At 58.8% G+C, this 112800-nt stretch carries 112 protein-coding genes, 6 tRNA genes and 2 pseudogenes (1 of these 120 running past the window's edge); 55 read left to right on the forward strand and 65 right to left on the reverse strand.

The genetic code is table 11. The features are described 5' to 3' along the window. Positions 1-94: 94 nt before the first annotated feature. The 6 genes from rplA to FHP24_RS02255 form a co-directional block, all read right to left on the reverse strand. Positions 95-790 (reverse strand): 50S ribosomal protein L1, encoded by a 696-nt coding sequence (gene rplA, locus FHP24_RS02230; RefSeq protein ID WP_139672245.1) that lies wholly within the window; start codon positions 788-790, stop codon positions 95-97. Between the two features lies 1 nt (position 791). After that, positions 792-1223 carry a 50S ribosomal protein L11 gene (gene rplK / locus FHP24_RS02235; RefSeq protein WP_139672248.1) on the reverse strand — a complete coding sequence of 144 codons (432 nt, stop codon included), beginning with the start codon at positions 1221-1223 and terminating at the stop codon, positions 792-794. 170 nt (positions 1224-1393) lie between these two features. Continuing rightward, complete coding sequence (gene nusG / locus FHP24_RS02240; RefSeq protein ID WP_139672251.1) at positions 1394-1924, reverse strand: transcription termination/antitermination protein NusG; 531 nt, start codon at positions 1922-1924, stop codon at positions 1394-1396. A gap of 15 nt (positions 1925-1939) precedes the next feature. Then, positions 1940-2140 (reverse strand): preprotein translocase subunit SecE, encoded by a 201-nt coding sequence (gene secE, locus FHP24_RS02245; protein ID WP_112459118.1) that lies wholly within the window; start codon positions 2138-2140, stop codon positions 1940-1942. 187 nt (positions 2141-2327) lie between these two features. Beyond that, positions 2328-2403: transfer RNA gene (locus tag FHP24_RS02250), tRNA-Trp, on the reverse strand. A 113-nt stretch (positions 2404-2516) separates the two neighbouring features. Beyond that, a complete protein-coding gene (locus FHP24_RS02255; protein WP_139672254.1) occupies positions 2517-3902 on the reverse strand; it encodes a capsule biosynthesis protein in 1386 nt (461 codons plus the stop codon). A gap of 164 nt (positions 3903-4066) precedes the next feature. Here FHP24_RS02255 and FHP24_RS02260 point away from each other — a divergent pair, with 164 nt between their 5' ends. Next, positions 4067-5359, forward strand: coding sequence for a capsule biosynthesis protein (locus FHP24_RS02260; RefSeq protein WP_139672257.1), 1293 nt, complete (start codon positions 4067-4069; stop codon positions 5357-5359). Between the two features lie 99 nt (positions 5360-5458). Here the strand turns inward: FHP24_RS02260 and tuf are convergent, their stop codons facing one another. From tuf to FHP24_RS02275, 3 genes are all read right to left on the reverse strand, one after another. Next, positions 5459-6634 carry an elongation factor Tu gene (gene tuf, locus FHP24_RS02265; RefSeq protein WP_139672260.1) on the reverse strand — a complete coding sequence of 392 codons (1176 nt, stop codon included), beginning with the start codon at positions 6632-6634 and terminating at the stop codon, positions 5459-5461. A gap of 204 nt (positions 6635-6838) precedes the next feature. Then, a tRNA-Gly gene (locus tag FHP24_RS02270) sits at positions 6839-6912 on the reverse strand. A gap of 30 nt (positions 6913-6942) precedes the next feature. Beyond that, positions 6943-7027: transfer RNA gene (locus FHP24_RS02275), tRNA-Tyr, on the reverse strand. Between the two features lie 197 nt (positions 7028-7224). Between FHP24_RS02275 and rlmB the strand changes: the two genes are divergently transcribed. The 4 genes from rlmB to FHP24_RS02295 all read left to right on the forward strand — a co-directional run bounded on the left by rlmB (position 7225) and on the right by FHP24_RS02295 (position 10876). Further along, complete coding sequence (gene rlmB / locus FHP24_RS02280; RefSeq protein WP_139672263.1) at positions 7225-8103, forward strand: 23S rRNA (guanosine(2251)-2'-O)-methyltransferase RlmB; 879 nt, start codon at positions 7225-7227, stop codon at positions 8101-8103. 92 nt (positions 8104-8195) lie between these two features. Beyond that, positions 8196-8780 (forward strand): DUF982 domain-containing protein, encoded by a 585-nt coding sequence (locus tag FHP24_RS02285; protein WP_139672267.1) that lies wholly within the window; start codon positions 8196-8198, stop codon positions 8778-8780. 126 nt (positions 8781-8906) lie between these two features. Next, entirely contained in the window at positions 8907-9737 is an 831-nt protein-coding gene (gene cysQ, locus FHP24_RS02290) for a 3'(2'),5'-bisphosphate nucleotidase CysQ (protein WP_139672270.1), read from the forward strand. A 365-nt stretch (positions 9738-10102) separates the two neighbouring features. Beyond that, positions 10103-10876 carry an NAD kinase gene (locus FHP24_RS02295; RefSeq protein ID WP_139672273.1) on the forward strand — a complete coding sequence of 258 codons (774 nt, stop codon included), beginning with the start codon at positions 10103-10105 and terminating at the stop codon, positions 10874-10876. 106 nt (positions 10877-10982) lie between these two features. Here the strand turns inward: FHP24_RS02295 and prfB are convergent. The 3 genes from prfB to FHP24_RS02310 form a co-directional block, all read right to left on the reverse strand. Further along, positions 10983-12114 (reverse strand): peptide chain release factor 2 gene (gene prfB / locus FHP24_RS02300; RefSeq protein WP_139672276.1). Its coding sequence is split into 2 segments (ribosomal slippage): positions 10983-12044 and positions 12046-12114, totalling 1131 coding nucleotides; the frame shifts between segments, so codons are not numbered across the junction. Positions 12115-12222: 108 nt separating this feature from the next. After that, a complete protein-coding gene (locus FHP24_RS02305; protein ID WP_139672278.1) occupies positions 12223-14694 on the reverse strand; it encodes a penicillin-binding protein 1A in 2472 nt (823 codons plus the stop codon). 258 nt (positions 14695-14952) lie between these two features. Continuing rightward, entirely contained in the window at positions 14953-16167 is a 1215-nt protein-coding gene (locus FHP24_RS02310; RefSeq protein ID WP_139676081.1) for an N-acetylmuramoyl-L-alanine amidase, read from the reverse strand. Between the two features lie 650 nt (positions 16168-16817). Between FHP24_RS02310 and FHP24_RS02315 the strand changes: the two genes are divergently transcribed. The 6 genes from FHP24_RS02315 (at position 16818) to aat (ending at position 23871) form a co-directional block, all read left to right on the forward strand. Beyond that, on the forward strand, positions 16818-19733 hold the full coding sequence (locus tag FHP24_RS02315; protein ID WP_139672281.1) for an Rne/Rng family ribonuclease: 2916 nt from the start codon (positions 16818-16820) through the stop codon (positions 19731-19733). Between the two features lie 283 nt (positions 19734-20016). After that, positions 20017-20775 (forward strand): DsbA family protein, encoded by a 759-nt coding sequence (locus FHP24_RS02320; protein WP_139672284.1) that lies wholly within the window; start codon positions 20017-20019, stop codon positions 20773-20775. 137 nt (positions 20776-20912) lie between these two features. Next, positions 20913-21350, forward strand: coding sequence for a type II 3-dehydroquinate dehydratase (gene aroQ, locus FHP24_RS02325; protein WP_139672287.1), 438 nt, complete (start codon positions 20913-20915; stop codon positions 21348-21350). Between the two features lie 29 nt (positions 21351-21379). After that, the gene (gene accB / locus FHP24_RS02330; protein ID WP_139672290.1) at positions 21380-21838 is read left to right on the forward strand and encodes an acetyl-CoA carboxylase biotin carboxyl carrier protein; all 459 of its coding nucleotides are present in this window, start codon (positions 21380-21382) and stop codon (positions 21836-21838) included. A gap of 9 nt (positions 21839-21847) precedes the next feature. Then, positions 21848-23194, forward strand: a complete 1347-nt coding sequence (gene accC, locus FHP24_RS02335; protein ID WP_139672293.1) for an acetyl-CoA carboxylase biotin carboxylase subunit — start codon at positions 21848-21850, stop codon at positions 23192-23194. Positions 23195-23253: 59 nt separating this feature from the next. Further along, entirely contained in the window at positions 23254-23871 is a 618-nt protein-coding gene (aat, locus tag FHP24_RS02340) for a leucyl/phenylalanyl-tRNA--protein transferase (RefSeq protein WP_139672296.1), read from the forward strand. An 18-nt stretch (positions 23872-23889) separates the two neighbouring features. Here aat and FHP24_RS02345 read toward each other — a convergent pair whose 3' ends face one another. From FHP24_RS02345 to gatB, 5 genes are all read right to left on the reverse strand, one after another. Continuing rightward, on the reverse strand, positions 23890-24312 hold the full coding sequence (locus FHP24_RS02345) for a DUF2155 domain-containing protein (protein ID WP_180355953.1): 423 nt from the start codon (positions 24310-24312) through the stop codon (positions 23890-23892). Between the two features lie 99 nt (positions 24313-24411). After that, a complete protein-coding gene (locus FHP24_RS02350) occupies positions 24412-24810 on the reverse strand; it encodes an NADH:ubiquinone oxidoreductase subunit NDUFA12 (protein ID WP_139672301.1) in 399 nt (132 codons plus the stop codon). Positions 24811-24917: 107 nt separating this feature from the next. Further along, positions 24918-25379 carry a GNAT family N-acetyltransferase gene (locus tag FHP24_RS02355; RefSeq protein WP_139672304.1) on the reverse strand — a complete coding sequence of 154 codons (462 nt, stop codon included), beginning with the start codon at positions 25377-25379 and terminating at the stop codon, positions 24918-24920. A gap of 24 nt (positions 25380-25403) precedes the next feature. Beyond that, positions 25404-25910, reverse strand: coding sequence for a GNAT family N-acetyltransferase (locus FHP24_RS02360; RefSeq protein ID WP_139672307.1), 507 nt, complete (start codon positions 25908-25910; stop codon positions 25404-25406). Positions 25911-25915: 5 nt separating this feature from the next. After that, complete coding sequence (gene gatB, locus FHP24_RS02365; protein WP_139672310.1) at positions 25916-27418, reverse strand: Asp-tRNA(Asn)/Glu-tRNA(Gln) amidotransferase subunit GatB; 1503 nt, start codon at positions 27416-27418, stop codon at positions 25916-25918. Between the two features lie 124 nt (positions 27419-27542). Here gatB and FHP24_RS02370 point away from each other — a divergent pair, with 124 nt between their 5' ends. Continuing rightward, on the forward strand, positions 27543-27863 hold the full coding sequence (locus tag FHP24_RS02370; RefSeq protein ID WP_139672314.1) for a DUF1294 domain-containing protein: 321 nt from the start codon (positions 27543-27545) through the stop codon (positions 27861-27863). On the opposite strand, the gene FHP24_RS02375 is transcribed toward FHP24_RS02370, so the two are convergent. After that, positions 27860-28372 carry a GNAT family N-acetyltransferase gene (locus FHP24_RS02375; protein WP_139672319.1) on the reverse strand — a complete coding sequence of 171 codons (513 nt, stop codon included), beginning with the start codon at positions 28370-28372 and terminating at the stop codon, positions 27860-27862. The two genes, FHP24_RS02370 and FHP24_RS02375, sit on opposite strands and share 4 nt — an antisense overlap. A 270-nt stretch (positions 28373-28642) precedes the next feature. On the opposite strand from FHP24_RS02375, the gene FHP24_RS02380 reads away from it, so the two are divergent. Together FHP24_RS02380 and FHP24_RS02385 are read left to right on the forward strand one after the other, a co-directional pair. Continuing rightward, positions 28643-31072, forward strand: a complete 2430-nt coding sequence (locus tag FHP24_RS02380; RefSeq protein WP_139672322.1) for a membrane-bound PQQ-dependent dehydrogenase, glucose/quinate/shikimate family — start codon at positions 28643-28645, stop codon at positions 31070-31072. A 288-nt stretch (positions 31073-31360) separates the two neighbouring features. After that, the gene (locus FHP24_RS02385; protein ID WP_139672325.1) at positions 31361-31618 is read left to right on the forward strand and encodes a YjhX family toxin; all 258 of its coding nucleotides are present in this window, start codon (positions 31361-31363) and stop codon (positions 31616-31618) included. Between the two features lie 49 nt (positions 31619-31667). On the opposite strand, the gene FHP24_RS02390 is transcribed toward FHP24_RS02385, so the two are convergent. The 5 genes from FHP24_RS02390 to FHP24_RS02410 form a co-directional block, all read right to left on the reverse strand. Continuing rightward, positions 31668-31934: a hypothetical protein gene (locus FHP24_RS02390; protein WP_139672328.1), complete on the reverse strand. Its 267-nt coding sequence runs from the start codon at positions 31932-31934 to the stop codon at positions 31668-31670. A 27-nt stretch (positions 31935-31961) separates the two neighbouring features. After that, positions 31962-32426 (reverse strand): GNAT family N-acetyltransferase, encoded by a 465-nt coding sequence (locus FHP24_RS02395; protein ID WP_139672331.1) that lies wholly within the window; start codon positions 32424-32426, stop codon positions 31962-31964. Between the two features lie 20 nt (positions 32427-32446). Then, a complete protein-coding gene (gene gatA / locus FHP24_RS02400; RefSeq protein ID WP_139672334.1) occupies positions 32447-33928 on the reverse strand; it encodes an Asp-tRNA(Asn)/Glu-tRNA(Gln) amidotransferase subunit GatA in 1482 nt (493 codons plus the stop codon). A gap of 59 nt (positions 33929-33987) precedes the next feature. After that, positions 33988-34275: an Asp-tRNA(Asn)/Glu-tRNA(Gln) amidotransferase subunit GatC gene (gene gatC, locus FHP24_RS02405; RefSeq protein ID WP_139672337.1), complete on the reverse strand. Its 288-nt coding sequence runs from the start codon at positions 34273-34275 to the stop codon at positions 33988-33990. A gap of 151 nt (positions 34276-34426) precedes the next feature. After that, entirely contained in the window at positions 34427-35137 is a 711-nt protein-coding gene (locus FHP24_RS02410; RefSeq protein WP_139672340.1) for a metal-dependent hydrolase, read from the reverse strand. 464 nt (positions 35138-35601) lie between these two features. Between FHP24_RS02410 and FHP24_RS02415 the strand changes: the two genes are divergently transcribed. Together FHP24_RS02415 and ruvX are read left to right on the forward strand one after the other, a co-directional pair. Beyond that, a complete protein-coding gene (locus FHP24_RS02415) occupies positions 35602-35907 on the forward strand; it encodes an alkylphosphonate utilization protein (protein WP_139672343.1) in 306 nt (101 codons plus the stop codon). A 10-nt stretch (positions 35908-35917) separates the two neighbouring features. Then, positions 35918-36412, forward strand: a complete 495-nt coding sequence (ruvX, locus tag FHP24_RS02420; protein ID WP_139672346.1) for a Holliday junction resolvase RuvX — start codon at positions 35918-35920, stop codon at positions 36410-36412. On the opposite strand, the gene FHP24_RS02425 is transcribed toward ruvX, so the two are convergent. From FHP24_RS02425 to FHP24_RS02435, 3 genes are all read right to left on the reverse strand, one after another. After that, positions 36349-36681 (reverse strand): DUF6105 family protein, encoded by a 333-nt coding sequence (locus FHP24_RS02425; RefSeq protein ID WP_139672348.1) that lies wholly within the window; start codon positions 36679-36681, stop codon positions 36349-36351. The two genes, ruvX and FHP24_RS02425, sit on opposite strands and share 64 nt — an antisense overlap. After that, complete coding sequence (locus tag FHP24_RS02430) at positions 36678-36857, reverse strand: hypothetical protein (RefSeq protein WP_139672351.1); 180 nt, start codon at positions 36855-36857, stop codon at positions 36678-36680. The genes FHP24_RS02425 and FHP24_RS02430 overlap by 4 nt, the downstream gene beginning before the upstream one ends. A gap of 123 nt (positions 36858-36980) precedes the next feature. Next, positions 36981-37625, reverse strand: coding sequence for a TetR/AcrR family transcriptional regulator (locus FHP24_RS02435; RefSeq protein WP_139672354.1), 645 nt, complete (start codon positions 37623-37625; stop codon positions 36981-36983). A gap of 172 nt (positions 37626-37797) precedes the next feature. Between FHP24_RS02435 and FHP24_RS02440 the strand changes: the two genes are divergently transcribed. Next, positions 37798-38733 carry an AEC family transporter gene (locus FHP24_RS02440; RefSeq protein WP_139672357.1) on the forward strand — a complete coding sequence of 312 codons (936 nt, stop codon included), beginning with the start codon at positions 37798-37800 and terminating at the stop codon, positions 38731-38733. Here the strand turns inward: FHP24_RS02440 and FHP24_RS02445 are convergent. Then, positions 38715-40367, reverse strand: a complete 1653-nt coding sequence (locus FHP24_RS02445; RefSeq protein ID WP_139672361.1) for an acyl-CoA dehydrogenase family protein — start codon at positions 40365-40367, stop codon at positions 38715-38717. The genes FHP24_RS02440 and FHP24_RS02445 overlap by 19 nt on opposite strands. Positions 40368-40525: 158 nt before the next feature. Here FHP24_RS02445 and FHP24_RS02450 point away from each other — a divergent pair, with 158 nt between their 5' ends. From FHP24_RS02450 to rpmG, 12 genes and pseudogenes are all read left to right on the forward strand, one after another. Beyond that, positions 40526-40792 carry a ribbon-helix-helix domain-containing protein gene (locus FHP24_RS02450; RefSeq protein WP_139672364.1) on the forward strand — a complete coding sequence of 89 codons (267 nt, stop codon included), beginning with the start codon at positions 40526-40528 and terminating at the stop codon, positions 40790-40792. A 5-nt stretch (positions 40793-40797) separates the two neighbouring features. Further along, positions 40798-41112, forward strand: a complete 315-nt coding sequence (locus FHP24_RS02455) for a type II toxin-antitoxin system RelE/ParE family toxin (protein WP_139672367.1) — start codon at positions 40798-40800, stop codon at positions 41110-41112. Between the two features lie 74 nt (positions 41113-41186). Next, positions 41187-42125: an aspartate carbamoyltransferase catalytic subunit gene (locus tag FHP24_RS02460; RefSeq protein ID WP_139672370.1), complete on the forward strand. Its 939-nt coding sequence runs from the start codon at positions 41187-41189 to the stop codon at positions 42123-42125. Next, on the forward strand, positions 42122-43423 hold the full coding sequence (locus FHP24_RS02465; RefSeq protein ID WP_139672372.1) for a dihydroorotase: 1302 nt from the start codon (positions 42122-42124) through the stop codon (positions 43421-43423). Before FHP24_RS02460 ends, FHP24_RS02465 begins: the two co-directional genes overlap by 4 nt. After that, the gene (gene plsY, locus FHP24_RS02470; protein WP_139672375.1) at positions 43390-44037 is read left to right on the forward strand and encodes a glycerol-3-phosphate 1-O-acyltransferase PlsY; all 648 of its coding nucleotides are present in this window, start codon (positions 43390-43392) and stop codon (positions 44035-44037) included. The genes FHP24_RS02465 and plsY overlap by 34 nt, the downstream gene beginning before the upstream one ends. A 21-nt stretch (positions 44038-44058) precedes the next feature. After that, positions 44059-45146: pseudogene (locus FHP24_RS02475) on the forward strand (DNA-processing protein DprA). Positions 45147-45565: 419 nt separating this feature from the next. Next, complete coding sequence (gene topA / locus FHP24_RS02485; protein WP_139672381.1) at positions 45566-48250, forward strand: type I DNA topoisomerase; 2685 nt, start codon at positions 45566-45568, stop codon at positions 48248-48250. A 68-nt stretch (positions 48251-48318) separates the two neighbouring features. Then, complete coding sequence (rnr, locus tag FHP24_RS02490) at positions 48319-50616, forward strand: ribonuclease R (RefSeq protein WP_139676082.1); 2298 nt, start codon at positions 48319-48321, stop codon at positions 50614-50616. A gap of 1 nt (position 50617) precedes the next feature. After that, a complete protein-coding gene (locus tag FHP24_RS02495) occupies positions 50618-51052 on the forward strand; it encodes a DUF983 domain-containing protein (protein ID WP_139672384.1) in 435 nt (144 codons plus the stop codon). Next, positions 51049-51735: an NUDIX domain-containing protein gene (locus FHP24_RS02500; protein ID WP_139672387.1), complete on the forward strand. Its 687-nt coding sequence runs from the start codon at positions 51049-51051 to the stop codon at positions 51733-51735. The genes FHP24_RS02495 and FHP24_RS02500 overlap by 4 nt, the downstream gene beginning before the upstream one ends. A 10-nt stretch (positions 51736-51745) precedes the next feature. Beyond that, positions 51746-52930 (forward strand): MFS transporter, encoded by a 1185-nt coding sequence (locus FHP24_RS02505; RefSeq protein WP_139672391.1) that lies wholly within the window; start codon positions 51746-51748, stop codon positions 52928-52930. 89 nt (positions 52931-53019) lie between these two features. Next, a complete protein-coding gene (gene rpmG / locus FHP24_RS02510; RefSeq protein WP_112457312.1) occupies positions 53020-53187 on the forward strand; it encodes a 50S ribosomal protein L33 in 168 nt (55 codons plus the stop codon). A gap of 757 nt (positions 53188-53944) precedes the next feature. Here the strand turns inward: rpmG and FHP24_RS02515 are convergent. Both FHP24_RS02515 and FHP24_RS02520 read right to left on the reverse strand, forming a co-directional pair. Next, entirely contained in the window at positions 53945-55315 is a 1371-nt protein-coding gene (locus tag FHP24_RS02515; RefSeq protein WP_139672394.1) for a PleD family two-component system response regulator, read from the reverse strand. A 16-nt stretch (positions 55316-55331) separates the two neighbouring features. Then, on the reverse strand, positions 55332-55703 hold the full coding sequence (locus FHP24_RS02520) for a response regulator (RefSeq protein WP_093003064.1): 372 nt from the start codon (positions 55701-55703) through the stop codon (positions 55332-55334). Between the two features lie 131 nt (positions 55704-55834). Here FHP24_RS02520 and FHP24_RS02525 point away from each other — a divergent pair, with 131 nt between their 5' ends. The 4 genes from FHP24_RS02525 to FHP24_RS02540 all read left to right on the forward strand — a co-directional run bounded on the left by FHP24_RS02525 (position 55835) and on the right by FHP24_RS02540 (position 59661). Then, positions 55835-56143, forward strand: a complete 309-nt coding sequence (locus FHP24_RS02525; RefSeq protein ID WP_139672397.1) for a DUF3572 domain-containing protein — start codon at positions 55835-55837, stop codon at positions 56141-56143. 1 nt (position 56144) lies between these two features. After that, positions 56145-56786 (forward strand): hypothetical protein, encoded by a 642-nt coding sequence (locus tag FHP24_RS02530; protein WP_139672400.1) that lies wholly within the window; start codon positions 56145-56147, stop codon positions 56784-56786. Between the two features lie 118 nt (positions 56787-56904). After that, on the forward strand, positions 56905-58191 hold the full coding sequence (locus FHP24_RS02535) for a DNA polymerase IV (RefSeq protein ID WP_139672403.1): 1287 nt from the start codon (positions 56905-56907) through the stop codon (positions 58189-58191). 138 nt (positions 58192-58329) lie between these two features. Then, complete coding sequence (locus FHP24_RS02540) at positions 58330-59661, forward strand: L,D-transpeptidase family protein (RefSeq protein ID WP_139672406.1); 1332 nt, start codon at positions 58330-58332, stop codon at positions 59659-59661. 351 nt (positions 59662-60012) lie between these two features. On the opposite strand, the gene FHP24_RS02545 is transcribed toward FHP24_RS02540, so the two are convergent. Then, positions 60013-60600 (reverse strand): hypothetical protein, encoded by a 588-nt coding sequence (locus FHP24_RS02545; protein WP_180355857.1) that lies wholly within the window; start codon positions 60598-60600, stop codon positions 60013-60015. Positions 60601-60871: 271 nt separating this feature from the next. Here FHP24_RS02545 and FHP24_RS02550 point away from each other — a divergent pair, with 271 nt between their 5' ends. Continuing rightward, entirely contained in the window at positions 60872-62074 is a 1203-nt protein-coding gene (locus FHP24_RS02550; protein ID WP_246091571.1) for a GGDEF domain-containing protein, read from the forward strand. Here FHP24_RS02550 and dnaE read toward each other — a convergent pair whose 3' ends face one another. Beyond that, positions 62075-65563 carry a DNA polymerase III subunit alpha gene (dnaE, locus tag FHP24_RS02555; protein WP_139672412.1) on the reverse strand — a complete coding sequence of 1163 codons (3489 nt, stop codon included), beginning with the start codon at positions 65561-65563 and terminating at the stop codon, positions 62075-62077. Between the two features lie 831 nt (positions 65564-66394). Here dnaE and FHP24_RS02560 point away from each other — a divergent pair. Then, positions 66395-66769 (forward strand): tudor domain-containing protein, encoded by a 375-nt coding sequence (locus tag FHP24_RS02560; RefSeq protein ID WP_246091572.1) that lies wholly within the window; start codon positions 66395-66397, stop codon positions 66767-66769. A 935-nt stretch (positions 66770-67704) separates the two neighbouring features. Next, positions 67705-68013 carry an oxidoreductase gene (locus FHP24_RS02565; protein ID WP_139672415.1) on the forward strand — a complete coding sequence of 103 codons (309 nt, stop codon included), beginning with the start codon at positions 67705-67707 and terminating at the stop codon, positions 68011-68013. Between the two features lie 99 nt (positions 68014-68112). On the opposite strand, the gene FHP24_RS02570 is transcribed toward FHP24_RS02565, so the two are convergent. Beyond that, the gene (locus FHP24_RS02570; protein ID WP_139672420.1) at positions 68113-68703 is read right to left on the reverse strand and encodes a hypothetical protein; all 591 of its coding nucleotides are present in this window, start codon (positions 68701-68703) and stop codon (positions 68113-68115) included. A 1074-nt stretch (positions 68704-69777) separates the two neighbouring features. On the opposite strand from FHP24_RS02570, the gene FHP24_RS02575 reads away from it, so the two are divergent. Beyond that, complete coding sequence (locus tag FHP24_RS02575; protein ID WP_139672423.1) at positions 69778-70248, forward strand: barstar family protein; 471 nt, start codon at positions 69778-69780, stop codon at positions 70246-70248. Positions 70249-70392: 144 nt separating this feature from the next. Then, a complete protein-coding gene (locus FHP24_RS29310) occupies positions 70393-70689 on the forward strand; it encodes a DUF6678 family protein (RefSeq protein WP_139672426.1) in 297 nt (98 codons plus the stop codon). An 86-nt stretch (positions 70690-70775) separates the two neighbouring features. Here the strand turns inward: FHP24_RS29310 and FHP24_RS02585 are convergent, their stop codons facing one another. The 4 genes from FHP24_RS02585 to proS form a co-directional block, all read right to left on the reverse strand. Beyond that, on the reverse strand, positions 70776-71435 hold the full coding sequence (locus tag FHP24_RS02585; RefSeq protein ID WP_139672429.1) for a hypothetical protein: 660 nt from the start codon (positions 71433-71435) through the stop codon (positions 70776-70778). 636 nt (positions 71436-72071) lie between these two features. Further along, positions 72072-72758 carry an ABC transporter ATP-binding protein gene (locus FHP24_RS02590; protein WP_139672432.1) on the reverse strand — a complete coding sequence of 229 codons (687 nt, stop codon included), beginning with the start codon at positions 72756-72758 and terminating at the stop codon, positions 72072-72074. 14 nt (positions 72759-72772) lie between these two features. After that, the gene (locus FHP24_RS02595) at positions 72773-74080 is read right to left on the reverse strand and encodes a lipoprotein-releasing ABC transporter permease subunit (protein WP_139672435.1); all 1308 of its coding nucleotides are present in this window, start codon (positions 74078-74080) and stop codon (positions 72773-72775) included. 97 nt (positions 74081-74177) lie between these two features. Then, on the reverse strand, positions 74178-75500 hold the full coding sequence (gene proS, locus FHP24_RS02600) for a proline--tRNA ligase (protein ID WP_139672438.1): 1323 nt from the start codon (positions 75498-75500) through the stop codon (positions 74178-74180). A gap of 126 nt (positions 75501-75626) precedes the next feature. Between proS and FHP24_RS29180 the strand changes: the two genes are divergently transcribed. Then, complete coding sequence (locus FHP24_RS29180; RefSeq protein ID WP_281287387.1) at positions 75627-75752, forward strand: hypothetical protein; 126 nt, start codon at positions 75627-75629, stop codon at positions 75750-75752. A gap of 316 nt (positions 75753-76068) precedes the next feature. Here FHP24_RS29180 and FHP24_RS02605 read toward each other — a convergent pair whose 3' ends face one another. From FHP24_RS02605 to FHP24_RS02700, 20 genes are all read right to left on the reverse strand, one after another. Beyond that, on the reverse strand, positions 76069-76338 hold the full coding sequence (locus tag FHP24_RS02605) for a DUF1467 family protein (RefSeq protein ID WP_139672442.1): 270 nt from the start codon (positions 76336-76338) through the stop codon (positions 76069-76071). Between the two features lie 113 nt (positions 76339-76451). Continuing rightward, positions 76452-76856, reverse strand: coding sequence for a methylmalonyl-CoA epimerase (mce, locus tag FHP24_RS02610; RefSeq protein ID WP_139672445.1), 405 nt, complete (start codon positions 76854-76856; stop codon positions 76452-76454). Positions 76857-77100: 244 nt separating this feature from the next. Beyond that, the gene (locus tag FHP24_RS02615; protein WP_139672448.1) at positions 77101-78771 is read right to left on the reverse strand and encodes a ribonuclease J; all 1671 of its coding nucleotides are present in this window, start codon (positions 78769-78771) and stop codon (positions 77101-77103) included. Positions 78772-78779: 8 nt separating this feature from the next. Continuing rightward, the gene (locus tag FHP24_RS02620; RefSeq protein ID WP_139672451.1) at positions 78780-79550 is read right to left on the reverse strand and encodes a biotin--[acetyl-CoA-carboxylase] ligase; all 771 of its coding nucleotides are present in this window, start codon (positions 79548-79550) and stop codon (positions 78780-78782) included. A 2-nt stretch (positions 79551-79552) separates the two neighbouring features. After that, positions 79553-80995 carry an NADH-quinone oxidoreductase subunit NuoN gene (nuoN, locus tag FHP24_RS02625; RefSeq protein ID WP_139672454.1) on the reverse strand — a complete coding sequence of 481 codons (1443 nt, stop codon included), beginning with the start codon at positions 80993-80995 and terminating at the stop codon, positions 79553-79555. 19 nt (positions 80996-81014) lie between these two features. Beyond that, entirely contained in the window at positions 81015-82526 is a 1512-nt protein-coding gene (locus tag FHP24_RS02630; protein ID WP_139672457.1) for an NADH-quinone oxidoreductase subunit M, read from the reverse strand. After that, entirely contained in the window at positions 82526-84517 is a 1992-nt protein-coding gene (gene nuoL / locus FHP24_RS02635; protein ID WP_139672462.1) for an NADH-quinone oxidoreductase subunit L, read from the reverse strand. Before nuoL ends, FHP24_RS02630 begins: the two co-directional genes overlap by 1 nt. Before the next feature lie 7 nt (positions 84518-84524). Further along, positions 84525-84833, reverse strand: a complete 309-nt coding sequence (nuoK, locus tag FHP24_RS02640; protein WP_139672465.1) for an NADH-quinone oxidoreductase subunit NuoK — start codon at positions 84831-84833, stop codon at positions 84525-84527. A 25-nt stretch (positions 84834-84858) separates the two neighbouring features. Next, positions 84859-85473: an NADH-quinone oxidoreductase subunit J gene (locus FHP24_RS02645; RefSeq protein WP_139672468.1), complete on the reverse strand. Its 615-nt coding sequence runs from the start codon at positions 85471-85473 to the stop codon at positions 84859-84861. Positions 85474-85594: 121 nt separating this feature from the next. Further along, positions 85595-86083: an NADH-quinone oxidoreductase subunit NuoI gene (nuoI, locus tag FHP24_RS02650; RefSeq protein ID WP_139672471.1), complete on the reverse strand. Its 489-nt coding sequence runs from the start codon at positions 86081-86083 to the stop codon at positions 85595-85597. Positions 86084-86122: 39 nt separating this feature from the next. Beyond that, positions 86123-87166, reverse strand: coding sequence for an NADH-quinone oxidoreductase subunit NuoH (nuoH, locus tag FHP24_RS02655; protein ID WP_139672474.1), 1044 nt, complete (start codon positions 87164-87166; stop codon positions 86123-86125). A gap of 7 nt (positions 87167-87173) precedes the next feature. Then, complete coding sequence (gene nuoG / locus FHP24_RS02660; protein WP_139672479.1) at positions 87174-89255, reverse strand: NADH-quinone oxidoreductase subunit NuoG; 2082 nt, start codon at positions 89253-89255, stop codon at positions 87174-87176. Positions 89256-89344: 89 nt separating this feature from the next. Next, the gene (gene nuoF / locus FHP24_RS02665; protein ID WP_139672482.1) at positions 89345-90649 is read right to left on the reverse strand and encodes an NADH-quinone oxidoreductase subunit NuoF; all 1305 of its coding nucleotides are present in this window, start codon (positions 90647-90649) and stop codon (positions 89345-89347) included. Between the two features lie 9 nt (positions 90650-90658). Beyond that, positions 90659-91825 carry an NADH-quinone oxidoreductase subunit E gene (locus FHP24_RS02670; protein ID WP_139672485.1) on the reverse strand — a complete coding sequence of 389 codons (1167 nt, stop codon included), beginning with the start codon at positions 91823-91825 and terminating at the stop codon, positions 90659-90661. Positions 91826-91924: 99 nt separating this feature from the next. Beyond that, entirely contained in the window at positions 91925-93115 is a 1191-nt protein-coding gene (locus tag FHP24_RS02675) for an NADH-quinone oxidoreductase subunit D (RefSeq protein WP_139672488.1), read from the reverse strand. A gap of 90 nt (positions 93116-93205) precedes the next feature. After that, on the reverse strand, positions 93206-93808 hold the full coding sequence (locus FHP24_RS02680; RefSeq protein ID WP_139672491.1) for an NADH-quinone oxidoreductase subunit C: 603 nt from the start codon (positions 93806-93808) through the stop codon (positions 93206-93208). An 18-nt stretch (positions 93809-93826) separates the two neighbouring features. After that, positions 93827-94408, reverse strand: coding sequence for a NuoB/complex I 20 kDa subunit family protein (locus FHP24_RS02685; protein WP_112457282.1), 582 nt, complete (start codon positions 94406-94408; stop codon positions 93827-93829). Continuing rightward, positions 94399-94764 (reverse strand): NADH-quinone oxidoreductase subunit A, encoded by a 366-nt coding sequence (locus FHP24_RS02690; protein ID WP_112457281.1) that lies wholly within the window; start codon positions 94762-94764, stop codon positions 94399-94401. Before FHP24_RS02690 ends, FHP24_RS02685 begins: the two co-directional genes overlap by 10 nt. Before the next feature lie 651 nt (positions 94765-95415). Further along, positions 95416-95492, reverse strand: a tRNA-Asp gene (locus tag FHP24_RS02695). A gap of 59 nt (positions 95493-95551) precedes the next feature. Continuing rightward, positions 95552-95628, reverse strand: a tRNA-Asp gene (locus FHP24_RS02700). A 272-nt stretch (positions 95629-95900) separates the two neighbouring features. Between FHP24_RS02700 and FHP24_RS02705 the strand changes: the two genes are divergently transcribed. Further along, positions 95901-95976 (forward strand) — tRNA-Val (locus FHP24_RS02705). A 232-nt stretch (positions 95977-96208) separates the two neighbouring features. Here the strand turns inward: FHP24_RS02705 and FHP24_RS02710 are convergent. From FHP24_RS02710 to FHP24_RS02725, 4 genes are all read right to left on the reverse strand, one after another. After that, positions 96209-96670, reverse strand: coding sequence for an MgtC/SapB family protein (locus FHP24_RS02710; protein ID WP_246091573.1), 462 nt, complete (start codon positions 96668-96670; stop codon positions 96209-96211). Beyond that, positions 96667-97248: a DedA family protein gene (locus tag FHP24_RS02715; RefSeq protein ID WP_246091660.1), complete on the reverse strand. Its 582-nt coding sequence runs from the start codon at positions 97246-97248 to the stop codon at positions 96667-96669. The genes FHP24_RS02710 and FHP24_RS02715 overlap by 4 nt, the downstream gene beginning before the upstream one ends. A gap of 49 nt (positions 97249-97297) precedes the next feature. After that, positions 97298-97783, reverse strand: coding sequence for a pyridoxamine 5'-phosphate oxidase family protein (locus tag FHP24_RS02720; protein ID WP_394344586.1), 486 nt, complete (start codon positions 97781-97783; stop codon positions 97298-97300). Positions 97784-98144: 361 nt separating this feature from the next. Then, positions 98145-98549, reverse strand: a complete 405-nt coding sequence (locus FHP24_RS02725) for a response regulator (protein ID WP_139672500.1) — start codon at positions 98547-98549, stop codon at positions 98145-98147. A gap of 130 nt (positions 98550-98679) precedes the next feature. On the opposite strand from FHP24_RS02725, the gene FHP24_RS02730 reads away from it, so the two are divergent. From FHP24_RS02730 to FHP24_RS02745, 4 genes and pseudogenes are all read left to right on the forward strand, one after another. After that, a complete protein-coding gene (locus tag FHP24_RS02730) occupies positions 98680-99273 on the forward strand; it encodes a cyclodeaminase/cyclohydrolase family protein (protein WP_139672503.1) in 594 nt (197 codons plus the stop codon). A gap of 2 nt (positions 99274-99275) precedes the next feature. Continuing rightward, positions 99276-99671 (forward strand): annotated as a pseudogene (locus FHP24_RS29370) (type IV toxin-antitoxin system AbiEi family antitoxin domain-containing protein); the annotation flags it as partial. 162 nt (positions 99672-99833) lie between these two features. After that, a complete protein-coding gene (locus FHP24_RS02740; protein WP_139672506.1) occupies positions 99834-100211 on the forward strand; it encodes a helix-turn-helix domain-containing protein in 378 nt (125 codons plus the stop codon). Continuing rightward, a complete protein-coding gene (locus FHP24_RS02745; RefSeq protein WP_139672509.1) occupies positions 100211-101458 on the forward strand; it encodes a type II toxin-antitoxin system HipA family toxin in 1248 nt (415 codons plus the stop codon). The genes FHP24_RS02740 and FHP24_RS02745 overlap by 1 nt, the downstream gene beginning before the upstream one ends. A gap of 142 nt (positions 101459-101600) precedes the next feature. Here the strand turns inward: FHP24_RS02745 and FHP24_RS02750 are convergent, their stop codons facing one another. After that, the gene (locus tag FHP24_RS02750) at positions 101601-102242 is read right to left on the reverse strand and encodes a BA14K family protein (protein ID WP_139672512.1); all 642 of its coding nucleotides are present in this window, start codon (positions 102240-102242) and stop codon (positions 101601-101603) included. Positions 102243-102338: 96 nt separating this feature from the next. Between FHP24_RS02750 and FHP24_RS28605 the strand changes: the two genes are divergently transcribed. Together FHP24_RS28605 and FHP24_RS02755 are read left to right on the forward strand one after the other, a co-directional pair. Then, positions 102339-102491, forward strand: a complete 153-nt coding sequence (locus tag FHP24_RS28605; RefSeq protein ID WP_180355858.1) for a hypothetical protein — start codon at positions 102339-102341, stop codon at positions 102489-102491. Between the two features lie 115 nt (positions 102492-102606). After that, on the forward strand, positions 102607-103368 hold the full coding sequence (locus FHP24_RS02755; RefSeq protein ID WP_139672514.1) for an SDR family NAD(P)-dependent oxidoreductase: 762 nt from the start codon (positions 102607-102609) through the stop codon (positions 103366-103368). Between the two features lie 76 nt (positions 103369-103444). Here FHP24_RS02755 and FHP24_RS28610 read toward each other — a convergent pair whose 3' ends face one another. After that, complete coding sequence (locus FHP24_RS28610; protein ID WP_180355859.1) at positions 103445-103615, reverse strand: hypothetical protein; 171 nt, start codon at positions 103613-103615, stop codon at positions 103445-103447. Positions 103616-103722: 107 nt separating this feature from the next. Here FHP24_RS28610 and FHP24_RS02760 point away from each other — a divergent pair, with 107 nt between their 5' ends. The 3 genes from FHP24_RS02760 (at position 103723) to FHP24_RS02770 (ending at position 105824) form a co-directional block, all read left to right on the forward strand. After that, the gene (locus FHP24_RS02760; protein WP_139672517.1) at positions 103723-104193 is read left to right on the forward strand and encodes a pyridoxamine 5'-phosphate oxidase family protein; all 471 of its coding nucleotides are present in this window, start codon (positions 103723-103725) and stop codon (positions 104191-104193) included. Positions 104194-104851: 658 nt separating this feature from the next. Beyond that, the gene (locus FHP24_RS02765) at positions 104852-105184 is read left to right on the forward strand and encodes a hypothetical protein (RefSeq protein WP_139672520.1); all 333 of its coding nucleotides are present in this window, start codon (positions 104852-104854) and stop codon (positions 105182-105184) included. Positions 105185-105272: 88 nt separating this feature from the next. Continuing rightward, complete coding sequence (locus tag FHP24_RS02770) at positions 105273-105824, forward strand: 3'-5' exonuclease (RefSeq protein WP_139672523.1); 552 nt, start codon at positions 105273-105275, stop codon at positions 105822-105824. 78 nt (positions 105825-105902) lie between these two features. Here the strand turns inward: FHP24_RS02770 and FHP24_RS02775 are convergent, their stop codons facing one another. Both FHP24_RS02775 and FHP24_RS02780 read right to left on the reverse strand, forming a co-directional pair. Next, positions 105903-106781: an SDR family NAD(P)-dependent oxidoreductase gene (locus FHP24_RS02775; RefSeq protein ID WP_139672526.1), complete on the reverse strand. Its 879-nt coding sequence runs from the start codon at positions 106779-106781 to the stop codon at positions 105903-105905. Then, positions 106781-107866: an alkene reductase gene (locus tag FHP24_RS02780; RefSeq protein WP_139672529.1), complete on the reverse strand. Its 1086-nt coding sequence runs from the start codon at positions 107864-107866 to the stop codon at positions 106781-106783. Before FHP24_RS02780 ends, FHP24_RS02775 begins: the two co-directional genes overlap by 1 nt. A gap of 102 nt (positions 107867-107968) precedes the next feature. Here FHP24_RS02780 and FHP24_RS02785 point away from each other — a divergent pair, with 102 nt between their 5' ends. Next, a complete protein-coding gene (locus FHP24_RS02785) occupies positions 107969-108844 on the forward strand; it encodes a LysR family transcriptional regulator (RefSeq protein WP_139672532.1) in 876 nt (291 codons plus the stop codon). Between the two features lie 230 nt (positions 108845-109074). Here the strand turns inward: FHP24_RS02785 and FHP24_RS02790 are convergent, their stop codons facing one another. After that, the gene (locus tag FHP24_RS02790) at positions 109075-110355 is read right to left on the reverse strand and encodes an MFS transporter (RefSeq protein ID WP_246091574.1); all 1281 of its coding nucleotides are present in this window, start codon (positions 110353-110355) and stop codon (positions 109075-109077) included. Positions 110356-110490: 135 nt separating this feature from the next. Here FHP24_RS02790 and FHP24_RS02795 point away from each other — a divergent pair, with 135 nt between their 5' ends. The 5 genes in view from FHP24_RS02795 to arsK are tightly spaced (at most 2 nt apart) and all read left to right on the forward strand, a layout consistent with a single transcriptional unit that may run on beyond the window. Continuing rightward, positions 110491-110829 (forward strand): ArsR/SmtB family transcription factor, encoded by a 339-nt coding sequence (locus FHP24_RS02795; protein WP_139672535.1) that lies wholly within the window; start codon positions 110491-110493, stop codon positions 110827-110829. Continuing rightward, positions 110826-111521 (forward strand): aquaporin, encoded by a 696-nt coding sequence (locus FHP24_RS02800; protein WP_139672538.1) that lies wholly within the window; start codon positions 110826-110828, stop codon positions 111519-111521. The genes FHP24_RS02795 and FHP24_RS02800 overlap by 4 nt, the downstream gene beginning before the upstream one ends. Positions 111522-111523: 2 nt before the next feature. Continuing rightward, positions 111524-111946, forward strand: a complete 423-nt coding sequence (arsC, locus tag FHP24_RS02805; RefSeq protein WP_139672541.1) for an arsenate reductase (glutaredoxin) — start codon at positions 111524-111526, stop codon at positions 111944-111946. Further along, positions 111939-112646 carry an arsenical resistance protein ArsH gene (arsH, locus tag FHP24_RS02810; protein ID WP_139672544.1) on the forward strand — a complete coding sequence of 236 codons (708 nt, stop codon included), beginning with the start codon at positions 111939-111941 and terminating at the stop codon, positions 112644-112646. The genes arsC and arsH overlap by 8 nt, the downstream gene beginning before the upstream one ends. Then, positions 112643-112800, forward strand: partial view of an arsenite efflux MFS transporter ArsK gene (arsK, locus tag FHP24_RS02815; protein ID WP_139672547.1) — the 5' portion only. The gene runs 1030 nt beyond the window's last position; 158 of the gene's 1188 nt are visible here — the first part of the coding sequence; its start codon is at positions 112643-112645; its stop codon lies beyond the right edge, outside the window. Before arsH ends, arsK begins: the two co-directional genes overlap by 4 nt.

Here is a 112800-nt window from a genome sequence, read left to right on the forward strand (position 1 = left end):
CCACAATCTCGGACAGGAATTCCGGATTTCTCCGAAAACTTCCGGCTCGCGAGAGCCGGAAATTCTTTGTACCGGGGTTAAACCCCGGAAAAACTTATGCGTTAACCGAGGACGGGTCGATCTTGACGCCCGGACCCATGGTCGAGGAGATCGCTACGCGCTTGACGTAGTTACCCTTGGCACCAGCCGGCTTAGCCTTGACGACTGCGTCAGCGAAGGCCTTGATGTTCTCTTCGAGCGCCTTGGCGTCGAAGGAAGCCTTGCCGATGCCGGCGTGAATGATACCAGCCTTCTCGACGCGGAACTCGACAGCGCCGCCCTTGGAAGCCTTGACGGCACCCGTGACGTCCATCGTAACCGTACCGACCTTCGGGTTCGGCATCATGCCACGCGGGCCGAGAACCTTACCGAGACGACCGACGAGCGGCATCATGTCCGGGGTTGCAATGCAACGATCGAAATCGATCTTGCCGCCCTGAACGATTTCCAGCAGGTCTTCTGCGCCGACGATGTCTGCGCCAGCAGCCTTGGCTTCATCAGCCTTGACGCCACGAGCGAAGACAGCAACGCGAACGTCGCGGCCCGTGCCGTTCGGCAGGTTGACGACGCCGCGGACCATCTGGTCTGCGTGACGCGGGTCAACGCCGAGGTTCATTGCAATTTCGATGGTTTCATCGAACTTGGCGACCGCACGTTCCTTGACCATAGCGATGGCGTCGGAAAGGGCTACGAGCTTGGTCGGATCAACGCCTTCGCGGATCTTCTGAATACGCTTTGCAAGCTTTGCCATGTTATGCCACCACTTCCAGACCCATGGCGCGGGCAGAGCCCTCGATCATGGCCATTGCACCTTCGATATCGGCAGCGTTGAGATCCTTCATCTTGGCTTCAGCGATCGACTTGATCTGAGCCTTGGTGAGAGTGCCGGCCTTGCCGCCCTTGCCAGGCGTCTTGGAACCGGACGTGATCTTTGCTTCCTTCTTCAGCCAGTAGCTGACAGGAGGCTGCTTCATCGCGAAGGTGAAGGACTTGTCCTGGTAATAGGTGATGACGACCGGGATCGGCATACCTTTTTCCATTTCCTGCGTGGCGGCATTAAACGCCTTGCAGAATTCCATGATGTTGATGCCACGCTGACCAAGCGCCGGGCCGATTGGCGGGGACGGGTTTGCCGATCCTGCCTTGACCTGAAGCTTGAGCTGGCCTGCTACTTTCTTAGCCATATCTCTCTGCCTTTCATAATAGAACCGGCTTCCCGGCTCACGATGCCGAATTGCTCCGGCGGCTGCGGTTGCGTGGTGCGGATCATTGGGGTCCGGCTAAGGCCCCTCACCTTCCACGCGGTTCGCGATTTTCATCGCGAGAGGTCCGACATGCGGACCCCATAGTGAACTCAGACCTTTTCGACCTGAGCGTATTCCAGCTCGACCGGGGTAGCACGACCAAAGATCGAGACCTCGACCTTGAGGCGCGAACGCTCCTCATCGACATCCTGAACAACGCCGTTGAACGACGCGAACGGACCATCGGAAACGCGAACCTGCTCGCCGATCTCGAAAGAGATCGAGGACTTCGGACGCTCGACGCCTTCCTGAACCTGACCGAGAATGCGCTCGGCTTCAAAGTCCGGAATCGGAACCGGCTTATTGTCGGAACCGAGGAAACCGGTAACCTTCGGCGTGTTCTTGATCAGGTGATAGACCTCGTCCGTAAGGTTCGCACGAACCATGACGTAGCCCGGGAAGAACTTGCGCTCGCTATCGACCTTACGGCCGCGACGCACTTCCACAACCTTTTCGGTCGGAACGAGAATCTTTTCGAACAGATGCTCAAGCCCCTTCTGGCGAGCCTTGTTCTCGATGTCGTCTGCGACCTTCTTTTCGAAGTTCGAATATGCGTGGACGATATACCAGCGTGCCGCCATCTTCACTCTCCAGTTTTAAACGCTGACGTTCAGGATCAGGCGCAAAAGCCAACCCATCAACTGATCCGCCGCGAAGAAAAACAGAGCAGCAAATACAACCATAACCAGAACCATAGCCGTAGAGATTGCAGTCTCGCGGCGGGATGGCCAAGTTATTTTCAGACCTTCGGAACGAACCTGCTTGAAGAACGTGACCGGATTGGTTTTGGATGCCATCGATTTTCCACGCAATTACGGCACGTAAAGCCGAACTCTCAGCCCCACGCACCGCGTGTCTGTTTTCTCTACATAAACATCGCCTCCCCTTTACACAAGAGGAAAAACAATGCCCAATTAAATTTCGCCGACTTAACCGGCGCAGCCGAAACAAGATATTTCATCTGCTTCAGCGAGCTTTTTCGAATGGCAGGGGCAGCCGGGCTTGAACCGACGACCTGCGGTTTTGGAGACCGCCGCTCTACCAACTGAGCTATACCCCTTCACCCTTGGCGACTGGAAATCACATTCGATTCCGCGTCGTCCGCAAGCTAGGCGCTCCCTTTACGGTGCGTCGCCCGACTTGGCAAGTATGTTTTTCGAGTTGCGAGCATGTTCAATACACCTCGCCGCGCCGATCCCCCGCATCAACGGCGCGAACGGTTGCAAATGCGGGTTCACTGCCGCCGAGAATATCACCGCCGGCCAGATCGATCGCTCCGGGCAGAAGCCCTGCGGATCCCTTGCGCTCATTGGCCAGCGGCAAGCGCTTCCAGGCCAGCCGAGGGGGTTGGGCGACATAAGCACCCGGTTCATTCACAAGCCCACCGATGACGCGATCGACGATCGTGGAAATACCGAGCTTGCGGCCTTCAGGATGATAAAAATTGCCCTTCACCTGGATCGCACCGGCCAGAGCCTTGATGAAGCACGCCAGAAGACTGCGATCGATTCGCTCGGGATGCCGCCAGAAAACGTCCAGCCCGCCCTGATGCGTCAATCCGGCAATATCGAATACTGCGGCGCCGAGAACGATCGTCGGAACATCAGCCCTGAGGCTGTGAAGACCTGTCGTCGAATTGACCACGATCGAACCGTGGCAATGACGCAGGATCTCCGCCAGATTGCCCTTTTCGATGAAAAGCACACGGCTTTCGATACGGTATTTTTCTGCCAGCTCGCCAACAACCTTACGCCAGTTCTCGAGGTCGTTATCGAGAGGGTGCTGCTTGATGATCAGTCGCCCGTTCTCAGGCGCATGGCGAGAAAACGACTGCATGACCTGGTCCAGCATCTGAGAAATATGCCGATAGGGCGAGTTCGCCCTGATCTGGTAATCGCTCTGGAGCTGGAGTGCGAGCAGGTAATTGCGCTTCAGTTTATCGTCGAAATACCCTTCCGGCAGGTCGTGTCTTTGCCGGAACATACGCGGCAGCCAGGAAAGGTAGTCGAAGAGCGGATCGTAATATTTGTCCGAGCGATAAAACGGGAACAGAACCCGGCCGAAATAGGCGACCAGATTGTAGATCACCTCGTTGGTCGCTTCTTGCCCGAATGTGTGCGGATAGCGGTTCTTCAGGTCAGGATCAGCCACCTTTGCAGCGATCTGGCGAATTCGGTCCGGATCGTTGGGAAAATGGGAGAATCGGCCCATCCCGTCACGTTCTAGCGTTATCCAGTCGGGCCGCAGATAGCCGAACTCAACCGCGTGACAACGCACGCCCAAGCGACGCGCGACGCGCGCCGCAAGTCGATGGTAAGGCAGCCGGTCGGCGTAATAGAGGATGTCGGTGATGCCTTCGCGCTTCAGAAGAGCCGCGAGATACCGTGGCCAAGCCTTCAATGTGCCGCGATAGTTGATCGCACCGCGCCTCAACCAATAGACCTGGTCGCCGAAGGAGAAGTTCACCCTTCTTGTTTCCACGCCCTTGGCTTCAAACCCATCGCAGAGCTCGCGCCAGAAAACCGAAGGAGGACCTTGCAGAAAGAGAACTTTGGCCATACGCGATTGAGTACCTTCTTCACCTTCTTGCGTCGAGAGATCCGACACCGAAAGCAGTGAGATTGAGCTAGTCGTCGTCAAGGTGGTTGGAATTCTCACCAAACCCGCACCGCCGTCAATGCAAATACGATTTCAGGCTGTTAATTTCACGTAAGCACGGTGACATGAACACTCGCACTTTCCTCTTCCTTCAAGGCCCCGCCTCCCCCTTTTTCAGACTTGTCGCAGACAGGCTTGAAGCGGAGAGCGCACGCGTCGAGCGCATCAACTTCTGCATTGGGGATATGGTTTTCTGGTGGCCGAGAAGGAGCACATTGTTTCGCGGGAAAAAGAACGAGTGGGCAGCCTATCTTGCTGCTTTCGTGCGTCACCATGCGGTGACCGATATCGTCATGCTCGGTGATGGCCGGGATTATCACGCTGCGGCCGCCGAATTGGGCCAATCCTCAGGCATCAGGGTTCATATCGTCGAGCATGGTTATTTGCGGCCCGACTGGCTTACCGTCGAGCCCGACGGCATGTCGGCCCATTCGCGTTTCCCTCGGGATCCGGAGGCGATCAGGGCGCTCGCCGATGGCGTGCCGCTCGTCGCACGTGGCGGCCTGTTCCAATCCAGTTTTCTGACTTATGCGCTCTACGATCTCGCCTACCACATTCCGAATGTTTTGCTCGGGCCTCTGGTTCACCGCCATTACAGAACACATGGCGCGGTTCATCCGGTCGTCGAATACAGCGGCTGGATCTGCAAAGGACTGACTGCAGGCAGACGCCGCAAACAGGCAGAGAAAACCATCGCCGCATCCACGCGACGACTTGACGGTTCGGATGCCCGCTTCTTTCTCTTCCCTCTTCAGTTGCCGGGAGACTATCAGATAATCCGGCATTCACCAGGCGGTGACCTGAATAAGATCGTCGAAGCCGTGATCACCTCTTTTGCCAGATACGCCCCCAAGGATACCCGGCTCCTGTTCAAGATCCATCCGATCGATAACGGTCTGTCACGCTGGCCCGAGCGGATCGGCGGTGTCGCCTCCCGGCTGGGCGTCGGGGATCGGGTCTTCGTGGCCGATGGTGGAAATACCGATGCTCTTATCGAACGAGCGGAAGGTATCGTCACCGTCAACTCCACGGTCGGGCTGACAGCGCTCGGCTTTGGCCGTCCGGTCATCGCGCTGGGGTCGGCCATATACGACATCGAAGGGCTCACCTCGCAAGCGCCGCTTGCTGATTTCTGGAACAGCCCACCCCTGCCCGATCAGGATCTGTTCGACGCATTCATGCGTGCGCTGTCCGCGACGACGCAGGTGCGCGGCGGCTTTATCGGGCGAGAGGCTCTGGAAACGGGGGCGGATAATGTCGCAGCGCGGCTGCTGGAAACGGATGAGCGATTGCCGGAGAGCCTACGCAAGCCGCGAAACCAAGGCATATTCCGCTACGCCGAAGAACTGTCGGGCTAAATTTTGCGCCGCAGATTCGGGCGATATGAAAATCACGTGCTCCACGAAAAAGGCCCCGCCGTTCCCAGCAGGGCCTTTCTCAATTCAGGTGACTATCGATTACTCGACGATCGAGGCAACGATGCCGGCGCCGACGGTACGGCCGCCTTCGCGGATAGCGAAGCGCAGCTTTTCTTCCATCGCGATCGGAACGATCAGCTCGACTTCAACCGTGACGTTATCGCCAGGCATAACCATTTCCGTGCCTTCCGGCAGCGAAACGATACCGGTCACGTCCGTCGTACGGAAGTAGAACTGCGGACGGTAGTTGGTGAAGAACGGCGTATGACGGCCGCCTTCTTCCTTCGTCAGGATGTAGGCTTCAGCCATGAACTTCTTGTGCGGCTTGACCGAACCCGGCTTGCACAGGATCTGACCACGCTCGACGCCGTCGCGCTGAACGCCACGGACCAGTGCACCGATGTTGTCGCCGGCCTGGCCCTGATCGAGCAGCTTGCGGAACATTTCAACGCCAGTAACCGTCGTCTTCGAGGTTGCCTTGATGCCGACGATTTCGACTTCTTCGCCAACCTTGACGATGCCGCGCTCGACGCGACCGGTCACAACCGTACCACGACCCGAGATCGAGAACACGTCTTCGATCGGCATCAGGAACGGCTGGTCGATCGGACGCTCAGGCGTCGGGATGTAGGCGTCGACAGCGGCCATCAGCTCGCGGATCGCGTCTTCACCGATCTTCTTGTTCGAATCTTCAAGAGCGGCCAGAGCCGAACCCTTGACGATCGGAATATCGTCGCCCGGGAAGTCGTAGGACGACAGAAGTTCGCGGACTTCCAGTTCGACGAGCTCAAGAAGCTCTTCGTCGTCAACCTGGTCGACCTTATTGAGGAACACGACGATTGCCGGAACGCCAACCTGACGGGCGAGCAGGATGTGCTCGCGGGTCTGCGGCATCGGGCCGTCGGCAGCCGAGCAAACCAGGATCGCGCCGTCCATCTGGGCAGCACCGGTGATCATGTTCTTGACGTAGTCGGCGTGGCCGGGGCAGTCAACGTGCGCGTAGTGACGAGCAGGCGTTTCGTATTCGACGTGGGCGGTCGAAATCGTGATGCCGCGGGCCTTTTCTTCCGGCGCTGCGTCGATCTGGTCATACGCCTTGAATTCACCGAAGTACTTCGTGATCGCTGCCGTCAACGACGTCTTGCCGTGGTCAACGTGACCGATCGTGCCAATGTTGACGTGAGGCTTGTTGCGCTCAAACTTGCTCTTTGCCATTGAATGCTTCCTGTGAACATAGAGGTGAACCCGGAACCGGGTTTGGTGCAGCCGTTTAAGGCTTTCCACTACAATGCGCAAGACATAATTACGGCCGGCCGAAGTACAAGGGCAGGAGCGCGGATTCACCGCGAGAATGCCGAGAAATCAAAGCAAAACACTTGCCTCGCAGGCAAATATTCAAAAGCTTTTTAATGTCGGAAATGGAGCGGGTAGCGGGAATCGAACCCGCGTATTCAGCTTGGAAGGCTGCTGCTCTACCATTGAGCTATACCCGCGGTATGGTTGGTTCCGATCCGGTGACAGAATGGTGGAGGGAGTTGGATTTGAACCAACGTAGGCTGAGCCAACGGATTTACAGTCCGTCCCCTTTAACCACTCGGGCATCCCTCCAGTATTCCGTCTGGATCGTGAGACCAAGTTCGTCAGACCCGGTAACTCGTCGCCCCGTCGTCTGTGGCGGCTATATGACCGCCTCGTTTCCGTCTGTCAACACGACCCCTTTGAAAAAATGACGAAAAAATTACGTTCTCCACCGCACCCCGGGAGGAAGGGCTTTGCCGGATAGGTGCAGGCCTATATAAGGCGGCATGAGCACAAAAGATCCCAAAGACAAATCGCCCCGCGATACCCATTATGCGACGCTACGGCGCAACATACGCGACGCCAAGCGCGAGCGCGGTGAAATTCCGACACCGCAGCCGAAGCCGCAAAAATCCAACAAGGACTGGAAGCCGCCGCAGTTACAGCAGGACCAGGTATTCCTGTATGGCCTGCACACGGTGCGCGCCGCACTCGATAATACCGAGCGCAAGCTGATCAAGCTTACGGTTACCCAGAATGCTTTCGTGCGCCTGGATATTGGTGACTCTTCTGCGCAGCCCTTTCCGGTCGAATTCGTCTCGCCACAGGATATAGACAAGGTGCTCGGCCCCGAAGCCATCCACCAAGGCGTGATGCTGGAAACCAGGCCGCTGCCGGTTCGTCGGCTTGATGCCCTGAAGGAGAGCCCTCTGCTTCTCGTGCTCGATCAGGTTACCGATCCGCATAATGTCGGCGCGGTGATGCGTTCGGCCGTAGCGTTCGGCGCCGGCGCTGTCATCACCACCCAGAGACATAGCCCGACGGAATCCGGCGTGCTTGCCAAATCCGCCTCTGGTGCACTGGAACTCATCCCCTATATCCAGGTCACCAATCTCGCCGACGCACTCCAGGAACTGCACAAGCTCGGCTTCCTGACGATTGGTCTTGATTCGGAAGGACCGGCACCGATTGAGGGAACGCTGTCCGGCGAAAAGATCGCGCTGGTGCTCGGATCCGAAGGCAAGGGCATAAGACAAAAGACCCGCGAGACGGTGTCGGCACTTGCACGGTTGGATATGCCCGGCGCCATCAAGTCGCTCAATGTATCCAATGCAGCAGCGATCGCGCTTTATGCTACCCGCCAGCATCTGACGAAAGCGAAGTAGCCAAAACGGCCGAATATTAGGTTAAACTTATAAATCCATCCTCGCGCAAGCCATACGTGATCATCTCCTAATATTAAACTGGGGAGATCAGCATGGAAGCAGGAGCATGGAGAAGCCCGGTCGTTATCGAAATGTATGGTCGTCCGGGAACGGTGATCGTCAACGGCACGCTCGATGCGGCGCTGATGCTGATCGGCGCATGGCCGACTAAAAGGACAGAATCCCATGTCGCGGCGGTGCTTTGCTGCCGCGATGTACTTTTGGGACAGGCCGATGCCAGTCTGGCGCGTGTCAACTTTATCGATGCAGCGATCGAAGCCGGTTATCGAATCGAGCCGGAAACCTTTCTCAGCGTCAGATGGGATCTGATGTCCCTGCCGGACGATGCAGCCCGACCTGCACTCGGACTGGCGGAGCTCATACGAAAACGGGCCATTGCGACCGTCGAGCAGCATGCCGATGCGGCAATGGACGCAGCAGGCCCGCCGGATCAGCCCACGGCCACCAAGGACCAGCTTCCGGTTCCTTATACGCGGGAGAGCCAACGGCCCCGCCTGCGAGACCTCGTGCTACGGCTCGTACAAGTGCTTGGTCTGATCGGGATGGAGATCTGCCGGCAGCTGGCCGTCGCCCTGGGATTCGGACTACTGCGCCGCACGGATCGACAGGCTCACTAACACGAGCGCGACGGCTCCATTGCTTCCGTTTGTCAGGGCCGATTCGGCGATCCGTGACATCGGTACCACCGCCTGCCGTGGGTTAAGACTCCCCTCGCCCGCCGATTCGTGGCATGGGAAGAGATCATGACGATCACCCTGCCCAAACCCTCCTTGTGGAAACCGACAGTCGCCATCTTCGAACGCGCCGCGCTCGCAGCAGGGCGTCCCATACTGACCATCCACCGGGCAGGAGCACATACGCGCTACAAGGCGGACGCATCGCCGGTCACCGAAGCAGACGAGCAGGCCGAGGCGGTCATCCTGTCGGAACTCGGCAAAGCCTGTCCTCACATACCGATCGTCGCCGAAGAACAGGCAGCAGCGGGGCATATTCCGGATATTGCGGACAAGGCCTTCATCCTCGTCGATCCGCTCGACGGGACAAAGGAATTCATCAACGGTCACGATGATTTCACGGTCAATATCGCGCTGATCGAGGACGGCGCGCCCGTCGCAGGTTTCGTTTATGCCCCGGCACTCGGTATCGCCTATGCCGGCAGCCCTGACGGCGCGGAAAAACTCTGGATCGACGAAAACTTTCAGGTTTTACGCCGCGAGCCGATGCAAACCCGCACGGTTACTTCTCCTCATATCGCAGTTGCCAGCCGCTCGCACCGCTGCACCAAAACAGATGATTTTCTCGACCGCTGTGGCGCCTCAGAGATCCGAACCGTCGGATCGTCGTTGAAATTCTGCCTGATCGCCGAAGGTGCGGCCGACATCTATCCGCGCTTCGGCCGAACCATGGAATGGGATACGGCTGCCGGTGACGCCGTTCTGCGCGCCGCCGGCGGTATAACCGTCAATCTTCAGGATGAGCCACTGCGTTATGGCAAGACAGGACGGCATGATTGTGCGGATTTCGCCAATCCGGATTTTGTGGCGCGGTGTGCGGGAAACAGGACGACACTGTAAGCCGTCAGGCTAAACCACCGCAAATTCCACTAGAAACACAATGCCCTGGCAGCGTTATAATCCCCACCCTCCTTATTGCAAATCAGCGGCTCTCCCAACCAAGTTACAAGCGCATGGTGATCCACGGAGTCACCTCATTTGCTTCTGTCGTAACGCAAAACCTCGCGTCTGTATGTTATCAATCCAGCATCTTCCGCCGAGGCCGAACAGGGATCGCAGAACGCTTGTCCATCCGTGGTCTTTTCCTGTACCACTGCTGCGCCTGCGGCTTATCGGTCCTGGGTGATCAACAATCCAGTCAACGCCATTGAGAGCGCCCCCATGGGGTTTAATTCAGGGCGACAGCATCAAAGGCCTGCCTGTTCATGCCCATTCCCTGCGAGAAGCTGTCTTTTATCGCCTCCCCGGCAGACGAGGCGCAAGCAGCGCTTAACGAGCTTGTCCGGCTTTACGGCAACCGGCCGCTCGGCGAGGCCGACATTATCGTTGCGCTGGGCGGCGATGGCTTCATGCTGCAGACACTGCACGAAACGATCACGTCCGGGCCACGCGTCTATGGCATGAACCGCGGCTCTGTCGGCTTCCTGATGAACGACTACCGCATCGACGACCTGCCGGAGCGCATCTCCATTGCGGGGGAGAACGAATTCCACCCGCTCAAGATGACGACGACCAGCAGCGACGGTTCGACATCCGTGGCGCTGGCGATCAACGAAGTCTATCTGTTTCGCCAATCCTATCAGGCCGCGAAACTGAGGGTGGAAATCGATGGCCACGTGCGCCTGGAGGAGCTGATCTGTGACGGCGTGATGGTCGCAACGCCCGCAGGCTCTACCGCCTACAACCTCTCGGCCCACGGCCCTATTCTTCCGCTGGAAGCGCCGCTTCTGGCGATGACACCGGTTTCGCCCTATCGCCCGCGGCGCTGGCGCGGCGCGTTGCTGCCCAACCACGTTTGCGTCGACATCACCATTCTTGAGTCCGAAAAGCGGCCGGTCAACGCTGTTGCGGACAATGCCGAGGTCAAGTCGGTGCTGCATGTGCGGATCGCGCAATCGACGGAACTGACGGCCCGCATCCTGTCTGATCCGGATCATTCCTGGTCCGACCGTATCCTTGCCGAGCAATTTACCAACTGACGGGCGGGATCAGGGGAGCAAAGTCCCGGAACATTTGCGCGAAGTCATAAAACGAAAAGGCCGGGTCGAAACCCGGCCTTTTCGCTATCGATAAGTCCACGAACAATCAGTCGACGTCGCCGACCTCTGCATCCGGCTTGCCGGAGATGCGATGTGCCAATGCGGCTTCCATGAACTGGTTCAGGTCGCCATCCAGCACATCGTCCGGTGCCGTGCTGGCAACGCCGGTGCGCAGATCCTTGACCAGCTGGTAGGGCTGCAGAACGTAGGAACGGATCTGGTGGCCCCAACCGATATCGCTCTTGGAGGCGGCTTCGGCATTGGCTGCCGCTTCGCGCTTCATCAGCTCGGCTTCGTACATGCGGGCACGCAGCATTTCCCAAGCCTTGGCGCGGTTCTTGTGCTGCGAGCGTTCCTGCTGGCAGGCAACCACGATGTTCGTCGGGATATGGGTGATGCGCACGGCCGAATCGGTCGTGTTGACATGCTGGCCGCCGGCGCCCGACGAACGATAGGTATCGATGCGGCAGTCGCTTTCGTTGATCTCGATGTTGATCGAGTCGTCGACGACCGGATAAACCCAGATCGACGAGAAGGACGTGTGCCGACGCGCGTTCGAATCGTAAGGCGAGATGCGAACGAGACGGTGCACACCCGATTCGGTCTTCATCCAGCCGAAGGCATTGTGGCCCTTGACGAGGATCGTCGCAGACTTGATGCCGGCTTCTTCGCCGTCATGCACTTCGAGCAGTTCGACCTTGTAGCCCTGGCGTTCCGCCCAGCGGGTGTACATGCGCAGAAGCATGTTGGCCCAGTCCTGGCTCTCGGTGCCGCCAGCGCCGGAATGCACTTCGACGTAAGTGTCGTTGGAGTCCGCCTCGCCGGAAAGCATGGCTTCCACCTGACGGCGGGATGCCTCGGTCCGAAGCGCCTTCAGCGCCTCTTCGGCATCCTTGACGATCGCCTCGTCGCCCTCTTCCTCACCAAGCTCGATCAGCTCGACGTTGTCATTAAGCTGCTGCTCCATCGCCTTGACGCCACCGATGCTGTCATCGAGCTGCTGGCGCTCGCGCATCAGCTTCTGGGCTTCCTGGGCGTCGTTCCAGAGGTTGGGATCCTCTGACTTGTTGTTCAACCAGTCCAGTCTTCTTACAGCCTGATCCCAGTCAAAGATGCCTCCTCAGCAGGCTTATGGCCTGCTTGATTTCGTCGACAATATTCAGCATTTCCGCGCGCATGGCGAGTTCTTCTCTCTCTGTGATCTTCAGGGATTAAGATGCGGTGGGACATAGTTGTGCCGGGCGCGGATGTAAAGCCCGCCCCGGCTGCCAACAGAAAGTGTCGGATCAGTAGAGACCCGACGCACCCGACGTGATGGCCTGCTGGGCCTGCGGCGATGAATCCAGAATCTGGTCCTGGGTCATATACTGGCCTTCACCGATAACCTGGAAGACATCGGCCGGTCCGGTGCCGGGTTTGAACGCCTCGGTGATCGTGTCGGGCTCGCCATCGAAGGCCATCATGCCGGTCTTGCGGTTAACGGCGATGAACTTCATGCCATCAGGAACGTGGAACTTTTCAGCCGGCGTGAGCTTGGCAGCCGCTTCGAGGAATTTTCCAAAGAGCGGAGCAGCGAGACCGCTGCCTGTGCCGCCACGGCCGAGCGGCGCCGGCGTATCGAAACCGATATAAAGCCCGGCAACAAGGTTCGGCGTAAAGCCAACGAACCATGCGTCCTTCTCGTCGTTGGTCGTTCCGGTCTTGCCTGCGACCGGACGATCCTTGACCGGGATCTTGCCTGCCGCCGTGCCGCGCTGAACCACACCCTCCATCATCGTGGTAATCTGGTAAGCGGTCATCGGGTCGAGAACCTGCTCGCGATTATCGACCAGGACAGGCTCTTCCTGGTTTGCCCATTCGCTGGCGTTACAGCCTTCGCAACCACGCTCCTCGTGGCGGAAGATCGTTTTGCCGTAGCGGTCCTGAATGCGGTCGATCACGGTCGGCTTGATCTGCTTGCCGCCATTGGCGATGACGGCATAGGCCGAGACCATGCGCATGACGGTGGTTTCGCCGGAGCCGAGAGCCATGGGCAGATAAGGCGCCATCTTGTCGTAAATGCCGAACCGTTCGGCATATTCGGCAACAAGGTCCATGCCCATATCCTGCGCCAGGCGCACGGTCATCTGGTTGCGTGACTTTTCGATACCGGTACGCAACGTTGCCGGACCCGTACCATCCTCTTCACCATAGTTGGACGGACGCCAGACCTGGTTGCCGGAAACAACCTCGATCGGACCGTCGAGGACAACCGATGCCGGCGTGTAGCCGTTATCGAGCGCCGCCGCATACACGAAAGGCTTGAACGAGGAACCCGGCTGACGCATCGCCTGCGTCGCGCGGTTGAATTCGGACTGCGCGTAAGAGAAACCGCCTGCCATGGCCAGAACGCGGCCGGTATTGGGATCCATCGCAACCAGACCGCCCTGCACTTTCGGCGTCTGCCGCAGACGGTAGGAGTTTGCGCCCTGCTTCAGCGCCTCGACGTAAATCACGTCGCCGGCTTTCAGCACGCCGTCGGGCCCCTTGGCAACCTTGCGCTCTCCGGCTGCATCCCGGTAGGCCCATTTCATATCATCGGCAGCGATCGTTCCGGTGTTACGCTCCGGATCGGTCTTGTTGCCGTTCTGTGACTGAAGGCCGATTTCGACCTCCTTGGCCGAAGCGTCGAGCACGACAGCGATCGTCCACTCGGGAACATCACGCAAATCCGGCACCTTGTTTTCGGCAATAAGCTTGCCGAGCGCCAGCGCCCAGTCCGGCGACGTCTCGATCGAAGCCAGCACGCCGTGGAAACCGCGCCGTTCGTCGTAATCCAGCAGACCATCCTGCAGAACACGACGGGCAATGACCTGCAGATCAGGGTCGAGCGAGGTGCGCACGGAAAGTCCGCCCTCGTAGAGTGCCTTGTCGCCGTAACGCTCTATCAGCTGGCGGCGGACGGCTTCGGAGAAATATTCGGATGCCAGAACAGTGCCCGATCCGCGGCGCGGCTTGACGCCGAGCGGCTGCGTCTTGGCCTCGTCGGCATCGACCTGGGTGATGTAGCCATTTTCGGCCATACGATCGATCACCCAGTCGCGGCGCTCGATAGCTGCCTTTTCGTGACGGAACGGATGGTAGTTGTTCGGGCCCTTCGGCAGAGCAGCAAGATAGGCCGCTTCAGCTGTCGTCAGTTCCGTTACCGATTTGTCGAAATAGGTAAGCGCTGCACCGGCGATGCCATAGGAATTCAGGCCGAAAAAGATCTCGTTGAGATAGAGTTCAAGGATCTTGTCCTTGGAATAGGCCTGCTCGATGCGAAAGGAGAGAATCGCTTCCTTCACCTTGCGGTCGATCGTCTGGTCGGCGGAGAGAAGAAAGTTCTTGGCCACCTGCTGGGTAATCGTCGACGCGCCCTCTGGGCGGCGACCGGAGCCGAAATTCTGCAGGTTGTTCAAAACCGCGCGACCAAGACCGAAGGGATCGACGCCCGGATGATTGTAGAAGTTCTTGTCTTCGGCCGACAAAAACGCCGCCTTGACGCGGTCGGGAATAGCCTGGATCGGCAGGAACAGCCGGCGCTCGCGGGCGTATTCGGCCATCAGTGCACCGTTGCCGGCATGAATGCGAGTCGCGACCGGCGGCTCGTAGGAAGCCAGCACCTCGTAGTCGGGCAAATCCTTGGTCATGCCAGTCAAATAGATGGCAACAGCTGCCGCGACGCCCAAAAAGAGCACGCAGGCCATTCCAAAGAAATATCCAATCAGTCTGATCATATCTGAGCTACCGTTCAGCTTTCTATCGGCGCGAAAAGCACCATCGCACGCCAACAGGCCTTTTGCACGACGTTTACATCAGCGCAAGGGAGGCCGGATCAACTCCACGAAACTGGAGACCGCGCGAAATACATTCCGGCGACCTGCTCTTCGAATGTGAGGAAAGTAGGGCTTTTCACAAGTATTTCCGTACCTTCGAAGCCAATATCCAGAATCCGGGAGCGGTTGTTGCATCAAGGCAACGCCCGAGATTTGGGCCTACCCGCCATTGGCGACGGAGCGCCTGCGATAGCGATCGACAGCATCGGCGACGAGCGCGGCGACCTTAGACCTCCACGCTTCATCGAGCAGAAGCTTCTCGTCCTCCGGGTTAGACAGAAAGCCCATTTCGAGCAGAACCGACGGAATGTCCGGCGCGCGCAAAACCTGGAAGTTGGCCTGCCGGTGCGGATTGTTGATCAACCCGACCTGACCTTCGAAGGATTTCACCACGTTATCCGCAAGAGCGACCGAAAACGCCTGCGTTTCGCGACGTGTCAGATCCAGCAGAATGTCGGCGACTTCCGGCGGCCCGGCCTCGATGCTGAAGCCCGCCAGCTGATCGGACAGGTTCTCGCGGGCTGCAAGATTTTCCGCCATGCGGTCCGACGCCCTGTCGGAGAGCGTGTAGATGGTAGCGCCGCGAATATCCTTCTGCGCCAGCGTATCGGCATGGAGGGATATGAAGAGATCCGCGTGTTTTTGCCGTGCAATTGTCACGCGCTGAGACAGCGACAGGAACGTATCATCCTCACGCGTCAGGAAAGCCTTTACGCCCTCGACCTTGTTCAGACGATCGGCCAGCAGGCGGGCAAAATCGAGTGTAACCGTTTTTTCCGGTGTCTTCGTCGTCGCGCCGCTCGCCCCGGCATCAATGCCGCCGTGCCCCGCATCGACGGCGACGGTAAAGACCCCATCCTCGACAACCGGTGCCACGTCCTGCGGCAAAACCGCGGCCGACGTATTCCAGTCCTGAGACTTGAGGATCTCGGCAAATTGTTCCTTGGTGGTCATTTCGGCATCCAGCACGAGCCGAAAGCCCCTCTCCTCATTCTTCTGCACTTCGGCCATGACGAGCTTTACCGGACGATTGACCGTGAACACCATGCGGGCGCTATCGCTGCCCATCGCTCCATAGCGGATATCCTTGAACAGGCCACGCGGCGCGAGATCGGAAGCAGGAAACCCAAAGGCGGAGGCAGAGAGATCGATGATGATACGCTCGGGTCCGCCGACGTAGTGAATGACGAAATCCGGCTTCTGTTCGAAATCGATGACGACCCGGGTGCGGGCATCGTCGCCGGCAACCCGGGCTGCGAACGCAAGTATCGGCTGCTGGGAGGCATGAGAGAGCGAGGACATGGCGAGAAAGACCAGCGTCGCCAGAAGGCCAATTCGCCGAGCGATTCGCAGAACTTCTGCCATCGCAGGCATCAGGACGGTCCGGTCGATCGTCAACGTTCTCTTCAACCTCAAACCGTATCCCGCCTCTTGATCTTCCATGCGAAGCCTGCCCGCGCACGAAAGGCCTGCATTTCAGGCATTTCTTTTACAACACCGACGAATCGACCGTTGCAACCCCACTTTCGATAAGGCCGCTAAATCCATCCACAATATGGCGGATACGGCTTTTCCCTTGCTATTGTGACAGATAAACCATACAACGCCAGTGAGGTTAGAGGGTTGACGGGATAGTCTGCCGATGGGCTTGCCAGCCACAGTGACTGGCGCCAAGTACCGGTAGACATCCGCCGTCGCAACTCTTGGCCTTGCGTAACCGATCACTCCGGCTACGGCCGGAAAAATGCCGGGTGGCCTGCCACCCACCGCTCGCATGGAGCACCCCATCGGACCCGTCAGGGTTCAGTTATCGTCATTCTCGTTTGGTCCTTAATGTTGCGGCAAATTTTTCAACTCACGGAAAGAAGGAAGAAGCCAACGGCTTCGCTGCCTCTCCGGTTGCCGTCTCGCCTCGACCCAGCGGGATCACCCTTATCCGGCGTCACGACCGTTGTGCATAACGAGCCTGTCCTCGCGGCAGGCTTTTGTGCATTTGCACGGCGGCGCCGAGGAGCAGAATTTCAATGGCAGACAAAATGCTTATCGACGCGTCCCACGAAGAGGAGACGCGCGTAGTTGTCGTACGCGGCAACCGCATCGAAGAATTCGATTTCGAATCGCAGCACAAGAAGCAGATCCGAGGCAATATTTACCTGGCAAAGGTAACGCGCGTCGAACCATCGCTTCAGGCGGCATTCGTCGATTACGGCGGCAACCGTCACGGATTTCTGGCGTTCGCGGAAATCCATCCGGATTATTACCAGATCCCGCTCGCAGACCGTCAGGCTCTGATGCAGCAGGAAGCTGAAGACCAGCGCAAGATCGCCGAAGCGGATTCCGCCGATCCGGTCGTGGACCTCGCAAACGAGGACCAGCCCGACGTCGGCATCGCTGCAAGCGAAGCGCCGGCGGCCGTGGAAGCGGTAGAACCGACCGAAACTCCAGTAGCCGAAGTTGCAGCAGAGGCTGAGCCTGAAAAGAAGGCCAAGCCGAAGCGTGCACGCTCGCGCAAGAAGATTGTGGAAGCGCCCCCTGAAGAGGCTGTCGCCGAAGTCCAGGACGATGTTTCGTCCAACGACGATTCCACGCCGGAAAGCATGGCGGCGATGATCGAAACCGATTCGATCTCCGAGGATGTCGATGCCCGCCGCGGTCATGACGATGACGACGACGATGATGACGACAACCACGAGAAGGAAGAAATCGAATCCGTCGGCGCCGAAGATGCCATGGAAGAGGTTCCGGATCGCATCGTGCGCAAGCCGCGCAAGCAGTATCGCATTCAGGAAGTTATCAAGCGCCGCCAGATCCTGCTCGTGCAGGTCGCCAAGGAAGAACGTGGCAACAAGGGCGCAGCCCTGACCACCTACCTGTCGCTGGCCGGTCGCTATTCCGTGCTGATGCCGAACACGGCGCGTGGCGGCGGCATTTCCCGCAAGATCACCCAGCCGCAGGACCGCAAGCGCCTGAAGGAAATCGCCAAGGAACTCGACGTGCCGCAGGGCATGGGCGTCATCCTGCGCACCGCCGGTGCCAACCGCACCCGCGTCGAAGTCAAGCGCGACTTCGAATACCTGATGCGCCTTTGGGAAAACGTCCGCACGTTGACGCTGCAGTCAACGGCCCCGACCCTCGTTTATGAAGAAGGTTCGCTGATCAAGCGCTCGATCCGCGACCTCTACAACAAGGATATCAGCGAGATCATCGTCTCGGGCGAAGAAGGCTATCGTGAAGCGAAAGACTTCATGAAGATGCTGATGCCGAGCCATGCCAAGGTAGTTCAGCCCTATCGCGACCTCCACCCGATCTTTGCGCGCTCCGGCATCGAGGCGCAGCTCGACCGCATGCTGCAGCCGCAGGTGACGCTGAAGTCCGGCGGTTACCTGATCATGAACCAGACGGAAGCGTTGGTTGCGATCGACGTCAACTCCGGCCGTTCGACCCGCGAACATTCCATCGAGGAAACGGCACTCCAGACGAACCTCGAGGCCGCGGAAGAAGTTGCCCGTCAGCTTCGTCTGCGCGACCTTGCCGGCCTGATCGTCATCGACTTCATCGACATGGAAGAAAAGCGCAACAATCGCGCCGTCGAGAAGAAGCTGAAGGATTGCCTGAAGAACGACCGCGCCCGCATCCAGGTGGGCCGCATCTCGCATTTCGGCCTTCTGGAAATGTCGCGCCAGCGCATCCGCGCATCGGTTCTCGAATCGACCACGCAGGTCTGCTCGCATTGTGGCGGTACCGGCCATGTCCGTTCGCAGTCCTCCGTTGCCCTGCACGTCCTGCGCGGCATCGAAGAATATCTGCTGAAGAACACCACGCACGACATTACCGTACGGACCACGCCGGACATCGCGCTCTATCTTCTCAATCACAAGCGCCAGACCGTTATGGATTACGAGGAGCGCTTCGGCCTCTCGATCTTCATCGAGTCCGATGTCAGCATCGGCTCCGCCCATTTTGCGATCGATCGTGGGGAAGCCGTCGAAAACCCGGTCAAGATCGAAAGCCTGATGCAGTTTGCCGCCATCCCGGTTGAGGATGACGAAGACGATGTCATCATCGATCTGGAAGAGGACGAAGAGGAAGAAGACGTCGCGCCGGCCAAGGCCGCCGTCGCCAAGCCGGAACGCGCCGAGGCGGACGACCCGAACGGTCGTAAGCGCAAGCGTCGTCGTCGTCGTCGTAACCGCAATGGTGAACGCAATGGCGATGCGCAGGCTGCGAACGGCGATAACGTCGAATCCATTTCCGAAGACGGTGATGAAGGCGACGACGAGGCTGAAGACGATGCAATCGAGACATCGGCCAACCCCGATTCTGCTGCCGAATCCGAACTGGATGAAAATGGACGCCGCAAGCGTCGCCGCCGCGGCAAGCGTGGCGGACGCCGCAACCGCAATGGCGAAGAGGGCGTAGAAGACGCAGGCGCAGAGGCTGACGAAAGCGTTGCCGGCGATGACGCCGAAGGCGAAACGCCTGTAGCCGCTGTCGAGGCCGTTGCGGACGTTCCGGCCGAAGCGCCTGTCGAAGCTGCACCGGAAGCGGAAGCCGTTGCCGAGGCTGCTCCTGCAGCCAAGCCGAAGCGGGCACGCCGCAGCAAGAAGGCCATCGAAGCCGAAGCTGCAGCCGTTGCCGCAGCTGAAGTTGCCGCGCCGACGGAAGCTGTGACCGCACAGGTCGAAGCCGCGCCGGTCGTCGAAGCCACTCCGGCTGTCGAAGCCAAGGTGGAAGAAGCCGTCGTTGAAGCGGCTGCAGTCGAAGCTCCTTCCGTCGGAGAAGAAGAGACGAAGCCTGCACGCGCCAACCGCGCCTCCAACATCTCGTCTTCCAGCGAAGCCGTGGTGAAGAGCTCGGACGTCAATCCGGCGCCTGAAGGCGAAGGCGATCCGACAAAACCGAAGAAGGCCGGCTGGTGGCAGCGCCGCGGGTTCTTCTGAGCCTTGACAATATGAATAATAAAAATGGCCGCTCCCGCGGCCATTTTTTATTGGGCTGGCTTCGAGACACCGTTGCAAAAATGTTTCAGGAAAACCGCGTAAGCCACTGATCGACTATTCGCATTATGTAGTACGCGAGTAGGCAGCTTACACAGATGTGAAGCCTTGCTCATGCCGCAATGCAGATTTCCTGTTCCGCGTATGCGCCTAGTGCCTTAGCCTTGCGCCAACACGATATACGGGCGATCGAGATTCGCGGCCGCCAAGCCTCATGAGGAATTTTATGACCCGCCTGTTTAAAACCCTTGCCGCCGGCACGCTTCTCACGGTCGCGCTCGCCGCTGTTCCAGCCTTTGCCCTGGACGACAGCCAGAAGAAGGAAATGGGCGCGTTCATTCGCGAATACCTGATCCAGAACCCCGAGGTGATGATCGAGGTGCAGACCGCGCTGGAAGCCAAGCAGCAGGCGCAACGGAGTGACCAGTCGACGAAGGCGGTTGCCACCTACAAGGATGAGATCTTCTCCTCGCCCACCGACGTCGTGCTGGGCAATCCGAAAGGCGACGTCACCGTCGTCGAGTTCTTCGACTACAATTGCGGTTACTGCAAACGCGCGATGACCGATATGGACGACATCATAGCCAAGGACAAGAATGTCCGGTTCGTGCTGAAGGAATTCCCGATCCTCGGACCGGACTCGCTTGCAGCACACAAGGTCGCCAATGCGGTGCGTCTCGTGGCGCCGGACAAGTATTCCGAATTCCACAAAGAACTGCTCGGCGGCCAGGAGCATGCCACGGAAGCGACCGCCATTTCGGTCGCCGCCGAACTCGGTGTCGATGAGGCCGCGATCCGCAAGTCCATGTCGGAAAAGCCGAACGACGACATCGTGCGCAATGCCTACCAGCTGGCGAATGCGATCGGCATCACCGGCACCCCGACCTATGTCGTGGGCGACGAGGCGGTGTTCGGCGCGGTTGGCCTCGACGAGATCGAACAGAAGGTCAATAACGTCCGATCCTGCGGCAAGGCCTCCTGCTGACGCAATCTTCATCTCCTCGGCAGCGAGATCGCACCGATCGGTGGACCAGCGGCGTTTCGGCGCGGCGGGGGCTTTCCCTTGCCGGTCTACCGGTCTATAGGTGGCCGCTGAATTCGGATGGAACAAAAGACTAAGTGATGAGCAAAACGGTTTTCGTCCTCAACGGTCCCAACCTCAACATGCTGGGCAAAAGAGAGCCCGGGATTTATGGCGGGCAGACACTTGAGGACGTCAAGCAACTCTGCGTTTCGGCGGGCGCTGATCTCGGTTTCGATGTCGATTTCCGGCAGAGCAACCACGAAGGCACGCTTATCGACTGGATTCACGAGGCTGGCGACAAAGCCGTTGGCGTCGCAATCAATGCCGGTGCCTATACGCATACGTCGATTGCGCTTCACGACGCGATCAAGGCGGTTTCGGTGCCGGTCATCGAACTGCACATCTCGAATGTTCATGCACGGGAAGAGTTTCGCCATCATTCGATGATCGCGCCGGCTGCCAAGGGCGTCATCTGCGGCTTCGGCACGGCGAGCTACATTCTGGCGCTCCATGCCTTGAAATACACAATCGCCTGACAAGATAGAACAGAACAATAGGGTTTGCCATGTCTGAGAAGAAGAACGGGATCGACAAGGGACTGATCCGCGACCTCGCGAACATCCTCAACGAGACCGATCTCACCGAGATCGAAGTCGAGCAGGACGATCTGCGTATCCGCGTTTCGCGCCAATCGGCGACGCAGTACGTCCAGGCACCGCTCGCAACTGCTGCCCCCGTCGCAGCAGCTGCAGCTCCTGCCGTAGCAGCACCGGTTGCAGCAGCCGACAACAAGAATGCCGTACCTGCTCCGATGGTCGGGACTGCCTATCTGGCGCCCGCTCCCGGTGCCAAGGCGTTCATCGAAATCGGCGCGACCGTGAAGGAAGGCCAGACGCTGGTCATCATCGAAGCGATGAAGACGATGAACCAGATTCCGGCTCCGCGCTCCGGCAAGGTCACTGAGATCCTGATCACCGACGGGCAGCCCGTAGAATACGGTCAGCCACTCGTCATCGTCGAGTAAGGCGCTTTCATGATTTCCAAGATCCTCATAGCCAATCGCGGCGAGATCGCACTGCGCGTCCTGAGAGCAGCCAAGGAACTGGGCATCGCGACCGTTGCCGTTCACTCCACGGCCGACGCGGATGCCATGCATGTCCGCCTCGCCGACGAGAGTGTGTGCATCGGACCGCCGCCTTCGCGCGAAAGCTATCTCAATATCCACCAGATCGTTGCAGCCTGCGAGATCACCGGCGCTGATGCCGTGCATCCGGGTTACGGCTTCCTGTCGGAAAATGCCAAGTTCGCGGAAATCCTCGAAGCCCATGGCATTACCTTCATCGGCCCGACCGCAGAGCATATCCGCCTGATGGGTGACAAGATCACTGCCAAGCAGACTGCGGTCGCACTCGGCATCCCGGTCGTTCCGGGCTCCGACGGCGAAGTCACTGCCGAAAATGTCCTCGAGGTCGGCAGGGAAATCGGCTTCCCGGTTCTCATCAAGGCAACCGCCGGCGGTGGCGGACGTGGCATGAAGGTTGCCAAGACCGAAGCTGATCTCGATGAGGCCTTCAACACTGCCCGCACCGAGGCGCTCGCCGCCTTCGGCAATGGCGCCGTCTACATGGAAAAGTATCTCGGCAAGCCGAGGCACATCGAAATCCAGGTTGTCGGCGACGGCGAAGGCAATGCGATCCATCTGGGTGAACGCGATTGCTCGCTGCAACGCCGCCACCAGAAGGTCTGGGAAGAAGCCAACTCCCCTGCCCTTACCGTCGAGCAGCGCATGAATATCGGCCAGATCTGCGCCGACGCGATGAAGAAGATGAAGTATCGCGGTGCCGGTACGATCGAGTTCCTCTACGAAAACGGCGAGTTCTATTTCATCGAAATGAACACCCGCCTGCAGGTCGAGCATCCGATCACCGAAGCGATCACAAATATCGACCTCGTGCACGAGCAGATCCGTGTCGCATCGGGCGACGGACTTTCCGTCACCCAGGATGAGATCCAGTTCCAGGGTCACGCGATCGAGTGCCGCATCAATGCCGAGGATCCGCGCACATTCGTGCCGTCGCCCGGCACGATCACGCATTTCCATGCGCCTGGCGGTCTCGGCGTGCGCGTCGATTCAGGCGTCTATGCCGGCTACAAGATCCCGCCTTACTATGACAGCCTGATCGGCAAGTTGATCGTGCATGGCCGCACGCGCGAAGAATGCATAAAGCGCCTTCGCCGCGTACTGGACGAATTCGTCGTAGACGGCATCAAGACGACGCTGCCGCTCTTCCAGGATCTCGTCGAGAACCCCGACATATTAAAGGGCGACTACGATATTCACTGGCTGGAAAAGTATCTGGCCGCCGGCACGGAACACTGACTATAATACCCGCCCGGAGCATCAAGTATCCGGGCGGCTTTTTTTTTGCAGGGAGTGAAATGGCGGGGCGGCGTGGCAGATATTACCCGGCAATAACACCGGACGTTCTGTTGCGAGCCTATTCCATAGGCCTGTTTCCCATGGCCGAATCGGCCGACGATCCGGAAATCTTCTGGGTCGAGCCGGAAATGCGGGGCATCATCCCGCTCGATGATTTCCACGTCTCGAAAAGTCTCGCCAAAACGATCCGCAAGGCGCCATTCGAAATCCGTTTCGACAGTGCGTTCGAAGAGGTAATCGGCATGTGTGCGCAGTCCGCGCCCGACCGCCCGAGCACCTGGATCAATACGACCATCCGCAAGCTCTATTTCGAACTTCACCAGATGGGGCATGCCCACAGTGTCGAGGCTTGGGAGGATGGCATACTGGTAGGCGGCCTCTACGGCGTGTCACTGGGCGCTGCCTTCTTCGGCGAGAGCATGTTTTCCCGGCAGACCGATGCGTCGAAGATATGCCTCGTGCATCTGGTGGAACGCTTGAACCGGAACGGTTTCAAGCTGCTCGACACGCAATTCACCACCGACCATCTCAAGACGTTCGGCGCGGTCGATATCCCCAAGGACGATTACCTGGTCAAGCTGCGGCAGGCGGTCGATTGCCCGCACCTGCCGTTCTGATGAGGGAAACTGAAACGATCAGTTGGCTGCGTTTGTCGGCGCCGGGATATCCGACTGCGCCTTGCAACCTGTCAGCCAGACGTCATAGATCGGGTGCTCGACAGCGTTGAGGCCTGGGCTGTCGGCGAACATCCAGCCTGAGAAGATCCGGCGGATCTTGCGATCGAGCGTGATTTCGTCGACCTCGATGAAGCCGTCGATCTTCTGCGCCTCGGTATCGTCACGGGAGTAGCAGACTTTCGGCGTCACCTGCAGTGCGCCGTATTGTACGGTCTCGTTGACATAGACGTCGAATGTGGTGATGCGGCCGGTGATCTTGTCGATGCCGGCAAAGACTGCGACCGGATTGGAAATCCGGGCGGCGACGGCCGTTTCCGTGGCAAGCAGCGGTGCTGCTGCAATCAGCGCACCGAGAATGAGTTTGCGTGGAAAAGGCATTATCCGTGTCATTTTCATCCCGTCGCGACCGCTTGTGCGGCCGATGACTAGATTGCGATTATGGCCAAATGACCGTTAAGGTCGGGCCGATGTCCGGGCTTCTCAGCTGCCGGGGGTCCAGGCGTCGTAGTCACCTGTGACGCGGGGACGTTCGCCGCTGGCCGCCAGCGAGCCCTGGGGGTGATAGGCGAGCGGAGTGCCTGTCATATTCGGCTTGTGCGCCTTCTGCCATTCGCGGGCCGTGTAAGTCTCCTGCGATGGCGCAATGTCTGTGCGGTAATGCATCCAGCCATGCCAGCCGGGCGCGATCGCAGACGCGTCCGCATACCCCTTGTAGATAACCCAGCGCTTGGGTTTTCCCCAGGAGGTCATCGGGCCTTCGTAATAGACGTTGCCCATCTCGTCTTCGCCGACCTTCTTGCCGTGCCGCCAGGTGAAGAAACGTGTCCCCATCGTCTGACCGTTCCACCAGGTGAATATCTGCAGCAGAAGTTCTTTCATGGGGTATTCCGTCGCTTTGACATGGTCGAATTGGACTTGTGGACGCCGAAAGAGGCCCTCTGCTTATGACGCCTGAGGTCTCTCGTGTCCAGCGATTCTAGACATGACTATTTGAGCTTCATCTTGAAACCGGTATGCGTCTTGGCAAAACCCTGCCGCTCGTAAAAGCGATGAGCATCGGTGCGGACCGAATTGGATGTCAGCTGCGCCAGGCGGCAATCGCGGCGCCTGGCTTCTTCCACGGCATAGTCGATCATCTGGGCGCCGATGCCACGGCCCCGCATATCCGGCCGCGTCTGCACCGCCTCGATGATCATCGACAGCGACCCTCTCGAGGGAAGCGAGCGGGTGTAGAGAAGCTGGAACGTGCCGACGACCTCACCATCCAGTTCGGCCACGAACAGCTGTTCGTTGGCTGATGCATCGATCATGTGAAAGGCCCGCAGGTAATCCTCATAAGCATCTGGATCGGTCGTATCACCATGACCGCCTTTGTCGTCGGCGGCGAACATGGCGATGATCGCGCTCAGATCCTCTTCATGGGCCCGTCGGATGATCACGTCAGTCATATCGATGTCCCCCTCGCCCTGCGGTCAATGCTGCAACAGGCGCTTTTCCATGATGATGGCGGGAAGGCCCGAGTTCGGGGCACCCCATTCCTCCATCCGGTCCACCTCGGAGAAACCGAGGCGCTCGTAAAAGGACATGGCGCGGACATTCGGAAGAGCAACCTCGACCCGCATGATTTCCGCATCCGGGAAGCAAGTTTCGATCTCGGCGAAGAGATCGCGACCTATACCCTCGTTCTGGCAGGATGGCCGGACATAAAGCTGGTGCAGCATCACGGTCTTGGCCATTTTCGGATAGATTGCGGCATAAGCGATGCCGCCGATCCTGCGGCCATCGTCGGCCACAAGGAACTCGCCATCCTTCTTGCCGAGACGCGAGCGGATCGCATTGGCGGAATGCCAGCCGCCGACCATTTGCGAAACCTTGTCGACACCGTAGAACTGGTCGTAGCTACTGTGGAACGTCTCGCCGAGAAGGGCGCGGATCTTCTCCACGTCCTCCTGCCCAGCTGTGCGAACGAAGTAAACCAAGAGGCCTATTCCTCGATGCCGAGCTTCGCCTTGACCAGCGCCTGTACGGCCTGGGGGTTGGCCTTGCCGCCGGTGGACTTCATCACCTGGCCGACGAACCAGCCGGCAAGCGTCGGCTTGGCCTTGACCTTCTCGACCTGATCCGGGTTGGCGGCGATGATCTCGTCGACGGCCTTTTCGATGGCGCCGGTATCGGTCACCTGCTTCATGCCGCGGGTTTCGACGATTTCGGCCGGGTCACCGCCTTCGGTGAGCACGATTTCGAACAGGTCCTTGGCGATCTTGCCGGAGATGGTCTCGGCCTTGATCAGGTCGATAATGCCACCGAGCTGGGCAGGAGAAACCGGAGTCTCTTCAATGTCTTTGCCCAATCTGTTCAAGGCGCCCAGCAAGTCGTTGATGACCCAGTTTGCCGCCATCTTGCCGTCACGGCCGGCGGCCACGGCTTCGTAATAATCGGCAATCGCCTTTTCCGACACCAAAACCGAGGCGTCGTAGATAGACAGGCCGAGTTCGGCAACGAAACGGGCCTTCTTGTCGTCCGGCAGTTCGGTCAGGTCTGCACGCAGTGCTTCGACGAAAGCGTCGTCGAATTCGAGCGGCAGAAGGTCAGGATCGGGGAAATAGCGATAGTCGTGCGCATCTTCCTTGGAGCGCATCGAGCGGGTCTCGCCTTTGCCCGGATCGAACAGACGGGTTTCCTGATCGATCGAGCCGCCGTCTTCGAGAATGCCGATCTGGCGGCGTGCCTCGTATTCGATCGCCTGGCCGATGAAGCGGATCGAGTTGACGTTCTTGATTTCGCAGCGTGTGCCGAAACCTTCGCCCGGACGGCGCACGGAAACGTTGACGTCGGCGCGCATCGAGCCTTCGTCCATGTTGCCGTCGCAGGTGCCGAGGTAACGTACGATCGAACGCAGCTTGGTCATATAGGCCTTGGCTTCGTCGGAGGACCGCATGTCGGGCTTAGACACGATTTCCATCAACGCCACGCCGGATCGGTTGAGATCCACATAGGACATGGTCGGATGCTGGTCATGCATCGACTTGCCGGCATCCTGCTCCAGATGCAGGCGCTCGATGCCGATTTCAATATCCTCGAACTGGCCCTGGCGATCGGGACCGAGCGAGATGACGATCTGGCCTTCGCCAACGATCGGGTCCTTGAACTGGGAGATCTGGTATCCCTGCGGCAGGTCCGGATAGAAATAGTTCTTGCGGTCGAAGATCGAGCGATTGTTGATCTGCGCCTTCAGGCCAAGACCGGTGCGCACGGCCTGACGGACGCATTCCTCATTGATGACCGGCAACATGCCCGGCATGGCGGCATCGACGAGCGAAACGTTGCCATTCGCCGGCTTGCCGAATTCGGTCGAGGCGCCGGAGAACAGTTTCGAATTGGACAGGACCTGAGCGTGAACCTCCATGCCGATGATCACTTCCCAATCGCCGGTGGCGCCGGGAATGAAGCGTTTGGGATCAGGGGTACGGACGTCGATCAGGGTCATCTTGGGCTCGTCTCATGCGTGAATTCTTCAAGCTCGTGAGGTAGAACAAATGCCGTGGTGGCGCAAGACTTGTGGCCGCAAGCGTAACGGTTAGTCGGGCGGCCCGGGAGAGCAATTGAGTTTCATGAGGATCGAAACGGCCCTTGCGCTGGCGGCAATCGCCATCGTCTACAATCTCGTCGTGTTCGGGATTTATTGGCACGACAAGCAGGCGGCCCGCAACGGCGGCTGGCGGGTGAAGGAATCAACGCTGCTTCTGCTGGCCTTTGCAGGCGGCGGCCCCGGTGCGCTGGCGGCGCAAAGGCTGCTGCGTCACAAGACGCGCAAACCGCCGTTCAATCTGGCGCTGCCGCTCTTCTTCATCCTGCAGATGGGATGGCTCATCGTTGCGATCGTCGCACCGGAGGCCGTTACCGCTCTTCTTTCAAAGCTGGCCCGAGACTAGAATTCCTGACCATAACTTACCGTCGGCGGCACCTCAACGAACTGCTTCGACAATCCGACCGACTGGACGTCGCGATCGATCTTCGGCGAATAGGCAACAGACAGCCAATGGATGGCATAACCGTTTTTCTCGAAGAAGCCGATTGCCTCATTGTTCTGCGCGTGGGTTTCGATCCGCGCCTTCTCGAACCCCTGACGAACAATCTCGGCCTCCACCTCTTGCAGCAATGCCGTGCCCAAACCCTGCCCCTGATATTCGGGATCGATCCAGAAATCCGAAATCAGCTCATCGAGGTGTTCACGCGCTGCCCAGCCAACCACCGATCCGGTCTGTTCAACAACGGTGATAGTCAGCCAGGACGAACGGGTGAAATTGACGAAGGCGTCGCGTGCGCTGCCGCGCATGTCGGCCATCTCGCCGATTGCCTCCATCGCCTTTTCCCAGGCACGGAAACCGATTTCAGCGAGGATATCGACATCGTCTTCACGGGCATTCCGGGTCGTGGCCATGCTTTCCCCTAGTATGCCGACAGTAGAACATCGTGTCGGAAATTTGGCCAGAGGTCACCATCTCATTCTCCGCAGGCCGGCGGAATAATCCACTTTCAATTGCAGACCGGGGCCAAGCAATTGACAAAACGCATGCCAACACAACTTTAGAAACATTGCGTCCAAGAATGATGAGGCATACCTCATCCAGAGTAGGCCTGCGGCCTCGCGTCGCACCCGTTCTGGGTGATCAGACAACTCTTGAACTCAACAAAAAAGGAGCACATCGCAATGATGTCTCGTATCGGAGGGGTTATTACCGCTCTGCTCGGCCTCGCTATTCTCTGGTATGGAGCAAAGCTGGCCCTTGCAGGCGGTTCCCCATTCTATGTCCTTATGGGGCTTGGCCTCACCGTCGCCGGCGTGTTGCTTTTCATCCGGCGCCAGGCTGGTCTTTGGGTCTACGCACTGACCCTCGCCGTCACCTTCATCTGGACGCTCTACGAAGTCGGTTTCGACAAATGGCAGTGGATTCCGCGCGGTGCGCTGGTCGTCTTTCTCGGCCTCCTGCTCAGTCTGCCATTTGTCGTGAACGGCCTGACTGACCGTCCGAAGAAACGTTGGGCCGCAAGTCTGACCAATGGTGTACTTGCCCTGCGCGCCGTCGTGGCCACCATTGCAGTTCTCGGCGTGATTGCCTGGTTCTACGATCCGCTGTCGATCACCGGCACGCTGGCAAAGACCGCCTCGACGGAGGCCGCCACCGATCCAAGCGGCATCGCCTACCCTTCCGATGACTGGACAGCCTATGGCGGCACCAATCTCGGCCAGCGTTATTCGGCGCTGAAAGACGTCAATACGGGCACCATCAAGGGTCTCAAGGTTGCGTGGGAACACCATACGGGCGACCTTCGCAAGGCCGATCAGGACTCGTCAGAATACACGTTCGAGGCGACGCCGATCAAAGTGAACGGCGCCCTGTATTTCTGCACGCCGCACAATATCATCCAGTCGCTCGAGCCGGAAACCGGCAAGGTTCGCTGGTCCTTCGACCCGATGATGAAACGTGACCCGTTCTATCAGCACCAGACATGCCGCGGCGTATCCTGGAATGATTCGACGGCCTATGCCGTACCAGCCGACAGCACGCCGGAACAGCAGTCGACGACAGCGGCTGCAATTGCCGAATGCCCGCGCCGCATCCTTGCCTCTACCGTCGATGCCCGCCTGTTTGCGCTGAACGCCGATACCGGCGAGCTTTGCAAGAGCTTCGGCACAGACGGCTATGTCGACCTGATGGACGGCATGATCGACACCAACCGCGCCACATACCAGCAGACATCCGCACCGCTGGTGACCAAGGACCTGATCATCCTCGGCAGCGCGATCGCCGACAATTATTACGAAAACAACCCGTCGGGCGTCATTCGCGCCTACGACGTTCGCACCGGCAAGGTCGTCTGGAAGTTCGACGCCAGCAAGCCGAACGATACGGCACCGCTTGCGCCGGGCGAACATTACGAGCCGAATTCGGTCGTCGCCTGGACGCAGTTCGCCGCCGACGAAACACTCGGCCTCGCCTACATCCCGTTCGGCAACGCCGCACCGGACCAGGTCGGCATTTCGCGCACGCCCGAGCAGGAAGCCTTCGTCGATGCGCTCGCTGCCCTCGACCTGAAGACCGGCCAGTTGAAGTGGAAATTCCAGACCTCGCATCACGATCTCTGGGACCGCGACAACCCTTCGCAGCCGGTTCTGCTGAACCTGCCGAAGAACGGCGTCGATACGCCTGCCATCATCATCCCAACCAAGATCGGTAATCTGTGGGTTCTCGACCGCACCAACGGCCAGCCCATCCTGCCGATCAGCGACGTTCCGGTGAAGACCAATACCGACATTGCCGGCGAGAAGCTTTCGCCGACACAGCCGATGTCTTCGCTCAACTTCACGCCGGCGCCGCTGCGCGAAGCCGACATGTGGGGCGCGACACCGTTCGACCAGATGGCATGCCGCACCACCTACAACCAGTATCGTTACGACGGCAATCCTTGGACGCCGCCGACCACGACCGGCTCGCTCGTCTGGCCGGGCAATATCGGCGTGTTCAACTGGGGTTCGGTCGCGGTCGATCCGGTCAACAAGTGGCTGATCGGCACACCGCAATACCTCGCCTATCTCTACCAGCTTTTCCCGCGTCCGGCAGGCGACCTTAACAAGCGCGTTTTCGGCGGGGACAATTCGGGCGGCGAATCCAAGCCGGGCAACGAGAACCTCGGTGGTCCATACGCCGTGTCGATCAAGCATTTCCGCTCGGCGCTCAACGCACCGTGCAATGCTCCGGCATGGGGTGTTCGCGTCGGCGTTGACCTGACGACCGGCAAGACTGCCTGGAAGTACCGCAACGGAACCGTTGCCGGCCAGCAGTTTGCCGGCATCAAGTTCCCGATCCCGTTCGAAATGGGTATGCTCGCTCATGGCGGCACGCTGACGACCGCCGGCGGCGTTGCCTTCACGGCTGCAGCCCTCGACGACTCGATCCGCGGCTATGACATGCAGACCGGTGAAGTTCTGTGGAAAATGGCGCTTCCGGCCGGTGGCCAGGCAACGCCGATGACCTATCGCGGCAAGGACGGAAAACAGTATATCGTCGTCGCCGCCGGCGGCCACGGCTCGCTCGGCACGACGCCTGGCGATTCGGTGATCGCCTACACGCTCGACTGAGTATGTGAGGATTATTCAGAACCTGAACGCGCCGGGCGATCGGCGCGTTTTTTTTGCGCGCATTGCCAAAAGCCTGTGGTGGTTGAGACGCTTGACCGTGACCGGCAAGGCGTTTAACCGAAAGGAGCATTGATGGAGTTTTGATGTTCTCGTCCCAAGAGGCCCGCTAAGGGGCCGGTAGCCGTCAGGCAACTGGCCCAGACAAAAACGCAAACCCCGACACCCCATCCGGGTATCGGACACGTTTTTGTGCGCTTGCAACCAAGCGCCTCTCCGGACATCGAAACAATGGATATTTCCCGCGCCGAACAGCGCATTCTCCATCTGCTCGCTCAGGGCGGCAGGATCGAAATTAGCCGAGACGACGATCGCAAGATCGAAAAGCTGCAACTCTTCACCCGTGAAGGCTGGATCTACTCGGGCCTCGACCTCATCACGTTTCGCAAGCTGAAGCAGAAGAAGGCCATCAGATCGCAAGGCGGCAAACCCTACCGGATTACCGAACGGGGATTGGTGCTGGTGAGAGCCGAATTGAACAACCGCTAAACCGATCGGCGCCGCGCGTCATAACAGGCGCGCGGCGAAGCTTTGCGCCTCAAGCGGCTGAAAGTACGGACTTCATCGCGGTCCATTCCTCGCTGATCGATCCCATGCGTCGCCGGCCAGACCTGCGATACCAGTAATCGGCATTCCAGTCGTCGCCTTCGATGCGATGGCAGAGCGCGTGCCCCCAGTCGAATGCTTGTTCGCCCTCGTTTTTTTGGCAGAGATCGTGCACCTCTTCCCAGTCTGAGCCCATCGCAAAACCGTTGGCAGCAAGGCGGTCGAAAGCTGCAATCAGAGAAGCCAATTCGGGTTTCATTCTCACTCTCCTATGCCTTGCTCAGGTTCAGGTCAGGAACTGTTCCAGATGAACCTTTTCCAGGTCGATGCCCATGCTTTTGGAGTATTCGATGCCGCGCCAGACGATGACAAAGCCGCAGCGCTGATAAAGCCTGATCGCGCCGGCATTGCTTCTATGGGTATGGATGGTGGCCGTCAGATGCCCTTCCGCCTTGATGCGGGCGATCGCATCAAGGACCAGCGCCTTACCGATACCCCTGCCCTGATGGTCCGGCAGCACCCAGAGATCGGATATGTAATTCGGCACGCCATCGCGGGCGCACCAGCCGGCGATCTTGCCATCCAATTCGGCAAGCCAGACATCACCTTTGGTTTCGCCTGCAAAAATCTCGTAGGCCTTGCGGGTTCGCTCCAGCACATCGGCCGAAAGATCGACGCCCTTGAAGGTGTCGCTGGATTGCCAGGCGGCAAAACCGACTTCGCCGACCACATGGTGATCGGCGACAGTCATTTCTCTAATTTTCAGACCGCTTACCACCACTTGGCGGGGGTAAACTTTCCCGCGGCCTGTTCGATGACGTAAGCGGTGCGGAACAGCGTTTCTTCCTCGAAAGGCTTGCCGATCAGCTGCAGGCCGAGCGGCAGGCCCTTCTTGTCAAGGCCGGCGGGAACGGCGATACCGGGAAGGCCCGCCATGTTGACCGTTACGGTGAAGATGTCGTTCAGGTACATGGCGACCGGATCGGCGGCGAGGTTTTCATCGGCAATGCCGAAGGCAGACGACGGGGTGGCCGGCGTCAGGATCGCGTCGACACCAGCATGGAAGGCCAGTTCGAAGTCACGCTTGATCAGCGTGCGGACCTTCTGAGCCTGCAGGTAATAGGCGTCGTAATAACCGGCCGAAAGCACGTAGGTGCCGATCATGATGCGGCGCTTGACCTCGGTGCCGAAACCAGCGGCGCGGGTCTTTTCATACATGTCGGCAATGTCCTTGCCGTCGACGCGCAGGCCGTAACGAACGCCGTCATAACGGGCAAGGTTGGACGAGGCTTCGGCAGGCGCCACGATATAATAGGCCGGCAGGGCGTATTTCGTGTGCGGCAAAGTGATGTCGACGATTTCGGCACCGGCGTCCTTGAGGAAGGCGATGCCCTGTTGCCAGAGGGCTTCGATCTCTTCCGGCATGTTGTCGACGCGGTATTCCTTCGGAATGCCGATCTTCATGCCCTTGACCGACTGGCCGAGTGCCGCCTCGTAATCCGGGATCGGGAGATCGACCGAGGTCGTGTCCTTCTTGTCGACCGAGGCCATAGATTTGAGCATGATCGCGGCATCGCGCACGTCGCGGGCGATCGGACCGGCCTGATCGAGCGAGGATGCAAACGCAACCGTGCCCCAGCGCGAGCAGCGGCCATAGGTCGGCTTGATGCCGACGGTGCCGGTGAAGGCGGCGGGCTGGCGGATCGAGCCGCCGGTATCGGTGGCTGTCGCGCCGGCGCAGAGATGGGCGGCAACGGCTGCAGCAGAACCGCCGGACGAGCCGCCCGGAACCAGCTGCTGGTTGGAGCCTTCGGCCTTCCACGGGTTGATGACCGGGCCGTAGAACGAGGTCTCGTTGGACGAGCCCATAGCGAATTCGTCCATGTTCAGCTTGCCGAGCATGACGGCGCCATCGTCCCAAAGGTTCTGGGTGACGGTCGATTCGTATTTCGGCTTGAAGCCGTCGAGAATATGCGAGGCGGCCTGGGTGTGAACGCCTTCGGTGGCGAACAGGTCCTTGATGCCGAGCGGAATGCCCTCCAGCGCGCCGACCTTGCCGCTCGCGCGACGCTCGTCGGAAGCCTTGGCCATTTCCATCGCCTTTTCCGGCGTGGTGGTGATGTAGGCATTGAACGTGCCGTTGAAGGCGTCGATCGCATCGACATAGGCCTTGGTCAGCTCGACCGCGGTGATTTCCTTGGTGCCAAGCTTTTCGCGGGCTTCGGCAATGGTGAGGCTGGTGAGTTCGGTCATGGTCTCTTCAAAATGTTCGAATGCGTGGAGAGGGTCGGAAGCGCGTCTGACGAAGCGGCTTATTCGACGACCTTCGGCACCAGGAAGAAATTGCGGTCGGTGACGGGCGCATTGGCAACGATATCGTCAGCCTTGTCGCCATCGGTGACAGCGTCCTGACGCTTGCGCATATCCATCGGCGTTACCGAGGTCATCGGCTCGACGCCGGTTACATCCACTTCGGAAAGCTGTTCGACAAAATCGATGATGCCATTCAACTCACCGACCATACGATTGGCATCTTCTTCCGAGACCGCAATGCGGGCTAGGCGCGCGACGCGCTTGACGGTGGCGAGATCGACGGACATGGCACAACTCCGGGGCAATAAAAATCTACTTCGCTATAATGGCCATGTGTTGTGATCGCAACAACAAGCGCAACGGGAATAGCAACAATGCGCAACGATTTGGCCGCAGTTGGCGCGCCGCAGCCGCGACGCGCCAAAAGTGCTGAATGAATTAGTAGCTGAGCACCGTGCCAGGTGTCGGTGTTTCGATGCGGGTACGGCTGCCTTCCATGCCCTTGACGAACTTTTCAGGCGTCTGATCGATGATCGGGAAAGTGCCATAGTGGCAGGGAATGGCGTGCTTGAAATCGAAGAAACGCTGGCAGGCGAGAGCCGCCACCGCGCCACCCATGGTGAAACGGTCACCGATCGGCACGATGCCGAGATCCGGCTGGTGCAATTCGTTGATCAGGCCCATGTCGGTGAAGATGTCGGTGTCGCCCATATGCAGCACGGACAATTCGTCGTCGAAATGCAACATCAGGCCATTGGCCGAACCGAGCGAATGAGCAACGCCCATCTCATCCACCTGACCGGAGGAGTGCAGCGCCTGGGTGAAGGTGGCGGTAAAACCATCAAAGCCGACTGTGCCGCCGGTATTGCCCATTTCGATTTTCTCGACTCCCTTGGTGCCGAGCCAGGAGCCGAGATCGGCATTGCCAAGGACGACGGCGCCCTTTTCCTTGGCGATCGCAACCGTATCGCCGACATGGTCGGCATGGCCGTGGGTGAGAAGGATATGCGTCACGCCTTCGGTCACGTCCTTGATGTCAAGGCCGGCATCGGCAAAGGGCTGGTTGTAGCTCAGGAAAGGGTCGATCAGGATTTTTGCCTTGGCGGTCTCGATACGGAACGCGGCATGGCCGAGCCAGGTGATCTTCATGGGAGAGTGTCCTCCGATACAGTGGAATGAGGGGGAACAAACCAAATCGAAATTTGATAAAATGGAGAGGTCGAAGCGAATGTTTCGACGCGACGAAAGGAGGTGAGACGATTGAAAATCCGGGTTACGGTGATCGTTAGTTTGTTCGGTTGGCGCCTGACACTGACGATAAGCCGTTAACAGCACGGGGGTCGGGCGAAAGCCCGGCTCCCACCGGAGCGAAGGTCGTCTCACCTCCTGCCCGAATAATAGCACGGCACCCGGCGATTTCAAACTTCGCGATGGTTGTTTCGAGCGGCAATGATGAGCGTGCGGCGCAACCGGTACCGGATCATGTATATGCCGATGTCGTGCCGGCCGCGATTGCAAGCCAGTGGACCGTGGGATAAGCGACCTCCAGCCGTTGCCAGCTTTTGCGAGCAATATCGGCAGCGGAGCATTTTTCAGAACCTTAAGGAAAAGACATGGCAGGCAATGACGACGATTACATCTATGACGAGGCAACCGGCGAATGGCTTCCGGCATCGGAAGCCGCAGCAAAGGCAGCCGCGGCCTCGGCGGTGCATGACAGCGCCGGCAATGTGCTTGTCGATGGCGATTCAGTGACGCTGATCAAGGATCTGAAGGTCAAGGGCGCCGGCCAGACATTGAAACAGGGCACGGTTATCCGCTCCATCCGCCTGACGGACAATCCTGAAGAAATCGACTGCCGGCATGATACGATCAAGGGACTGGTGCTGCGCACCGAATTCGTCCGCAAGAAAAGCTAGGAAAAAACACATGGCAACGCTGACCATCGAGGAACTTGCCGAATACCTCGCGCCGAACCAGGCGATTGCGGGGCTCGATCTCGGCACCAAGACGATCGGCCTTGCCATGTCGGATCTCGGTCGCCGTTTCTCCTCACCGCGAACGGTGATCAAGCGGATTAAGTTTACCCAGGATGCGGTGATGCTGCTGGATTTCGCGCAGAAGGAAAGGGTCGCCGCCTTCGTTATCGGCCTGCCGATGAACATGGACGGCTCGGCCGGGCCACGCGTTCAGGCGACCCGCGCCTTCGTTCGCTCGATGTCGGAAAAGACCGCCCTGCCCTTCGTCTTCTGGGACGAGCGGCTATCGACGGTCGCTGCCGAACGGGCACTTCTGGAAATGGACGTATCGCGGGCAAAGCGGGCCGAACGGATCGATTCGGCAGCCGCCAGCTTCATTCTTCAAGGCGCTCTCGACAGGCTCTCGTCATTGCGCACGATAGCGGCGGCCCCTTTCGAAGACTGACGCTTGCGCCACCAGGCGGCGATTGCCTTGCGTTTCCGAAATGCGATGATCGCGAAAACGATCAGGCTGTCGAAGGCAATGGCGCGGGCGACGAGTGGCGGAATGGTTTCGGGTGCGATACCGAGAATGTTTCCATAGACCTCGAAGACGAGGTCATGGGTGTGCCGCGTCAGCATGAAGAAGCCAAAGCTCATGTCGTAATAGGACAGGCCGTACCAGCTGCCCAGCAGCGCCACAGGGCCTGCCCAGAGTACCAGGAACCACTTCATGCGGCCTTACCTTCAAGCTCTGCCAGATCCAGATCCGCCGAGACAACCCATCTCGACAGCGCCATGACACTCAGGACCAGCGCGGGAACCGCGATGTTCAACGCCAATGCTGCAAACGCCCCGGTCAGGACGATCAACAGAAGACGCTGTCTGATGAATGGTATCACATCCGGCATATGTCTTACGAAACTCGGTTAACAATACCTTAACCAACGTAGAGACACAGCAGTTCAGCGCAACGGAAACCCGTCGCTATGGTTAATATCGGTGGCTTGGCTGTGGAAAAAAGACGGCTGCGATCAGCCGTAGATGGCCCGAACAAGGCGGCGCACGGCGGCAGCAACCTTGTCCCAGTCCTTTTCGGTTTTCAGCGGAACGCCGGCGAACTGGCCGCTGACGGAAGCCGAAATGACCAGATGCTGGATGGATGCAAAAAGCAGCGCATTGGTGGTTGCGGTATCGACGCCTTTTGGCAGCGTCAGGGAGCCGCGCATCTTTTCGAGCCACTTGCTCAGCGCCTTCATGCGGGACTCGGAAAGGCGACGAACCTGCGGCGTATCCTGAGAAACCTCCCAGGCGACGATCTTGCAGACGAGCGGGTCGTCGCGAAGCGCTTCCATGAAATACATGGACAGCTTTTCCATCAGGTCGCCATAGGTCAGGATGAACATGCCGCCGGTATCCTGCGGGATCTTGTCGTTCACCCAGCTGCCGAGTTCCTCGCCGATCGCCTCGATCAGGCCATCGAGACCGCCGTAATAACGGTAGATCAGCTGCTTGTCGCAACCGGCACGGCGCGCCACGGCGTTGATCCCGAATCCCTGAAAACCATGTTCCGCCAGCAGGCTGCGGGCCGCCAGGAAGATTGCGCGTTCGGTGTTGGCGCGATTGCGCGGCCGCATCGCCTGGTTCTGTTGCGCGGTCATCTCGGGCATCTGCAGCATCGTCGGCCTATTTCTTAAGAAACTCTTGCAATGGCGATAATCCGCCGGCTGACGACCGGCAAGCGGGTTGCGACACCATGCACAGAATTGCGGGCATTGCGCTGTCGCCATTTACATGCAGAGTGCCGCGTGGGAGGGATAAACACACAATTAGATAAGCGCGCCTCGGCTCATGCTGACCATATTCGAAAGCATCCTCCCCGTTTTCCTGCTCGTCCTTCTCGGCATCGGCCTCAAGCGGACCACGGTCATCAACGGTAATTTCTGGGAAGGAATGGAGCAATGCAGCTATTATGTGCTGTTTCCCGCCCTCCTGTTCCAGACCATGGCGAAAGCCGACTTTTCGGATGCCAGCAGCATCCATGTCAGCCTGATCGCCATCCTGGCCTTTACGACGATGTCCGTCGTCGTGCTGGCATCATGGCCCGTTCTCAGGCGCGGGCGGATGACACCTTCCACCTTCACTTCGCTCTACCAGACATCGACACGCTGGAACGGCTTCATGGCGCTTGCGATCGCCGCAAAAACCTATGATGCGCACGGGCTCGTGGTGGTTGGAATGGTGATGGCGGCCGTCATCGTGCCGGTCAATGCCGGAAGCATTGCGGTGCTTGCCGTCTTCTCGGGCCAGAAACGCGATTATCGCGCCATTGCGATCAAGATCATCAGCAATCCGATGATCATCGCGACCTTCCTCGGCATCGGCATAAACCTGATTGGCCTGCCGCTCTATCGGCCGGTAATGGCAACCATCGACATGTTATCGCAGGCGTCTCTCAGCCTCGGCCTGATTACCGTCGGGGCTGGGCTCAAGGTCGCGGATGCGCTGAAGCCGAGCATCGGCGTTCTCTCGGCCGTCGTGATGAAGCTGGTGGTTTTTCCGGTTCTCGCCATCGCCGTCGGCATGGCCGTCGGCCTTACCGGCACCAATCTGGCACTGCTTGCGCTCAGCGCCGCGGTTCCCACGGCGATGAACGGTTACGTACTTGCCAAGCAGATGGGCGGCGATGCGGATTTTTACGCCGCCGCCGCCACGGTGCAGACGGCACTCGCCTTCTTCACCATTCCGGTTGCGATGTTCTTCGCGAATTACGCGGCCGGCGGATAAAGAAGGTCGACGATGTAGCTGGCATCGAAACGCGCATCGAGCATGCCGTAGGTCGATCGCCAGCCACCGGCCAGACGGGTTTCGAGAAATGCGTCGGCAATCTTGCCGGCTCCCAACCGCGCCAGTTCCGCGGCACCGGCTGCCAGAGCCAGTTGCTCGACGAGCAGACGGGCAGCACCTTCGTCGCGTTCGCAAAGCGCCATCGCGGCCCTCAGAACCTCAACGGTCTTCCTGCCTGACGCCCCGAGATCCCGTTCGAAACCGGACAAGACCAGTTCGAACAGATCACGGCCGCGCGACAGGACACGCAGGACATCGAGCGCCATGACGTTGCCCGAGCCCTCCCAGATCGCGTTAACCGGTGCCTCCCGGTAGTGACGCGCAATCGGCCGCTCTTCGACGTAACCGTTGCCGCCGAGGCATTCCATCGCCTCGTAGATCAGCGACGGCGCGATCTTGCAGTTGAAGTATTTGACCACCGGAGTCATGACACGCGCAAAGGCGGCATCGGCCGGATTGCTGGCGGCGCGGTCGAACGCGTCCGCCAAGCGGAAACCGAGCGCCGTCGCTGCAGCCACGTCCAGTGCCATATCGGCCAGAACGCGGGTCATCAGCGGCTGATCGACGAGTTTCTTGCCGAACACGTTGCGGCCGCGGGTAAAATGCACGGCTTCCGCCAGCGAAGCGCGCATGATGCCGGCAGAGGCGATTGCACAGTCGAGCCGCGTCAAGGTCACCATGTCGAGAATGGTGCGGATACCGGCACCCGGATCACCGAGCAGATAACCGAAGGCATCGGAGAACTCGACTTCGGCGGACGCATTCGAGCGGTTGCCGATCTTGTCCTTCAGCCGCTGGAACTGCAGGCCGTTTGCTGAACCGTCCTCCAGCAGCCGCGGAACGAGGAAGCAGCTGATATCTTCCTTCGTCTTCGCCAGCATGACGAAGCCGTCGCTCATCGGCGCCGACATGAACCATTTGTGGCCGTTGAGGCGATAGATACCCTCGCCTACGCGATCAGCCGTCGAGCGGTTGGCGCGAACATCGGTGCCACCCTGCTTTTCGGTCATGCCCATGCCGAGCGTCACCGCCGATTTCTGCATTGCCGGGCGATTGGTCGAATCGTATTTACGCGAAAGAATTTTTGGCGCCCATTCCTTCTGAACGCGTGGAGACGCCATCAGTGCGGCAACCGAAGCGCTCGTCATCGTCAGCGGGCACAGATGTCCGCTTTCAAGCTGGGCCGTCAGATAAAAACGTGTGGCGCGCGCCTTGTGCTCGCTGCCTTTTGCTTCCGGAATATTTTCCCATATCGAGGAATGCAGGCCGCTCTGCATCGAGCGGCGCATCAGCGCGTGCCACGCCGGATGAAATTCCGTCACATCCTGGCGCTCGCCACGCGGTCCATGGGTCTTTAGCTTCGGCGGGTTCTCATTCGCCATGCGCGCAAGCTCCTGCGCTTCAGGCGATGACACATAACGGCCAAGCTGGTCGTATTCTTCCCGGATCGTGCGATTGAGACCGCTCGTCAGATCAACCAGCAAGGGATCGGAGCGGTAGGCGTTGATGCCGGACCAGGGCGCGGGCTGGTTCAATTCGGCAAATTTTTCTTCGGCGCGGGTCAACTCGTTCATGATCCGCTTCTAGCGGAAGTTAACGGGAGTGGAAACGGCGCGACATGAGGAATTCCTTCGTTCTCAACAAAAGGTCGCAAGCCAGTTATCAGAGCGCAGGATTTGCGCGAATTGCATTCGCGGCGTAGACTTATACTGACCTCGAAGAAGATAAGACTATGGCCGTCCGAGAACTCAACATCACCCTGCCTGAAGCAATGGTTGACGCAATCGAAGATCGCGTGGAGGCTGGCCGCTATGGCTCGACGGATGAAGTCATGCTCGCCGCAATCGACGCGCTTCTACGTGAGGAAAACGAATACGGAGAACGGATAGAAAGCATCCGTCAACAGATTAGCAGATCTATCGATGACCCCAGCCCCAGCCTCAGCAGTACCGAGATGCGGGCGCATGTTGAACGGCTTTTTACGCGACATAGGGGTTGAATTTCATGATGCGCGCGCCGGTAACCTATAGGCCGAATGCGCGAAAAGCGATCGATGCCATTTTTCTCTACGTGCTGGAAGCAAGCCATAGTTTGCCGACCGCAGAGCGGTTCACGAATAGGATCCTGGATCGCTGCGAAAGCATTGGTGACGCACCCTTCGGCGGAGCGGCAAGGCCAGATCTTGGAGTTGGCATTCGTGCCGTTCCCTTCGAGGGCCGCGCGGTCATTCTCTACCGAGTAAAGGACGAGGCGAAAGAGATTTCCAACATCTTTTATCGCGGACGCGATTATCACGCGATCATGGCAAACAAGCCGTAGATAACGCCTGATCCCGCTTGCAGCCAGCCCCCCCAAACTTTATAGACCGCCGAACGCAAGCGGAGACACGCCTCATGGTCTTCTTCCCTCATCGCCACCTTCTCGGCATCAAGGGTCTTAAAGAACAGGACATCACCTATCTTCTCGACAAGGCCGACGAGGCCGTGAAGATTTCCCGGCAACGGGAGAAGAAGACGTCCACACTACGCGGCCTTACCCAGATCAACCTCTTTTTTGAAGCCTCGACGCGTACGCAGTCGTCGTTCGAACTTGCCGGAAAACGGCTCGGCGCGGACGTGATGAACATGTCGGTCGGCAATTCTTCGGTGAAGAAGGGCGAAACGCTGATCGATACGGCGATGACGCTGAACGCCATGCGACCGGACGTGCTGGTGCTTCGCCATTCATCCGCCGGCGCTGCCGCGCTTCTGGCGCAGAAGGTCGCCTGCTCGGTGGTCAATGCCGGTGACGGCCAGCACGAACATCCGACCCAGGCCCTGCTCGACGCGCTGACCATCCGCCGCGCCAAGGGGACGCTGACGGGCATTACTGTGGCGATCTGCGGCGATGTCCTGCACTCGCGCGTTGCCCGCTCGAACATCATTCTTCTCAATGCCATGGGTGCGCGTGTTCGCGTGGTTGCGCCTTCGACCCTTCTCCCCTCTGGCATTCGCGACATGAGCGTGGAAGTTTTCCACTCGATGGAAGAAGGCCTGAAAGACGCCGATGTCGTGATGATGCTGCGCCTGCAGCGCGAGCGCATGGCCGGCGCTTTCGTGCCGTCGGTGCGGGAATATTTCCACTTCTACGGGCTTGATGCGGAAAAACTGAAGGCGGCCAAGGAAGATGCGCTGGTCATGCATCCCGGCCCGATGAATCGCGGTGTCGAGATCTCCTCCGAGGTCGCCGACGGTCCGCAAAGCGTGATCGAACAACAGGTGGAAATGGGGGTCGCGGTGCGTATGGCCGTGATGGAGACGCTGCTGACCTCCAACCAGGGAGAGCGCGCATGAAATCCACCGTTCTCAGAAATGTCCGCATCCTCGATCCGTCGCGCAATCTCGACGAGACCGGTACGATCATCATTGGCGAAGACGGACATATCCTTGCCTGCGGCAAAGACGCCCTGAACCAAGGTGTACCGCATGGTGCGAGCGTCCGCGATTGCCAGGGCCTCGTTGCAACTCCCGGGCTGGTCGATGCCCGCGTTTATGTCGGGGAACCAGGTGCAGAGCATACGGAAACGATCGAGTCGGCGAGCCGCGCGGCGGCGGCCGGCGGTGTAACCTCCTTCATCATGATGCCCGAGACCGATCCGGTCATCGACGACATCGCGCTGGTTGAATTCGTCCACAAGACGGCCCGTGACAAGGCGATCGTCAACGTTCATGCCGCAGCCGCCCTAACCAGAGGGCTTGAAGGCCGCGAGATGACCGAGTTCGGTCTGTTGCAACAAGCGGGTGCCGTCGCCTTTACCAACGGCCGGCATGCGCTTTCCGATTCGCTGCTGCTGCGTCGCGTGATGACTTATGCACGCGAATTCGATGCCGTCATATCGCTCGAACTGCGCGAAAAATATCTCGGCAACGGCGTGATGAACGAAGGGCTGTTTGCCAGCTGGCTCGGCCTTTCCGGCGTGCCGAAGGAAGCCGAAATCATACCGCTGGAGCGTGATCTGAGGATCGCGGCCCTGACCAAGGCCAAATACCATGCGGCCAAGATTTCGGTGCCCGAATCGGTCGAGGCGATGAAGGTTGCCCGCAATCGGGGCGCCAACGCCACCTGCGGCATTTCGATCAATCACCTGTCGCTCAACGAAAACGACATCGGCGAATACCGCACCTTCTTCAAGCTTTCGCCGCCGCTTCGCTCCGAAGACGACCGGATCTCCATGGCCGATGCGCTGGCTGCGGGCGATATCGACATCATCGTCTCGTCGCACGATCCGCAGGATGTCGACACCAAGCGCCTGCCATTTGCCGATGCCGCCGATGGCGCAATCGGGCTTGAAACCATGCTGTCGGCCGCCCTTCGTCTGCATCACGACGGGCGCGTGCCGCTGATGCGGCTGATCGACGCGATGTCGACGCGCCCGGCGCAGATTTTTGGTCTCGATGCCGGCACGCTGAAAGTGGGCGCCAGGGCCGACATCACGCTGATCGATCTCGACGATCCGTGGATCGTCTCCAAGGATGCGATCATCTCGCGCTCGAAGAACACGCCGTTCGACGAAGCACGCTTCTCCGGCCGCGCGGTCGCCACCTATGTGGTGGGTAAATGCGTGCATGCGATCGGGAGGGACTGGGCGTGAGCGACCTTTTCAACTGGCAGATCACCCTGCCGATCGCAGCCGGTGCACTGATCCTGGGCTATCTGCTCGGCTCGATCCCCTTCGGCCTGCTTCTGACCCGCGCGGCGGGGCTTGGCGATATCCGGTCGATCGGGTCGGGCAATATCGGCGCGACCAATGTGCTGCGTACAGGCAACAAGAAACTCGCCGCTGCAACGCTGTTGCTCGATGCGCTGAAGGCCACGGTTGCGGCCCTTATCGGCTGGCACTTCTTCGGTTCCGAAGCAGGGCTTCTGGCGGGCTTTGCCGCTTTCCTCGGCCATCTTTATCCGGTCTGGCTCGGGTTCAAGGGCGGCAAGGGCGTTGCCACCTATATCGGCACGCTTCTCGGCACCGCCCCGTGGATGGTGCTCGTCTTCGCCGTGATCTGGCTGACGATCGCCAAGCTCAGCAAATATTCGTCGCTCGCCGCTCTGGTTGCAACCCTTGTCATTCCGGTTGTGCTATGGTTCATACAGGAGCCCAAGATTGCAATCGTGATGGCAATCATGACCGTAATTTCCTGGGTAAAGCACAAGACCAATATAGAGCGGTTGATCGCCGGCACCGAAAGCAAGATCGGCTCAAAGGGGTAATTCTCCCCAAAGAGGCCATCCATGCCCGACGGCAGCGCAAGACGATCTGGAATTGCGCTGACGGAAAAACAGCGGATCGCCTGGCTCAGGCTGATCCGCTCCGACAATGTCGGGCCGGCTACTTTCCGGCAACTCATCAATCACTGCGGCTCGGCGGAAAATGCCCTTGCCATGCTGCCGGAGCTTTCCCGCCGTGGCGGCGCCACGCGATCCCTGCGCATTGCCAGTCTCCAGGATGCAGAGCGGGAACTGGACGCCGCATACAACTATGGTGCGTCATTCGTCGGCATCGGCGAACCCGACTATCCCCCTGCACTTAGACATATAGACGGCGCGCCGCCGCTGGTGGCGATAAAGGGCAATCGCGCCAGCGCCACCCGTCCCTCCGTCGGTATCGTCGGCTTGCGCAATGCCTCCGTCGTCGGCGCCAAGTTCGCGGCGATGATTGCCCGGCGCTGCGGCCAGAACGGCTATGTCATCACCTCCGGCCTTGCACGCAGGCGAGCTGGGAAAACCCTACCGCGCCCGAAAATCTCGGACTGCTGGATGAGATTACAAATGGATCAGGCCTCGCCATCAGCGAGATGCCGTTCGGCTGGGAACCGATGGCGCGGGATTTCCCCCGCCGCAACCGTTTGATCGCCGGCATTTCGCTCGGCGTCGTCGTGGTCGAGGCGGCGGAGAAATCCGGCTCGCTGATCACCGCGCGGATGGCCGGCGATTTCGGCCGGTTCGTTTTCGCTGTTCCGGGCTCGCCGCTCGACCCACGTTGCCACGGAACAAACGCGCGGCTCAAACAGGGCGCGGTCGTGACCACCGGACCGGAGGACGTACTCGAAGCACTTGCGCTCTTATCGCAGCTCGACCTGTTCGAACCGCCGGTGGTGGAAGAACCGGACCAGCAGGCAGGCGCTATGCTGCCATCGGATGACGATGACCGCCATGCGATCATCTCTGCGTTCGGCCCGACCCCGGCAAAGATCGACGACATCATTGGCCATACGGGCCTCCCGGCCTCGTCCGTCTATCTGGTGCTGCACGAACTGGATCTCGCCGGACGGCTATACCGGCATCCCGGCGGGTTTGTTTTCATCTCGTTTGACGAATGACTGCGGTCGCCGGCCGGACTGGATGTCGCCCGCTTCAACATAGACCATCTCGATGCGGTAGCAGAGCATATCCGCTCCCTCGGCGAAGGCGACCTGCCGCAGCTCACCGAGCATCTGGTGTATATACGCCACCTTCTCAACGGAGTGCCCTCGCGGAGCCCATTCATAGGGACCGACATGCCCCACTCCATCAGCAATTTAAAAGTGAAATTATAATTACCAAGCATAACGTGGTGGACTTTGTCGGGGACATTTATGATTGCAGGTCGGATTAAAGCAGCCAGAGATTGCGCCCTTTGAAATGTGCTAATTTCACTTAAGCCCTTGACCGCGGCCCGAACGCCCTCCATGTCGGGAAGTCAAAGTTCCGCCTGGACCGCCATGAGTTCCGGGCATTGCTCTACTGCAGAGAAAACCAGATGAATGTTGTTGTTGTAGAATCTCCGTCCAAAGCCAAGACGATCAATAAGTATCTGGGCTCGGGCTACAAGGTTCTCGCATCCTTCGGTCACGTCCGCGACCTGCCCGCCAAAGACGGGTCCGTGCTTCCCGACCAGGACTTCGAAATGACATGGGAGGTCGATAGCGCCTCCCAGAAGCGGATGAAAGATATCGCCGATGCCGTGAAGAGCTCGGACAGCGTCTTTCTCGCGACCGACCCTGATCGCGAAGGGGAAGCGATTTCCTGGCACGTGCTGGATCTGTTGAAAAAGAAGCGAGTGATCGGCGACAAGCCGGTCAAGCGCGTCGTCTTCAATGCGATCACCAAGAAGGCCGTCCTCGACGCGATGGCCAATCCGCGCGATATCGATGTGCCGCTGGTCGATGCCTATCTGGCTCGCCGTGCGCTCGATTACCTCGTCGGCTTCAACCTGTCTCCCGTTCTGTGGCGCAAGCTTCCCGGCGCCCGTTCGGCCGGCCGTGTCCAGTCCGTGGCGCTTCGTCTTGTCTGCGACCGTGAAAACGAGATCGAACGTTTCGTTTCCGAAGAATACTGGAACCTTTCGGCGCTGCTGAAGACGCCCCGTGGTGACGAATTCGAGGCAAAGCTTGTGCAGGCCGACGGCAAACGCCTCGCTCCGCGCGGGATCAAGACCGGCGACGATGCCAACAGGTTGAAGGCGCTGCTGGATGGCGCCGCCTACACGGTGGAAAGCGTCGAGGCGAAGCCCGTCAAGCGCAATCCCGGCCCTCCGTTCACCACTTCGACGCTGCAGCAGGCGGCGTCGTCCAACCTCGGCTTCAACGCCTCGCGCACCATGCAGGTGGCGCAGAAGCTTTACGAGGGGTTTGACATCGACGGCGAGACCGTTGGTCTCATTACCTATATGCGTACCGACGGCGTGCAGATGGCGCCGGAAGCGATCGATGCAGCGCGCAGCGCCATCGTTTCGCAGTTCGGCGAACGCTACCTGCCGGAAAAGGCCCGTTTCTATTCCACCAAGGCGAAAAACGCCCAGGAAGCCCACGAAGCAATCCGCCCGACCGACTTCAACCGCACGCCGGACAAGGTGCGCAAGTTCCTCGATTCCGATCAGGCCCGTCTTTACGAGCTGGTCTGGAAGCGCGGCATCGCCAGCCAGATGGCTTCAGCCGAAATGGAACGCACGACGGTCGAGATCCTTGCTGCCAATGGCGCAGACAAGGCAGGCCTGAGAGCCGTCGGCTCTGTGGTCCGTTTCGAAGGTTTTCTTGGCGCCTATGTCGATAGCCGCGAAGATGCGGAAAAGTCCGAGGATGACGACGAAGACGGTCGCCTGCCGGAAATCAATGCGCGTGAAAAGCTCGACAGACAAAAGGTGAATGCCAGCCAGCATTTCACCGAGCCGCCACCGCGTTATTCGGAAGCCTCGCTGATCAAGAAGATGGAAGAGCTCGGCATCGGCCGTCCGTCCACCTATGCCGCGACGCTGAAGACACTTTCGGACCGCGAATACGTGGTCACCGAAAAGCGCAAGCTGATCCCGCATTCCAAGGGCCGCCTCGTCACAGCCTTCCTCGAAAGCTTCTTCACCAAATATGTGGAATATGATTTCACTGCCGATCTGGAAGAGAAGCTCGACAAGATCTCGGCCGGCGAACTCGACTGGAAACAGGTCCTGCGCGAATTCTGGCAGGACTTTTTCGCCCAGATCGAAGACACCAAGGAACTGCGCGTCACCAACGTGCTGGATGCCCTCAACGAAGCGCTCGCACCGCTCGTCTTCCCGAAGCGTGAAGACGGCTCTGATCCGCGCATCTGCCAGGTCTGCGGCACCGGCAACCTGTCGCTGAAGCTCGGTAAATACGGCGCCTTCGTCGGCTGCTCGAATTATCCAGAGTGCAACTTCACTCGTCAGCTTTCCTCGGAAGGCGGCGCGGAAGCGGATGCATCCGGCCTCAACGAGCCGAAGGCACTCGGCGACGATCCGCATACCGGCGAACCGCTGACCCTGCGGTCGGGCCGTTTCGGGCCTTACGTCCAGCGTGGCGACGGCAAGGAAGCCAAGCGCTCCTCGCTGCCGAAGGGCTGGAAGCCGGAAGACATCGACCACGAAAAGGCGCTGGCGCTGATCAGCCTGCCGCGAGACGTGGGCCAGCATCCGGAATCGGGCAAGATGATCTCGGCCGGTCTCGGCCGTTACGGGCCTTTCCTGCTGCATGATGGCGGTTACGCCAATCTCGAAAGCATCGAGGACGTGTTCTCGATCGGCCTCAACCGTGCCGTTACGGTCATCGCCGAAAAGGTCGCAAAGGGTCCGGGCGGTCGTGGCCGCGGCACGCCTGCTGCGCTCAAGGAACTCGGCGACCATCCGGATGGCGGCACGATTACCGTACGTGACGGCAAATACGGGCCTTACGTCAACTGGGGCAAGGTCAATGCGACCCTACCGAAGGGCATGGATCCGCAGTCGGTGACGATCGAACAGGCCATGGCGCTGATCATCGAAAAGGGCGGCAAGGCTTCCACCGGCAAAGCCAAGGCAAAGCCGAAGAAGGCTGCCGCCAAGGCGGATGGCGAGACCAAGGCATCCGCACCGAAAAAAGCGGCTGCAAAGAAGGCCCCCGCCAAGAAAGCACCGGCCAAGAAGGCTGCAACGAAGACAAAGAAGACGGATACGTGAGCGAAGAGCAGGACGACGACAACAGATCGCACCGCCAGCGGAAACGCGCCGAGCGCGCCGAACGGGGCATGGCCTCCGGCGCGACGGCCAAGCCCGTGATTATCCAGGGTGCCATCCCGCCGCGCGAGGTCCTGCTCGAATTCATTTCCGACAACCCCGACAAGGCCTCCAAGCGCGAGATCGCCAAGGCTTTCGGGTTGAAGGGCGAGGAGCGGGTCGAGCTGAAGGATCTGCTTCGCCAGCTCGAAGACGAAGGCCTGCTGACCAAGAACCGCAAGTCGCTGGCGCGTCCCGGCGCCCTGCCGCCGGTGACCGTTCTCGACATCACCACCCGCGACAAGGATGGTGAGCTGATCGGCCGTCCAGCGGAATGGCCGGAGGATCTGGGTGCGGCACCGGCCGTGCTGATCCGTCAGTCGAGCGAGCAGCGTGGCAAGGGAAAGGCTCCGTCCGCCGGCCTCAACGACCGCATTCTGGCAAAAATCTTCCCGAACAAGGACCGCTCGGGTCCTGCCTATACGGCGCGCGTCATCAAGGTAATCGACAAACGTCGAGGCGCTACGCTCGGCGTCGTGCACAAGCTCGCCGATGGCGAGATCCGCCTTCTGCCGACCGACCGGCGCGGCGAGGAAATGGTGATCGAGCCCGATGGTCTCGGCGACGCCAAGGACGGCGATCTGGTCGAGAGCGAAACCGTCCGGACCGGGCGTTTTGGTCTGCCGCGCGCCCGGGTTCTTTCGATCGTCGGTTCCGTCGCCTCCGAAAAGGCGATCTCGATGATCGCCATCTATTCCCATGGCATACCGCACATTTTCCCGAAGCAGGTGATGGACGAAGCGGAAGAAGCCAAGCCCGCTTCCATGTCGAAGCGCGAAGACTGGCGTGACGTGCCGCTCGTCACGATCGACCCGGCCGATGCCAAGGACCATGACGACGCCGTCTATGCCGAACCGGACACCTCGCCCGACAATCCGGGTGGCGTGATCGTTACGGTGGCGATCGCCGATGTCTCCTGGTACGTCCGCACCGGTGCACCGCTCGATCGCGAGGCCTTGAAGCGCGGCAACTCCGTCTATTTCCCCGACCGCGTCGTACCTATGTTGCCGGAGCGGATTTCCAACGACCTCTGCTCGCTGCGCGAGGGCGAAGACCGCCCAGCGCTGGCCGTACGGATGACCTTCTCCAAGGAAGGCCGCAAGGCCGGCCATACGTTCCATCGCATCATGATGAAGAGCGCTGCCAAGCTGTCCTACCAGCAGGCGCAGGCGGCAATCGATGGCCATCCCGACGACAAGTCCGGACCGCTGCTCGAACCGATCCTAAAGCCGCTCTGGGACGCCTACCGGATCATGAAGATCGGCCGCGACCGTCGCCAGCCGCTCGAACTCGACATGCCCGAGCGCAAGATCCTGCTCAAGCCCGACGGCACCGTCGACCGGGTCTTCGTGCCGGACCGGCTCGACGCCCACAAGCTCATCGAAGAGATGATGATCCAGGCCAATGTCTGCGCCGCCGAGACGCTGGAGAAAAAGAAGCAGGCGCTGATCTACCGCGCCCATGACGGCCCGTCGCTGGCCAAACAGGAGACGCTGCGCGAGTTTCTCAGCACGCTTGGCATTTCCATGGCCAAGGGCGGCCAGATGCGCTCCAACTCGTTCAACGGCATCCTGTCGCAGGCACACGGCACGCCACATCAGATCATGGTCAACGAGATGGTGCTGCGCTCCCAGAGCCAGGCTGTCTACAGCCCCGACAATATCGGGCATTTCGGCCTCAACCTGATGAAATACGCGCATTTCACCTCGCCGATCCGCCGTTATGCCGACCTTATCGTGCATCGCGCGCTGGTCGGGTCGCTGGGGCTTGGTGAAGGCGGTATCACGCGTGAGGAAGAAGCACAGCTCGAGGATATCGCCGCCGAGATCTCGACCTTCGAACGCCGGGCAATGGCGGCCGAGCGTGATACGGTCAACCGGCTCGTCGCCCATCACCTGGCGACCCGCATCGGCGAGGATTTCGAAGGCCGGATCTCTGGCGTCACCAAGGCGGGCCTGTTCGTCGCGCTGCCGACCTATGGCGCAGATGGTTTCGTGCCCGTTTCGACGATCGGCAACGATTACTATTTCTATGACGAATCGCATCAGGCTCTGACCGGCGAGCGGTCCGGGCTTGGCTATCAGCTCGGCGATACGGTCGAGGTCAGGCTGAAGGCGGCCATTCCGCTTGCCGGTGCGCTGCAGTTCGAAATGCTGAGCGAAGGAAAGAAATTGCCGACGGGAACCCGGTCCTTCCACAAGTCTGGCCGGCGGCCGGGCGGCGGTCCCAAAAAGCCTGGCACCCGCCCTCCCCGTGGACGCAGGAGATGAGATGAACGAGCGCGCCGGATCGACCGTGAAATATGGCGGCGAGGGCGCGCCCGACCGTCCTTTGGGCCGCTCCATCAGACGCGGGCTTTCCTGCCGCTGCCCCAATTGCGGCGATGGACGGCTGTTCCGGGCCTTTCTCAAGCCCGTCGATCATTGCGCCGTCTGCGGTGAAGATTTTACCCCCCAGCGGGCCGACGACCTGCCGGCCTATCTCGTCATCGTCGTTGTCGGTCATGTGCTGATGACCGGTTATCTGCTGACCGACATGTTCTGGCGCGTTTCGCCATGGATACACATGGCGATCTGGATCCCTCTTGCCATTATCGCCGCGATTGCAACGATCCAGCCGATCAAGGGCGGCGTAATCGGGCTGCAATGGGCCTACAGGATGCACGGCTTCAGCCGGGATCCCGACCGCGGCGGTCCTGCCGGATGATCCCTTTGGTCGGGGAAACGCAAGATTCAGGAGAACAGGGGGCTGTCGCGTACCGCGTGCGCACACAGGATGCCGCCAGCCTCATCCTTATCGACCGCTCTCGCGGTAACGGGCCATATATCCTGATGGGCCGACGCGCCAGCGGTCACGTCTTCATGCCGGGCGTCTACGTCTTTCCAGGCGGCCGCCGCGACCCGAGCGACCATTGCCTGCCCTATGCCCGCGATCTCGACCCACAGGTCCTCGAAAAGCTGATGACGGGCGTTCCCCGACGCATGGGTCCGGCGCGCGCCAGAGCGCTGGCGCTTGCCGCATTGCGGGAATTGCGGGAGGAGACAGGCATTCGTCCGGCCGGCGCCAATGGCCCGGATCTGAGCATGTTACGTTATGTCGCGAGAGCGATTACGCCGCCGGGAAACGTGCGCCGCTACGATACGCGCTTCTTTCTGGGCTTTTGCGAAGAGACTGTCTTCGACATGTCGCATTTCGGCGATACGGACGAGCTTGAGGACTTGCAATGGCTTGACATTGCAGCGGTTTCCAGTCTGAAACTCGCGCGGATCACACAGACGGTGCTGGAGGACGTCAAGGACCTGATGAAGCGCGCGCCGTCTGTACCTTTCGGAAACCCCGTTCCCTTTTATTCGATGCGTCGCGGACGCTTCGTCGAGAGCCGACTGTAAGGAAGAGTGAATGCCGCAGCCTGCGACTGACGAAAACGGGCATGTCGAGAAGATTCATTGGCCATCGCTTGTTGCTGCCATCGCCGCCATCAGTGCGGTCGGCGTGGCGATCGGCCTTGGGCTCCCGCTTCTCAGCATCATCCTTGAAAAGCGCGGCATTCCATCGACCCTGATCGGCCTCAATGCCGCCATGGCCGGTATCGCCTCGATGCTCGCGGCGCCCGTGACGACGAAGCTTGCGCATAAATTCGGCGTCGCCCAGACGATGATGTTTGCGGTGGTCGTCGCGGCGATCAGCGCCATCGGCTTTTATTACGCAAAATCCTTCTGGATGTGGTTTCCGCTGCGCTTCACTTTTCACGGCGCGACCACGACGCTGTTCATTCTGTCGGAATTCTGGATCAACGAGGCGGCCCCTCCCCGGCGCCGCGGCCTCGTGCTCGGCATCTACGCGACCGTGCTTGCGGTCGGCTTTGCGCTTGGCCCGCTTCTGTTTTCGGCGCTTGGCAGCGACGGCATCCTTCCCTTCCTGGTCGGCGCCATCGTCATCCTGCTCGCGCTCATCCCGATCTTCATTGCGCGCAATGAAAGCCCGGTACTGGACAGCAAGCCGGACAGGCATTTCTTCCACTACATCTTCCTCGTGCCGACAGCCACGGCTGCAGTCTTTGCCTTCGGCGCGGTCTCGGCGGGCGGCCTTTCCCTGTTCCCGATCTACGCGCTGCGCGAGCAACTGGCCGAGAGCCAGGCTGCGGTGCTGCTGACCATCATGGGTATCGGCAACATGGCCTTCCAGATCCCGCTTGGCCTCTATTCCGACCGACTGACCGACCGCCGCCCGCTTCTTGCAGGGATGGCCGTTCTTGGTGTGATTGGTTCACTCGCACTGCCATTTCTCATCCACAACTGGATCCTGATGGCGGTGGTGCTGTTCTTCTGGGGCGGCTGCGTGTCGGGGCTCTACACGGTCGGCCTCGCACATCTGGGTGCGCGACTCAGCGGAGCGGACCTCGCCGCCGCCAATGCCGCCTTCATATTCTGTTATGCGGTCGGTACCGTGGTCGGTCCGCAGAGCATCGGCGCAGCCATGGATGTCGTCGGAAACAGCGGTTATGCCTGGGCTTTGGCCTCATTCTTCGGCTTTTACGTACTGATTGCCCTAGGCCGCACGCTTTTCCGACCAAAACGGAGTTGACTTTTGGCGCGCGATTTGTAAGTTCGCGCCAGATTTAGCCGGGGCGCAGACCGCGCCCATGGCTTCCTATTTTCTAGAGGCAGAACACCATGGCGAAAGCTACGACCATCAAGATCAAGCTGCTGTCGACGGCTGACACCGGTTTCTTCTACGTCACGACCAAGAACAGCCGTACGTTCACGGACAAGATGACCAAGACCAAGTACGACCCGGTTGCCAAGAAGCACGTTGAATTCAAGGAAACCAAGATCAAGTAAGACTTGATCGCGGGTTTGATAAAAAGGCGCCGACCGCAAGGTCAGGCGCCTTTTCTTTTGTCTGCCTGTTCCTGCCCGCCATCCAGCCTGATGCTGAAACGAAAAACGCCGCATCCCCATCAAGGGAGCGGCGTTTTCAATTTGGGGGTCGACCAGCTTGCAATAACGGCACGAGGAACCGCATTAATTTGCCTGCCGGTCGACCGACCCCACGACCCAGGAGATGCGGCGGACCTGAACATCATGGGGTATAGCAGTGCCATAAGTGGCACATGTTGTTGTTAGGCTCAAAATTGCGCAAAGCAAAAAGAAAATCAATAGATTCTTAACCGGCCGGCAAAAATGGCTTCGTTGTTGGTTAAAATTTGCGCCCTTTGGCGACACACCCCCTAACATTTATCAATATCGATCAAGTAAAACCGACTTGAAATCCCGCCTCACTTCTTGGCAGCTACAACCGCCACGAAATTAATGCCGCAATAAAATGACAATCCGGCACTTATGGGCATGGCATTGCAACCGGTTAATCTCCGTTATCCTTGGCAGTCACCACCCGACCTGCAACGATTGACAATCTGGCAGCAGAAAAAAGCCTGTGGCAATTTGCTTCGGGATATTCCCGCCAAGCACTTCTCGCCGCCACAAAACTGTGACTATCCCCGCCGTGGCAAAGAGATGGTCCGGGAAAAGCCGTCAAACGGCATCAAGTGCTTTGGAAAAAATGGCCGACACAGCCGGCTCAGGATCTCAGTCGCCATCAGGCGGCGTTGGCCACGACGCGGTTGCGCCCCTCGGCCTTTGCCTTGTAAAGCGCCTGATCGGCCTGTTTGAGCAGTTGTTCAGGGGTGTCGGCGTCTCCAGTGCTACAGGAGAGGCCAAAGGAGGCAGTCAGGCTGATGGCAGTACCGGCGCTCTTCAGCACGAAGGGTGTCTTTTCGATGATCGCGCGCAGGCGCTCTGCAACCGCAGAAGCTGCGGCCGCATCTGTATCCGGCATGACCACGACGAACTCCTCGCCGCCATACCGGCAGGCAAGATCGGCTCCACGGACGGTGGAGCGAATACGCGCAGAGAATTCGCGCAACACATCGTCGCCGGCATCGTGCCCGTAGGTATCGTTGACTGATTTGAACCGGTCGATATCGATGAGGCAGAGCGACAAGGGGCGCGAGCGGGCCGCTGCGCGCGCAAACAGAATCTTCAGATGATTGTCGAGATAGCGGCGATTGTTGAGACCCGTGAGGGAATCGGTGACCGCAAGCTCGATGGTCTGCTTGACGCTCATCCGCAGCCGATCGTTGTAACGCTTGCGTTTGATCTGGGTCAGCGTGCGGGCTAGCAATTCGTTCGGGTCGATCGGACGGACAATGTAGTCGTTGACGCCGAGATCCAGTGCGCGGACGATCATGTCTTCGGCACCGGCTTCCGCTGCAAGCAAGATCGGCAAGAACCGCGTACGCTCCAAAGAGCGCAGCTGCGAGCACAGGCGCAGGGGATCGTAATCGTCGAAATTGGCATTGACGATGACGAGGTCGAAGGCGTGTTCGGCCGCTTCGAAGATTGCAGCCTGCGGATCCGACATCGCAACGACATTGCAGATCGGCTTCAGCGCCTTGGTGATACGCTCCTGCGAGCTTGCGCGGCCATCGACGAGCAAGACCTGGCCGATATCCTCGCGGCCATCCAGGCCCTTCAGCATGTCTTCCATGACGAGACTGTGGGCCGTGTCGGCGCGAATGCGCAATTCGTCGCTCAGCGCCTTTAGGCGGACAAGGCTGCGGACACGGGAAATCAGCTGGATGTCGTTGACCGGCTTGGTAAGGAAATCGTCGGCGCCGGCTTTGAGGCCGCGGACGCGGTCGGAAGGCTGGTCGAGGGCGGTCACCATGACGACCGGGATATGGGCGGTCTTCGGATTGGCCTTCAGCCGTTCGCAGACCTCGAACCCATCGATGCCGGGCATCATGATGTCGAGCAGGATCAGGTCGACAGGCGTGCTGTCGCAGATCGCCAGCGCCTTGTAACCGTTATCGGCCGTCAGGACGTCGAAATATTCCGCCAACAGACGCGCCTCGAGAAGCTTCACGTTGGCAGGAACGTCGTCGACCACCAATATCCGCGCTGTCATGCCCGTGCTCCCCGCATCATGCGTCGCCGAGATAAGTCTTGATGGTTTCGATGAATTTCGGCACCGAGATCGGCTTGGAGACATAGGCCTCGCAGCCGCCCTGGCGGATGCGCTCCTCGTCTCCCTTCATCGCAAAGGCCGTGACCGCGATGACCGGAATGACATGAAGCTCATCGTCTTCCTTGAGCCATTTGGTGACTTCCAGCCCCGAGACTTCAGGCAGCTGGATATCCATCAGGATAAGATCCGGACGATGCTTGCGGGCCAGATCGAGTGCTTCCATACCGTTGCGGGTCTGGATCGTCTCATAACCCGACGCCTCGATCAGATCGCGGAAGAGCTTCATGTTCAGCTCGTTGTCTTCTACAATCATGACCCGTTTGGGCATTGCGATCCATTCCTCAAATCGCGCCTTCAAAAGCGTATTTTCTATATATAAGCTTCAAAATGGCCGATTCCACTGAGCCCTGTTTCGACAAGGTTAGGCCCATTTGGTTGAGAAGAGGTAACTCCCCGATAATGAGCGCAAAAACGAGTGCACAAGATACGGCACGCATAAGGGCGGAAGAGACGGCTGGCGCCGTTCTCGGATGGATGGCCGGCGAGCCCGACATGCTGCAGCGCTTTCTTGCGCTATCGGGCGTAACGCCCGACCAGATCCGGTCCGTCATCGCAGACCCGGGCTTTCTGGCTGGCGTTATCGACTTCGTGATGAGCCATGAACCAACGCTGCTCGCCTTTTGCGAAGCGACGGATACAAGGCCCGAGACGGTCGTCGCGGCCCATCACCATTATTCCGGCCCCTATATCGGATCGGGAGATTTCTGAGATGAGCGAAATCCTCGATCTTTCTCATGTCCGACTCAGCGACAGGCCGCTGGTCGTCTGCGACGTAGATGACGTCGTGCTGAACTTTTTCGCTCCATTCGAATCCTATCTGAAAAAGGATGGGCTGGAGCTTTTGCCGCGCTCATTCCGGCTGACTGGCAATATCGTCTCGGTCGGCACCGAAATTGCGATCGAGGAAGCGGCGGTCAAACAGCTTATCGGCTTGTTCTTCGAGCAACAGGAAGAATGGCAAACGCCTTTCGAACTGGCACTCGATACGCTCAATGCGCTTGGCGCCGATGCGGATGTCCTGTTTCTCACCGCAATGCCGCCACGCTACAGCCAGGCACGGCGTCGCCTGCTCGACCGCCTCGGCTTCGACTTTCCGCTCGTGGCAACCGAAGAGCCGAAGGGGCCCGTAATGTGGCGCATCCACGGCGAGCGCGCCCTCCCCTCGGTCTTTATCGACGATATGGCGCATAACCTTCACTCGGTTCGGGATCACGTCGAAAACTGCCTGGTCCTGCATATGATGCCGGACTCGCCGCTGCATCTCCTGGCGCCGAAGCCGGACGACGGCATTGCCCGTGCGATGGACTGGTCCCATGCCGACGATCTCATTCGCGCTCATATCCACCGGTAATCCGGCGCTTCGCAAAGCAGGCGTCCGGTGCGAACAAATGCATGTGGACGGGCCTGTCCGCCCTTGAGTGCCGCACGATTGCGGCCTATCGTGCCGATGTTCAACCTTTGTTCCTGACATGACACCTTCGGCCGACGCAATAAACGGTTTTTGTCGCGACTGCCTTGCGGAGCAGAAGGCACAGACGCGCCGTTGCCGTTCGTGCGGCTCGCCGCGGCTGCTCTATCATGCGGAGCTCTACGACCTGACGCTCGCTCACATCGATTGCGACGCCTTTTACGCGACAATCGAAAAACGGGATGATCCGGAGCTGGTCGACAAGCCGGTGATCATTGGCGGCGGTAAACGCGGTGTCGTCTCCACCGCCTGTTACATCGCCCGCATCAGCGGTGTGCGCTCGGCCATGCCAATGTTTAAGGCGTTGGAACTCTGCCCCGATGCCGTGGTGATCCGTCCGAATATGGAAAAATACGTCAAGGTCGGCCGGCAGGTGCGACAGATGATGATGGAGCTTACCCCCCTTGTCCAGCCTCTGTCGATCGATGAGGCATTTCTCGAGCTTGCCGGGACAGAACGCCTGCACCGCGATCCACCGGCGCGCATCCTTGCCCGGTTTGCCAGACGCGTCGAGAGCGAGCTCGGCATCTCGATTTCGGTCGGCCTTTCTTACTGCAAGTTTTTGGCCAAGGTCGCTTCGGATCTGCAGAAGCCGCGCGGATTTTCCATCATCGGTGAAGCGGAGGCGAAGGATTTTCTGGCGCCTCGCCCGGTCACCACCATCTGGGGCGTGGGCAAGGCCTTTAACGCGACGCTGGAGGCTGACGGTATCCGCACGATCGGGCAGCTGCAGCGGATGGAGGAAGGCGATCTGATGCGGCGCTACGGGTCGATGGGGCAGCGTCTCTACCGGCTGGCGCGCGGCATGGACGATCGCGAAGTACATTTGAACGATGCGGCGAAGAGCGTATCGGCAGAGACGACTTTTTTTGACGATGTGTCGCGCTACGAGGACCTGGTGCCGGTTCTGCGGCGGCTGACGGAAAAGGTTTCGGCGCGCTTGAAAAAGCACGAGATCGCCGGCCATACGGTCGTCCTGAAAATGAAGACCGCCGATTTCAAGAGCCGGACGCGCAACAAGCGGCTTGAAGATCCGACGCAGCTCACCGACCGGATTTTCCGCACCGGCCTGTCGCTGATGGAAAAGGAAACGGACGGCACGAAATTTCGCCTTCTCGGCATCGGCGTGACCGATCTAAGCGATCCGACGCTTGCCGATCCACCGGACCTCGTGGACCATCAGGCGGGCCGGCGTGCGGCGGCGGAAGCGGCGATGGACAAGCTGCGCGACAAGTTCGGCAAGGCGGCCGTGGAGACCGGATATACGTTCGGCGACAAGCGCCGCTGAGTGTTTTAAAGGGCGTCGGAAATTTGTCGCCAAATCGCAGGAACGTGATGAATTGACACGATCCTGCCACTTTTCAGAAAATTTTCATTAAGTTTAACACGCTAAATTGCCGACCATTGTAATGCGTAAGAGGTCTTCATGTTGCGTGGCGTTTTGTTCAGCCTCGGACTCCTGTCCGGGACCATTCTCTCTCAGTCTGCTTTTGCCGACACAGCAACACTTCAGATCATCGTTTCCAAAGATCAGCAGTTGATGACGGTCTATGACGGTGAAAAGGTCGTGACGACCTCCAAGGTCTCGACCGGCAAGGCCGGCCACACGACGCCGAGCGGCATCTTCTCGATTCTGGAAAAGCGCAAATATCACGAATCGAACATCTATTCGAACGCGCCGATGCCGTTCATGCAGCGTCTGACATGGTCGGGCATCGCTCTTCATGAAGGTAACGTGCCGAACTATCCGGCATCGCATGGCTGCGTGCGTATCCCCACCGGCACCGCCAAGGCGATCTACGACATGACCGATCGCGGCGTGCATGTGGTGATTTCCGATGCACCGGTGAAGCCGGTTCGAATCGAAAGCGCCAATCTCCTCATGCCGCTGAAGCGTTTGCCGTCCGAGCCGCTTTTCCCGAATGCCGATCTGCGCCCGACCGCGATGAAAAAGGCCACGGACGGATCCTACGATGTGGCGATGGCCGGCACCGATCCGATGCCGACCGGCTCGCTGCAGGCCGTCATTCCCGAAGATGCGGCGCCTTTGCGTATCCTCATCCATCGCCGCGGCGCGCGCGAGACGATGCTCGATGTCCAGACGCACCTGACCGACCTCGGCTTCGACGCCGGGGTTGCCGATGGTATTGCAGGCCCGATGACGCGTGATGCGATCGCCGCCTACAAGCGGTGGAAAGGCCTTCCGGCCAATGGTGCAATGATCGGCAAGGATTTTCTTGCCGCGCTCTATCACTCGGCCGGCGAGAAGGAACCGCCGGCTGGCCAGATCCTGGTGCGGCGTAATTTCGAACCGCTGTTCGAAGCACCGATCGGCATCAAGGACCCGGAACAGGCGCTCGGCACCCATTTTTTCACCGCCGACCATCTCGAACGTAATGCCGAGACGGCGGAATGGCATGCGGTCACGTTGAAAAACGAGATGACCGGCGACGAGATGAAAGAACTCGGCATCGACAAGACGGCCGATGCCAGCCTGCCGAACGCAGCGACGATTGCGCTTGAGCGGATCGACATCCCGAAGGATGTCCGCGAGCGGATCGGCGAGCTGATGGCGAACGGCACGTCACTGACGATCACGGACCAGGGCCTTGGCCCGGAGACGGGCAAAGGCACCGACTTTGTGACACTGACCCGTTCGCAGGTGAATATCGCTCAAGCCGGCCTCAACCAGAGTGAACCCAAGCCCGCAAGGCGTTCGAAAAAAGAATCATATGCCAGCGGTATCGGTCTGTATTAATTGATAAAACTCCGTTCTGATCGGATCTCTCCGTATAAAAATTGCGTATCGCACCGCTCCTGTCTGATGGGCAGGTAAACGGGGTGCGATACGACGTCCAGGCAATGATGACAGGCTAAAACCGGCGTTGCGTCAGCATCTGCCTATACAAAAGTCGTAGGGCAAAACCGGCACCACGCCACATTGTGACCACGTTCGATTTCTACTTGGGCGATATGGAAGTACCCCCGAGACCCGTGTCCCCCATGGGTTGCGCTTCCATCAGTGTTGGACGGTTATGTGTTGTTTTTCTTCCATGACCGTCCTCCGGGGGAGGATAATCATCCAGTCGACATCGGATGCATTCATCCGTCAGAGAATGTCATAAAGTCTCACGATCCAACTCACCTGATAGAGGATTGCGGCAAGGACCAGGGCCAACTGGCCCCGTCTGGACGTGATGAACATCGCGACGATCGAAAAGATGACGAATGCGGCCTGACGTATGGGATATTCGATCCCAAGCGCGTGCATGTAGTCGGCGCCTTTCACCATCGTATCCCCGACATCGAGCAAGGCAGCGAATGCGAGAAGGCCGAAGAACCAGCGTTTGCGCTGTTCAAAATAGTCCTCGAAGCCGTTGTAGTCGGTCATCTGGTCGGGAAACAGCAGTGCCGTCAGCGCTGCGAAGACCATCGTGTAGAAAATCAGGAAGCCGTAAAGCGGGAAGGTCCAGACCGGGACGCTGACCAGATGGAATTCGTACCACCAAAAATGAACGATGGTGATCAGCAGGAAAATCACCCAGCCGAGATGGACCGGGTAGACTTTGATCGTTCCCGGATGCTGAACGAAACGCGTCAGGCCATTGACCAGTCGCGCAAGGCTCAACGCCAGAACCATGCCGATAATGGTTCGGACATGCCCGAAATATTCCGCATGGGTCGGCAGGGTTTCCATGGACATGCCCTCGGCTTTAACGGTCCCGCATGATCGTCAGATTATCCCCGTCCGGCAAGCGTTGAGACGACGGCTGCACATCCTTTGGTTCGGGGACCCGCGAAGGGCCCCGGTGCCAGGATGATCATGATGCAACCTGTGCCATGGGTACATCTGGTAATTGATCACATCTCACCGACCGATATAACAGGCGAAAAACATTTACCTTTTCCTGTCTAGGAGACGGTGGGACAGAGCGTCGAGGCTGGATTGATCTGGATATTGCAATGACATGATGAACGGCGTCGCTTTTTTCCTAGGTGTGAATTTTGTCGTCGCGGTGTGCTTCAGCGCGGTTTTTGCCGTAGTTGCGACCCGTAGCCGATCTCGCCGGGCGGCATTGTGGCTGGCCGCCGGGTTCGGCGTCGCGTCGCTGTCGGCGGTGTGCGAGTTGCTGGTCGCCTATACGGCTTCCCCGAAAATCTGGGCGATCGGTGCCTTTGCCACCGTTCTGACCGGCATGATGCTGCTGCGGGTCGGTATCGGCCATCTTTACGCCCGACGGCTCGACAAGCGGATCGCAGCCTTCTTCGTCGGCGCGAGCATCATCCTGTGTTATGCGATCTATGAGCTGCCGCGCGGGACACCGCTGCAGGCGTTTTCCTATCAGAGCCCGTTTGCCATCATTCTTCTCGACAGCGCCTTTGTCGTGCTTTCATCGCGTGGGCGGCAGACTGTCGACCGGTTTCTCGGCATGGTGCTTTTATTCACCGGCCTGCATTTTTTTGCCAAGGCGGGCGTGGCTGTTCTGGTTGGCGCCGGCAGTGCCGCCAGAGACTACATCCACACGAATTACGCACTGATTTCGCAGAGCGCCACGGCGATCCTCGTGGTGGCTGTCGGACTGACGCTGCTGGCGACGCTCGTGCTGGAGATCATGGCCGACCAGCGCAGCGAATCGGAAAAAGACACACTCTCGATGCTTGCCAACCGGCGCGGGTTCGATCGGCAGGTACAATCGCTTCTGTCCGAGGCGCCGAACGGAAAACATGCCGTCATCTTGTGCGACCTCGACCACTTCAAACGTATCAATGATACGTATGGGCATCACGTCGGAGATCTGGTGATCCAGGGATTTGGTCACCTGATGAACAACAGCGCGCCCAAAAGGGCGGCGCTTGGGCGCATCGGCGGCGAGGAATTTGCGATATTTCTGCCGGACACGGAGATCGGCGCTGCGGTGCTGTTTGCCCAGGCGCTGCGCGGCGCCACGATGACCTTGCCCGATCTGCCCGAAAGCCTGAGCGTCACGGCCAGTTTCGGCGTGTCTCCACTGACATCGGCGGCCGGACTGATAGAGGCCTATCGCCGGGCCGACATCGCGCTTTACACCGCGAAAAACGCTGGCCGAAACCAGGTGAAACTTGCCGCCGGCGACCGTGCCGAGACCGAAAATCAGCGCGGCACAGTCGCGCCTGACCACTGGAAAACCTGATCAGACAAGTTCCACGTCGAGAACGCCGGGCGCAGCCTTCAGGGCAGCGGCCATTTCCGGTGAAAGACGATATCTTTCTGTCAGCTCGACTTCGATCTCGCGCCGGCCGTCATCCTTGATGACGATGAAGGACACAAGGCCTTCACCCCTTCTGTTGAGATGGCGTGCAACGGCACTGAGCGGGCCGGAATCGCGCACGAAGACGCGCAGGGCTTTCTGCATCCGCACCGACTGCTCTTCCAGCGACTGCGCCGTTTGGATGCGTAGGCCAATACCTTCTGGGCGCTCGTCCGCCTGAACGGTGATGACCAGCGATTTGCCGGGTTCCAGCAGGTCGCGATATTGTGCCAAAGCCTCGGAGAACAGCACGGCCTCGAACTGGCCCGAGGAGTCCGAAAACGTGACGATGCCCATCTTGTTGCCGGTCTTCGTCTTACGCTCCTGACGCCCGGTAACCGTGCCGGCCAGACGACCGGCGGTTGCCCCCTGGCGGACGGCAGCGGAGAAATCAGCAAAGGTCTGAACGCGCATCTTGCCCAGCACATCGGCATAGGTATCGAGCGGATGCGCCGACAGATAGAAGCCCAGCACCTGATATTCGCGCATCAGCATTTCCGACGGCATCCAGGGATCGAATGTCGGCAGGACCAGCTTTTCGGGCCCGGAGCTGGCGGAGGAACCAAAGAAATCGGACTGGCCGGAGATCTTCTCTTCCTGGGCGCGTTGGGCATAACCGATGACGCGATCGAGACCGGCAATCAGCTGGGCGCGATCATGGCCGAAGCAGTCGAAGGCGCCGGCCGAGATCAGGCTTTCCATAACGCGACGGTTTACCTGCTTCGGATCGATGCGAAGGCAGAAATCCTCGATGCTGGCGAACGGCGTGTCGCCGCGGATTTCGGTAATGTGCTCGACGGCCGATTCACCGACACCCTTGATGGCGGCAAGCGCGTAATAGATTTTCGCCTCGCCCGTTTCGAAATGGCGGAACGAAGTCTGCACCGAAGGCGGAAAAACCTTGATGCCCAAACGGCCGGCATCCTCGCGAAAATCGTTGAGCTTTTCGCTATTGGCCATATCGTAGGTCATGGTCGCGGCAAGAAACTCGACCGGATAATGCGCCTTCATATAGGCCGTCTGGTAGGAGACGATTGCATAGGCTGCGGCGTGGGATTTGTTGAAGCCGTAATTGGCGAACTTCGCCAGAAGCTCGAAAATGTTCTTGGCCTGCGGCTTGGAGACGCCATTCTTGATAGCGCCGTCGACAAAACGTTCGCTCTGCTTGTCCATCTCCTCTTTGATCTTCTTGCCCATGGCGCGGCGCAGAAGGTCGGCTTCACCGAGCGAATAACCCGACAGAACCTGGGCGATCTGCATCACCTGTTCCTGGTAGACGATAACGCCCTGGGTTTCTTTCAGCAGGTAATCGATCGACGGATGGACCGACTCGACCTCTTCTTCGCCATGCTTGCGGGCGTTGTAAGTCGGGATATTTTCCATCGGACCCGGACGATAGAGCGCCACCAGCGCGATAATGTCCTCGATACAGTCCGGCTTCATGCCGATCAGCGCCTTGCGCATGCCGGCACTTTCCACCTGGAACACGCCGACAGTTTCGCCGCGCGACAGCATCTCGTAGGTCAGCTGGTCGTCGAGCGGGATCTTTGGCAGATCAACATGAATGTCGCGCTTGCGGCAGAAGTCCACTGCCGTCTTCAAAACGGTCAGCGTTTTCAGTCCGAGAAAGTCGAACTTCACCAGACCGGCCTGTTCCACCCATTTCATGTTGAACTGGGTGACCGGCATGTCGGAACGCGGATCGCGATACATTGGCACCAGCTTCGACAGCGGCCGATCACCGATCACGATGCCGGCGGCGTGGGTCGAAGCGTGGCGATAGAGACCTTCGATCTTCTGGGCGATATCGAGCAGGCGGCCGACGACCGGCTCTTTGTCGACCTCTTCCTGGAACTTCGGCTCTTCCTCGATCGCCTTGGAGAGCGGCGTCGGGTTGGCCGGGTTATTGGGCACCAGCTTGCAGATGCGGTCTACCTGGCTATAGGGCATTTCCAGCACGCGGCCGACGTCGCGCAGGGCGGCGCGCGCCTGGAGCGAACCGAAGGTGATGATCTGCGCCACCTGCTCGCGACCGTATTTGCGCTGCACATAGCGGATCACTTCTTCACGGCGATCCTGACAGAAGTCGATGTCGAAGTCGGGCATCGACACGCGGTCGGGATTGAGGAAGCGTTCGAACAGAAGCGAGAAGCGCAGCGGATCGACGTCGGTAATGGTGAGCGCATAGGCGACAAGCGATCCTGCACCGGACCCACGGCCCGGACCGACCGGGATATTCTGCTGCTTGGCCCATTTGATGAAGTCGGCAACGATCAGGAAGTAACCGGGAAACTTCATCTTCTCGATGACGCCGAGTTCGAAATCCAGCCGCTCGCGATAGTCCTGCTCGGTGAAACCGGCGCTCATCCCCAGTTCCGCCAGGCGATGATCAAGTCCCTCTACCGCCTGCCGGCGTAACTCAGCGGCTTCGTTGCGCTCGTCCTCTTCCGGATGATCGCTAACGCCTGTGAAGCGCGGCAGGATGGGGTTGCGGGTTTTTAGAATGAAGGAGCAGCGTTTGGCAATCTCGACCGTGTTTTCCAGCGCTTCCGGCAGATCGGCGAAGAGCTTGGCCATTTCGGTGCGGCTCTTGAGATAGTGGTCGGGCGTCAGGCGAAAACGGCTGTCGTCGGAAACGATCGCGCCATGGGCGACCGCCATCAGTGCGTCATGGGCGTCGTAATCGGCCTTCGACGGAAAAAAGGCTTCGTTGGTCGCAACCAGCGGAACGTCGTGCTCGTAGGCCAGATCGACCATACGATGTTCATGCCGCCGGTCGTAAGCGCCGTGTCGCTGCAGCTCGATATAGAGCCGGTCGCCGAACAGGTTCTTCAGCCGCAAAAGCCTTTCGGCTGCCAGTCCGGCATGCCCTTCGCGGATGGCCCTGTCGACCGGACCGGCAGAAGCGCCGGTCAAAGCGATCAAACCTTCCGTGCCGGCTTCATCCAGCCAGGAGGCGCAGATATGGGGTTCGCTCACGCCCTCCCCGCCGAGATAGACACGGCTGACGATATCGACCAGCCGCTCATAGCCGTCCGCTGTCGCGGCCAGCAGGACGATCGCTGGCAGCTTGGCAAGCTGATTGCGACGATCCTCTTCCTGGTCCTGCATATCGATCGCCAGCTGGCAGCCGATGATCGGCTGAATGCCGTCGCCGATCGCCTTCTGGGCAAATTCGAGCGCAATGAAGAGGTTGTTTGTGTCGGTAATGGCAATGGCAGGCTGATTGTCGGAAACCGCCTTGCCCAGGATTTTTTTAAGCGGCAGAGCGCCCTCAAGCAGAGAATAGGCAGAATGCACGCGCAGATGAACGAATTGCGGGGTTTCCCCGAGAATTTCGTTCGTCGATCCCGTGTTTGCCTGTTCTGCCATATCTATCGCCATACCACTGATTCAATCGCGGCATTGTCGGGCGCTGGACCCATCAAGTCCAGTTTTGAATTCGCTGCTCAACGGTTTTCGGCAGCGTCATAGTGAGATGGTGGCGCCCGAGCGGGCGCCGAACCAGTGTTACATGGCAATCATGATCATCGACAGAGTGGCGACGAAGGTTGCGATGGATGCGAAAGCGGCAATATCACGAAGAAGGTCTGTCATCGTTGTCTCCCGTGTCCGTTATGTTTTTATTTTGTTCTCTTTTTGTACACGAGTCAACATCAGAACAAAAGAGAAACATATTTCGCGCCATATCCCCGCATCGATAGTGAACAGAATATTAACGTCGCGGTTCGAGGTAGGCACGCTTTCTGGCATTGCCGGCCTATGTCGTTCGGACCGGGTCACGCCGGTGCGCGTTGAGAAGTGGATTTGGGCATCGACTGCCTACCGACACGCTATCGCGAGCCTATGGGCTCTGGTCCAGTTGGGATGACCTGCCAAACGGGAGAAGACGGTTCGAGTAAACGCGGGGCCTCGTCGCAACGTTGCCCGGCTCCCTGACATCGGCCCCTCGCGTGTTCCACTTCGCGAGGGGCCGGCCCGCGGTCCCTCGTGGCGGGTCGAGGCCTGTGTGCAAAGCCTCGCACCAATTTCACCGCCACCCAGCGAGGAGGTCAATACATCTGAAAGGCTTAGGCCAGCCCCTAGAATACCTGCGTCCCGTAGAACACTTTCAGGGTATATCGTAAGTTCACTCAATATTCACGTAAGGCATTGTATTTTCTAACCTCAACCCAATTTTGGGTTGGTTTTGGGAGGATGCATTTGTTCAGGTTCGCCGCTGGTATTATCACCGCAGCTATGCTTTCGGTCGGCGCAGGCGCCGCCAGCGCCCAGACGACCGGGGATTGGGTCCTCGGCAACTATAAGGGCGCCGGTTACTGGTTTCCTGGAGTAATCGACAAGGTTTCAGGCGAGAAAATTACCATCCGGTATGACGACGGCGACAGAGAAACCGTCTCTCGCGGCGATATTCGTCCTTACGACTGGATGATCGGCAGCAAGGTCGAATGTAATTTTAAGAACGCCGGCGAATGGTATCCGGGCAGGATTGCTTCGCTCGCAGGCGAAAAGATCGGCATCGCCTACGATGACGGCGATAAGGAGAACACCAGGACGGGGCGTTGCCGCGCAAAATAAGCAATCATCATTCAAACGCAATCCAGCCCGTCGTCAGGATCTTACTTGGCGGCGGGTTTTTCGTTCAGCTAGCGGATACGAACCGAGCATGAGAAGCCGTGACGGCTGTTTGCGGCAGCATCACACTGACAAGATAAGTCAAGGCGATGGATGGTTACGGGTCAACCTCTTTTCCGGTCAAGAGAATGAGGCAGCCGTCAACGGTGGAAATCACAGTTTGCAGGTCTGCCTCAACACCTCTGCTGGCTCCAAACATCGCAGTTCGGAGTAGCTCCCTAAGTTTCATAAGATTAGTGGGCAGGCTATCGACGCGGTCGCCGCTCGCGATCTGGATTTTCCCGAGAGACGTTCAGATCATTGACGAACCGAGTGCTCCCTCAAAATAGCCGTTACGAACGGCGAGATCGTCAATCTGCTCAATCAAGTGCTTTAGCTCGGCGGTCATACTTTTTTTATCGAGGAACGGCGTTAAAGAAAGGTGTCAAGCCCGCGATAAACGCTTTTCCTCTCGCAACAGATGTACCGTTTCGAAACATTTTCGGTCAGGGGTTTACGACCTACCAATGATGTGCGGCTTGTGGAGGCACGGTTCGATACATCATGAATGCGTGTGAAGGTACCGCATTCATGGCTTGATAGCCTCACTGCCCCCACCACACCTGAACCAAAAGCCCTTGGGGTGTTTAGAGGAGCAAGTACACAAACACCATGATGAAGAGGCGCGCCTAATCGCCTTGAGAACATTGAGTGAGATCTAACTCAGCGGTTCAAGATCCTGACATATGTTCGAACGTAAGCGTATCCCCAACCGAACGACGCCAGACCACCGACTTGAGGCTGTAGGCTGATGGTTCCAGTACGGTAGCGGACAGAAACAATTCCGTTGGCCCGCGGTTTCTCGTCTGTAAGATTAAAAAGGTGAGGAAACAAACAACATGATGAAAATTCTCGCAGTAACGGCGCTATCGATCGGTCTCGCAACATCGGCTATGGCCCAAAGCTCAGGTGGCAATTCTGGCAATAGTGGTAATAACGGCTCTGCCAACAGCGGCTCCGAAAGCGGATCGACTGGTTCTTCCGGTAGCAGCGGCGGCAGCAACTCCGGTGGCAATCAGGGCGCGGATCAGGGCAGCTCTAACACCAACTGCGGTGCTCCCGGCGGTACGCAAGGCGCGGCACAGTCTGACCAAAACAATAACACGAGCACCAATCCTGGAGCAGGTACCGCAGGTACGTCCTGCTAACGCAGGTTTATACAGTGATAGAGAGGGCTCCGTTCAGTTTCGACGGGGCTTTTTCTTTGCCTGGCCGCACGCAGCTCCCTGACGACATTTGCCGTCCCTCTATAGGAGAGGGACGCCAGACTCTTCAGAAAACTCTGCCTGGTTCGTGAAAATAGGATGGCGTCGCAAGATTGCCATTCTAAGCGCTGCGCGATCGCCTTGAACGTGAGCTCGTTCGCGATTTTTGTCATTGTAAGCGTGGCCATCCTTTGTCAGCGAGAACCCGGTCATGACAACTCGTTTGACGCCGGCTGAAACACAAAGAAAAGCCGCAGCAACTCCGTTGCTTGGCTTTTGCGTGTTGTCCTTCACTTCGACACCTGTTGCGTCGCGTATCCAGGCGAGACGCTCAGCCGTTGACAGGAATATGACCCGATCGTAGCAGAATCCGAGCCGGAACAGCTTGTACCTCTGGTTATCGATGAACTTTTCTCGGTCAAAGAGGATCAGTGTTTTGGTTCTTCGACCCCTCAGTACGTCTTTTGTATCTCGATTTGTCGGCTTGTTGCGCAACGTCGAGGTCCCAAACAGCGTAAAATCAGGGACGATTGTTTGATCTTTCAACGCGGCTTGTGAGGCGTTGATCGAGATGAGGGACCATGTTTCGTCAAACTCAACGGGAATAAAGGAACCCGGTCCCGACCCCAGCACGAGAACGTTCTCTTTAAGATCCAGTGAATGTGGTGACCGCTTTATCAGAAAGCTTCTAAGCTAAAGCAAGAAAGACATGTTGATCCCCCCGCGACATCAACTGATTGTAATTCTTCGTTCAGTGAACCTGCAAGTAGAGAAATTCTCTGTACGGTAGTAGAATCCCCTGTTGCTTGAGGGGCTAGAATTTTACACTCGCTGTAGTGGATGTCAGGAGTGGGCCGCGCTTATCGATAGATCCCGCTTGCTTCTCAGTCGGATGCTTTGAGCGCGAAATACCTATAGTGGAGCAATAGCTCGTCTAACGTCGCTTGGGGCTTCGACATCAGCTAGCCTACTGCCCTCCTGACACCCTTTAAATGGATCAAGCTGGACGTTCTTGCGTTGATGATCACGCGAGGAGGCTTCGTTTGAAAAATCAGGATCAGCGAAAATTGATACGTGATGTGATGCGTATACTTAACACCAGAAAACAAGAACAGTTTCGCTCCGCTCTCAGTCGGCATATGCGCAAACTGCGACGTATGGAACGAGCACGTGCTTCTGACGCGAAAGCCCCACCGTCGTGACATCATCTGAGATAAAACCCAAGCAGCCGCTGTGGTGTCACGAGCAGCGCTAAGATCCATTCAGGAGACTGGATCCGCCTAAAAACGCAAGTGCGTGGTATCGGGTTTCGCAGGCACCCGGCCTTCACGGCCGACATAAAAGCCCCTCGGTTGGTTCCGAGGGGCAAGCGCATGAACAACAAAGAGGAAGAAGCGTGCCAATCGCCTCCCCGATATTTAGCCGCAACTAGTCCGATCTTTCAACATTGGGCGCCAGGCCGTTGGGAAACTGGTCTTTCGGGCAAGAACACGCGCATTAATCGCCGCTACACTAAAAGCTTCTCGGGCGACCAGCGCTTCACATAACCTGCACCGTCACTCTCCTTTCTGGAGAGGACTGATAACCAGAGCGTGTTGAGACCGCCTAGGACTTGCAGGGGAGGAACGGCTCTGACATGGACTTTGTCACGCGAATTGCAGCCAGGGCACGAATTGGCTATCACGACACAGTATTTTGGGCTTTTTGATGCTTCTCCAGGACCTTGTAAATTCCAGCGGCTCTCCGTTTATCGTGCAATGCGAGAGCGGTGGTGTCAGCCTGCAGAAGCGCCTGCAATTGCTCGGTGTGACCGCCTACATCGTCGATATTGGTTTATCGCGTACCAAATACGATCTGTTTGAGACGTTCCGGGCTGCGATGCGTATGCCGTACCGGGAGATTGCGAATTGGGACGCGCTAGATGAAGCTCTTGCGGACCTCTCCTGGCTTCGGCCAAACGCGATTAATATCGTCCTTGCGGGAGCGGCTGCTTTTTCTCGACGTGACCAGTTATCGTTCCGGGCATTACTGACATTGCTCAATGTCGCTGGAGAAGAGTGGGCAAGGCCTGTGACGGACGGGGAGTGGTGGGATCGGAACGCGATTCCCTTTCACGTCTACATTGAGAGAGAAGCCACCGAGTGTCTTCCATTCGCAATCCCCGCATTGCTGGATTAGAACACTCGTCGTGTTCCACCCTTCGCTCATAGCGCGCGCCCTCGCCGCGACATCCGTCGTTCGAAACCGGGGAGACATTGTCCTGTTTTTCGGATAGGCAAACTGCAATCCGAATACGAGCCAGTGTGCACCATGCTCCCGGTCATGAACAACACAAAATGGAACGAATTGCGAGACGCAATGTCCTCCTTGGAGAACTCTCCTGCCTGGACAACTTTATGCGCGAACGGTCATCGCTCCCATCCAGACAGAGAGTGGTTTTACCATTTCTCCGAGGGCGGATACGACGACATTCTGTCTGTCGATATCCTCGTTGAGCCGAGTCAACGTCAACATATTTTGCGGGTTCTACAGCAGATACATTTGCCGGGCGAAGAGACCGCTGATGGCTTTCGTGTTTATGGATACGCGCGGTCCGGTCAGATCTTGCGTTACCTCTGAGCTGAGGAACCCACCGCCCTGACATCGCTTTCACCACAACGGGAAAGACCCCCACCGGAGCCTTTCTTTCAGGCAGCAAGAGAGCCCTACGCAGCCAGAGCCTTTTCGTCTCGACGTCGCTTTGCCCAATAGGCAACACCGAGCATCACCAGAGCACCGACGCCTGCGCCGGCTTCAGGACCAGGGACAGCGGTAACAGGCGGCGCCCTGACAACGTCGCCCACGGCGACCTTTCCAAACGCGATGGAATTGGCTCCTCCATTCGTGGCAATGGTCAGCGAGCTCACAGCGTCACCAAACCAGCCGAAGAATGCAGCGGAACCAAACGCCGGGGTTGTTGTTACCGTCCGGCTCATTTGCTCGTTGCCGACAAAAAGCGACATGGTACTTGTCTGGTAATAGTTTGGAGTGAAAAGGGCACTGAAGGCAGTGATGGGCCGGCTGAAAAACAGTGTGATGAAGCTGGCGCCACCTCCCTGCAGAACCTGGCCGCCATATCCCTGCGTCCACGTACCGGTCGCAAAATTCTGACCTATCTGGGAAATGCCCAGTAGTGAGGCTGTGAATACATTCACGCTCCCAACGGAAAAACCCTGTGTAAAGCTCTGGGTAGGTCCGTAGTAAGCGGTGGTTTGAACGTTGCTCACGTTACTTTGCCATTCATTTAGATCGCCGGTCATACTGGCGTTCACATTACCGCAAAGCGAATACAGACCGACCAACGCCACGAGAAATCGTATTTTCACTGCGCGCCTCCAAAGCAAACAATCCGAATTATTCCTGAATAATTACTCAAAAGACACGCCACATTGTGACGTAGTCAACTATAGCTCGAAGGATTTGTTGAGTTCGTCCCGTATTTTTATTTACTGATGCATCACCACCTCACCAATATTGGTGATTATGTTTCGGAACGATACATGTGTGGCAGCGGGCGGTTCCCATGCCATCGCACTGACATCGCCGACTTGAAATACGCCAAGAGAATTCGCTCCTAGCAGCTCGCTTGGATATCTTCGCCAGCCAGCCCACTGCCCTGACATCATGTGCGGCGATCGCGCCCCGAGCAATCGTGGCGGAAGCCACAAAATGGAGATACGCCTGTCGCTCTCGGACGAGCGATGGTGTTAGCATCGCTATCGCGATAGAAAACGGTGGAGCGATAATTGTTAAGTTTGCCCTTGAATATGTCGATCGCGAGCATCGGAGACTCGCGCGCCAATGCTGTATCTTTTGGCGAAGGGCCGTAATGATCCGACGGCCTGAGCCGGCAGCAAGCACGACCGGGCCAAAAGACGTGGCCGCCAGCGGGGGCAAAGGCCTCGCCACAAGCTTTATCAATGCGGGATAACAGCGCGAATTCTGAAATCGGTAACCGGGTCTTAGAACTCGACGACTTTGCCGCCTTCAATTGTGACGCGGCGGTCCATGCGGGCGGCGAGGTCGTGGTTATGGGTGGCGATGAGCGCTGCCAGACCCGACTGGCGCACCAGGGCTTCCAGCGCATCAAAGACATAGGACGCGGTTTTCGGGTCGAGATTACCGGTTGGTTCGTCGGCAAGCAGGACGCGTGGCGCATTGGCAACGGCACGGGCGATCGCGACGCGCTGCTGTTCACCGCCTGACAGTTCGGCCGGGCGATGTTCGGCGCGATGGCCGATGCGCATATAGTCGAGAAGCTGGGCAGCCCGCTCCTTCGCTTCTTTTTTGGACAGACCGCCGATCAGCTGCGGCATCATGATGTTCTCGATCGCGGTAAATTCCGGCAGGAGATGGTGGAACTGGTAGACGAAACCGATTTCTGAACGACGGATCGAGGTGCGCTGTTCATCCGGCAGATCATTGCAGGATCGTCCGCCGACAAAGACTTCACCGGCATCCGGATGTTCGAGCAGGCCCGCCAGATGCAGAAGCGTCGACTTGCCGGTGCCCGACGGCGCGACGAGCGCGACGATCTCGCCGCTCTGCAGTTCGAAATCTGCGCCTTTCAAAATCGAAAGCGTCGTTTCTCCCTGACCATAATGACGTTCGACGCTCGTAAGCTTCAAGACGGATTTGCGAGGTGCCATGAGGTACTGGGATCCTATTCGTAGCGAAGCGCCTGGACAGGATCGAGCCTTGAGGCTCGCCATGCCGGGAAGATGGTGGCGATGAACGACAGCGTCAGTGCCATAGTGACGACGGAGACTGTCTCGCTGACGCTCATTTCAGCGGGCAGTTCGCTCAGGAAATAGAGTTCCGGGTTGAACAGAATAGTACCCGAGATCCAGGAAAAGAATTGCCGGATCGATTCGATATTCAGGCAGACAACGACGCCGAGTGCGACACCGGCAAGTGTGCCGACGAGACCGATCGCGGCCCCCGTCATGAAGAAGATGCGCATGATCGAGCCGGAACTGGCACCCATCGTGCGTAGGATGGCGATATCGGAGCCCTTGTCCTTCACCAGCATGATGAGGCCGGAGATGATGTTGAGGGCCGCCACCAGCACGATCAGCGTCAAGATCATGAACATGACGTTGCGTTCGACCTGAAGTGCGGAGAAGAAGGTCTGGTTGCGCTGGCGCCAGTCGGTGATGAAGATCTGGCGGCCAGCGGCCTGCTCAATCTTGGGACGCAGTTCATCCACCGCTTCCGGGTCGTTGATGAACAGTTCGATCGACTGGACGATGCCATCAGCGTTGAAATAGAGCTGCGATTCTTCCAGCGGCATATAAATGATCGTCGCATCATATTCAGACATGCCGATCTCGAATATGCCCGAGATGGTGTAGGATTTGACGCGCGGATTGACGCCCATCGGCGTCACGTCGCCTTCCGGCGAAATCAGCGTGATCTGGTCACCGGCATTAAGGCCGAGCTGGGCTGCGAGCCTGGAGCCGACAAGGACACCCTGCCCCGAGGCAAAACCGACGATATCGCCTTGCTTGATATTGCCGGCGACTTCCGAGAGCTTTTCGAGATCTTCGGCACGAACGCCGCGGACAAGCGCGCCGGAACCCGCGCCACCACGGCCGGAGGCAAGCGTCTGCCCCTCCACCAGCGGCAGGGCCATGCGGACACCCGGCACGGCGGAGAATTTTTTCGTCAGCTCGGCATAGTCGTTGAGCGGCGTATCGACCGGCTGGACGATCATGTGGCCGTTGATGCCAAGAATGCGGGAAATCAGCTCGGTGCGAAAACCGTTCATCACAGCCATGACGATGATGAGGGTCGCGACCCCCAGCATGATGCCGATGAAGGAGAAGCCGGCGATGACCGAGATGAAGGCTTCCTTGCGGCGCGAGCGCAGGTAACGCCAGGCGACCATGCGCTCAAAGCCCGAAAAGGCGCCGGCGCTCGGAGCCTTTGCGACCTTTTCCTTTTCACTACCCGCCGCAACGCTCGCCATTCATGTTTCCTCGTCTTGATCGGTGCGGGACAAGGCCGCTTCGGCCTGTCCTGCACCCAATGCTGTCATCCGGCCGGAAACCCGAACGGCAGAGTTGTCAGCCGGTTGCCCGGTTCAGTGCGGCCTCAAGGGTCATTACCTCGCGGGCGCCGGTCTTGCGGTCCTTGACTTCGACCTCACCAACGGCTGCCGAACGGGGACCGACGATGATCTGCACCGGAACGCCGATCAGATCGGCCGTGGCGAACTTCGTGCCCGCGCGGTCGTCGGTGTCGTCGTAGAGCACGTCCTTGCCGGCATTCTTCAGCGAGGCGTAGAGCTTTTCCGACAGCGTGTCGCAGGCCGCATCGCCCGGCTTCATGTTGATCACCACGACATCGAAGGGTGCGACCGATTCGGGCCAGATGATGCCGTTCTCGTCATGCGATGCTTCTATAATGGCGGGAACAAGGCGGGTCGGGCCAATACCGTAGGAACCCATGTGGACGGGATGCTCCTTGCCGTCCGGTCCCTGCACCTTGGCGCCCATCGGTTCGGAATATTTGGTGCCGAAATAAAAGATGTGGCCGACCTCGATGCCGCGGGCAGACAAGCGGTCTGTGTCCGGGATCGCGTTGAAGGCGGCCTCGTCGTGCATTTCGGACGTGGCGGCGTAAACCGAGGTCCACTTGTCGAAGATCGCCTGCAGGCCGGCGACGTCATCGAAATCGGTGGTTTCGGCCGGGATGTCAAAATCGGTGAAAGCCTTGTGGCTGAAGACTTCCGATTCACCCGTCTCGGCCAGAATGATGAATTCGTGGCTGTGGTTGCCGCCGATCGGGCCTGTGTCGGCGCGCATCGGAATGGCGCGCATGCCGAGCCGCGCGAAGGTGCGCAGGTAAGCGACGAACATCTTGTTATAGGAATGGATGGCGTCTTCGCGGGTCATGTCGAAGGAATAGGCATCCTTCATCAGAAATTCGCGCGAGCGCATGGTGCCGAAACGCGGACGGATCTCGTCGCGGAATTTCAGCTGGATATGATAGAGGTTGAGCGGCAGGTTCTTGTAGGACTTGACGTAGGACCGGAAGATATCGGTGACCATTTCCTCATTGGTCGGGCCGTAGAGCATCGGCCGCTCCTGGCGGTCCTTGATGCGCAGCATTTCCTTGCCATAGGCCTCGTAGCGGCCGCTTTCCTGCCACAGCTCGGCAGACTGCAGCGTCGGCATCAGCAGCTCGACGGCGCCGGCGCGGTTCTGTTCCTCGCGGATGATGGCGTTGACCTTGTCCAGCACCTTCTTGCCAAGCGGCAACCAGGAATAGATGCCCTGGCTCTGCTGACGGACCATGCCCGCGCGCAGCATCAGCCGGTGCGAAACGATTTCCGCCTCCTTGGGATTTTCCTTCAGGATGGGCATAAAATAGCGAGACAGGCGCATCTTGATTTCCGACGTTTACTGGCCGCTCCGCATCAATCAGGAATCGGCCGATTTGAAGACATATTGCGTGGCTTATTACCGGTTCCCGACAGCCATGGAAACCCGGCCGCCATCGAAAGGTGGTGGATGACCAAAGCAGAAAATCGGCAGGGACTTGCAGAAAATGTGATTTTCATGAAAGCAGGGGTGCGACAAATGCGCCAAGGGCAATTTTTTCCACACGTGTCACAAAAATACAAAAAAAGAGGATGACAAAGCCCAACCATTGGGCTAGTTTCAGCTCATAAAACAGGCATGAAGTTCAAATTCATGCCAATCGCGGTAAAGTCTTGGGAGGATCAGATCTTAGGCGCGCTAGACGCTGCCCCGGAAACGGTTAGGATCACGCGAAACTGAAAAACAAGGCTTCAACGCCTTGTTTTTTTTTGCCTTTCAGCAGGCCGGATGCCCGTCAAACCGTATTGTGACAGGAACGTGATGCGTCCTATGGCTGATGTTCATGACATCGAAGTGACGGAAACATGGCGGCCGTGCCGAGGACTGGGTCTCTCGAGCGCGAGGCACCGACTTATTTGAAACTCGGAATGATATTCGGAATGCTACCGATACCGAAACCGAAATAAACCGAGGCAAGGTGATAGGCGAGATAGATTGCCGCAGAAATGACGGTGGTGAGCAGGATGACGCGTCCGCCCCTGAACCGCGCTGGTGCGCTTTCAACGGTACCGAGCGTCACCTCCCCCTCCTCGCGCTGGCTGCGATAGCCGAGCGGAAGCACGATGAACAGCACCGTCCACCAGAGGATGAAATAGATCGCAACAATGGTCAGGGCTGGCATGCGGTGGCTCCATCGGTTGCACGCATCCGCGGCTCAATGGAGCGCGTTGGCTGACAAAATGATTCCGGATATATAGGCAGGTCATTGATTTCATTTGCCATCGCCTTGGTCTGTCAAACCTCTTCCAGTTCGATCAGCGTGCCGTTGAAATCCTTAGGGTGGAGGAAGAGCACCGGTTTTCCATGGGCGCCGATCTTCGGCGTGCCATCGCCCAGAACGCGTGCGCCAACGGCCTGCAGCTTTTCAGCCGCAGCATTTATGTCGGGAGTTTCATAACAGATGTGGTGGATGCCGCCGGCGGGATTGCGCTGAAGAAACGCGGCAATCGGTGACAGATCGTCGAGCGGTTCGAGCAGTTCGATCTTGGTATTCGGCAGCTCGACGAAAACCACGGTGACGCCGTGCTCGGGCAAGGATTGCGGCGCGGAGACCTTTGCGCCCAGCGTGTCTCGATAGATCGCAGCGGCTTCCTCGAGGATGGGCACCGCGATCGCTATGTGGTTTACACGGCCAAGCATGCGTTTCTCCTCCCTGGAGGCAGCCAGATCCCCTCACCAACAAAATCTAAGACTTAGTTGAGCTAAGATCTTGATTTTGCTACCTCTCCCACAAGTGGAGAGGTAGACTGCAAAGCTTGCGGCAACGATATCTCATCCCTCGTGGGAGAAAACGCTGTTTCAACATCTTGGCTCGGCCAAGTGTTGGAAATCGCAAGTGAGGGGGGGGGCCGCAAAATCCTCCGACGGCAACCTCCCCAATCCCTTACTGCACTCTCGTCACGAAAACCGTGACGACCGGCTTTTTGCCCCAGGCGATGTTGGTTGCGGAGCGCACGGCGCGGCGGACGGATTCCCGTACCGTGTCGAGATCCTTACGGCGGGTGCGCGGAATGCTTTCGACGGCGCCAAGCACGGCATCATAGAGCCCGTCATCCATATCCTCACCTTCGTCATCGAATTCCGGCAGGCCGTAAGAGACGAGGTCCGGGTCGGCGAGGAATTCGTAACGGGCATCGAGAAGGATGTTGACCGACACATGACCGGCAAAGGACAGCTTGCGGCGGTCGCCGATGGCCATCTCGTCGAAATCGCCGATCAGTTTGCCGTCCTTGAAGATACGGCCATGCGGCACTTCGTCGATAACTTCGGCAGGACCGGGAGCAAGCCGCAGGACGTTACCGTTGCGGACACGCGGGATCGTCGCAATGCCGGCAGAAGCGCCCAGTTCGGCCTGCGCGGTCAGATGAGCGGCTTCACCGTGAACGGGGACAAGGATCTGCGGACGGGTCCATGCGTACATCTGCAGCAGTTCGTTGCGGCGTGGGTGGCCGGAGACGTGAACCAGTGCATCCGTATCGGTGACGATCTTGATGCCCTGTTCGATCAGCGCGTTCTTGATCTCGATAATCGGCTTTTCGTTGCCGGGAATGGTGCGGGACGAAAAGACGACCGTGTCGCCCTTGGTGAGCGCCACGTGACGCATCTCGTCGCGGGAAATCTTGGCGAGCGCTGCGCGGGACTCGCCCTGGCTGCCGGTCAGGATGACGACGACCTTGTCGCGCGGGATGTAGCCGTATTCGTCTTCAGCGAGGAAGGGTTTGAGGCCTTCCATGATGCCGATATCCTGTGCGACGTTGACGACACGCTTCAGCGACGAACCGAGCAGCAGGACTTCACGCCCGGCTGCGTTGGCAGCTTCCGCGATCGAGCGGATACGACCGACATTCGACGAGAAAGTGGTGACGGCCACCCTGCCCTCAGCTTCCTCGATGACCTTTTGAAGGCCTTTCGAGACTTCCTCTTCCGATGGCGAAACGCCTTCGCGCATGGCATTGGTACTGTCGCACATCAGCGCCAGAACGCCTTCGTCGCCGATGGCGCGGAAACGGTCCTCGTCGGTCAACGGCCCGAGCGTCGGCCTTGCGTCGATCTTCCAGTCGCCGGTATGGACGACATTGCCGAGCGGCGTGCGGATGACGAGCGACATGGGTTCAGGGATCGAGTGGTTGACGCCGACGGCCTCGATCTCGAACGGGCCGACATTGATACGATCGCCGGCCTTAAAGATGGTGATCGGGATTTCCGCCCGGTCGCCTTCGTATTTGCGCTTTGCCTCCAGCATGCCGGCGGTAAACGGCGAGGCATAGACCGGCACGTTGAGGCCCGGCCACAGATCGTTCATCGCGCCGTAATGGTCCTCATGCGCATGGGTGATGATCATGCCCTTGAGATTGTTGCGCTGTGAGGCGAGGAAACGGATATCGGGAAGGACGAGGTCAACGCCCGGAAGATCCGGACCCGGGAAGGTCACACCGCAATCGACCATGATCCACTGGCGCTTCTCAGCCGGTCCATAACCGTAGAGAGCGAGGTTCATGCCGATCTCGCCCACGCCGCCCAGCGGCAGAAACACCAGTTCGTCTTGCTTAGCCATTCTTCTTCTTATTCCGTTCTTGTAAAGAATACATCCCCTGCCGCGATCGGCAGGACTTGTCCACCCCCCATGTCGAGTAACAGCAGGCCGCCATCGTCGATACCGGCGAACCGTCCCTCGAGTGACCTGTCGGGAAGATTGACGGTGATACGCTCGCCAACGCCGCAGGCGACCTCCCGCCAGCGACGAACGATCCCGGCCGTGCCTCGTCCTTCATCCCACAGTTCGAGTGCAAGCGCCATGGATTGATAGAGATGGGCAAAAAGTTCGTCCGGCGTAATCGCCGCACCGTGATCGACAAGACGCGTAACGCCGTAAGGTGCACTGTCGGGCATGTGGCGGATATTGATGCCGATGCCGATGACCAAGGCCCTTCGGCCATCAGCCAACGGCTCTCCCTCAAGAAGAATACCGCAGGTCTTGCTGCGATTGATGAGGATATCGTTCGGCCACTTCACCTGAAGCGCGGCGTCGCCGGGCGGCAAAACCGCCTTCACGGCATCATGAACCGCCACCGCCACGGCAAGCGGCAAAGAAGCAACGCGCTCCATGGGGGCCGGGTCGATCAGGAGCAAAGAGGCGTAAAGATTGCCGGGTTCTGAGGTCCAGGCACGGCCACGCCGGCCGCGGCCTTCAGTCTGGCGGGCAGCAGTCACCCACAACAAACCGGGATCGCCCGCGCGAGCGCGGGCGAGACACTCGCTGTTGGTCGAGCCGATGTCGTCCAAGGCCACATGACGGAAAGCTTCGAGCGAGAAGCGGCTCTTCTCTCCCGCCATCCTCAGAAGAACGACCGTGCTGCTGCATCCGCTGCAGAACCGATCGGGCCGCCGTACAGGATGTAGGTCGTGATCAGCAGGCCGGAAATGCCGAATATGAAGCGCAGCTCGCCGGGGGTGCGTTCGAACTCGCCCTTCGGCTCATCGAACCACATCAGCTTGACGATGCGCAGATAGTAGTAGGCTGCGACGACCGAGGTGAGGAAGCCCACGACGGCAAGGGTGAAGAGGCCCGCTTCGACGGCTGCAAGGAAGACGTAATACTTGGCGAAGAAGCCGGCAAGCGGCGGAATGCCAGCCATGGAGAACATCTGCGCCGTCAGTACCACCGCCATGAACGGCTTTCTGGCAAAGAGGCCGGCAAGCTCGTCGATCTCCTCGACATAGGTGCCGTCCGGGCGGCGCATCGACATGATGCAGGCGAAAGTGCCGAAAGACATCATCATGTAGATGAGCATGTAGAGGGCGACACCGGACACGCCGCTTTCGCTGCCTGCCGACAGACCGACAAGCGCAAAGCCCATATGACCGATGGAGGAATAGGCCATCAGGCGCTTGATGTTCTTCTGGCCGACGGCGGCAAACGAGCCGAGCATCATTGAGGCGATCGCGACGAAAACGATGATCTGGCGCCAGTCGCTGATCAGCGGTAGGAAGGTTTCCGAGGTGAGACGGATCAGGATCGCCATGGCGGCGATCTTCGGACCGGCTGCAAAGAAGGCGGTGACGGGGGTCGGGGCACCTTCATAAACGTCCGGCGTCCACATGTGGAAAGGAACCGCGGAAATCTTGAAGCAGGCGCCGGCGAGCATGAAGACCATGCCGAAGACGAGACCGAGGCCACGGGGTTCCGAAGACAGAACGGTGGCGATTTCCTGGAAGCCGGTATTGCCGGTGAAGCCGTAGACCAGCGACATGCCGTAGAGCAGCATGCCCGAGGAAAGCGCACCGAGGACGAAATATTTCAGGCCCGCTTCCGTCGAGCGCAGGCTGTCACGATTGAACGCGGCAACGACATACAGCGCCAGCGACATCAGCTCGAGGCCGAGATAGAAAGCGATCAGGTCGTTTGCCGAGATCAGCAGCAGCATGCCGAGCGTCGAGAGGACGAGAAGGATAGGATACTCGATCTTGTCGAGCTGCATGGCCCTGCCCTGAACGGCAGACATGGCAAGCGCAAAAATCGAGCCGGCGATCGCCGCGACCTTCATGAAGCGCGCAAACGGATCGACGATGAAGGCACCGCCAAAGGCTTCGCCATTACCGGTGGAGACCGTGATCAGCAATCCGACGACGGCGAGAAGTGCGATGGACAGCCCGGAGATGAGCTGGTTCGACTTTTCGCCGATAAAGACACCCATCATGAGAAGCACAAGTGCTCCGACCGCCAGGATGATTTCGGGCAGGGCCAGCTGCAGACTTTGAGAGAAGAGTTCAGGAGTCATAGTCTTATCTGTCCCGTCATCATTTCGCAGCCTGAGCGGCGGTCGCCACGGCCTCGATGGCCGAATGGTAATTGGTTACAATTCTGTCGACAGTCGCTGCGGAGGCATCGAAGACCGGCGCAGGATAGATGCCGAAAAAGATGGTCACAACGATCAGCGGCCAGACGATGCAGTGCTCGCGGAAGGAGATGTCCACAAGGCCCTGCATCAGGGGCGATTTTGCCTGACCGAAGATCATGCGGCGATAGAGCCACAGCATGTAGGCAGCGGAAAGAACGACACCCGTAGTGGCGAAAAACGCCGTCCAAACACTGACACGGAAGACACCGACCGTCGCCAGGAATTCACCGACAAAGGCGGAGGTACCGGGCAAGCCGACATTGGCCATGGTGAAGATCAGGAAGGCCAATGCATATTTCGGCATGCGATGGACGAGGCCGCCGTAATCATTGACGTTACGCGTGTGGGTGCGCTCGTAGACGATACCGACGCAGAGGAACAGCGCGCCGGAGATGACGCCGTGCGACAGCATCTGGAAAATCGCACCGTGCAGACCCTGCTGGTTGACCGCGAAAATGGCCATCGTCACGTAACCCATATGGGCGACGGAGGAATAGGCGATCATCTTCTTGATGTCGGTCTGCATCAGGGCGACGAGCGAGGCATAGATGATGGCGATGACCGACAGCGTCAGGATCATCGGTGTAAAGTAGTCGGAGGCCAGCGGAAACATCGGCAGCGAGAAGCGCAGGAAGCCGTAGCCGCCGAACTTCAGAAGCAGAGCCGCAAGGTCGACCGAACCTGCGGTCGGGGCTTCGACGTGCGCATCCGGCAACCAGGTGTGGAACGGCCACATCGGCACCTTGACGGCAAACGACAGGAAGAAGGCAAGGAACAGCCAGAACTGCATTTCCGGCGAGAACTTGTAGGCGAGCAGAACCGGAATGGAGGTGGTGCCGACCTCCGCATACATGACCAGGATGCCGACCAGCATGAAGACCGAACCGGCGAGCGTATAAAGGAAGAACTTCATCGACGCATAGATGCGACGCGGTCCGCCCCAGACGCCGATGATCAGGAACATCGGGATCAAGCTTGCCTCGAAGAAGACGTAGAAAAGCACCAGGTCCATCGACACGAAGACGCCGACGATCAGCACTTCCAGAACCAGGAAGGCGATCATGTATTCACGCGCATGCAGCGTGATCGCCTTCCAGCTGGTCAAAACACCGAACGGCATGAGGAAGGTCGCCAGCACGACGAACATGACGGAAAGGCCGTCGACGCCGATATGATAGCTGACACCCTTGCCGAGCCAGTAATACTGCTCGACCATCTGGTAGTCGGCACTGCTACCGTCGAAACCGTACCAGACGAACAGCGACAGAAGGAAGGTGATGATCGTCGTGATCAACGAGATGATCATGACGTTCTGGCGACCGTCGTCGGTGTCGTCGCGGGTGAACACCAGCAACAGGACGCCCACCATCGGGAGGAAGGTGACCGTGGAAAGAATAGGCCAATCGGTCATCAGACAGAACTCCCGAGCATCATCCAGGTAATCAGGGCAGCGACGCCGAGCAGCATCGTGAAGGCGTAGTGATAGAGGTAACCGGTCTGCAGGCGCACGACGCGGTTGGCAGTGTCAACCACCCGGGCAGCGACGCCGTTCGGTCCGAAGTGGTCGATCGTGCCGACATCGACCTTCTGCCAGAAGAAGCGGCCGAGTGCCTTGGCGGAGCGGACGAACAGGAAGTCGTAAAGTTCGTCGAAATACCACTTGTTGAGCAAGAACTTGTAGAGGCCCGGCTGGGCCGCCGCGAGCCTCTTCGGCGTTTCCGGCGACTTGATGTAGAAGTACCAGGCGGTGACGAAGCCGATCAGCATGGCGATGAAGGGCGAAAGCGCCACCAGCGCCGGCACGTGATGGAACTCTTCGAGGAGTTCGTTGTGTTCGGCCGTGAACAAAGCGCCCTTCCAGAACTCGGCATAGGCTTCGCCGTAGAAGTAACCTTCGAAGATTACGCCTGCGAGCACCGCACCGATGGCCAGGACATAGAGCGGCACGAGCATGACGTTCGGGCTTTCATGCACATGATGCATGACCTCGTGGCTCGCCCTCTCCTTGCCGAAGAAGGTGAGGAAGGCCAGGCGCCAGGAATAGAAGCTGGTGAACAGCGCCGCGATGACGAGCATCGTGAAGGCAAAACCCGAAACTGCCGAGTGCGACGCATAGGCCGCTTCGATGATGACGTCCTTGGAGAAGAATCCGGCAAAACCGATCGGGGTGAACGGGATGCCGACGCCGGTCAGCGCCAGCGTGCCGATTGTCATCATCCAGAAAGTGACGGGAATATGTTTTCTCAGACCACCCATTTTGCGCATGTCCTGCTCGCCATCGACGGCATGGATGACCGAGCCGGCGCATAGGAACAACAGAGCCTTGAAGAAGGCGTGGGTGAAGAGGTGGAAGATCGCTGCGCCATAAGCGCCAACGCCGAGCGCCACGAACATGTAGCCGAGCTGCGAGCAGGTCGAATAAGCGATGACGCGTTTGATGTCGTTTTGCACCAGGCCAACGGTTGCCGCAAAAAAGGCGGTAATCGCGCCGACGATGGTGACCACGGTCAGCGCATCCGGCGAGTGTTCAAACAGCGGCGACATGCGCGCGACGAGGAAGACGCCGGCGGTGACCATGGTTGCCGCATGGATGAGAGCCGAGACCGGGGTCGGGCCTTCCATCGCGTCAGGCAGCCAGGTGTGGAGCAGGAACTGCGCCGACTTGCCCATCGCGCCCATGAAGAGCAGCAGGCAGGCGGCGGTAAGCGCACCTTCGCGGGAAAGCGTCAGACCGAAGACGTTGAGGACGACGCGAGCGGCGTCCGGTGAACCTTCGACGGGAATATAGGTGCCGGCATTGGCAAAGATCGTTTCGAAATTGATCGAGCCGAACATGACGAAGACGGCGGCGATGCCGAGCATGAAGCCGAAGTCACCGACGCGGTTGACGATGAAGGCCTTCATGGCAGCAGCGTTTGCCGAGGGGCGGTCGTACCAGAAGCCGATCAGCAGATAGGATGCGAGACCGACGCCTTCCCAACCGAAGAACATCTGTAGGAGGTTGTCCGACGTGATCAGCATCAGCATCGTGAAGGTGAACAGCGACAGATAGGCAAAGAAGCGCGGACGGTGCGGATCGGTATGCATGTAGCCGATGGAATAGGCATGCACGAGGAAGGAGACCGTGTTGACGACGACGAACATGACCGCCGTTAGCGTATCGATGCGAAGCGCCCAGAAGACGTCGATGTTGCCGGACTGGATCCAGCGCAGGACCTCGATGCTCATGGTTTCCTGGGAACCGAGCGCCACCTGGAAAAAGACGATCCAGGACAGGACGACGACAATCGCCATCAGTCCGCAGGTGATGAATTCCGAGGCCTTGGCGCCGATCTGGCGGCCGAAAAGGCCAGCGATCAGGAAGCCGACCAAAGGAAGGAAGACGATAAGCTTGTAGATCATAACCCGATCAGCCCTTCATCACATTGACGTCGTCGACGGCGATCGAGCCGCGGTTGCGGTAGAAGACGACTAGAATTGCAAGACCGATGGCGGCTTCCGCAGCCGCGACGGTCAGAATGAACAACGCAAAGACCTGGCCGACGATGTCGTTCAGGAAGGAGGAGAAGGCCACCATGTTGATATTGACCGAGAGCAGGATGAGCTCGATCGACATCAGGATGATGATGACATTCTTGCGGTTGAGGAAGATCCCGAAAACGCCGAGCGTGAAGAGGATGGCGCTGACCGTGAGATAGTGGGAAAGACCGATTTCCATTTTTCTGTTCCTTTTTCCCGCTTCCTCAGAGGCCCTGGCCCGGCTTGACCTTGACCACCTCGACGGCGGTTTCGGGCGTACGGGCGACCTGGCGTGAAATATCCTGACGCTTGACGTTCTCGCGGTGACGCAAGGTCAGCACGATCGCACCGATCATGGCGACCAGAAGCACCATGCCGGAGATCTGGAAGAAATAGACATAGTGGGTATAGAGCACGTCACCGAGGGCTGCCGTATTGGTGCGTTCCGCCGGGTTGGGGATCGGCATGGTGATCGACTGCGCGGCATCCGGCGACAGCACGCTCGAGCCGATCACGAGGATCAGTTCGGCGCCGACGATCAGACCGACCAGAAGCCCGATCGGCGCATATTGCAGCACACCGGATCTCAGTTCGGCGAAATCGATGTCGAGCATCATCACGACGAAGAGGAAAAGAACCGCCACCGCGCCGATATAGACGACCAGCAGGATCATCGCGAGGAATTCGGCCCCCGTCAGCAGAAAGAGGCCTGCCGAATTGAAAAAGACCACAATGAGGAAGAGAACCGAATGGACCGGGTTCTTGGACGAAATGACCATGAACGCCGACGCAATGGCGACGAACGCGAACAGATAGAAGAATAGTGCCTGCAGACCCATCGTGGTGCCTTCTCGTCCCTCGTCGAGATCGGGCTTTTCGCCCTACCCGCCTGTCCGGTGCCGTGCGGCGCCGGTATGAATTTCAATGAGCCGGACGCTTTAAGCCCCCGGCGAATGCGCCTTAACGGTAAGGCGCATCCATTGCGATGTTGCGGGCAATTTCGCGTTCCCAGCGATCGCCGTTTTCAAGAAGCCGTGCCTTGTCGAAATAAAGCTCTTCGCGGGTTTCCGTCGAGAACTCGAAATTCGGGCCTTCGACGATCGCGTCGACCGGGCATGCTTCCTGGCAGAAGCCGCAATAGATGCACTTCACCATATCGATATCGTAACGGACCGTGCGGCGGGTGCCGTCATTGCGGCGCGGACCAGCCTCGATGGTGATCGCCTGAGCAGGACAGATCGCCTCACACAGCTTGCAGGCGATGCAACGCTCCTCGCCGTTCGGGTACCGGCGCAAAGCATGCTCGCCACGGAAGCGCGGTGAAACCGGCCCCTTTTCGAACGGATAGTTGATCGTGGCCTTCTGCTTGAAGAAGTACTTCATCGACAGGAAAAAGGCGCCGACAAACTCCTTCAGGAACAGCGAGTTGATAGCCTGTGCAATAGCCATCTTATTCTCCAATGATGCCAAGAGACGGATTGGTCATGATCATGCCCATCCCGTCAGTTTCAGCACGAATGCAACGATGATCAGCATGACAAGCGACAGCGGAAGGAAGACCTTCCAGCCGAGGCGCATGAGCTGGTCATAACGGTAGCGCGGTACGAATGCCTTCACCATGGCGATCATAAAGAAGACCATCGAGCCCTTGAGCACGAACCAGATGATACCCGGCACCCAGTTGAGGATGGCGATATCGACCGGCGGCAGCCAGCCTCCGAGAAAGAGAATCGTCGTCAGCGAGCAGACCATGAGGATGGCGGCATATTCGCTGAGCATCAGCATCATGTAAGGCGCCGAGCCGTATTCGACCATGTAACCGGCGACCAGTTCGGATTCCGCTTCCGGAAGATCGAAAGGCGGACGGTTGGTTTCGGCGAGGCCCGAGATGAAGAAGATCACGAACAGTGGGAACAGCGACAGCCAATGCCAGTCGAGGAAGGAGTTCGGCAGACCAAGCTTGGTGCCGAGGCCGTCCTGCTGCGACATGACGATATCCGTCAGGTTCAGCGAGCCGACGCAGAGGAGCACTGCAACAATGACGAAACCGATCGATACTTCGTAAGACACCATCTGTGCCGCAGAGCGGAGCGCACCGAGGAACGGGTATTTGGAGTTCGATGCCCAGCCCGCCATGATGATCCCGTAGACTTCCAAAGACGAGATCGCAAAGACGTAGAGGATGCCGACATTGATGTCGGAAATAACCCAGCCGGCACTGAGCGGAATGACCGCCCAGGTGGCGAGCGCCAGCGTCACGGAGACGAGCGGGGCCAGAAGGAAGACTGCCTTATTGGCGCCAGCCGGAATGACCGGCTCCTTGAAGACGAACTTCAGAAGGTCGGCAAAGGACTGGAACAGGCCGAAAGGACCGACGATGTTGGGGCCGCGGCGCAGCTGAACGGCTGCCCAGATCTTGCGGTCGGCCAGAAGGACATAGGCGATGAAGACCAGAAGGCAGACGAGCAGCAGAAGCGACTGACCGATCATGATCAGTGCGGGCCAGCCGTAGGTCCAGAAAAACGAATCCATAGTCATATCACTCCGCCGCAGCCTGGAAATTGTTGCGGGCCAATGCCGAGCACTCGGCCATGACGGCGGAGGATCGGGCAATCGGGTTGGTCAGGTAGAAATCCTTGATCGGCGAAGAGAAGCCGCCCTTTGTCATGTCGCCGGCTTTCTGTCCAAGAGCTGCGATGTCGTTGACGGAGCCAACTGCAATTTCGTCGATTTCGGCGAAATGCGGGTGGTCCTGATAAAGCGCGGCTCGCAGCGCATAGAGGCTGTCGAAGGGCAGCTTCTTGCCGAGAACGTCGGAGAGCGCACGCAAGATCGCCCATTCCTCGCGGGCTTCGCCCGGTGCAAAACCGGCGCGGTTGCCCATCTGGACGCGGCCCTCGGTATTGACCCAGGTGCCGGACTTTTCGGTATAGGCGGCACCCGGCAGGATGATGTCAGCGTTCATCGCGCCGGCATCGCCGTGGCTGCCGATATAGATCGTCGTTTTGGCGTATTTCGCCGAGAAATTCATCTCGTCTGCGCCGAGCAGGAAGAGAACATCCATCGAGCGCAGCATGGTCGCCGCGTCAGCACCCTTGGAACCCGGAACGAAACCGAGATCGAGACCACCGACGCGCGAGGCTGCGGTATGAAGTACGGCAAAACCGTTCCACTCTTCGGTGAGCGCGCCGACCGAACCGGCAAGCTGGCTTGCCGCCTGAAGAACGGCCAGGCCATCCGGACGCGACAGAGCCCCCTGCCCTATGATGATCATCGGGTTCTTTGCGCCACGGAGTTTTTCGGCAAAGCTGTTGGCACCCGAAGCCAGATCGGAAAGCGTTTCCGGGCCGGCGCCGAGATAGTCGTAAGGGTAACGCAGCTCGCCCGCTTCGCCGATCACGCCGATCGGGAAATTGCCGCGGCGGAAGCGCTTGCGGATACGGGCATTGAGGACGGCTGCTTCGAGGCGCGGATTTGCGCCGATAATGAGCAGCGCGCCGGCCTGTTCGATACCTTCGATCGTTGGGTTGAAGATATAGCTCGAGCGGCCGAGCGACGGATCAAGCGCCGTCCCGTCCTGGCGACAGTCGAGATTTTCCGAACCGAGCGAGGCTAGAAGCTGCTTCAGCGCATACATTTCCTCGACCGAGGCGAGATCGCCGGCAATGGCACCGATCTTGTCACTCGAGGCGGCGGAAACGGCGGTCTTGACCGCGGCAAAAGCCTCACCCCAGCTGGCAGGCTGCAGGCGACCGTCCTTGCGGACGTAAGGACGATCGAGACGCTGGGTCTTTAGGCCATCCCAGATGAAGCGGGTCTTGTCGGAGATCCATTCCTCGTTCACCTGTTCGTTGATGCGCGGCATGATGCGCATGACTTCGCGGCCGCGGGTATCAACGCGGATGGCGGAGCCGACGGCATCCATGACATCGATCGATTCGGTCTTGCCGAGTTCCCACGGACGGGCGGTGAAGGCGAAAGGTTTGGAGGTGAGCGCACCGACCGGGCACAGATCGACGACGTTGCCCTGCAACTCGGAGGTCATGGCCTGTTCGAGATAGGTGGTGATCTCGGCATCCTCGCCGCGACCGATCAGGCCGAGTTCGGAAATGCCGCCGACTTCCGTGGTGAAACGGACGCAGCGCGTGCAATGGATGCAGCGGTTCATCACCGTCTTGACCAGCGGGCCGATATATTTGTCTTCGACGGCGCGCTTGTTTTCACCGTAGCGCGAGCTGTCGATACCGAAGGCCATTGCCTGGTCCTGCAGGTCGCATTCGCCGCCCTGGTCGCAGATTGGGCAATCCAGCGGATGGTTGATCAGCAGGAATTCCATCACGCCTTCGCGGGCCTTTTTGACCATCGGCGTATTGGTGAAGATTTCCGGCAGTTCGCCGTTCGGGCCGCCGCGGATATCGCGCACGCCCATGGCGCAGGAGGCCGTCGGCTTTGGCGGACCACCCTTTACCTCGATCAGACACATGCGGCAGTTGCCCGCCACGGACAGACGCTCATGGAAACAAAAGCGCGGAATCTCGGCTCCTGCTTCCTCGCATGCCTGGAGCAGCGTGAAATGGTCAGGAACTTCGATTTCGTTGCCGTCAACCTTCAGCTTTGCCATCGTATCACTTACGTCCTGTGTTCAACCCGAGCCGTTCAAACCCGGAAATAGTGCATTTCAACAACCGAAAACCCTGCTTTTTGCAGGCCTTATTCGGCCGCCTCCATGACGGCGCCTTCAGACGTCGCATTGTAGGTATATTGGTCGATCCGCGCTTCGATTTCGGCGCGGAAATTGCGGATCAGGCCCTGGATCGGCCATGCGGCCGCGTCGCCGAGCGCGCAGATCGTGTGACCCTCGACCTGTTTGGAAACCTGGAACAGCATGTCGATTTCGCGCTTCTGGGCGTTTCCACGCACCATGCGTTCCATCAGACGCATCATCCAGCCGGTGCCTTCGCGGCACGGCGTGCACTGGCCGCAGCTTTCATGCTTGAAGAAGGCCGCGATACGCCAGATCGCCTTAATGACGTCCGTCGACTTGTCCATGACGATCATGCCGCCGGTGCCGAAGGAGGATTTCACCTCGCGCATGCCGTCGAAATCCATGATCGCATCGGCCATGTCTTCGCCGCGCACGATCGGGCAGGATGCGCCGCCGGGAATGACGGCAAGCAGGTTATCCCAGCCGCCGCGGATGCCGCCGCAATGGGTTTCGATGATTTCGCGGAACGAATGCCCCATTGCCTCTTCGAATGTGCAGGGGCGCTCGACATGGCCGGAAACCATGAACAGTTTGGTGCCGACATTGTTGGCACGGCCGATCGAGGAAAACCAGGACGCGCCGCGACGCAGGATGGTCGGCGCGACCGAGATCGATTCGACGTTGTTGACGGTGGTCGGGCAGCCATAGAGGCCCATGTTCGCCGGGAACGGCGGCTTCATGCGCGGCTGGCCCTTCTTGCCCTCGAGGCTTTCGAGAAGCGCCGTTTCTTCACCGCAGATATAGGCGCCGGCGCCGTGATGCACGACGATGTCGTAATCCCAGCCATGGACAGTGTTCTTGCCGAGCAGGCCGGCCTCGTAGCATTCATCGATCGCTGCCTGCAGCGCTTCACGTTCGCGCATATATTCGCCGCGGACATAGATGAAGGCGGTGTGGGCGCCCATGGCGAAACCGGCGATCACGCAGCCTTCGATCAGCGTATGCGGATCGTTGCGCAGGATTTCACGGTCCTTGCAGGTGCCCGGCTCGGATTCGTCGGCGTTGACGACGAGATAATGCGGGCGACCATCCGATTCCTTCGGCATGAAGGACCATTTGAGACCGGTCGGGAAGCCTGCACCACCACGTCCACGAAGGCCAGATGCCTTCATCTCGTTGATGATCCAGTCCCTGCCCTTCTCGATGATGATCTTGGTGCCGTCCCAATGGCCACGGCTCATCGCGCCCTTCAGGGACTTGTCCTTGAGGCCGTAGATATTGGTGAAGATGCGATCTTGATCTTTAAGCATGTCTCACCCTCACCGCGGCTTCTTGCCGAAGACTTTAATGTATTCGGCTTCGCCACCCTTGGCGAGCGCCTCTGCCTGCTTGATCCAGTCGTCGCGGTCGATGCGGCCCTTGAAATTCAGGTAACCGTCCACCCATTCACGCTCAGCCTTCTCCCACGATGCAACTTGCGCAAACGTGTAGATACCGAGTTCGTGAAGCGTACCCTCGATTTTCGGACCAACACCGGAAATCAGCTTCAGGTCATCGACTTCAGCCGGCTTTTCGATACCTTTCGGGCGGTTCTTGTCGTCCAGCGAGGGCTTTTCCGACTTTGTGCTGGACGCGGGCGAAGCCGTCGTAGTTGGCTCGGACTTGACCGGTTCGGCCTTGGCCGTCCCTGCCGGCGGCTCCTGCTCGGTGGCTTTTGCATTTGCTTCAGCCGCCTTCGGCGCCGTCACAGGGGTTTTGAGCTTCGGATCGGTCTCAGGCGCCGTATCTTTCGGCTTGGCTGCTTCTGCGGGCGGCACGGGTGCTGCATCGACAGGGGTTTCCGGCTGCGGCTCGAGATTGGTGCGCACCGGCTTGATATCGTCGTTGAGCGTCACCGCACCGCCGATTGGCGCGGACTGGTGACGGTCGATCTGCGGGCCGGTCTTGATTTCGGCGCCCTTGCCTGCTTCGAAGGCATCGATGATTTCTTCGAGACGCGCGGGCGTCAGATCCTCGTAGGCATCCTTAAAGATGATGACCATCGGTGCGTTGACGCAAGCGCCCTGACACTCGACCTCTTCCCAGGAAAGTGTGCCATCGGCATTTGGCTGCAGCGGATCTTGGTGGATCTTGTTGCGACAGACCTTGATCAGCTCTTCGGCGCCGCGCAGCATGCAGGGCGTTGTGCCGCAGACCTGGATATGGGCGCGGGTGCCGATCGGCTTGAGCTGGAACTGGGTGTAGAAGGTCGCCACTTCCATGACGCGGATATAGGCCATGTCGAGCTTGGCTGCGACATGCTCGATCGTGGCGCGGGTGACCCAGCCTTCCTGCTCCTGCGCACGCATCAGCAGCGGGATGACGGCAGACTGCTGCCGGCCTTCCGGATATTTCCTGATCGTTGCCTCGGCCCAGGCCGCGTTCTCTTCGTTGAAGGCGAAGTTAGCGGGCTGGAACTGTTCTTCGGCTAGTCGACGAACGGACATTCTTTCTCACGCCTTATCAGTTTATTGAGACACGCTGCGAGGTCGCCGTGACGGCGATTTCGCAGGCTTTGAAAGGTAAAGTCGCAACGACAAAAGCCATCAGCGGTCTACCTCACCGAACACGATATCAAACGATCCCAGGACCGCGGAAACGTCTGCCAGCTGATGCCCGCGACAGGCGAAATCCATCGCCTGCAGATGCGCATAACCCGGAGCACGGATCTTGCAGCGATACGGCTTGTTGGTGCCATCGGCGACGAGGAAGACGCCGAACTCGCCCTTGGGCGCTTCAACGGCAGCGTAAACTTCGCCGGCCGGGACGTGGTATCCCTCGGTATAAAGCTTGAAGTGGTGGATCAGCGCTTCCATCGAGCGCTTCATCTCGCCACGCTTGGGGGGAACGACCTTGCCATCGGTGGCCGAGAAGGGTCCAGTCTTTGCGTCGCTCAGCAGGCGGTTGACGCACTGTTTCATGATCTTGCAGCTCTCGCGCATCTCGATCATGCGGATCAGATAGCGGTCATAACAATCGCCGTTCTTGCCGATCGGGATGTCGAATTCGAGCTCGGAATAACATTCATAGGGCTGTGCACGGCGCAGGTCCCAAGCGGCACCAGAACCACGCACCATGACGCCGGAAAAGCCGCGCGCCCAGGCATCGTTGATATCGATCACGCCGATATCGACGTTACGCTGCTTGAAGATGCGGTTGCCGGTCAAAAGGTCGTCGATGTCGTCCAGCTTGGACGGGAACTGGTCGCACCATGCGCCGATATCTTCGACCAGCTCATGCGGCAGATCCTGATGAACACCGCCGGGACGGAAATAGGCGGCGTGCATACGGGCACCACAGGCACGCTCGTAAAACACCATCAGCTTTTCGCGCTCTTCGAAACCCCAGAGCGGAGGAGTGAGCGCGCCAACGTCCATGGCCTGGGTGGTGACGTTCAAGAGATGCGACAGGATACGGCCGATCTCGGAATAAAGGACGCGGATCAGCTGGCCGCGGATCGGGATTTCCAGACCCAGCATCTTTTCGACGGCCAGGGCAAAGGCATGTTCCTGGTTCATCGGCGCGACGTAATCGAGGCGATCGAAATAGGGAACGGCCTGAAGATAGGTCTTCGTCTCAATAAGCTTTTCGGTGCCGCGATGCAAAAGGCCGATATGCGGATCGACACGCTCCACAATTTCGCCGTCGAGTTCCAACACAAGCCGCAGAACGCCGTGCGCTGCAGGGTGCTGCGGTCCGAAATTGATATTGAAGTTACGAACGTTGTGCTCGGTCATCTGCGGCTCCATGCCAGTACTCAAGTGTACCGGGCGGGGAAAAACTTGGCGTCAAACCGGCGGTTGCGCGCCGGCTTTAGATCGTAGGCGTCAGGTCTTCGCCTTCTCGTCACCCGGAAGGACGTATTCGGGTCCCTCCCATGGGCTCAGGAAGTCGAAACTGCGGAATTCCTGGCGAAGCTCGACTGGCTCGTAGATGACGCGCTTGAGGCTGTCGTCGTAACGAACCTCGACGAAACCGGTGGTCGGGAAGTCCTTGCGCAGCGGGTGACCTTCAAAGCCGTAATCGGTAAGGATGCGGCGAAGATCCGGGTGGCCGGTGAACAGGATGCCGTACATGTCCCAGGCTTCACGCTCGAACCAGTCGGCGCCCGGGAAAACCGAGGTTACCGACGGAACGGTCTCTTCCTCAGCCGTTGCGAGCTTGACGCGGATGCGCAGGTTCTGCTTCGGCGACAGAAGGTGATAGACCACATCGAAACGCTTGACGCGAGCCGGGTAATCGACGCCACAGGCATCGATGAAGCTGATGAAACCGCAACGCGCATCATCACGCAGGAAGGTCAAGAGCTCGACGACACCGGCACCGGTGGTGACGAGCGTCAGCTCGCCATAGGCAAGCACTGCGTCTTCGACCAGCGACGGGCGCGCCTCGCGGATATAGGTGGAAAGCTCGCTCAGGGCTTCGGTCATGATATCCTCCTTCAGCCCCTAGCGTTCGATCGTGCCGGTGCGGCGGATTTTCTTCTGCAGCAGGAGCACGCCGTAAAGCAGCGCTTCTGCCGTGGGAGGACAGCCCGGCACATAAATATCGACCGGCACGACGCGGTCACAGCCGCGCACCACCGAATAGGAATAATGGTAATAGCCACCGCCATTGGCGCAGGAACCCATCGAAATGACGTAGCGCGGCTCCGGCATCTGGTCGTAGACCTTGCGGAGTGCAGGCGCCATCTTGTTGGTCAGCGTACCGGCAACGATCATCACGTCGGACTGGCGCGGTGAAGCGCGCGGCGCAAAACCGAAACGCTCGACGTCGTAACGCGGCATGGAGAGCTGCATCATTTCGACGGCACAACAGGCAAGACCAAAGGTCATCCACATCAGCGAGCCGGTACGTGCCCAGGTAATCAGCTCGTCCGTGGAGGTGACCAGAAAGCCCTTATCGGCGAGCTCGTTGTTGATCTCGCCGAAAAACGCGTCGTCGCTGCCGATCGGCTTGCCGGTATTGGGATCAATGATGCCTTTCGGCTGAGGCGCAACGAGGGTGCTGCCGCTATCGACTACTCCCATTCCAGAGCTCCTTTTTTCCATTCGTAGATAAAGCCGACCGTCAAAACAGCAAGGAAGACCATCATCGACCAGAAGCCGAACCAGCCGATCTCACCGAAGGAGACCGCCCAGGGGAAAAGGAATGCCACTTCGAGATCGAAGATGATGAAGAGAATCGACACGAGATAGAATCGAATATCGAACTTCATGCGCGCATCGTCGAATGCGTTGAATCCGCATTCATAAGCCGACAGCTTCTCGGAATCGGGTGCTTTATAGGCGACAGCAAAGGGCGCTATCAAAAGCGCCAGGCCGATAACCATGGAGATTCCGATAAAGATCGCGATCGGGATGTAAGAAGCGAGAAGTTCACTCATGATATCCAACCCCTGCCTGCAAGAAGCGTCGAACGACGCATTTTTAGGCAATGCGCGGGCAAGCGAACGTGCATTGCAACAAGCCGTGACTATCGCAGCAGCGTTTCCCACGCAAGTGCTTTAACAGGCCACCTCACACGCATAAGGGTGCGAAAGACGACAAAATGTCGCAGAGGGCGCCGGAAAGCCTGAAACGATTGAAAAACTGCGATACCATTCGTTCGAAAGTATCGCGAAAAGTTATTAACAGGAGTGAAAAACTCAACGTTTGCAGCGGAATTGCGCTTTGGTAATTCCATGCACAGGAAACAGACCCTGCGACAATTCCCCACATGCCGGCGGATCCGCCAGAACAAACTTTCTGGTTGCAAACCTGCAGGAAAACACAGGTAAAAAGTCCCCTCCTCCAGCAACCGCTCGCGTATTGCGGGAAGCGCCTCTGAGAATCAGAAACATACCTCAGACGAACAATAAAATACCTAGGCGAAAGGGTGCGATCACGCGATTGCGAACGGCAGACCACCCACTCGCCTTGCGCTCACTCGAAAGCCTGCGACAGCACGGCCATCTGTACCGGGAGAATTGCGGGATACGCAGAGCTGCCGCCCTCAGGCACAGCAACTCAAAAGAAGGAGGACAATCATATAGGAATGGCGCGAGTGACGGGGCTCGAACCCGCGACCTCCGGCGTGACAGGCCGGCACTCTAACCGACTGAGCTACACCCGCGCATTTTGCCTTTTACGGCAGACCCAACGACATAAGCCGTCAAATCAGTGAGAGAAGAATGGCGCGAGTGACGGGGCTCGAACCCGCGACCTCCGGCGTGACAGGCCGGCACTCTAACCAACTGAGCTACACCCGCACATTCTTCAAGAAGCACCACCTTTAGAAGGGAAACTTCTTGGCCGGGCGACCTCAATCGCTCGGTTGGCGGCTGTCTAAGAGGTTCGCGATCGGGTGTCAAGCAGGTTTCAAGACAAAAGGATGACGCGTCTAACGTTTTCCCTGCACACACAGTTTTTTGTCGGATTGCGACGAAAAATTCAAAAAAACATCACGAAGGCTCTTGCGGTTTTTTCGCGATCCGCATAGATCACGGCCACCGACGCGGCGGGCATGGCCCGGTTAGCGGAAGGGCGATTAGCTCAGTTGGTAGAGCGCCTCGTTTACACCGAGGATGTCGGGAGTTCGAGTCTCTCATCGCCCACCATTTTCCCGAATGAATACGATAATTTACAGAGTTTCAGCTTACGAGCTGAGATCGACCGCACCGAAATCGCATCGAAATCCTCACTTTACAATAAGCCTAGGCCTTCCAGGCTTTCGGGTCTCCGAGGATGTAGGAAGGATTGAAAAGCCATTGGCGGGATGACGTTGATGTCGTCTCTGGGCGTGGCCAACCGCCTGGATAAAGGCCGATTGAGATCCAGACACCGGGGACCCTACTCACCCTTGTCAGGCTCGGCTTTGGCCGATTTGAAGCTCGCCATGACCCTTAGAGTGAGGAACGTCACGATCGACAACACAATGGCGGTGTCGTACGCTCCAAGCCCCACAGCCGTGCCGATGGCTCCGGTAGCCCAGATGCTTGCCGCTGTCGCCGTGCCGCGTGTTCCGAGCTTGCCGACCAAAATAGCGCCGCCGCCGATAAAGCCGACCCCGTTGATAATGCCCTCAACGATGCGGGCCGTCGCCTCCGCATTGCCGACAGTGACAGTTTCAGTCGCCTGAATGAAGCCGCATGCGGCGATCGCGACCAGAGGGAATGTGCGAAGACCAGCACTTCTTTCGTTGCGCTCGCGATCCCAAGCGATTGGCAAGGCCAGGACGTAGGCGACCAGCATCGCGACCAGATGAGGGATGATGTTCAGCTCGACGCCGATAGAGGCAAGCCACTCGCTCACTCGGGTTCCTCCTTGAATGTTGCAACCCGGAAGATGTAGACGCCGACCAGGATGACCAGCACCGCAGTAGAGATCGGATCGACATAATCCTGAATGACGCTGTAGGCCTGCCCGAGGAGGAACCCTGCAAACGCCAGAGCGGCGGTCCACAGGAGCGTTCCAATCGACGAGAAGACGAGGAACTGGCCCAGAGCCATGTTGGAAACGCCTGCGGGAACGGAGATTAGCGTCCTGACCGTCGGTATCAGCCTGCCGAGCAGGACTGACGAATTGCCGTGCCGTTTGAAACGGTCGGATGCCGCGTCCACGTCGGATGGTGACATCGTCAGCCAACGCCCGTGCGTTCTTGCCAGTCGGCGCACGCCTTCATGTCCGAGACGGCGCCCGAGATAGTACCAGGGCAGCGTGCCAAGGAGGGATCCGACCGTTCCGGCGGCGATGACAGTTAATATGTTCATGTCCCCTTGCGTGGCGAGATATCCAGCAAGCGGCATGATCAACTCGGAAGGTATCGGCGGGAAAACGTTTTCCAGGAACATGAGCAGCCCGATCCCAAAGGGACCGAGCTGCACCATCATTGACTGCACGAACGCTTCCATCGTCAGTGGCTCTCAAACACTGGCGAACTCACATCTCGACTTTGCCAGTGTCGCCCATATCCGGGCGGGAGCTTGTGACCGCTGCAGCAGCCATTTTGATGTAGCTGATGATGGTGCCGGGGCTATCCCAGTACTCGGCTGAGGACGGGGTGACTTTCAAAATCCGGATCGACGGGTCATCGGCATTGTCCCACCACGCCTTTGCAGGCGTTGCCCAAAGCTCACGAATTTTTTCGCGATCATTTTCGATTTCGGCAGTGCCGGAAATGGAGACGTATTTCTGCCCTTTGGAGTCAGCGAAGGCCAAACAGACATTCGGGTGACGAGAAACCTCCGCGTCCTTATGGCTTGCGACATCTGTCAAAAAATAGAATGCGTTTTCCAACCGCTCGGCATATGCGGACATCGGTCGCGCCCTGAGATCCAAGCCAGTCTGCGTGGTCAGCATGCAGAAGCCAATCTTGTCTGCCAGATCCCAGACCTTCGCATTGTCGTCTTCGTCGTGCGCCATCATCATTCTCCTTCAGTTGCCGCCAGAGAACGGTGACGACAACACGAAGTTCCAAGAAATGGCGCGAGCATTGGACGCGACCGCGCTGGCATGAGGCATCGCATGGCGCCTGGCGATAAAATCACGGCTCAATCACGATACTCATCGTCTGTGGGAGGAACACGCTGACTTTCTGTCAGGTTCTTTCCGATAAGGAGCAAACATGCCACATCTTCCCAGCCGCAAATCCACGAAACCGCAGCCAAAAGCTCGGACTTCCCATTGGGGGAGATGATGGCGGTTTTATCAGTCGTGGTGAGCTTGGAGATCGTAACAGCGCGCTTGCTATTCGTCCTCACCCCAGCATCATCGTGAAGGTTTTGCGCTAGGAAGCTTGGGCAAGCGGATCAGAGGTGGTGTCCGACACATGCCCGTTGGCAGGGATCTCCCGGTTCAATAGATCCAAGATCGCATCAACGCCAAATGGCTTAGGGATAAAAACCCAGTCATCCCGCAACCCCTCGTCTACGGCACGACCCGACATTACGATGATGGTCGTGTTGGGTGCATGTGAGGCGACCACGGACGCCAGATCCAACCCACTCAATCCGCCTGGCATGTCCACATCCGTGATCAGGATGTCAAATGCCGGATTATGACCGATCACGCCAATGGCCTCGAGGACATTGGACGCAAGGGAAACACTAAACCCTTCGTCCATCAATGCGTCAGCTAGAACTGCGCGGATCAGGGGCTCGTCTTCGACTAACAGCACGGATCGCATTGGCATCGGCGGACCTCATTGAATCGGTATATCGTCACAACTCGTCCCGGCGAAAATCAGCACGCCCCAACCGCTAGTCTTTGCTAACATATTTAATAAAATGCGAATATTCTGATCGAAGTGGGGAGGTTTCGATTTGGATCTGCTTGATCACACGGTGAATGAGCTCCTTGACCTGATCGGTCGCAGTTCACCGCAGGTGTCGGGAAGCACCGCCGCACTTCTGACATCTGAATTCGGGATCGCCATGTGCAAAATGGCACTGTTGGTCTCAAGCGGCGATAGTGCCGGAAATGAGATCACTGTTGTTCTCCTCGATTCAATCTCAAGGGACATCTCCGCTGCAGCGACGAGAGATAGGGCCAGCGTATTGGCGCTTATCGAAACGATGAAACTGAACGAGCCTCGCGACGTCGTCCGCCCTGCCCTTATCGAAGCGACCCGTCAACCACTGTTGGCCTGTCACCTTCTTGTCGAAGCTCTCGAATTGCTGGCGCGGTATGCAGCTGATGTCGATCCATCAGTTGCAAGTGACTACTATGCCGGGACGATGGTTATCAGCACCGGCTTCAAAGCTGTCATCATGGCAGTTGATGCCAATCTCAAGGACGACAGGATGGGGGATTTGCGCGATCTTATTTCCGTTGATCGGGCAGGTCTGTCGCAAAGACATGGCTTCGCTTCAAACTCCTTGAAGCGAGGTGCCTTAAATATCGGTTTTGACTGGTGAGGAAGGGCGTCGTTTGCCTTGTTTTCGCGCTGGCGTTCCACGGGCTGACCGATCAACTGCGGAGGCAGGTTTGGCTCGCCTTTGATCATAAGGCCTGGTCCCCGACGCCCGACGGCACGCCCATTCGATCGGTGCGTTTTACAAATCATCTCCTGATAGAGGGGGTGCAGACCCAACCTGTCGAGAGGGTGCCTGTGAAGGTCTTCGGCGTCGCCAAGACGATTGCCGATTGTTTCCGGTATCGGAACAAGGTCGGCCTATCTGTGGCGATCGAAGGGCTTCAGGAAGTGCTGCGCCAGCGCAAGACGACGTCGGGCGAGATCGCCAAGCAAGCCGAGCGAGGAACGGTCGCCACGGTCATTCGGCCCTATATCCAGGCGGTGACCGTCAATGGCTAGAGATCCAGAATATCGGCGCATTAGCTCACGCCCGCCTCTCACAGGTTTCCAAAGCGAGGCAAGTTGGTTCGGGCGAGCACGGACTGGAATTCTTGACCATGGACATTATTCGTCATATATGACTATTAACAGGTCTTATTGCGTCAGATATGGATGATTGAGATGGGCTCCCCGAAGGCGAGGCCAGCACTGGAACGACTGGGCCAGGATATCCGCAACGCGCGTCTGCGGCGTGGTATCGCCGTGGCGGATCTCGCGGTGCGCGCAGGAACCTCGCCGAGTTCCATCGCCCGCCTCGAACGGGGTGATCCCGGTGTCGCCATTGGAACGCTTGCCGACATCCTTGTTGTGCTGGGCCTTCTGGAGCGGCTCGCTGACCTGGTCGATATCCGCAAGGACGATCTGGGTCTGGCGCTGACAGCGGAGCACGGACCGCGGCGTGGCCGCTCCTTCGCGGCAAGGCTGAAAAAGCAGAAGGCTCAGACGGAAGAAGAGCAGGATCGACGGGACGTTGTCGACCCTGACGGGGCGTCCTTCTGATGGCCGATTTCGTCGCCCATGTCGCGCTTGGCGAAGGCCGAACATCGGTGGGCCAATTGCGCTTCGCCCATGCCGGGCCGCGACAATTCTCGACCTTCGCCTATGGTCCCGAATGGATCGGAAACCCGCGCGGCTTCGCCATACAGCCAAGTTTCCCTCTTAAGGCCGGCCCATTCTACACTTCGGGACAGCCCGGAAATATGCGCGACGCATTGGCGGGTGTTTTCGCTGATGCGGCGCCGGACAGTTGGGGACGCAGGCTGCTCGAACGCGCCTATGGCAATGGTCTCAACGAGTTCGAATATCTGACGCTTTCCGACGATGCGTGCCGGCAAGGCGCGTTGCGTTTTCTAGATGACAAGGGCGAGGTCATTCGCGGCAAGGCAGCGGACGCCGTTCCACGTCTCGTCGATCTCGAAACCATCACGGCGATCGCGCGCGCCTATGAGCAAGGCAAGGAGATCTCGCCCGAGGAGATGCAGGCGCTGGCCGGAGCTGGTGGCTCCGGCGGCGCTCGCCCCAAAGCCAATGTCAGGGACGGCGATGTGCTGTGGCTGGCCAAGTTCACCTCGGTCCACGACCAACAGCCGATCGAGCGCGTCGAGGTCGCCACCCTCCGGCTGGCGGCGGCCTGCGGTATCCGCACGCCCGAGGCACGGCTGGAACTCTCCGACACGCCGTTCCCAGTCGCGCTGATCCAGCGGTTCGACCGGCGTGGGGCCGCTCGGATTCCTTACATCTCCGCGCGCACCGCACTCGGCAAGACAGGGGCAGAGCTGGGCTCCTATACTGAGATCGTCGATTTCATGCGGTCTTATTCATCCGACCCCATGGCTGACTTTCGCGAGCTCTATCGGCGTCTGATCTTCACTATCCTCGTATCCAACAAGGACGATCACCTGAAAAACCACGGCTTCCTCTATGTGGGGGCGGGTCAGTGGCGCTTATCGCCAGTGTTTGACGTGAACCCGGCGCCGGACCGCAACCCTCATCTTGAGACAGCGATCCTCGAGGGCGGGGTCCATGATCGGTCGATCAACCTCGCACTGGAAGCCTGCGAGTTCTTCGAGATTCCAAAGGCCGAGGCGCGGGAGACGATCCGGACAATGGCGCAGCGTGTTTCGGAAGGATGGCGTGATGCCTTAAGACAGGTTGGCGTCTCTGGCGCGCTGGCGCGCGACTATGAGGCTGCTTTCGTCGGTGACGAGATTGAGAAAGCGCGCAGCCTTAAAGTCATATCTGATTAATTAAGGAAGGTTAGCACTCAAATATGACTACTAGATAACATTGGCAGACTTCCGAACCAATGCAGCACTGGAGCTCGTCGAAGCGCTTGACCATTGACGCGGAGCGGCGTCGAGCGGCGGAGTTTGTAACATCAAAACTCCGCTACAGCGAGGTTGCCTGCTGCTCGGGGATATTGCTCGCCGACTGAGCCTCCGGGCCAGCGCACTGCTTCCTGCTGCCCGAAAACGGTTGGTACGAATTATCCTCGATGCGATAGGAGCTGTAACGGCCCATACACCACCGTGCCCGCGCGTCAACCTCGCGGAAGACACCCTTATCCAATGGAACGGCCGCGACCGCCCCGGGAGCCTTGCAGGTGCGTCGCGGGCCTCCTCCATAGGGCTGATAACTATTATCCGCCTGATCGTACGAACGGTAACGGGCTCCACACCAGTCCCTCACGGTCGCGGCTACCTCTTCCCCAGTGCCTGTTGCGCCTATGTCAGCGACGCCATCGGGCGTTGTTTCGGTATCGCGAGTACCGTATCCAGTCTTCCGCACGCTGCGATTTTCCTGTCCAGCGCCCGCCAACATCGTGTCGGGGGCCAAGAGAGCGGGAAGTCTCTCGTATGCTTGCTGACTAACATCGATCCGCTTGACCTTCGACGCCCACAGTGGTGCATCGAGGTTGGCAAATGAATGAGGTGCGGGAGCCTCCATCAGATAGGAGGAAATCTTCATGCCTCCAATGCCAAACGGCACGAGGCAGGAAGCGAGTAACAAACCAGTAAAAAGATCACGCATACCGAAAGAACCTGTTGTGTTTGCCGTGGAAATGCGAGCGATCTAAGTTGGTTCCGTCAAAGCAGACTTCTCATCCCACCTTCTCGGATATGCGTGATGTCAGGGTTTGACTTCGGCTTGCCGCTGTCTTGGGTTGCAGGTGCAAAAAATGAAGTCAGCATACTGGTGGAGGTGGTTATTTTTGGAGAGGAAACCAGACCACCAGCCCATCGTGCGTTGCAGAATATCGCTCTCGAATGGGAGCGGTGAAAAGCTGTCGGAATGCTCGCGGCAGCGATGGCCGCTCATCCGATGACCTTGGAACATAATTCTTGGCCGCCCCGTTCCCCGACCCGGGAGGCTACTGCAATCCAAGGAGAATTTCATGCAGCGTTTCGCGGATAAGGTCGTCATCGTCACCGGCGCAGGCTCAGGCATCGGAAAGGCGACCGCCGAGCGGTTTCTCGACGAGGGCGCAAAGGTCGCGCTGGTCGGCCGCACGAAGTCCAAACTGGAAGATGTTGCGAGGCCCTACCCTGCCGAGAGACTGCTCGTCGTTGAGGCCGACATATCCCACGAGACCGATGTCTGTAGCATCGTCGCCAGGACGACGGAAAAGTTCGGACGGCTCGACGTTCTCGTGAACAATGCAGGCGTAGTCACCCAAGGCGACGTTGCTTCGCTATCCACCGAAGACTGGCGCAAGGTCATGGCCACCGACTTGGATGGCGTTTTTTTCGCCTCCCGCGCAGTCATCCCGCATCTCAAGTCATCCGGCGGTTCGATTGTCAATGTCTCGTCTGTTTCGGGTACAGGCGGGGACTGGGGCATGGCCGCCTACAACGCCGCGAAGGGCGCGATCACCAATTTGACCCGCGCGATGGCCATGGACCATGGGAAAGACGGCATTCGGGTGAATGCGGTTTGCCCGAGCTTCACCAAGACCGGGATGACCGAGGACATGACAAAGGACGACAAGCTGATCGCCAAGTTTAACGAGCGTTTCGCGCTCGAAGGACCCGGGAAGCCGGAAGACGTGGCAGCAGTCATCGCGTTCCTAGCCAGCGATGACGCGCGGTTTGTGACTGGGGTCAATCTTCCGGTGGACGGCGGCATGTCCGCTTCGAACGGTCAGCCGCCGCAATAGAAGACGAGTTTTTGGTGCAATCACCAAGCACACCACCGCCTTGCTCTCGCTAAAGGGCAAGGCGTTTTGAGCTGGCTTATGTGACATGCGCCGTCAAACGTTCCGGTGGGTCGCCCACCCGAGCCGGCCAGTCGCCGTAATCCAAATCAAGTGGTTTCAGGGATTGCCGCGATTGGGCTTGGGCGGCAGTCGCGGCGATGTCGGCCAGTGCCCTGCGCGATCCCTGTGGCTTTGCCGTCCACGCCATAATTGTTTTCCTTGGTACGGGTGAGCGCGCGAACCTTCCCCGTCTCATCTCGGGAACGATTGTCCACGTCGGCAGTTTTTTGACGGTGACCAATCTGGGAGGGACTTATGTCCGGTATGACCTTGGAAGGGCTTTCAAAGCAGCTCCGGAAGATCGACTTCTGCATGCTTTGTACCAATGGAGGCTCCGGCACAATTACCGCTCGGCCGATGAGCAACAACGGCGACGTCGAATACAATGGCGACTCCTGGTTCTTCTCTTACGAAGACACCCGTAAAGTTGCTGAGATCAGTCGCGATGCGGGAGTAACGCTCACATTCACCGCGCCGCCCAGTCTTCTCGGCAAACCTGGCATTTTCATTGCTATCCGAGGTGAAGCCCACTTAGTGCGTGAAAAATCCGAATTCGAGGACCATTGGGTTAGCGGGCTTGATCGTTGGTTCCCGGATGGGACAGACACTGTTGGCCTTGTGCTCATTAAGGTTTCGGCGGAATCCATCGAATATTGGGATGGTGAAGAAAACGGGCGGGTATCCCTGACTGCGTTGGACCCCGTAGCAGAAAGCTCGGTTGAGTAGCCGCAGAACAGGGTCTGGTGGGCTACAGGGGATGACCATGGTAAGCAGACACGGTGCCATCGGAACACCTGCTATGGCTAAATGCCCCTGCTCTCTGAGGACGGCAAGCGGAAGCGATACATTTCGTGAGTGGTTCGGACCTAGGGCGAACCAGCGTTGAACGTGGCCTCACGTTTTCACTGGATGGGACATTCCGACAGAACGAGGAGCTGTCAGCTTAAACGTGAACTGCTCATACGGTTTGTTAGCGGGCACGTCCGCAGTCGAGCTGACGGATGCGGAGGTAGATAGCCCGTTCTCCACATATCCCATGATTGAAGCCATGATTGCTTTCCCAAGACCACGGCACTGATGGGCAGCCGTTTTCGGATTTCGAGGATCCGGTGGAACCTGAACCCAAAAGCACAATCGCAATTTCACGAAGAAAAAGCGAAGGGCGCTCGATCCATGTCTGGAGAGCGCCCTTCGCAGACCCGGACAGCTTCGCGCGCGACAGGGTCACTGCGGCAAGGCCATCGATAACGGGTGATGGACCTTAGGTGCGTTTGGCCGATCTCGATTTCAAGACCGCCGAGCACTGACCTGCCTATGTCCCTATTCCGAGCAGGAGGTAGTGCGGTCGCCGAGATCGCCAAGACCGACACCAACGGAGAACAAAATGACCCAGAGCTACCCCGTCCCGACACCCGAACAGCGACAGTACATGGAGATCAGGGAAGCAGCTGAACGCGCGATGCTCGACAAGGTCTACAAGGCCATCGAGGACACATCCGCCGAAGTGGCTGACAAGTTCCGGGAGGTCGGGCTAAAATTCGAGCCTACGAGCGCGGACTACTTTACGTTCGCGACGCAGCAGGTTCTTTTCGTGCGCCTGAGCGGCGGCAATCCTGATACTTTGGAGGGCGGCGATCCCGAGATCGGCGAACGCATCGTTCGCAATGGACAGCATATCATCGACCATTACTGGCGAGGCAAGCGCAAAGAACCCTGACGACCTCCCGGCTGTCGAAAGCACGCCTTACGACCTAAATTCGGTAGCCCGCCCTACCTATCGTAAACGATCAACATTCACGGCCGCCATGCCCGTTTTCCTGGACTTCGAAGCCTCTTCCCTGAGCAAACACAGCTACCCAGTCGAGGTGGCGTGGGTTTTCGAGGACGGGCGCGCGCGTTCATTCCTCATCAGGCCAGCAGCAGGCTGGACCGACTGGTCGGGCGAGGCCGAGGCGATCCACGGGATTTCGCGGGACCAGCTTGAAAGGGACGGCGTTGACGTTTCGACCATCGTTGACGAGATGATCGCCACACTGGCCGACCAGGACATCTGTGCCAGCGCGCCGTCCTGGGATGGCAAATGGTTGAGCGCATTGCTTCGCGCAGCGGGACATCCGCGCCACGAGCTGCGCCTAAGGCAATCCGACGAAGCCTTCATGGATGCCGCAAGGGCGGGACTTGGGTCTTCGGTTTCAGAGGATGTCGCAGCGAACCTGGTCAACGAGATCATCGGGAGAACCGAGCCGCCGGAACCGCCACACCGTGCATTGCCTGATGCCCTCCTCGAACTCGAGCGGTGGGAACTGGTGCGATCGGAGGCGGCGCGTTTACCCAAAGGCGAAGCTTCGAGTATGTGAAGCGCGGGCGCATTTCCTTCGTCGATTTCAGTCAAGCACTCCCGACGGATATCCATCGGGAGTGGCCGAAAGCTACGACTATATCTTTCCCAATAACGTCTCTGTGGCGGCGATGATCGAACCTGTCATCGAAACATTGGCGATCGCGGGGCTCGGCAGGATCGCCTGTGCCTTGTTATTGAACATCGCGCCCGAACGCCCTTCGAGATCGGGAGAAACCAACAGTGGAACCATCCTTTCCGAGTAAACCTCCGGCTTCACCGTCATGAAGCTCGTCAGCCCCTCGATGATGGAGAGCAGAAGCCTATTTGTCCCGAACAGATTTTCGCGAATGCCGGTCTTTACGAAACCGGGGTTCAAGCCGAAGACATCAATCTGCGGGTAGCGCCGTGCGGCATCCAGAACCAGTGCCTCATTGCCCGCCACGGTATTCATGTGGGCCTTCATGCGGCCATAGCCCCTCTCGGAATTGAGGTCCTCAACATTGGCCTTCTGTCCCGATCCCGGGAAACCCATAACGAACACGCGTGGTTTCATCCGCGGCTCGGCCCTTGCGACACCAAGACGATGTGCGATCGCTTTCAGGATCACGTAGCGGCTCAGATAGCTGATCGCCAGATCTCGCTCGACCCCCTCGGCGATGACCTGCCTTTTCGGGCCTGCCATGATCCCGGTCGTCATGATCACCAGGTCAAGCGTTTCGGCAGGGAGCTCGGCGGCCACCCGCTTCGCCTCGGCCATTGAGCTGAGGTCGGCTGTCATGAACCGGATGTTGCGGATCGACTGATCCTTGAAGGTCTGCCCGACTACGGTGACGTTCGCGCCTTGTCGCGCGAGGTCCTGAGCGAACGAGCGGCCGATGCCACCCGTTCCTCCGACGATCGCCACTTGAAGACCATTGAGGTCGAGGGTGTTCGGATTGCGATGCTGCCAGGAAATCGAGGTGTCCCGTTTCATTATTCGGTCTCCTTCGCTGCTTTAAGCTCTGACATTGTGGGATAGTCGACATAGCCCTTCTCGGTGCCGCCGAAGAACGTCGAGCGGTCGGCTTCGTTCATGGGCGCACCGCTATCGAGGCGCTCGGCAAAGTCCGGATTTGCCAGGACCATCTGACCATACGCCTCGATGTCCGCAAGGCCGGAGGCAATGTCCGTCCCGATCTGCTCGCGGGAACGGCCCGGCCTGTTCAAAACGAGTGCCTGATGCCAAAGCTTGCGGATGTCCGACAGCAGCTCCTCGTTGCCTGCATGCATGATGTGGATATAGGCGAGGCCCAGCTTGTCGAGTTCGGCAACGAGATGGCGGTAGAGGTCGGGACCTTCAGCACCCTCGTCTATGCCCCACATCAGGAGGCTCGGGGACAAACGGATTGCGGTCCGCTCGGGACCGATCTCGTCGGAGATCGCCTTCGCGACTTCGATGGCGAAGCGGGCGCGGTTCTCGATCGAACCACCGTATTCGTCGGTGCGGACATTGGAACTAGCAGCGATGAACTGCTGGACCAGGTAACCGTTCGCGCCATGGATTTCGACACCGTCCGCTCCGGCCTCGATCGCACGCCTCGCGGCATACGCGAAATCCTTTACCGTCTGACGTACCTCCTCCGTGGTGAGCGCGCGCGGGGTCGGGATATCCTGCATGCCCGCGGCCGTGAACATCGGCGCGCCCGGTGCAATCGCCGAGGGCGCAACACCCTGACGATGGTGCGGGGTGTTGTCGGGATGGGACATGCGGCCAGCGTGCATGAGCTGGAGGAAAATACGGCCGCCCTGTGCGTGCACCGCTTGTGCGATCGCTTTCCAGCCTTCGACATGGGCATCCGTATAGATACCGGGTGTCGTCAGATAACCCTGTCCGTCATCCGACGGCTGGGTGCCTTCTGTCACGATGAGGCCAATGGAAGCGCGCTGCGCGTAATACTGCGCGGCGAGATCACCTGGGGTGCCATCGAGCTTTGCCCGGGAGCGCGTCATCGGTGCCATGACCAGGCGATTGTTGAGTTCGATGCCGCCGAGGCGGACCTTTGCGAAGATGTCCGACATACCTGTCTCCTATGAACATTGCTGAGACGGATATGGGCTTGCGCGACGGATGGAATAACCCCATCTAAATGAGAATGATTATCCCATTGATGGAGCAATCGATTGGACTATCTCAACGACATGGCTCTGTTTGTCGAAGTGGTGAAGACGCGGAGTTTTCGTCGCGCAGCGGAGGTGCTGGGTATTCCGAACTCCACTTTGTCGCGCCGCATCGGTCTTCTCGAGGAAGGGATCGGCCTTAGGCTCCTGAACCGGACAACGCGCAAGATCGAATTGACGGAAGCAGGCCAGCTCTATTTCGAGCGCAGCCGACGTATCGTTGAAGAGGCCAGGATCGCCTATGAAGAACTGGGTGACATGGTTGCCCAGCCATCCGGCGTGCTGAGGGTATCGATGTCCGTCGACTTCGCCACGACGTATATCGCGCCGTTGCTGCCTGATTTCGCGTCCCTGTATCCCGGCATAACGTTCGATCTTGATCTGACGTCGCGTAATGTCGATCTGGTCGGTGAGCCGTTCGACCTCGCCATCCGAATGGCCGCCCCTGAAAATCCCAACCTGGTCAGCCGCGCAATCACCAGACTGAGCGCGCAGTTTTACGCCGCCCCGAGCTATATCGAAGCTCACGGCATGCCGAAACATCCCGCTGATCTTGAAAGCCACCAGTGTCTGACCATGCCGAGCATGACGACCTGGACGGTTCACTCCGGTCAAAAGTCGGCAAGCATCGCCGTGGGTGGGCGTTTCCGGATGAACAGCGTCGGCATGATCCGTCGGCTCGGCATCCTTGGCCAGGGCATTGTCTTCCTTCCCGAACGCGTATTGGCTGAGGACCTCGCAGCAGGACGGCTTCAGCGCGTTCTGCCGAACTGGAAGGGTGCCTCGCAACCGATCCACGCGGTAACCGAGACAAAACTCGTCCCCGCGAAAACACAGCGCTTCATCGAGTTTCTCAAGGATCGCCTGCGGGACATTTGAATATCTCGCGAATTTGCCTCAGGACAAATGAAGAGCGTTCCGCGCTGGATAGTGCGCAAATCCAGCTTTCGTCGGAAGTCTATCGTACTTTTCGAACTGCTTTCCCGGTGGTCCGGAAACTTGGAGCAATTGCGTAGAAGGCGCTTTGAACCAATCCAGCCTGAATTTCCAGACATTCTCATGCTGGTGGGAAAGCCTCCGCGGCAATGACAGCATCCGGCCCACTGCAGTTATCGATGTCGTCCATGGAGGAACGCCAAAACCGCAAAACACTGGATCGCCGCCGCCAGGATAAACACGGAGGGATCGGAGATTGTCCTCACGAGGCCAAACACCGCGGGTGCGATGGCATAGGTCCCCTGGCTTAGTGCGACGATCAGTGGCACCACACGAGTGACATCGGCTTTGTCGAACTCGACTTGGGCGATGAGGGGCGGCAACGACGTTGCGTTGCCAATGCCGAGGCCAAAAAGCAGGACCCCGATGATCATTGCTGCGGCATTGTCGCCGCCAGCCAACAGCAATGTCAGAGAGCCTAATATCTGAACGCTGTAGCTAGCCGAGGCCACCAAGCGACGATCTGCAGTCGCTGGCATCAGCCAACCGATGCCGCTGCGCCCGACTATTGCCGCAACGGTCGCTCCGCCCATGACCAGCCCGGCCGTTTGCGATCCAAAGAGTGGCACCACCATTGAAAATAGGTGAGATAGCAGTCCTATCTGGGCGAACAATCCCGCAGCCATTGCTATCGCAAGGGTGAGGAAACGGCGATTGCTCCACAGAGAGCTTCGCGGCCCCGACGAAACCAGTGGGGCCGAAGTCGGCGAGATCACCACGTGCGACCCGGTTCCATCCGGTGATTGACCCATAAGCTCGGGTGATTTGGAAAACACCAGGACAGACAACGCAGCTACGGTGAGGATCATCGAAAACCCGACCATGATGGTGGCCTGCACAAACCCGCTCGACACGATGAGAATGACCCACAAGGGTGAGAAAATCACGCCACCCACACTCGCCCCATTATATGCCATGGACAGGGCTGCCGGGCGTCTGCGGACGAACCAGGGAGAGATAATGGCATTGACCGCCGCAGCGCCCATAGCAACCCAGCCTGTGCCGCTGAGGAGAGCGGCCGCAAACAGATGCCAGGGCTGGGATGCCGACGACCAACCGACGACACCCGTTGCCAGTAGAACCGCTCCGGAGATGGTTATGATTGGGATGTTCCAAAGCCGATACAATCGAGGGAGGTTTGCTACAACCACTGCGCCGACGATGAAATGCAGCGTTACGGCGCTCGATACGAATGCAACGGACCAACCCGTTCTCTGCACTACCATCTGCAGATAAATTGGTGGCCCGTAAAAACCGACCCCCCAGCCGAATGTCGCCAGAACAAAGGTCGCCGCGACCACGTACCAGCCAAAAAAGGGTGTCGTCTCGGATGTTGGTGGTGATGTCATGACTTGGGCCTCAATGTTGTTTGAGCCTTGTCGCAGGTTCAGCATGTCGAAGCTTCGGTCACGATCGAAGTGTTCACGTTTGTCCGCGTATGGCGCGAGGCGGAAGTCGGCCCCTGGCCCATTGCGGACTTGCTCGGAATGTGGCAATTGAAAATTCAATATTTCAAGGAGTATTGAATTTTGCAACAACGGCAGGCTTTGGCGTCATTCTCAGCACTCTCCCAGGAAACGCGCCTGGCCGTCGTGCGGGTTCTCGTTGTCGCGGGACCTGACGGGCTCGCCGCCGGCGCGATCGCCGAGCGAATGGGCGTCTCGCCGTCGAACGTCAGCTTCCACCTGAAAGAACTTGAACGGTCGGGACTGATCTCCCAGCGCCGCGAATCGCGGTCTATCGTCTATAGCGCCAGCTACGAGACGCTGGCCGATCTCGTGAAGTTCCTGTTGGAAGACTGCTGCGCGGGACACCCCGAAATCTGCGCTCCGGCGGCGACCGTGGCGGACTGCTGTGTTGCGAAATGACCGCGACGCTCTCGAGACGTCTAACCGCTGAGGCGATCGGCACGGCCGCCCTCGTGGCCACAGTGGTTGGGTCCGGCGTCATGGCCGAGCGGCTGACGACGGACAAGGGGCTGGCGCTCCTTTGCAACACGCTTCCCACGGGTGCGGTCCTCGTCGTCCTGATCACCATTCTGGGCCCACTCTCCGGAGCGCATTTCAACCCTGTCGTCTCGGCCCTCTTCGCGTTTCGGCGTGAACTGGCGTTCCGATATCTCGGCCCTTATGTCGCCGCTCAGATTGTCGGCGGGATCATGGGGACATGGCTCGCCCACCTGATGTTCGAACTGCCGCTCCTACAGGTATCGCAGACGGTCAGAACCGGATCGGGTCAGTGGTTTGCGGAAGCTGTCGCGACAGGCGGGCTCGTTTTGACGATCCTCGGTGGCCTGCGTCACCGACCTGAAAGTATACCGATGCTGGTTGGTCTCTACATCACGGCGGCATACTGGTTCACGGCCTCGACGTCGTTTGCCAATCCTGCCGTCGCGATAGCGCGATGCCTGACCGACACGTTTTCTGGAATCCGCCCAATTGACGTCCCGCTGTTCGTCGTCGCCCAGGTCATTGGGGCGTCGCTCACGGCTCTCGTCGCGGGTTGGCTTTTCGCCGAGCCGTCGCGGCAACCATCCGTTTCTCAAGCCGAAAGGGCGTGACCATGGACGTAACCATCTACCACAATCCCGCATGCGGGACCTCGCGCAACACGCTCGAGCTGATCCGAAACGCCGGGATCGAGCCGACCGTCATCGAGTATCTCGACAATCCTCCGTCGCGCACCGAGCTCGTCCGCATGATCGGCGACGCCGGACTGACCGTCCGTCAGGCCATTCGAGAAAAGGGAACGCCTCATGCCGAGTTTGGCCTCGATGATCCGGCGCTGACCGACGACGAGCTGATCGACGCCATGCTTACCACCCCGATCTTGATCAATCGTCCGTTCGTGGTCACTCCGATGGGCACGCGCCTGAGCAGACCGTCTGAAGTCGTCCTCGATATCCTGCCCGACACCCACAAGGGGCCTTTTGCCAAGGAAGACGGCGAACTGGTCATCGACGCGGAGGGCAAGCGCGTTGTCTGATCTGTGTGCCGCATCCACCGAGCATCTCCGCAAGCCCGATCTCGAAGCGCTCCGTCCGCCATTCTCGACGCATCCGCCACGCATCCTGATCCTCTACGGCTCGCTTCGCGACGTGTCCTACAGTCGCCTCTTGGCCCACGAGGCACGTCGTCTCCTGGAACATTTTGGATGTGAGGTCCGCGTCTTCGATCCCAAGGGGCTGCCGTTGCCCGACGAGGCTCCCGTCGATCACCCAAAGGTCAGGGAATTGCGCGAACTTTCCGCCTGGTCGGAAGGTCAGGTTTGGGTCAGCCCGGAGCGCCACGGTGCGATGACTGGCATCATGAAGGCTCAGGTAGATTGGATTCCACTGTCGATCGGCTCCGTCCGGCCGACGCAGGGCAAGACATTGGCTGTCATGGAGGTGTCCGGGGGAAGCCAGTCGTTCAACGCGGTCAACCAGATGCGTATTCTGGGCCGGTGGATGCGGATGGTGACGATCCCGAACCAGTCCTCAGTCGCGAAAGCCTACGAGCAGTTCGACGGCGATGGCCGCATGAAGCCATCCTCGTATTACGACCGCGTGGTCGATGTCTGTGAGGAGCTGGTGAAGTTCACATGGCTCACCCGTGATGCCTCGGGCTATCTCACCGACCGCTACAGCGAGCGAAAGGAGAGCGCCGTCGAACTTGAAAAGCGGACGACCCTGAAATCCATATGAGCGCGGACCGGTTGCCGATCGGAGCCGTCCTTGGTCTCGGTGTCACGCAGATCATCGGCTACGGCACCCTCTACTATTCGTTCTCGATTCTTGCGCCGGACATGGCGCGTGATTTCGGGCTCTCCGTCGAATGGATGTTCGGCGCGTTGTCGGT

This window comes from Aliirhizobium smilacinae (assembly GCF_006335145.1).
GTDB classification, from domain to species: domain Bacteria; phylum Pseudomonadota; class Alphaproteobacteria; order Rhizobiales; family Rhizobiaceae; genus Neorhizobium; species Neorhizobium smilacinae.

Excerpts from the sequence above, each read along its gene's own strand:
- FHP24_RS02505 (WP_139672391.1), top strand. The coding sequence starts at position 51,746 with ATGCCGCAGCCTGCGACTGACGAAAACGGGCATGTCGAGAAGATTCAT.
- FHP24_RS02515 (WP_139672394.1), bottom strand. The coding sequence starts at position 55,315 with ATGACAGCGCGGATATTGGTGGTCGACGACGTTCCTGCCAACGTGAAG.
- gatA (WP_139672334.1), bottom strand. The coding sequence starts at position 33,928 with ATGACCGAACTCACCAGCCTCACCATTGCCGAAGCCCGCGAAAAGCTT.
- FHP24_RS02350 (WP_139672301.1), bottom strand. The coding sequence starts at position 24,810 with ATGAAAGAACTTCTGCTGCAGATATTCACCTGGTGGAACGGTCAGACG.
- FHP24_RS02605 (WP_139672442.1), bottom strand. The coding sequence starts at position 76,338 with ATGCCAGCCCTGACCATTGTTGCGATCTATTTCATCCTCTGGTGGACG.
- FHP24_RS02590 (WP_139672432.1), bottom strand. The coding sequence starts at position 72,758 with ATGGCACCTCGCAAATCCGTCTTGAAGCTTACGAGCGTCGAACGTCAT.
- FHP24_RS02780 (WP_139672529.1), bottom strand. The coding sequence starts at position 107,866 with ATGTCGGACATCTTCGCAAAGGTCCGCCTCGGCGGCATCGAACTCAAC.
- FHP24_RS02375 (WP_139672319.1), bottom strand. The coding sequence starts at position 28,372 with ATGGCCACGACCCGGAATGCCCGTGAAGACGATGTCGATATCCTCGCT.
- FHP24_RS02380 (WP_139672322.1), top strand. The coding sequence starts at position 28,643 with ATGATGTCTCGTATCGGAGGGGTTATTACCGCTCTGCTCGGCCTCGCT.
- rplA (WP_139672245.1), bottom strand. The coding sequence starts at position 790 with ATGGCAAAGCTTGCAAAGCGTATTCAGAAGATCCGCGAAGGCGTTGAT.
- FHP24_RS02775 (WP_139672526.1), bottom strand. The coding sequence starts at position 106,781 with ATGAAACGGGACACCTCGATTTCCTGGCAGCATCGCAATCCGAACACC.
- FHP24_RS02355 (WP_139672304.1), bottom strand. The coding sequence starts at position 25,379 with ATGACTGACGTGATCATCCGACGGGCCCATGAAGAGGATCTGAGCGCG.
- nuoL (WP_139672462.1), bottom strand. The coding sequence starts at position 84,517 with ATGATCTACAAGCTTATCGTCTTCCTTCCTTTGGTCGGCTTCCTGATC.
- FHP24_RS02575 (WP_139672423.1), top strand. The coding sequence starts at position 69,778 with ATGCTTCTCCAGGACCTTGTAAATTCCAGCGGCTCTCCGTTTATCGTG.
- FHP24_RS02770 (WP_139672523.1), top strand. The coding sequence starts at position 105,273 with ATGCCCGTTTTCCTGGACTTCGAAGCCTCTTCCCTGAGCAAACACAGC.
- mce (WP_139672445.1), bottom strand. The coding sequence starts at position 76,856 with ATGCTTGGCCGTGTAAACCACATAGCGATCGCGGTGCCCATCCTCGAG.
- rplK (WP_139672248.1), bottom strand. The coding sequence starts at position 1,223 with ATGGCTAAGAAAGTAGCAGGCCAGCTCAAGCTTCAGGTCAAGGCAGGA.
- FHP24_RS02685 (WP_112457282.1), bottom strand. The coding sequence starts at position 94,408 with ATGGGAGTAGTCGATAGCGGCAGCACCCTCGTTGCGCCTCAGCCGAAA.
- FHP24_RS02465 (WP_139672372.1), top strand. The coding sequence starts at position 42,122 with ATGAAATCCACCGTTCTCAGAAATGTCCGCATCCTCGATCCGTCGCGC.
- ruvX (WP_139672346.1), top strand. The coding sequence starts at position 35,918 with ATGGCAACGCTGACCATCGAGGAACTTGCCGAATACCTCGCGCCGAAC.
- FHP24_RS02385 (WP_139672325.1), top strand. The coding sequence starts at position 31,361 with ATGGATATTTCCCGCGCCGAACAGCGCATTCTCCATCTGCTCGCTCAG.
- FHP24_RS02550 (WP_246091571.1), top strand. The coding sequence starts at position 60,872 with ATGATGAACGGCGTCGCTTTTTTCCTAGGTGTGAATTTTGTCGTCGCG.
- FHP24_RS02370 (WP_139672314.1), top strand. The coding sequence starts at position 27,543 with ATGAGGATCGAAACGGCCCTTGCGCTGGCGGCAATCGCCATCGTCTAC.
- secE (WP_112459118.1), bottom strand. The coding sequence starts at position 2,140 with ATGGCATCCAAAACCAATCCGGTCACGTTCTTCAAGCAGGTTCGTTCC.
- FHP24_RS02495 (WP_139672384.1), top strand. The coding sequence starts at position 50,618 with ATGAACGAGCGCGCCGGATCGACCGTGAAATATGGCGGCGAGGGCGCG.
- FHP24_RS02690 (WP_112457281.1), bottom strand. The coding sequence starts at position 94,764 with ATGAGTGAACTTCTCGCTTCTTACATCCCGATCGCGATCTTTATCGGA.
- FHP24_RS02525 (WP_139672397.1), top strand. The coding sequence starts at position 55,835 with ATGAGCGCAAAAACGAGTGCACAAGATACGGCACGCATAAGGGCGGAA.
- FHP24_RS02645 (WP_139672468.1), bottom strand. The coding sequence starts at position 85,473 with ATGGGTCTGCAGGCACTATTCTTCTATCTGTTCGCGTTCGTCGCCATT.
- nuoK (WP_139672465.1), bottom strand. The coding sequence starts at position 84,833 with ATGGAAATCGGTCTTTCCCACTATCTCACGGTCAGCGCCATCCTCTTC.
- FHP24_RS02450 (WP_139672364.1), top strand. The coding sequence starts at position 40,526 with ATGGCCGTCCGAGAACTCAACATCACCCTGCCTGAAGCAATGGTTGAC.
- FHP24_RS02440 (WP_139672357.1), top strand. The coding sequence starts at position 37,798 with ATGCTGACCATATTCGAAAGCATCCTCCCCGTTTTCCTGCTCGTCCTT.
- FHP24_RS02620 (WP_139672451.1), bottom strand. The coding sequence starts at position 79,550 with ATGGCGGGAGAGAAGAGCCGCTTCTCGCTCGAAGCTTTCCGTCATGTG.
- FHP24_RS02430 (WP_139672351.1), bottom strand. The coding sequence starts at position 36,857 with ATGCCGGATGTGATACCATTCATCAGACAGCGTCTTCTGTTGATCGTC.
- rpmG (WP_112457312.1), top strand. The coding sequence starts at position 53,020 with ATGGCGAAAGCTACGACCATCAAGATCAAGCTGCTGTCGACGGCTGAC.
- nuoG (WP_139672479.1), bottom strand. The coding sequence starts at position 89,255 with ATGGCAAAGCTGAAGGTTGACGGCAACGAAATCGAAGTTCCTGACCAT.
- FHP24_RS02670 (WP_139672485.1), bottom strand. The coding sequence starts at position 91,825 with ATGTCCGTTCGTCGACTAGCCGAAGAACAGTTCCAGCCCGCTAACTTC.
- FHP24_RS28610 (WP_180355859.1), bottom strand. The coding sequence starts at position 103,615 with ATGGCGTGGACGGCAAAGCCACAGGGATCGCGCAGGGCACTGGCCGAC.
- FHP24_RS02615 (WP_139672448.1), bottom strand. The coding sequence starts at position 78,771 with ATGGCTAAGCAAGACGAACTGGTGTTTCTGCCGCTGGGCGGCGTGGGC.
- plsY (WP_139672375.1), top strand. The coding sequence starts at position 43,390 with ATGCGTGCATGCGATCGGGAGGGACTGGGCGTGAGCGACCTTTTCAAC.
- FHP24_RS02530 (WP_139672400.1), top strand. The coding sequence starts at position 56,145 with ATGAGCGAAATCCTCGATCTTTCTCATGTCCGACTCAGCGACAGGCCG.
- FHP24_RS02790 (WP_246091574.1), bottom strand. The coding sequence starts at position 110,355 with ATGCTGAACCTGCGACAAGGCTCAAACAACATTGAGGCCCAAGTCATG.
- FHP24_RS02565 (WP_139672415.1), top strand. The coding sequence starts at position 67,705 with ATGATGAAAATTCTCGCAGTAACGGCGCTATCGATCGGTCTCGCAACA.
- FHP24_RS02545 (WP_180355857.1), bottom strand. The coding sequence starts at position 60,600 with ATGGAAACCCTGCCGACCCATGCGGAATATTTCGGGCATGTCCGAACC.
- FHP24_RS02320 (WP_139672284.1), top strand. The coding sequence starts at position 20,017 with ATGACCCGCCTGTTTAAAACCCTTGCCGCCGGCACGCTTCTCACGGTC.
- FHP24_RS02675 (WP_139672488.1), bottom strand. The coding sequence starts at position 93,115 with ATGACCGAGCACAACGTTCGTAACTTCAATATCAATTTCGGACCGCAG.
- nuoF (WP_139672482.1), bottom strand. The coding sequence starts at position 90,649 with ATGCTTAAAGATCAAGATCGCATCTTCACCAATATCTACGGCCTCAAG.
- FHP24_RS02390 (WP_139672328.1), bottom strand. The coding sequence starts at position 31,934 with ATGAAACCCGAATTGGCTTCTCTGATTGCAGCTTTCGACCGCCTTGCT.
- FHP24_RS02500 (WP_139672387.1), top strand. The coding sequence starts at position 51,049 with ATGATCCCTTTGGTCGGGGAAACGCAAGATTCAGGAGAACAGGGGGCT.
- FHP24_RS02755 (WP_139672514.1), top strand. The coding sequence starts at position 102,607 with ATGCAGCGTTTCGCGGATAAGGTCGTCATCGTCACCGGCGCAGGCTCA.
- FHP24_RS02445 (WP_139672361.1), bottom strand. The coding sequence starts at position 40,367 with ATGAACGAGTTGACCCGCGCCGAAGAAAAATTTGCCGAATTGAACCAG.
- gatB (WP_139672310.1), bottom strand. The coding sequence starts at position 27,418 with ATGACCCTGATCGACGTCCGTACCCCTGATCCCAAACGCTTCATTCCC.
- dnaE (WP_139672412.1), bottom strand. The coding sequence starts at position 65,563 with ATGGCAGAACAGGCAAACACGGGATCGACGAACGAAATTCTCGGGGAA.
- FHP24_RS02595 (WP_139672435.1), bottom strand. The coding sequence starts at position 74,080 with ATGGCGAGCGTTGCGGCGGGTAGTGAAAAGGAAAAGGTCGCAAAGGCT.
- FHP24_RS02745 (WP_139672509.1), top strand. The coding sequence starts at position 100,211 with ATGGCCGATTTCGTCGCCCATGTCGCGCTTGGCGAAGGCCGAACATCG.
- rnr (WP_139676082.1), top strand. The coding sequence starts at position 48,319 with ATGGCCTCCGGCGCGACGGCCAAGCCCGTGATTATCCAGGGTGCCATC.
- FHP24_RS02680 (WP_139672491.1), bottom strand. The coding sequence starts at position 93,808 with ATGACCGAAGCCCTGAGCGAGCTTTCCACCTATATCCGCGAGGCGCGC.
- proS (WP_139672438.1), bottom strand. The coding sequence starts at position 75,500 with ATGCGCCTGTCTCGCTATTTTATGCCCATCCTGAAGGAAAATCCCAAG.
- FHP24_RS02260 (WP_139672257.1), top strand. The coding sequence starts at position 4,067 with ATGAACACTCGCACTTTCCTCTTCCTTCAAGGCCCCGCCTCCCCCTTT.
- FHP24_RS02410 (WP_139672340.1), bottom strand. The coding sequence starts at position 35,137 with ATGAAGATCACCTGGCTCGGCCATGCCGCGTTCCGTATCGAGACCGCC.
- FHP24_RS02715 (WP_246091660.1), bottom strand. The coding sequence starts at position 97,248 with ATGATGGTGCAGCTCGGTCCCTTTGGGATCGGGCTGCTCATGTTCCTG.
- gatC (WP_139672337.1), bottom strand. The coding sequence starts at position 34,275 with ATGTCCGTCGATCTCGCCACCGTCAAGCGCGTCGCGCGCCTAGCCCGC.
- FHP24_RS02295 (WP_139672273.1), top strand. The coding sequence starts at position 10,103 with ATGCCCATTCCCTGCGAGAAGCTGTCTTTTATCGCCTCCCCGGCAGAC.
- FHP24_RS02415 (WP_139672343.1), top strand. The coding sequence starts at position 35,602 with ATGGCAGGCAATGACGACGATTACATCTATGACGAGGCAACCGGCGAA.
- FHP24_RS29310 (WP_139672426.1), top strand. The coding sequence starts at position 70,393 with ATGAACAACACAAAATGGAACGAATTGCGAGACGCAATGTCCTCCTTG.
- FHP24_RS02435 (WP_139672354.1), bottom strand. The coding sequence starts at position 37,625 with ATGCTGCAGATGCCCGAGATGACCGCGCAACAGAACCAGGCGATGCGG.
- aroQ (WP_139672287.1), top strand. The coding sequence starts at position 20,913 with ATGAGCAAAACGGTTTTCGTCCTCAACGGTCCCAACCTCAACATGCTG.
- FHP24_RS02740 (WP_139672506.1), top strand. The coding sequence starts at position 99,834 with ATGGGCTCCCCGAAGGCGAGGCCAGCACTGGAACGACTGGGCCAGGAT.
- FHP24_RS02315 (WP_139672281.1), top strand. The coding sequence starts at position 16,818 with ATGGCAGACAAAATGCTTATCGACGCGTCCCACGAAGAGGAGACGCGC.
- FHP24_RS02305 (WP_139672278.1), bottom strand. The coding sequence starts at position 14,694 with ATGATCAGACTGATTGGATATTTCTTTGGAATGGCCTGCGTGCTCTTT.
- FHP24_RS02725 (WP_139672500.1), bottom strand. The coding sequence starts at position 98,549 with ATGCCAATGCGATCCGTGCTGTTAGTCGAAGACGAGCCCCTGATCCGC.
- FHP24_RS02765 (WP_139672520.1), top strand. The coding sequence starts at position 104,852 with ATGACCCAGAGCTACCCCGTCCCGACACCCGAACAGCGACAGTACATG.
- FHP24_RS02750 (WP_139672512.1), bottom strand. The coding sequence starts at position 102,242 with ATGCGTGATCTTTTTACTGGTTTGTTACTCGCTTCCTGCCTCGTGCCG.
- nuoH (WP_139672474.1), bottom strand. The coding sequence starts at position 87,166 with ATGGATTCGTTTTTCTGGACCTACGGCTGGCCCGCACTGATCATGATC.
- rlmB (WP_139672263.1), top strand. The coding sequence starts at position 7,225 with ATGAGCACAAAAGATCCCAAAGACAAATCGCCCCGCGATACCCATTAT.
- nusG (WP_139672251.1), bottom strand. The coding sequence starts at position 1,924 with ATGGCGGCACGCTGGTATATCGTCCACGCATATTCGAACTTCGAAAAG.
- topA (WP_139672381.1), top strand. The coding sequence starts at position 45,566 with ATGAATGTTGTTGTTGTAGAATCTCCGTCCAAAGCCAAGACGATCAAT.
- aat (WP_139672296.1), top strand. The coding sequence starts at position 23,254 with ATGGCGGGGCGGCGTGGCAGATATTACCCGGCAATAACACCGGACGTT.
- FHP24_RS02455 (WP_139672367.1), top strand. The coding sequence starts at position 40,798 with ATGATGCGCGCGCCGGTAACCTATAGGCCGAATGCGCGAAAAGCGATC.
- cysQ (WP_139672270.1), top strand. The coding sequence starts at position 8,907 with ATGACGATCACCCTGCCCAAACCCTCCTTGTGGAAACCGACAGTCGCC.
- FHP24_RS02425 (WP_139672348.1), bottom strand. The coding sequence starts at position 36,681 with ATGAAGTGGTTCCTGGTACTCTGGGCAGGCCCTGTGGCGCTGCTGGGC.
- FHP24_RS02760 (WP_139672517.1), top strand. The coding sequence starts at position 103,723 with ATGTCCGGTATGACCTTGGAAGGGCTTTCAAAGCAGCTCCGGAAGATC.
- FHP24_RS02310 (WP_139676081.1), bottom strand. The coding sequence starts at position 16,167 with ATGCCTGCGATGGCAGAAGTTCTGCGAATCGCTCGGCGAATTGGCCTT.
- FHP24_RS02395 (WP_139672331.1), bottom strand. The coding sequence starts at position 32,426 with ATGACTGTCGCCGATCACCATGTGGTCGGCGAAGTCGGTTTTGCCGCC.
- FHP24_RS28605 (WP_180355858.1), top strand. The coding sequence starts at position 102,339 with ATGTCAGGGTTTGACTTCGGCTTGCCGCTGTCTTGGGTTGCAGGTGCA.
- FHP24_RS02720 (WP_394344586.1), bottom strand. The coding sequence starts at position 97,783 with ATGATGGCGCACGACGAAGACGACAATGCGAAGGTCTGGGATCTGGCA.
- FHP24_RS02255 (WP_139672254.1), bottom strand. The coding sequence starts at position 3,902 with ATGGCCAAAGTTCTCTTTCTGCAAGGTCCTCCTTCGGTTTTCTGGCGC.
- nuoN (WP_139672454.1), bottom strand. The coding sequence starts at position 80,995 with ATGACTCCTGAACTCTTCTCTCAAAGTCTGCAGCTGGCCCTGCCCGAA.
- FHP24_RS02535 (WP_139672403.1), top strand. The coding sequence starts at position 56,905 with ATGACACCTTCGGCCGACGCAATAAACGGTTTTTGTCGCGACTGCCTT.
- nuoI (WP_139672471.1), bottom strand. The coding sequence starts at position 86,083 with ATGGCTATTGCACAGGCTATCAACTCGCTGTTCCTGAAGGAGTTTGTC.
- tuf (WP_139672260.1), bottom strand. The coding sequence starts at position 6,634 with ATGGCAAAGAGCAAGTTTGAGCGCAACAAGCCTCACGTCAACATTGGC.
- FHP24_RS02520 (WP_093003064.1), bottom strand. The coding sequence starts at position 55,703 with ATGCCCAAACGGGTCATGATTGTAGAAGACAACGAGCTGAACATGAAG.
- FHP24_RS02460 (WP_139672370.1), top strand. The coding sequence starts at position 41,187 with ATGGTCTTCTTCCCTCATCGCCACCTTCTCGGCATCAAGGGTCTTAAA.
- arsC (WP_139672541.1), top strand. The coding sequence starts at position 111,524 with ATGGACGTAACCATCTACCACAATCCCGCATGCGGGACCTCGCGCAAC.
- FHP24_RS02540 (WP_139672406.1), top strand. The coding sequence starts at position 58,330 with ATGTTGCGTGGCGTTTTGTTCAGCCTCGGACTCCTGTCCGGGACCATT.
- accC (WP_139672293.1), top strand. The coding sequence starts at position 21,848 with ATGATTTCCAAGATCCTCATAGCCAATCGCGGCGAGATCGCACTGCGC.
- FHP24_RS02800 (WP_139672538.1), top strand. The coding sequence starts at position 110,826 with ATGACCGCGACGCTCTCGAGACGTCTAACCGCTGAGGCGATCGGCACG.
- accB (WP_139672290.1), top strand. The coding sequence starts at position 21,380 with ATGTCTGAGAAGAAGAACGGGATCGACAAGGGACTGATCCGCGACCTC.
- FHP24_RS29180 (WP_281287387.1), top strand. The coding sequence starts at position 75,627 with ATGACCAAAGCAGAAAATCGGCAGGGACTTGCAGAAAATGTGATTTTC.
- FHP24_RS02630 (WP_139672457.1), bottom strand. The coding sequence starts at position 82,526 with ATGACCGATTGGCCTATTCTTTCCACGGTCACCTTCCTCCCGATGGTG.
- FHP24_RS02285 (WP_139672267.1), top strand. The coding sequence starts at position 8,196 with ATGGAAGCAGGAGCATGGAGAAGCCCGGTCGTTATCGAAATGTATGGT.